At 64.5% G+C, this 115,343-nt stretch carries 98 protein-coding genes and 1 pseudogene (2 of these 99 cut by a window edge); 40 read left to right on the top strand and 59 right to left on the bottom strand.

Annotation, left to right across the window (positions count from 1 at the left end; translation table 11 throughout):
* Positions 1–755: the 3' portion of an FAD-binding oxidoreductase gene (locus tag CK220_RS15790; protein ID WP_095812410.1), read on the top strand. 520 nt of this gene lie to the left of the window's left edge; 755 of the gene's 1,275 nt are visible here — the last part of the coding sequence; the start codon falls outside the window, past its left edge; the stop codon is at positions 753–755.
* Between the two features lie 13 nt (positions 756–768).
* Here the strand turns inward: CK220_RS15790 and CK220_RS15785 are convergent, their stop codons facing one another.
* The 6 genes from CK220_RS15785 to argE all read right to left on the bottom strand — a co-directional run bounded on the left by CK220_RS15785 (position 769) and on the right by argE (position 7,354).
* Positions 769–2,226, bottom strand: a complete 1,458-nt coding sequence (locus CK220_RS15785; RefSeq protein WP_095812409.1) for an NAD-dependent succinate-semialdehyde dehydrogenase — start codon at positions 2,224–2,226, stop codon at positions 769–771.
* Between the two features lie 18 nt (positions 2,227–2,244).
* Positions 2,245–3,288 carry a tartrate dehydrogenase gene (locus CK220_RS15780; protein WP_095812452.1) on the bottom strand — a complete coding sequence of 348 codons (1,044 nt, stop codon included), beginning with the start codon at positions 3,286–3,288 and terminating at the stop codon, positions 2,245–2,247.
* 11 nt (positions 3,289–3,299) lie between these two features.
* Positions 3,300–4,763: an aldehyde dehydrogenase gene (locus tag CK220_RS15775; protein WP_095812408.1), complete on the bottom strand. Its 1,464-nt coding sequence runs from the start codon at positions 4,761–4,763 to the stop codon at positions 3,300–3,302.
* Positions 4,764–4,914: 151 nt separating this feature from the next.
* The gene (locus CK220_RS15770; protein ID WP_095812407.1) at positions 4,915–5,268 is read right to left on the bottom strand and encodes a cupin domain-containing protein; all 354 of its coding nucleotides are present in this window, start codon (positions 5,266–5,268) and stop codon (positions 4,915–4,917) included.
* A 24-nt stretch (positions 5,269–5,292) separates the two neighbouring features.
* Entirely contained in the window at positions 5,293–6,216 is a 924-nt protein-coding gene (locus tag CK220_RS15765) for a glyoxylate/hydroxypyruvate reductase A (RefSeq protein WP_095812406.1), read from the bottom strand.
* Between the two features lie 13 nt (positions 6,217–6,229).
* Positions 6,230–7,354, bottom strand: coding sequence for an acetylornithine deacetylase (gene argE / locus CK220_RS15760; RefSeq protein ID WP_095812405.1), 1,125 nt, complete (start codon positions 7,352–7,354; stop codon positions 6,230–6,232).
* Positions 7,355–7,588: 234 nt separating this feature from the next.
* Here argE and CK220_RS15755 point away from each other — a divergent pair, with 234 nt between their 5' ends.
* Positions 7,589–8,491 (top strand): GNAT family N-acetyltransferase, encoded by a 903-nt coding sequence (locus tag CK220_RS15755; RefSeq protein ID WP_095812404.1) that lies wholly within the window; start codon positions 7,589–7,591, stop codon positions 8,489–8,491.
* A 137-nt stretch (positions 8,492–8,628) separates the two neighbouring features.
* Here the strand turns inward: CK220_RS15755 and CK220_RS15750 are convergent, their stop codons facing one another.
* A complete protein-coding gene (locus CK220_RS15750) occupies positions 8,629–9,522 on the bottom strand; it encodes a LysR substrate-binding domain-containing protein (RefSeq protein WP_095812403.1) in 894 nt (297 codons plus the stop codon).
* A gap of 167 nt (positions 9,523–9,689) precedes the next feature.
* Between CK220_RS15750 and CK220_RS15745 the strand changes: the two genes are divergently transcribed.
* From CK220_RS15745 to CK220_RS15705, 9 genes are read left to right on the top strand one after another with little or no spacing between them, the layout of a single operon-like run.
* Positions 9,690–11,090, top strand: a complete 1,401-nt coding sequence (locus tag CK220_RS15745; protein ID WP_095812402.1) for an MmgE/PrpD family protein — start codon at positions 9,690–9,692, stop codon at positions 11,088–11,090.
* Positions 11,080–12,321 carry an FAD-dependent oxidoreductase gene (locus CK220_RS15740; RefSeq protein WP_095812401.1) on the top strand — a complete coding sequence of 414 codons (1,242 nt, stop codon included), beginning with the start codon at positions 11,080–11,082 and terminating at the stop codon, positions 12,319–12,321. Before CK220_RS15745 ends, CK220_RS15740 begins: the two co-directional genes overlap by 11 nt.
* 2 nt (positions 12,322–12,323) lie before the next feature.
* Positions 12,324–12,581, top strand: coding sequence for a sarcosine oxidase subunit delta (locus CK220_RS15735; RefSeq protein ID WP_095812400.1), 258 nt, complete (start codon positions 12,324–12,326; stop codon positions 12,579–12,581).
* Positions 12,578–15,427 carry a 2Fe-2S iron-sulfur cluster-binding protein gene (locus tag CK220_RS15730; protein WP_095812399.1) on the top strand — a complete coding sequence of 950 codons (2,850 nt, stop codon included), beginning with the start codon at positions 12,578–12,580 and terminating at the stop codon, positions 15,425–15,427. Before CK220_RS15735 ends, CK220_RS15730 begins: the two co-directional genes overlap by 4 nt.
* 2 nt (positions 15,428–15,429) lie before the next feature.
* Positions 15,430–16,026, top strand: coding sequence for a hypothetical protein (locus CK220_RS15725; RefSeq protein ID WP_095812398.1), 597 nt, complete (start codon positions 15,430–15,432; stop codon positions 16,024–16,026).
* Positions 16,023–16,940 carry a dihydrodipicolinate synthase family protein gene (locus CK220_RS15720; protein ID WP_095812397.1) on the top strand — a complete coding sequence of 306 codons (918 nt, stop codon included), beginning with the start codon at positions 16,023–16,025 and terminating at the stop codon, positions 16,938–16,940. Before CK220_RS15725 ends, CK220_RS15720 begins: the two co-directional genes overlap by 4 nt.
* Position 16,941: 1 nt before the next feature.
* Positions 16,942–17,910 carry a D-2-hydroxyacid dehydrogenase gene (locus tag CK220_RS15715; RefSeq protein ID WP_095812396.1) on the top strand — a complete coding sequence of 323 codons (969 nt, stop codon included), beginning with the start codon at positions 16,942–16,944 and terminating at the stop codon, positions 17,908–17,910.
* A gap of 13 nt (positions 17,911–17,923) precedes the next feature.
* Positions 17,924–19,468, top strand: coding sequence for a trimethylamine methyltransferase family protein (locus CK220_RS15710; RefSeq protein ID WP_095812451.1), 1,545 nt, complete (start codon positions 17,924–17,926; stop codon positions 19,466–19,468).
* 34 nt (positions 19,469–19,502) lie between these two features.
* Positions 19,503–20,405: an SMP-30/gluconolactonase/LRE family protein gene (locus tag CK220_RS15705; RefSeq protein ID WP_176479102.1), complete on the top strand. Its 903-nt coding sequence runs from the start codon at positions 19,503–19,505 to the stop codon at positions 20,403–20,405.
* Between the two features lie 78 nt (positions 20,406–20,483).
* Here CK220_RS15705 and CK220_RS15700 read toward each other — a convergent pair whose 3' ends face one another.
* From CK220_RS15700 to CK220_RS15655, 10 genes are all read right to left on the bottom strand, one after another.
* The gene (locus CK220_RS15700) at positions 20,484–21,257 is read right to left on the bottom strand and encodes a glucose 1-dehydrogenase (protein WP_095812394.1); all 774 of its coding nucleotides are present in this window, start codon (positions 21,255–21,257) and stop codon (positions 20,484–20,486) included.
* A 10-nt stretch (positions 21,258–21,267) separates the two neighbouring features.
* Positions 21,268–22,602, bottom strand: a complete 1,335-nt coding sequence (locus tag CK220_RS15695) for a dihydroorotase family protein (protein WP_095812393.1) — start codon at positions 22,600–22,602, stop codon at positions 21,268–21,270.
* An 8-nt stretch (positions 22,603–22,610) separates the two neighbouring features.
* Complete coding sequence (locus tag CK220_RS15690; protein ID WP_095812392.1) at positions 22,611–23,549, bottom strand: polysaccharide deacetylase family protein; 939 nt, start codon at positions 23,547–23,549, stop codon at positions 22,611–22,613.
* 11 nt (positions 23,550–23,560) lie between these two features.
* A complete protein-coding gene (locus CK220_RS15685; protein WP_095812391.1) occupies positions 23,561–24,586 on the bottom strand; it encodes an NAD(P)-dependent oxidoreductase in 1,026 nt (341 codons plus the stop codon).
* 30 nt (positions 24,587–24,616) lie between these two features.
* Entirely contained in the window at positions 24,617–25,381 is a 765-nt protein-coding gene (locus tag CK220_RS15680) for an SDR family oxidoreductase (RefSeq protein WP_095812390.1), read from the bottom strand.
* Positions 25,378–26,628: an MFS transporter gene (locus CK220_RS15675; RefSeq protein WP_095812389.1), complete on the bottom strand. Its 1,251-nt coding sequence runs from the start codon at positions 26,626–26,628 to the stop codon at positions 25,378–25,380. Before CK220_RS15675 ends, CK220_RS15680 begins: the two co-directional genes overlap by 4 nt.
* The gene (locus tag CK220_RS15670; protein ID WP_095812388.1) at positions 26,625–28,703 is read right to left on the bottom strand and encodes an ABC transporter ATP-binding protein; all 2,079 of its coding nucleotides are present in this window, start codon (positions 28,701–28,703) and stop codon (positions 26,625–26,627) included. Before CK220_RS15670 ends, CK220_RS15675 begins: the two co-directional genes overlap by 4 nt.
* Entirely contained in the window at positions 28,700–29,581 is an 882-nt protein-coding gene (locus tag CK220_RS15665) for an ABC transporter permease (protein WP_245429227.1), read from the bottom strand. Before CK220_RS15665 ends, CK220_RS15670 begins: the two co-directional genes overlap by 4 nt.
* Positions 29,578–30,591 (bottom strand): ABC transporter permease, encoded by a 1,014-nt coding sequence (locus CK220_RS15660; protein ID WP_095812387.1) that lies wholly within the window; start codon positions 30,589–30,591, stop codon positions 29,578–29,580. Before CK220_RS15660 ends, CK220_RS15665 begins: the two co-directional genes overlap by 4 nt.
* 77 nt (positions 30,592–30,668) lie before the next feature.
* Positions 30,669–32,342: an ABC transporter substrate-binding protein gene (locus CK220_RS15655; protein ID WP_095812449.1), complete on the bottom strand. Its 1,674-nt coding sequence runs from the start codon at positions 32,340–32,342 to the stop codon at positions 30,669–30,671.
* Positions 32,343–32,842: 500 nt separating this feature from the next.
* Between CK220_RS15655 and CK220_RS15650 the strand changes: the two genes are divergently transcribed.
* Together CK220_RS15650 and hydA are read left to right on the top strand one after the other, a co-directional pair.
* A complete protein-coding gene (locus CK220_RS15650) occupies positions 32,843–35,263 on the top strand; it encodes an FAD-dependent oxidoreductase (RefSeq protein ID WP_095812386.1) in 2,421 nt (806 codons plus the stop codon).
* 65 nt (positions 35,264–35,328) lie between these two features.
* Positions 35,329–36,771 carry a dihydropyrimidinase gene (gene hydA / locus CK220_RS15645; protein ID WP_245429226.1) on the top strand — a complete coding sequence of 481 codons (1,443 nt, stop codon included), beginning with the start codon at positions 35,329–35,331 and terminating at the stop codon, positions 36,769–36,771.
* A gap of 209 nt (positions 36,772–36,980) precedes the next feature.
* On the opposite strand, the gene CK220_RS15640 is transcribed toward hydA, so the two are convergent.
* Positions 36,981–37,586 carry an alpha-ketoglutarate-dependent dioxygenase AlkB gene (locus tag CK220_RS15640; protein ID WP_095812385.1) on the bottom strand — a complete coding sequence of 202 codons (606 nt, stop codon included), beginning with the start codon at positions 37,584–37,586 and terminating at the stop codon, positions 36,981–36,983.
* Between the two features lie 115 nt (positions 37,587–37,701).
* Here CK220_RS15640 and CK220_RS15635 point away from each other — a divergent pair, with 115 nt between their 5' ends.
* From CK220_RS15635 to CK220_RS15620, 4 genes are all read left to right on the top strand, one after another.
* On the top strand, positions 37,702–37,917 hold the full coding sequence (locus CK220_RS15635) for a KTSC domain-containing protein (protein WP_095812447.1): 216 nt from the start codon (positions 37,702–37,704) through the stop codon (positions 37,915–37,917).
* A 474-nt stretch (positions 37,918–38,391) separates the two neighbouring features.
* Entirely contained in the window at positions 38,392–39,225 is an 834-nt protein-coding gene (gene fghA / locus CK220_RS15630; protein WP_095812384.1) for an S-formylglutathione hydrolase, read from the top strand.
* Between the two features lie 251 nt (positions 39,226–39,476).
* Positions 39,477–42,026 (top strand): caspase family protein, encoded by a 2,550-nt coding sequence (locus CK220_RS15625; RefSeq protein WP_095812383.1) that lies wholly within the window; start codon positions 39,477–39,479, stop codon positions 42,024–42,026.
* Positions 42,027–42,121: 95 nt separating this feature from the next.
* Positions 42,122–42,328: a hypothetical protein gene (locus CK220_RS15620; protein ID WP_245429225.1), complete on the top strand. Its 207-nt coding sequence runs from the start codon at positions 42,122–42,124 to the stop codon at positions 42,326–42,328.
* 54 nt (positions 42,329–42,382) lie between these two features.
* Here the strand turns inward: CK220_RS15620 and CK220_RS15615 are convergent.
* Positions 42,383–43,151, bottom strand: a protein-coding gene (locus tag CK220_RS15615) for an IS5 family transposase (protein ID WP_095812381.1) whose coding sequence is annotated in 2 segments (ribosomal slippage) — positions 42,383–42,940 and positions 42,942–43,151 — 768 coding nt in all. Because the reading frame shifts where the segments join, the coding sequence is not laid out codon by codon here.
* A gap of 356 nt (positions 43,152–43,507) precedes the next feature.
* Between CK220_RS15615 and CK220_RS15610 the strand changes: the two genes are divergently transcribed.
* Positions 43,508–44,149, top strand: a complete 642-nt coding sequence (locus tag CK220_RS15610; protein ID WP_095812380.1) for a peroxiredoxin-like family protein — start codon at positions 43,508–43,510, stop codon at positions 44,147–44,149.
* A gap of 276 nt (positions 44,150–44,425) precedes the next feature.
* Here CK220_RS15610 and CK220_RS15605 read toward each other — a convergent pair whose 3' ends face one another.
* Complete coding sequence (locus CK220_RS15605; RefSeq protein WP_245429223.1) at positions 44,426–44,923, bottom strand: hypothetical protein; 498 nt, start codon at positions 44,921–44,923, stop codon at positions 44,426–44,428.
* A gap of 242 nt (positions 44,924–45,165) precedes the next feature.
* Here CK220_RS15605 and CK220_RS15600 point away from each other — a divergent pair, with 242 nt between their 5' ends.
* On the top strand, positions 45,166–45,699 hold the full coding sequence (locus tag CK220_RS15600) for an OmpA family protein (protein ID WP_176479106.1): 534 nt from the start codon (positions 45,166–45,168) through the stop codon (positions 45,697–45,699).
* Between the two features lie 92 nt (positions 45,700–45,791).
* Here the strand turns inward: CK220_RS15600 and CK220_RS15595 are convergent, their stop codons facing one another.
* The 8 genes from CK220_RS15595 to tagH (CK220_RS15560) form a co-directional block, all read right to left on the bottom strand.
* The gene (locus CK220_RS15595) at positions 45,792–47,390 is read right to left on the bottom strand and encodes a caspase family protein (protein ID WP_095812378.1); all 1,599 of its coding nucleotides are present in this window, start codon (positions 47,388–47,390) and stop codon (positions 45,792–45,794) included.
* Between the two features lie 229 nt (positions 47,391–47,619).
* Positions 47,620–50,049, bottom strand: a complete 2,430-nt coding sequence (locus CK220_RS15590; RefSeq protein ID WP_095812377.1) for a M23 family metallopeptidase — start codon at positions 50,047–50,049, stop codon at positions 47,620–47,622.
* Positions 50,046–50,456, bottom strand: coding sequence for a DUF1036 domain-containing protein (locus tag CK220_RS15585; protein ID WP_095812445.1), 411 nt, complete (start codon positions 50,454–50,456; stop codon positions 50,046–50,048). Before CK220_RS15585 ends, CK220_RS15590 begins: the two co-directional genes overlap by 4 nt.
* Before the next feature lie 101 nt (positions 50,457–50,557).
* A complete protein-coding gene (locus CK220_RS15580; protein ID WP_095812376.1) occupies positions 50,558–53,107 on the bottom strand; it encodes a serine/threonine-protein kinase in 2,550 nt (849 codons plus the stop codon).
* 5 nt (positions 53,108–53,112) lie between these two features.
* The gene (locus tag CK220_RS15575; RefSeq protein WP_095812375.1) at positions 53,113–53,877 is read right to left on the bottom strand and encodes a protein phosphatase 2C domain-containing protein; all 765 of its coding nucleotides are present in this window, start codon (positions 53,875–53,877) and stop codon (positions 53,113–53,115) included.
* A gap of 153 nt (positions 53,878–54,030) precedes the next feature.
* Positions 54,031–57,561: a type VI secretion system membrane subunit TssM gene (gene tssM / locus CK220_RS15570; RefSeq protein WP_176479100.1), complete on the bottom strand. Its 3,531-nt coding sequence runs from the start codon at positions 57,559–57,561 to the stop codon at positions 54,031–54,033.
* Between the two features lie 25 nt (positions 57,562–57,586).
* Positions 57,587–58,867 (bottom strand): type VI secretion system protein TssL, long form, encoded by a 1,281-nt coding sequence (tssL, locus tag CK220_RS15565; RefSeq protein ID WP_348629661.1) that lies wholly within the window; start codon positions 58,865–58,867, stop codon positions 57,587–57,589.
* A 529-nt stretch (positions 58,868–59,396) separates the two neighbouring features.
* Complete coding sequence (tagH, locus tag CK220_RS15560) at positions 59,397–60,479, bottom strand: type VI secretion system-associated FHA domain protein TagH (RefSeq protein ID WP_095812372.1); 1,083 nt, start codon at positions 60,477–60,479, stop codon at positions 59,397–59,399.
* Between the two features lie 307 nt (positions 60,480–60,786).
* Between tagH (CK220_RS15560) and tssI the strand changes: the two genes are divergently transcribed.
* From tssI to CK220_RS15530, 6 genes are read left to right on the top strand one after another with little or no spacing between them, the layout of a single operon-like run.
* Positions 60,787–63,114: a type VI secretion system tip protein TssI/VgrG gene (gene tssI, locus CK220_RS15555; protein ID WP_095812371.1), complete on the top strand. Its 2,328-nt coding sequence runs from the start codon at positions 60,787–60,789 to the stop codon at positions 63,112–63,114.
* Positions 63,115–63,123: 9 nt separating this feature from the next.
* Positions 63,124–63,552, top strand: a complete 429-nt coding sequence (locus CK220_RS15550) for a DUF6484 domain-containing protein (RefSeq protein ID WP_095812370.1) — start codon at positions 63,124–63,126, stop codon at positions 63,550–63,552.
* Positions 63,553–63,554: 2 nt separating this feature from the next.
* The gene (locus tag CK220_RS15545) at positions 63,555–64,625 is read left to right on the top strand and encodes a HEAT repeat domain-containing protein (RefSeq protein WP_095812369.1); all 1,071 of its coding nucleotides are present in this window, start codon (positions 63,555–63,557) and stop codon (positions 64,623–64,625) included.
* A 4-nt stretch (positions 64,626–64,629) separates the two neighbouring features.
* Positions 64,630–65,589 (top strand): DUF4150 domain-containing protein, encoded by a 960-nt coding sequence (locus CK220_RS15540; RefSeq protein WP_095812368.1) that lies wholly within the window; start codon positions 64,630–64,632, stop codon positions 65,587–65,589.
* Positions 65,590–65,599: 10 nt separating this feature from the next.
* Positions 65,600–66,148, top strand: coding sequence for an SMI1/KNR4 family protein (locus CK220_RS15535; RefSeq protein ID WP_095812367.1), 549 nt, complete (start codon positions 65,600–65,602; stop codon positions 66,146–66,148).
* Entirely contained in the window at positions 66,132–67,130 is a 999-nt protein-coding gene (locus CK220_RS15530) for a type VI immunity family protein (protein ID WP_176479099.1), read from the top strand. The genes CK220_RS15535 and CK220_RS15530 overlap by 17 nt, the downstream gene beginning before the upstream one ends.
* Positions 67,131–67,146: 16 nt before the next feature.
* On the opposite strand, the gene CK220_RS15525 is transcribed toward CK220_RS15530, so the two are convergent.
* Genes CK220_RS15525 through tssA form a run of 15 tightly spaced genes read right to left on the bottom strand, consistent with a single transcriptional unit; the run spans position 67,147 to position 85,397 of the window.
* The gene (locus CK220_RS15525) at positions 67,147–68,202 is read right to left on the bottom strand and encodes a beta-ketoacyl synthase N-terminal-like domain-containing protein (RefSeq protein WP_095812365.1); all 1,056 of its coding nucleotides are present in this window, start codon (positions 68,200–68,202) and stop codon (positions 67,147–67,149) included.
* Positions 68,202–69,257: a DUF2169 domain-containing protein gene (locus tag CK220_RS15520; protein WP_095812364.1), complete on the bottom strand. Its 1,056-nt coding sequence runs from the start codon at positions 69,255–69,257 to the stop codon at positions 68,202–68,204. Before CK220_RS15520 ends, CK220_RS15525 begins: the two co-directional genes overlap by 1 nt.
* Positions 69,258–69,269: 12 nt before the next feature.
* Positions 69,270–69,839 (bottom strand): type VI secretion system-associated protein TagF, encoded by a 570-nt coding sequence (tagF, locus tag CK220_RS15515; RefSeq protein WP_095812363.1) that lies wholly within the window; start codon positions 69,837–69,839, stop codon positions 69,270–69,272.
* Positions 69,821–73,363, bottom strand: coding sequence for a type VI secretion system membrane subunit TssM (gene tssM, locus CK220_RS15510; RefSeq protein ID WP_095812362.1), 3,543 nt, complete (start codon positions 73,361–73,363; stop codon positions 69,821–69,823). The genes tagF and tssM (CK220_RS15510) overlap by 19 nt, the downstream gene beginning before the upstream one ends.
* Complete coding sequence (gene tssL, locus CK220_RS15505) at positions 73,363–74,697, bottom strand: type VI secretion system protein TssL, long form (protein WP_095812361.1); 1,335 nt, start codon at positions 74,695–74,697, stop codon at positions 73,363–73,365. The genes tssM (CK220_RS15510) and tssL (CK220_RS15505) overlap by 1 nt, the downstream gene beginning before the upstream one ends.
* A gap of 4 nt (positions 74,698–74,701) precedes the next feature.
* Entirely contained in the window at positions 74,702–76,036 is a 1,335-nt protein-coding gene (gene tssK, locus CK220_RS15500) for a type VI secretion system baseplate subunit TssK (RefSeq protein ID WP_067327608.1), read from the bottom strand.
* 37 nt (positions 76,037–76,073) lie between these two features.
* Positions 76,074–76,526, bottom strand: coding sequence for a type VI secretion system lipoprotein TssJ (gene tssJ, locus CK220_RS15495; protein WP_066989071.1), 453 nt, complete (start codon positions 76,524–76,526; stop codon positions 76,074–76,076).
* 3 nt (positions 76,527–76,529) lie between these two features.
* On the bottom strand, positions 76,530–77,978 hold the full coding sequence (tagH, locus tag CK220_RS15490) for a type VI secretion system-associated FHA domain protein TagH (RefSeq protein WP_095812360.1): 1,449 nt from the start codon (positions 77,976–77,978) through the stop codon (positions 76,530–76,532).
* Positions 77,975–79,057: a type VI secretion system baseplate subunit TssG gene (gene tssG, locus CK220_RS15485; RefSeq protein ID WP_095812359.1), complete on the bottom strand. Its 1,083-nt coding sequence runs from the start codon at positions 79,055–79,057 to the stop codon at positions 77,975–77,977. Before tssG ends, tagH (CK220_RS15490) begins: the two co-directional genes overlap by 4 nt.
* Positions 79,021–80,895, bottom strand: coding sequence for a type VI secretion system baseplate subunit TssF (gene tssF / locus CK220_RS15480; RefSeq protein WP_095812358.1), 1,875 nt, complete (start codon positions 80,893–80,895; stop codon positions 79,021–79,023). Before tssF ends, tssG begins: the two co-directional genes overlap by 37 nt.
* Position 80,896: 1 nt before the next feature.
* Positions 80,897–81,649, bottom strand: coding sequence for a type VI secretion system baseplate subunit TssE (gene tssE / locus CK220_RS15475; protein ID WP_095812357.1), 753 nt, complete (start codon positions 81,647–81,649; stop codon positions 80,897–80,899).
* The gene (locus tag CK220_RS15470) at positions 81,636–82,085 is read right to left on the bottom strand and encodes an Hcp family type VI secretion system effector (protein ID WP_176479105.1); all 450 of its coding nucleotides are present in this window, start codon (positions 82,083–82,085) and stop codon (positions 81,636–81,638) included. The genes tssE and CK220_RS15470 overlap by 14 nt, the downstream gene beginning before the upstream one ends.
* 58 nt (positions 82,086–82,143) lie before the next feature.
* Positions 82,144–83,649, bottom strand: a complete 1,506-nt coding sequence (gene tssC, locus CK220_RS15465; RefSeq protein ID WP_095812355.1) for a type VI secretion system contractile sheath large subunit — start codon at positions 83,647–83,649, stop codon at positions 82,144–82,146.
* A gap of 3 nt (positions 83,650–83,652) precedes the next feature.
* Positions 83,653–84,189 (bottom strand): type VI secretion system contractile sheath small subunit, encoded by a 537-nt coding sequence (gene tssB / locus CK220_RS15460; protein WP_095812354.1) that lies wholly within the window; start codon positions 84,187–84,189, stop codon positions 83,653–83,655.
* Positions 84,190–84,194: 5 nt separating this feature from the next.
* Entirely contained in the window at positions 84,195–85,397 is a 1,203-nt protein-coding gene (tssA, locus tag CK220_RS15455) for a type VI secretion system protein TssA (RefSeq protein ID WP_095812353.1), read from the bottom strand.
* Positions 85,398–85,731: 334 nt separating this feature from the next.
* On the opposite strand from tssA, the gene tssH reads away from it, so the two are divergent.
* The 10 genes from tssH (at position 85,732) to CK220_RS15405 (ending at position 95,655) form a co-directional block, all read left to right on the top strand.
* A complete protein-coding gene (tssH, locus tag CK220_RS15450; protein ID WP_095812352.1) occupies positions 85,732–88,569 on the top strand; it encodes a type VI secretion system ATPase TssH in 2,838 nt (945 codons plus the stop codon).
* A gap of 33 nt (positions 88,570–88,602) precedes the next feature.
* Positions 88,603–88,983 carry a hypothetical protein gene (locus CK220_RS15445; protein ID WP_348629660.1) on the top strand — a complete coding sequence of 127 codons (381 nt, stop codon included), beginning with the start codon at positions 88,603–88,605 and terminating at the stop codon, positions 88,981–88,983.
* Between the two features lie 279 nt (positions 88,984–89,262).
* Entirely contained in the window at positions 89,263–90,465 is a 1,203-nt protein-coding gene (locus tag CK220_RS15440; protein ID WP_095812351.1) for an ABC transporter substrate-binding protein, read from the top strand.
* 81 nt (positions 90,466–90,546) lie between these two features.
* Positions 90,547–91,413: a branched-chain amino acid ABC transporter permease gene (locus CK220_RS15435; protein WP_095812350.1), complete on the top strand. Its 867-nt coding sequence runs from the start codon at positions 90,547–90,549 to the stop codon at positions 91,411–91,413.
* A gap of 7 nt (positions 91,414–91,420) precedes the next feature.
* Positions 91,421–92,401, top strand: coding sequence for a branched-chain amino acid ABC transporter permease (locus CK220_RS15430; protein WP_095812349.1), 981 nt, complete (start codon positions 91,421–91,423; stop codon positions 92,399–92,401).
* Positions 92,402–92,404: 3 nt separating this feature from the next.
* Positions 92,405–93,184, top strand: coding sequence for an ABC transporter ATP-binding protein (locus CK220_RS15425; RefSeq protein WP_095812348.1), 780 nt, complete (start codon positions 92,405–92,407; stop codon positions 93,182–93,184).
* On the top strand, positions 93,181–93,903 hold the full coding sequence (locus CK220_RS15420) for an ABC transporter ATP-binding protein (protein WP_095812347.1): 723 nt from the start codon (positions 93,181–93,183) through the stop codon (positions 93,901–93,903). Before CK220_RS15425 ends, CK220_RS15420 begins: the two co-directional genes overlap by 4 nt.
* A gap of 11 nt (positions 93,904–93,914) precedes the next feature.
* The gene (locus tag CK220_RS15415; protein WP_095812346.1) at positions 93,915–94,661 is read left to right on the top strand and encodes an aspartate/glutamate racemase family protein; all 747 of its coding nucleotides are present in this window, start codon (positions 93,915–93,917) and stop codon (positions 94,659–94,661) included.
* Positions 94,662–94,778: 117 nt separating this feature from the next.
* Positions 94,779–95,486: a GntR family transcriptional regulator gene (locus tag CK220_RS15410; RefSeq protein WP_095812345.1), complete on the top strand. Its 708-nt coding sequence runs from the start codon at positions 94,779–94,781 to the stop codon at positions 95,484–95,486.
* Between the two features lie 7 nt (positions 95,487–95,493).
* Positions 95,494–95,655, top strand: a complete 162-nt coding sequence (locus tag CK220_RS15405) for a hypothetical protein (RefSeq protein WP_210201430.1) — start codon at positions 95,494–95,496, stop codon at positions 95,653–95,655.
* Positions 95,656–95,711: 56 nt separating this feature from the next.
* Here the strand turns inward: CK220_RS15405 and CK220_RS15400 are convergent, their stop codons facing one another.
* Positions 95,712–96,668: a LysR family transcriptional regulator gene (locus tag CK220_RS15400; protein WP_095812344.1), complete on the bottom strand. Its 957-nt coding sequence runs from the start codon at positions 96,666–96,668 to the stop codon at positions 95,712–95,714.
* A gap of 295 nt (positions 96,669–96,963) precedes the next feature.
* Here CK220_RS15400 and CK220_RS15390 point away from each other — a divergent pair, with 295 nt between their 5' ends.
* A complete protein-coding gene (locus tag CK220_RS15390; protein WP_245429221.1) occupies positions 96,964–97,521 on the top strand; it encodes a hypothetical protein in 558 nt (185 codons plus the stop codon).
* On the opposite strand, the gene CK220_RS15385 is transcribed toward CK220_RS15390, so the two are convergent.
* From CK220_RS15385 to CK220_RS15330, 12 genes are all read right to left on the bottom strand, one after another.
* On the bottom strand, positions 97,487–98,545 hold the full coding sequence (locus CK220_RS15385; protein WP_245429220.1) for an ROK family protein: 1,059 nt from the start codon (positions 98,543–98,545) through the stop codon (positions 97,487–97,489). The genes CK220_RS15390 and CK220_RS15385 overlap by 35 nt on opposite strands.
* The gene (locus CK220_RS15380; RefSeq protein WP_095812343.1) at positions 98,545–99,267 is read right to left on the bottom strand and encodes a ribulose-phosphate 3-epimerase; all 723 of its coding nucleotides are present in this window, start codon (positions 99,265–99,267) and stop codon (positions 98,545–98,547) included. Before CK220_RS15380 ends, CK220_RS15385 begins: the two co-directional genes overlap by 1 nt.
* Positions 99,264–100,091 carry an alpha/beta hydrolase gene (locus CK220_RS15375; RefSeq protein ID WP_095812342.1) on the bottom strand — a complete coding sequence of 276 codons (828 nt, stop codon included), beginning with the start codon at positions 100,089–100,091 and terminating at the stop codon, positions 99,264–99,266. Before CK220_RS15375 ends, CK220_RS15380 begins: the two co-directional genes overlap by 4 nt.
* Complete coding sequence (locus CK220_RS15370; protein WP_095812341.1) at positions 100,091–100,909, bottom strand: sugar phosphate isomerase/epimerase family protein; 819 nt, start codon at positions 100,907–100,909, stop codon at positions 100,091–100,093. Before CK220_RS15370 ends, CK220_RS15375 begins: the two co-directional genes overlap by 1 nt.
* The gene (locus tag CK220_RS15365) at positions 100,909–101,985 is read right to left on the bottom strand and encodes a Gfo/Idh/MocA family oxidoreductase (protein ID WP_095812340.1); all 1,077 of its coding nucleotides are present in this window, start codon (positions 101,983–101,985) and stop codon (positions 100,909–100,911) included. The genes CK220_RS15370 and CK220_RS15365 overlap by 1 nt, the downstream gene beginning before the upstream one ends.
* A 4-nt stretch (positions 101,986–101,989) precedes the next feature.
* A complete protein-coding gene (locus CK220_RS15360) occupies positions 101,990–102,811 on the bottom strand; it encodes a sugar phosphate isomerase/epimerase (RefSeq protein WP_095812443.1) in 822 nt (273 codons plus the stop codon).
* A gap of 59 nt (positions 102,812–102,870) precedes the next feature.
* Entirely contained in the window at positions 102,871–103,713 is an 843-nt protein-coding gene (locus CK220_RS15355) for a carbohydrate ABC transporter permease (RefSeq protein WP_095812339.1), read from the bottom strand.
* Positions 103,714–103,718: 5 nt separating this feature from the next.
* On the bottom strand, positions 103,719–104,615 hold the full coding sequence (locus tag CK220_RS15350) for a sugar ABC transporter permease (RefSeq protein WP_095812338.1): 897 nt from the start codon (positions 104,613–104,615) through the stop codon (positions 103,719–103,721).
* A 132-nt stretch (positions 104,616–104,747) separates the two neighbouring features.
* Positions 104,748–105,995 carry a sugar ABC transporter substrate-binding protein gene (locus CK220_RS15345; RefSeq protein ID WP_095812337.1) on the bottom strand — a complete coding sequence of 416 codons (1,248 nt, stop codon included), beginning with the start codon at positions 105,993–105,995 and terminating at the stop codon, positions 104,748–104,750.
* 119 nt (positions 105,996–106,114) lie between these two features.
* On the bottom strand, positions 106,115–107,260 hold the full coding sequence (locus CK220_RS15340) for an ABC transporter ATP-binding protein (RefSeq protein WP_095812336.1): 1,146 nt from the start codon (positions 107,258–107,260) through the stop codon (positions 106,115–106,117).
* Between the two features lie 84 nt (positions 107,261–107,344).
* On the bottom strand, positions 107,345–108,295 hold the full coding sequence (locus tag CK220_RS15335) for a PfkB family carbohydrate kinase (protein ID WP_095812335.1): 951 nt from the start codon (positions 108,293–108,295) through the stop codon (positions 107,345–107,347).
* Between the two features lie 3 nt (positions 108,296–108,298).
* A complete protein-coding gene (locus CK220_RS15330) occupies positions 108,299–109,099 on the bottom strand; it encodes a class I fructose-bisphosphate aldolase (protein WP_095812334.1) in 801 nt (266 codons plus the stop codon).
* A 204-nt stretch (positions 109,100–109,303) separates the two neighbouring features.
* Between CK220_RS15330 and CK220_RS15325 the strand changes: the two genes are divergently transcribed.
* Positions 109,304–110,452, top strand: coding sequence for a Gfo/Idh/MocA family oxidoreductase (locus CK220_RS15325; RefSeq protein WP_095812333.1), 1,149 nt, complete (start codon positions 109,304–109,306; stop codon positions 110,450–110,452).
* A 35-nt stretch (positions 110,453–110,487) separates the two neighbouring features.
* Here CK220_RS15325 and CK220_RS15320 read toward each other — a convergent pair whose 3' ends face one another.
* Complete coding sequence (locus CK220_RS15320) at positions 110,488–111,510, bottom strand: LacI family DNA-binding transcriptional regulator (protein ID WP_095812332.1); 1,023 nt, start codon at positions 111,508–111,510, stop codon at positions 110,488–110,490.
* A 225-nt stretch (positions 111,511–111,735) separates the two neighbouring features.
* Here CK220_RS15320 and CK220_RS15315 point away from each other — a divergent pair, with 225 nt between their 5' ends.
* The 3 genes from CK220_RS15315 to CK220_RS15305 all read left to right on the top strand — a co-directional run bounded on the left by CK220_RS15315 (position 111,736) and on the right by CK220_RS15305 (position 114,419).
* Positions 111,736–112,683, top strand: coding sequence for a sugar kinase (locus CK220_RS15315; protein ID WP_095812442.1), 948 nt, complete (start codon positions 111,736–111,738; stop codon positions 112,681–112,683).
* Positions 112,680–113,966, top strand: coding sequence for a D-tagatose-bisphosphate aldolase, class II, non-catalytic subunit (locus tag CK220_RS15310; RefSeq protein ID WP_095812331.1), 1,287 nt, complete (start codon positions 112,680–112,682; stop codon positions 113,964–113,966). The genes CK220_RS15315 and CK220_RS15310 overlap by 4 nt, the downstream gene beginning before the upstream one ends.
* A 138-nt stretch (positions 113,967–114,104) precedes the next feature.
* On the top strand, positions 114,105–114,419 hold the full coding sequence (locus CK220_RS15305; protein ID WP_095812330.1) for an EthD family reductase: 315 nt from the start codon (positions 114,105–114,107) through the stop codon (positions 114,417–114,419).
* A 51-nt stretch (positions 114,420–114,470) separates the two neighbouring features.
* On the opposite strand, the pseudogene CK220_RS15300 reads toward CK220_RS15305, so the two are convergent.
* Positions 114,471–114,700: pseudogene (locus tag CK220_RS15300) on the bottom strand (CocE/NonD family hydrolase); the annotation flags it as partial.
* A gap of 105 nt (positions 114,701–114,805) precedes the next feature.
* On the bottom strand, positions 114,806–115,343 hold the end of the coding sequence (locus CK220_RS15295; protein WP_095812329.1) for an ABC transporter substrate-binding protein. It continues 1,025 nt past the right edge of the window; 538 of the gene's 1,563 nt are visible here — the last part of the coding sequence; its start codon lies beyond the right edge, outside the window — the gene reads right to left on this strand; the stop codon is at positions 114,806–114,808.

Genomic DNA, 115,343 nt, shown 5'->3' with positions numbered 1-115,343 from the left:
AGAAGAGTGCCATGATGCATATGGGCCGCTATGTGGCTGGACTGGCGACAGCCGCGGTTCGCCATGGCGCCGTCATCCAGGAGAATGCGGCGGTGACGGATCACAGGCAGTCCGGCACGAGGCATGAGTTGACCACCTCTCGCGGCCGGATCAGCGCCAACAATGTGCTGGTGGCGACCGGCGCCTACACGACGCCGAATTTCGGCTATTTCCGCCGCAGGATCATTTCCGTCGGCAGCTTCATCATCGCCACGCGGCCGCTGAGCGATGCGGAGATCGCCGCGACCATGCCCGGCAATCGGACATGCGTGACTTCGATGAACATCGGCAACTACTTCCGGCTTTCGCCGGACAAGCGCCTGATCTTCGGCGGCCGCGCACGCTTCTCGGCGACATCGGACCAGCGCTCCGATGCCAAGAGCGGACAGATATTGCGGGCAAGCCTCGCGGCGATTTTCCCGCAGCTCGCCAAGGTCGAGATCGATTATTGCTGGGGCGGGCTGGTCGACATGACCAAGGACCGCTTCCCGCGGGCCGGCTACCATGACGGGGTCTGGTACGCGATGGGCTATTCCGGCCACGGCGCGCAGCTTTCCACCCATCTCGGCATGATCATGGCCGATGCCATGCTTGGTCGCGCGGACCGCAATCCGTTGAAGGGGCTCGAGTGGCCTGCCATTCCCGGCTATTCCGGCAAGCCCTGGTTCCTGCCGGTGGTCGGTCTCTACTACAAGGCGCTCGACCGGATCCAGTGATCGGGGCTGGGGTTTAGCCCAGCCCGCCCATGTGGAAGCTCTTCATTTCCAGATATTCCTCGATGCCGGCCTGCGCGCCCTCGCGCCCGAGGCCGGACTGCTTGACGCCGCCGAAGGGGGCTATCTCCATCGAAACCGAGCCGGTGTTGAGCCCCACCATGCCGAACTCCAGCGCCTCGCCGACGCGCCAGGCGCGCTTCAGGTTCTCGGTGTAGAAGTAGGAGGCAAGCCCGTAAGGCGTGCCGTTGGCCAGCGCGACCGCTTCCTCTTCCGTCTCGAAACGGAAAAGCGGTGCGACCGGACCGAAAGTTTCCTCGCCGGCGAGTTCCATTTCATTTGTCGCACCGGCCAGCACCAGCGGCGCGACATATTGAGGACCCTCCGGCAGCACCGGCGTCTCGGTGACGATCGTCGCGCCTTTGGCAAGCGCGTCCTCAACGTGCCGATTGATTTTCTCGACCGCCGCCATGTTGATCATCGGCCCGATGGCGACGCCGGCCTGCGTGCCCGGTCCCACCGTCAACGCATTGACGCGGGCGCTGAGCTTGGCGGCGAAGGCGCCATAGACTGCGGCCTGAACGAGGATGCGGTTGGCGCACACACAGGTCTGGCCGCCATTGCGGAACTTCGACGCGAGCGCGCCTTCGACGGCGAGGTCGAGATCGGCGTCCTCGAAGACGATGAAGGGCGCGTTGCCTCCGAGTTCGAGGCTGAGCCTTTTCACGCTGTCGGCCGCTCCGCGCATCAGCAGCGAGCCGACCCTGGTCGAACCGGTGAAGGAGATCTTGCGCACGGTCTCGTTCGCCATGATCTCGTTGCCGATCTCGGCCGGCATGCCGGTGACAATGTTGATGACGCCGGCCGGAATACCCGCCCGTTCGGCGAGCGCGCCGAGCGCCAACGCCGAATAGGGCGTGAACTCGGACGGCTTGATGACCACGGTGCAGCCGGCGGCCAGCGCCGGCGCGACCTTGCGGGTGATCATCGCATTGGGAAAGTTCCACGGCGTGATGATGCCGCACACGCCGACGGGTTCCTTCAGGACGATGATGCGGCGGTCTGATGTAGGCGAGGGAATGGTGTGGCCGTTGATCCGGCGCGCCTCCTCGGCGAACCATTTGACGAACGACGCGCCGTAGCGGATCTCGCCTTTGGCCTCGTCCAGCGGCTTGCCCTGTTCCGTGGTCAGGATCAGCGCGAGATCGTCCAGATGCTTAAGCATCAGACCATGCCAGGCCTCCAGCAAGGCGGCGCGTTCGGCATGGGTCTTCTTTTTCCAATCCCGATAGGCGGAAGCCGCGGCCTCGATGGCCGCGCGGGCCTCCGGACCAGCCATGTCGGGCACTGTGCCGATCGATGTCTGTGTTGCCGGATCGATCACATCGACCGTTCTGCCGGAACCTGCCGCGACCCATTTGCCGCCGATCAGGCCGGCCTCGCGGAAGAGACTTTTGTCTTTCAGGCTTTTCATCGAAAACGACCTCGCAAATCAGGTGAGCGCCGCGACAACGGCTGATGTGATGGCGTCCGTACGATCATTGCCGGCCGTGGTTCCCACCCCTCGTGCCGTTGTCGCTTCGATCGCGTTCATGACGCGGCCGGCTGCGTCCTTTTCGCCCAGATGATCGAGCATCATTGCGCCGGACCATATGGCGGCGATCGGGTTGGCGATGCCGAGGTGGGCGATGTCGGGCGCGGAGCCGTGCACCGGCTCGAACATCGACGGCGCCGAGCGGTCGGGGTTGATGTTGGCGGAAGCTGCGTAGCCGAGCCCGCCCTGGATCGCGGCGCCGATATCCGTCAGTATGTCGCCGAAGAGATTGGAAGCGACGACCACGTCGAGGCTCTGCGGATCCATGATCATCCGCGCGGCGAGCGCATCGACGTGATAGCTGGTTACGTCGACGTCCGGATAGTCGGCGGCCAGCTTGCGCGTGATCTCGTCCCAGAACACCATCGAGTATTTCTGCGCGTTGGACTTGGTGACGGAAGCCAGCTTGCCGCGCCGCGCCCGTGCCTGCTCGAAGCCGAAGCGCAGGATGCGCTCGACCCCGGCCCGGGTGAAGATCGAGGTTTCCACCGCGACCTCGTCCAGAGTGCCTTGATGCACGCGGCCCCCGGCGCCCGAATATTCGCCTTCGGTGTTTTCGCGGATGCACAATATGTCGAAGCTCTCGGCTCGCAGCGGGCCCGTGACGCCCGGCAGCAGGCGGTGCGGCCGGATGTTGGCGTATTGCACAAATGCCTTGCGGATCGGCAGCAGCAGCCCGTGAAGCGAGACGGAGTCCGGCACCTCCGTCGGCCAGCCGACCGCCCCGAGCAGGATGGCGTCGAAGCGGCGCAAGGTCTCTATGCCGTCCTCCGGCATCATGCGGCCGGTTTCCTTGAAGAATCGGCAGGACCATGGAAACTCGGTTCCGGTCAGGGCAAAGCCGGAGTGCTTGGCCACCGCTTCCAGCACCGTCCAGGCGGCGGCGGTCACATCGCGGCCGATGCCGTCACCGGGGATCAGGGCGATCGAGTAGGTCTTCATCGGCATTCTCTTCACAGGCTGATCAGGACGCTTTTGGTCCTGCGGTTGGCGAGATAGGCCTCGCGGCCAAGGTCCTTGCCGATGCCGGAGCGCTTGTAGCCGCCGGTCGGCAGGATGTGGTCGCGCGAGCGGCTGTAGCGGTTGACCCACACGGTGCCCGCTTCGAGCTTGCGCGCGACACGGATCGTGCGAGACAGATCGGCGGTGAACAGGCCGGAAGCCAGTCCGTAGGTCGGATGGCTGGACAGCGCCAGCGCCTCTTCCTCGGTCTCGAAGGTCTGAACCGTCAGGACCGGGCCGAAGATTTCCTCGACGATCGCAGGATTGGCCTGGCCGACATTGGCGATCAGCGTCGGTTCGTAGAAATAACCGGGGCTGTCCATGGAGGTGCCGCCGGTCAGGCATTCGCCGCCGGCCTCGACCGCGGCCCGGACGATGCCGTCGGCGCGCGCACGCTGCCGTTCCGAGATGATCGGCGAATACTGCGTCGTCTCGTCCCAGGTCGGGCCGGGCCGGGCCGCCTTCATCTTCTCTATGATCGCAGTCGTCAGCCTGTCGGCCACGCTCTTCTCGACAATCAGGCGCGTGCCGGCCACACAGGCCTGGCCGGCATTGAAGGTGACGCTGCCGGCGATTGCTGCTGCCGCCTTGTCGAGATCGGCGTCGGCAAAGACGAGCTGCGGGCTCTTGCCGCCGAGCTCCAGCGTCATCGGCTTAACGCCGGTGCGGGCGACGTTCTCCATGATCGCCGAGCCGGCGCGGGTCGAACCGGTGAAGCTGACCTTGGCGATCTCCGCGTGGCCGGTCAGCGCTGTTCCGGTTGTCGGCCCGTCGCCGAGCACCACGTTGATAAGTCCTGCCGGGAGACCGGCTCTGACGGCGAGCTGCGCCATATAGAGGGTCGAGAAAGGCGTCATTTCCGACGGCTTCAGCACGACTGCATTGCCCGCGGCCAACGCCGGGCCGAGTTTCCAGCCGGCCATCGAGATCGGAAAATTCCAGGGTGTGATCGCGGCGACCACGCCATAGGGTTCGCTCATGATCATGCCGAGACTGGCGTCGTCGGTCGGCGCGAGTTCGCTGCCTTCCTTATCGGCGAACTCGGCGAAGAAGCGGATCTGTTCGGCGGTCACGGCGATGTCGCCGGGGACGAGCTGGCCAACCGGCCGCGTAGAGCACAGCGCCTCGATCCTGGCGAGCGTTTCGGCCTCCGCTTCCATCAGATCGGCCCAGGCGTGGAGCGCCCTGGTGCGCTCGCGCGGCCGGACGCCGCCCCAGTTGCTCGCTTTCAGCGCCGCCTTGGCGCTTTCCACCGCCCGGTCCACCAAGTCCGCACCGGCCACGGGACAAGCGACATAGGATTTGCCATCGGACGGACGGCGCATCTCGACCGCACCCTCGGCCGAAATCAGCTCCCCATCGATGAAGTGGCCGACGGGAAGGGAGACTGTATCGGGATCGAAGCTCAGGCTCATGGGCAAACCACTCGGCAGCATCGGCCTGAGCCTAGCCCGTGCCGACACGCAGCATGCGCTGTTCGGTGATCCGCTGCCGACGAATGTTGCGTGCTTGGGACAAGAGACGGCAAAATCTTCGGCGGAGGTCATGGCCTGCGCAGACGGGTCGCTAGCCCACCGTGACGTAGATTTTGCGCACGGTCTCGATGGTCCTCCAAACACCCGTGAAGCCCGGCTTCATGACGAAGCTGTCGCCGGCCCGGTAGGTCACCGTTTCGCCGGCGTCGGGCGTGATTTCGACCACGCCGGCGAGGATATGGCAGAACTCGAAGGTCTCCCCCTTGATGGAGCGCGTTTCGCCGGGCGTGGCCTCCCAGACGCCGGTATGGACAAGGTCGTCCTTGGCGACGTCCTGCGCCCAGGTCTTGAAGGCGGGATTGCCGGCAATCAGCCGCTCTGGCAACGCGTTCGATTCGCGGGGCGAAAAGCTTGGGTTGATATCGATGGACTTGAGCAGGGACAAAGGATGGGCCTTTCCAGTTGAGTTTCAATAACCGCGCGACCGGTCGACGAGCCCGATGGGATCGAGCCCGGCGCGGTGACGCTTTATGTTGACGATGACGGCCTGCGCAGCGGTCGCGGGTTGGGTGACGCTGGCTATGTGCGGAGTCAGGATGATCTTCGGATGCGACCAGAACGGATGTCCCGCGGGCAGCGGTTCGGGATCGGTCACGTCGATCATCGCCGACGACAGATGGCCGCTATCGAGCGCGGCGACAAGCGCGTCGTGGTCGAGCTGCGGGCCTCGACCCGTATGAACGAGCGCCGACCCGTCAGGCAGTTTAGCGAACAGGCCGGCGTTCAGAAATCCGCGCGTATCCTCGGTTAGCGGCAGCAGGCAGATCAGTATGTCACTGGCCGCCAGCATCTGCTCCAGCCCAAGCTCGCCATGATGACAGGTCACGCCCTCGAGCCGCCGCGGGGAGCGGCTCCATCCGGAAAGCTGGAAGCCGAAGGGTTTCAGCCGATCGAGGACCGCTTGGCCGAGCTGTCCGAGGCCGAGAACGCCGATCCGGCGCGACGCAGCCTGAGGCTGGGGGATGTCGCGCCATTCTCCGGCGCGCTGCTGCGCCAGATAGGCCGGCAGGTTGCGGTGAAGCGCAAGCACGGCGAGCGACACATACTCCTGCATCATGCGCACGATGCCTTCCTCGATCATGCGCACGATCTTCACCTGCGCGGGCACCGCATCGATGCGGAATTGATCGACGCCGGCACCGATGGAGAACAGGATTTCCAGGTTCCTGTAACGGGCCAGGTTCTCCGGCACCGTCCAGGTGATCAGATAGCGCACCGAGTCGGGATCGACCGTCGCGGCATCGATCGCGAAGGGGAGGTCCGGCAACTCCTTCGCGAAGGCCTCGGCGAAGATCGCGCCACGCCGTGCGTCGGAATTGAACAGGAATGTCATTCCGGCTGCTCCTTCAGGCCGCGCATCGCGCGCCCAGCGCCTCGATCATCTGCTGGCAGGCGGCGAGCTCCCGGGCGAGAACATATTCGTCCGGCTTGTGAGCGCGACCGATATCGCCGGGGCCGCAGATGATCGCATCGAGCCCGGAGCCTTGGTAAAGTCCGGCCTCCGTCCCGTAGCTGACGGCGGCTAAGGGCGCTCCGCCGGTCAGCTCCCCCAGCAGCGCCGCCAGAGCCGAGTCTTGCGGCAGCGACAGCGCCGGATAGGCGCTGACCAGCTTCCATTCAACAACATAGCCTTGCTCGGCAAGGGCTTCAGCCCGCGCCTTGACCGGGGTGAGCAAGCCAGCCGGGTCGATGCCCGGTATTGCGCGCGCCTCAAGGTCGAGCGTGCAGCTGTCGGGGATGATGTTGACCGATTGGCCGCCTGCGATCACACCGGCCTGCAGCGAGCAATAGGCCGGCTCGAAGGTTGGGTCGGACGGGCCGTGCGTGAGCCGCTCCGCTTCACTCACCGCGGCGCTCAGCACATCGGACATCGCATGGATGGCGTTAAGCCCAAGATCCGGCCGCGAGGAATGCCCGGAGCGGCCGTTGATGACTACGCGGGCGGCCGCCTTGCCTTTGTGGCCGCGCACGGCGCGCATGCCGCTCGGCTCGCCGACGATGACGCCGAGCGGCTTGGCGCAAAGCTCGGGCAGGCGGGCGATCAAGTGGGGCACGCCCCGGCACCCGATCTCCTCATCGTAGGAGAAGGCCAGGTGGATCGGTCTGGCGAGGCGCAGCCGCACAAGCGCAGGCACAGCGGCGAGCGCGGCGGCAAGAAACCCCTTCATGTCGGTGGTGCCGCGTCCGTAAAGCCGTTCGCCGTCCCGGCGCAGCGCGAAGGGGGCCGAACTCCATTGCGGCTCGCTGGCGGGGACGACGTCCATATGGCCGGATAGGATGTAGCCCGGGACATCGGCGGGCCCGATGGTGGCGAAAAGATTGCAACGGTCGCCCTCCGGTCCTGGCAGGAGGGTGACCTTCGCTCCTTGTTCGGCGAGATGAGCCTCGATCCAGCCGGCAATGTCGCCGTTCGGCTTGCCGGCGACCGACGGAAAGGCGACGAGACGGTCGAGGATGTCGAAGACGTCCATTCCAGCCCTCAAGGCATTTAGGTTCGCTGGCATCGATGCCGCATGCTGGTGAATTTCCGGAGAGGATGTGTGCGTTCCGACGCGATTGCATGCCGAAAGCGGAAGTGTTTCAGTTGAATCTTGCGTTGGTGCACGGCTTTCGAGCAAATCCTGTGGGGTTTGCTTGTCTAGCGTTGGCGGGCAAGGGGGCAGCGGTCTGCTCGCCCGTTGATTTTTGAGGGTTCTTTCAGGGCCATGGAAGTGAAGCCGTCCGAAAGCTTGAAAATCGATGCCTTCTCGATGCGTATCGGCGATGTCCAAGATGTCGACTTGGAGAGGTTGCACGCGCTCTCGCTGTCGGTTGGCTGGCCGCATCGCGCCGAGGACTGGCAATTCCTGCGTGAATCGGGACAAGGCTTCGTGGCGCTCGATGAGATCGGCCGGGCTCTCGGTTCGGCCATGTGGTTCCCGCATGGCGCCAATTTCGCCACGGTGGGGATGGTCATCACCTCGCCGCGGCTTCAGACGCAGGGGGCGGCGCAATGGCTAATGAAAAGGATCCTCGACAAGATCCCCGGGCGCGATCTGCGCCTCAATGCAACCCGTGCTGCGCGGCGGCTTTATCTCTCTCTCGACTTCCAGCCGGAGAAGACCGTCTATCAATGCCAGGGCATCGCCCGCGTGCCGACAGCGGCCAGCCCGGCGGAGGCGCGCGGTAACGTCCGGACCTTGGACGCAGGCGATATTCCGGCGGCGATCGCGCTGGACGCGGCGGGATTTGGCGTGAGGCGGACAACGCTCATTGAAAAGCTTTTCGAGCATTCGGCTGGCTATGGGCTTTTCGACGGGAACAAGCTGACCGCTTTTGCGCTCTGCCGACCGTTCGGGCGGGGCCATGTCATAGGGCCGGTCGTGGCGGGAAGCGACGCCGACGCCCTAGCGGTCGTCCGGCCGCACGTGGCCGACCATTCGGGATATTTCCTCAGGATCGACACGCACATGGACAATGGTGAGTTCGCCGCCTTCCTGTCGCACAGCGGAATGCCGGTCTTCGACACGGTGCTGACCATGTCGAAGGGCAAATGCCTGGCCGATTTTTCCGACGGCGGCCCGGCTGCGCCGAAGACCTACGCCTTAGCAAGTCAAACGCTTGGTTAGTTGTCTTCGGATTGCTTGCCTCCCCCGAAATGGAGCGGGAGTAGGGAAACGGCGGCATGGCTGAGACGGCATGATGAAGGCAACGATAATGGCGGCTGGGGCGAGTCGGTCATCATCATGGCTGCCGAGCCATCAGCCTAAACGGTTTCCACGTGGGCGTTGGCTCGGTCCATGATCCAGCCCCTGACGGTCCTCACCACGCTGCCTTTCGAAAGCTGGCTCTCCGAAAGATAGTAGGTCCATGGACTGGCGGCACGTACGGGGAAAGGCTCCACCAGAAGCCCGCGGCTGATGTAGGTTCTGGCCAGCGAATATTGCGTGGCGACGCAGCCCGCGCCCATCGCCGCCAGTTCCAGCGCGATGTTCGATGCGTTCGTGGTGATGCCTTTCTCATAATCCGAAATGTCGATCTGCAGCGCGTCACCCATGCACTGCCAATATTCTTGGCGGCCATGGACGAAGATCCAGTCGACGTTGAGGATATCGCGCGGCGAGCGCAGCCCTTTCGGGCCGGACAGCAGGCCGGGTGCGCAGAGGATGGCGAGCTGATCGTTCCACAACGGAACGCCACTCGGCGGGCGGTCGTCGAAGCGGCGGGTCGAGATGGTGATGTCGGCGATCTGCTCGCTGAGGTCTTCCCAGATCGTGCCGTGCAGAACGACCTCGATCTCCGGATGGATTTGCCGGAACGCAGCCATGCAGCCGGCCAGCCAGTTTTCGGCCAGGCTCATCGGGCAGGAGATGACGACCGTCCTGTTGCGCGAGGAGGCGACGATCGCCTCCGTGGCGTGATCGATCTGGTCGAGCGCCTGCCGCAGCGTAGGCAGGAAAGCCTCGCCCATTTCGGTCAGCTTCAGGCTGCGCGGATAACGCACGAAAAGCTGGCGGCCAAGATAGTGCTCCAGCGCCCGCACGTGATTGCTGACGGCCGCCTGGGTGTAGCCGAGCTCGCTCGCAGCGAGGGTGAAGCTGAGATGTCGTGCCGAACACTCGAACGAGCGGATATAGTTCAGCGGGGGTGGCGGCTTCATGCGATCCCTCCTTGGCAGAGCGAAAACTAGACCGGCTTCGTCGCCCTCCGCAATCGCCTTGACCCCGATTTTTTTGTGCGATGGCGCCAAACTAATTACGTGCCTGGCCCATGAGACCAAATTATTCGTAGGTATCTTGGAGCGATCGGGACGCGAAAGGTGGCGCCATGGACCAGCGGACGGCGGAAGGTGAGTCTGCTTCCACCGTATTTGCCCATGTCGCCGACTTCGTGCTGGGCAAATCGGCCAGCGCGTTCCCGCGCGACGTTCTGAAATCGGCGGCGCTGCAGTTCCTCGACACGATGGGCATTGCCATCGCCGCTGGCCCAATGCAGGCGGGACAAATTGCGCGCGATGCCGCGGTTATGCTCTACGGTTCCGGCGCGGACCGGCACGCGGCGAGGATGATCTTCGACGGCAGGCGCGCCAGCATGGCCGGCGCGGCCTTCGCGGCGGCGACCCAGACCGACAATCTCGACGGTCATGACGGTTACCCGCCGACCAAGGGGCACATCGGCGTGGCGGTTATCCCGGCGCTGCTTGCGCTCGCAGAGGAAAAGCCCGAGTTGACCGGCCCTGAGGCGCTGGCCGCGATCGTCGTCGGCTATGAGATCGCAGGCCGGGCCGGCATTGCGCTGCACGCAACCGTCTCCGATTATCACACCTCCGGAGCGTGGAATTCTCTTGGCGTGGCGGCGGTTGCTGCCCGCCTGCTTTCGCTTGACGACGATCAACTGCGCCACGCTTTCGGCATCGCCGAATATCACGGACCGCGCAGCCAGATGATGCGCGAGATCGCAACACCGACCATGCTTCATGACGGCTCAGGCATGGGAGCGCTGGTCGGGCTGTCGGCCGCCGTGCTTGCCGAAGCGGGTTTCGCCGGCGCGCCGGCGGTCACGGTCGAGGCGCCGGAGGTGGCTCGTCACTGGGACGATCTCGGCCGGTTTTGGCAGATGACCCGGCAATACATAAAACCCTATCCGGTCTGCCGCTGGGCCCATGCGGCGATCGATGCGACGCGCGCCCTTTGCCTGCAGCATGGGCTTCGGCCGGACGACATAAGCAGAGTCCACGTCAACAGCTTCCACTATGCGGCGACGCTGTTTGCCGGCATGCCGGACACGACATCAAAGGCGCAGTACAGCCTGCCCTTCGCCGTGGCCACGATGATCCTCTATGGCCGGATCGGCGTGGAGCACATTTCGGGCTCGGGTCTGGGCGATGCCGCCGTCGCGGACATGTTGAAGCGTGTCGAGGTGAGCGAGGCGGCGAAGCACAGCGACCGTTTCCCCGCCGGGCGCTGGGCCGACGTGCAGATCGAGACGGTTGACGGACGGCTGCTGGACTCCGGTGATGTCCATGCACGCGGCGGCCCCGAAGCTCCTTTCAGCGAAGCCGATATCGTCGCCAAGTACATGGAGTTTGCGTCGCCCGTTCTCGGCTCGACCAGGGCCGCCGCGATCCGGGACGGGATTCTCGGCCTGACCGACGCCGACAGCCGGTTTTCCGAGCTGACCGCTCTCGTCTACGATCCTCCCGGCGGCCAGGGCAGCCATGCCGCTTAGGCTTCTCAAATACGGGCTTAGCCGCGACTATCCGGTGACGGGCGACATTCCTGCGACGCCTGAGCTGAAGCCGTCCTATGACGTGGTGATCGTCGGTGGCGGCGGGCATGGTTTGGCCTGCGCGCATTATCTGTCGAAATACCATGGCATCGCCAGCATCGCGGTGCTCGAAAAAGGCTATCTGGCCGGCGGCAATACGGCGCGCAACACCACGACGATCCGCTCCAATTACATCACCCAGGAAGGCGTCGCGTTCTACAAGGAAGGCGTTTCGCTTTTCGAGACGCTGTCGCAGGAACTCGACTTCAACGTCATGTTCTCGCAGCGCGGCCAGCTGACGCTCGCCCACACGGAAGCGACGCTGCGGGCCTTCCATCTGCGCGCCGAGATGGGCAAGCATATGGGCACGCGAACCGAGGTGATCGACGCAAAAGAGGTCGAGAAGCTTGTGCCCGAACTCAACATGGATCGCGGGGGCGCGCTCGAGATCCTCGGCGGCCTGTGGCATGCCGATGGCGGCACGGCCCGCCACGATGCGGTTGCCTGGGGCTTCGCGGCGCAGGCCTCGCGCCGCGGCGCCGAAATCCACCAGCGCACTGAAGTTCAAGGTTTTGAGGTCGGGAACGGTCAGGTGCGCGCTGTGGTGACGAACCGCGGACGGGTCGCCTGCGGCTCCGTGCTCATCGCCGCCGGCGGCATGAACTACGATGTCGCAATGATGGCCGGCGTGGAACTGCCGATCCGCTGCTATCCCCTGCAGGCAATGGTGACGCAGCCGCTGAAGCCCTGGCTGCACACGCTGGTCTCGTCCGTGTCGCTGCACACCTATCTGGTGCAGTCCTCGCGCGGCGAGATCGTCATCGGCGGCGGCTCGGATCCGTACCAGCTCTATTCGACCCGCTCGACGCTGGACATGAAGGAGCATCTGGCGGAAGGCGCCGTGCATCTCTTTCCCTTCCTGCAAGGGGTGCGGCTGCTGCGGCAATGGGCCGGCATCACCGACATGACGCCGGACTACAGCCCGATCATGGGCGCCAGCCCGCTCGCCAATCTGTGGCTCGATTGCGGCTGGGGCACCTGGGGCTTCAAGGCGACTGCGGTCGCCGGCAAGCGCCTGGCGGAAACCATCGCCAAGGGCCGGGTTCCCGACCTGCTGAAGCCGTTTGCGCTGGAGCGCTTCGAGAAGTTCCGGCTGCTCAACGAAATGGGCGCCACGGCGGCGAGCCACTGACCATGAAGCTGCTTGACTGTCCCATGAACGGCCCACGCAACATCGACGAATTCCAGTCCTTCGGCCCGCTGCGGCAGGCGCCCGATGCCGACGCCGCTGCCGACGCTGAATGGGCAAGGCATCTCTTCCGCGCGGACAACCGCAAGGGCGTCGTGGTCGAGTGGTGGCGGCACGTGCCGAGCAACTTCTTCTTCCTCGCCCAGCGCGACGTCGTCACCAACGAGATCATCCGCACCTACGCCCCTGGGAGCCGGCCATGACGCGGCTTGGCACGCCATACGGCTCGCGCCTCGACCGGACGCGGCCTGTCCGCTTCACCTTCGAAGGCAAGGCTTATCATGGCTTTGCCGGCGACTGCATCGCCAGCGCGCTGGCGGCCTCGGACCAGTGGATCCTGTCGCGCTCGTTCAAATACCACCGGCCGCGTGGCATCATGACCATGGCCGGCTCGGAAGCGAACACGCTGGTGCAATTGCCGTCGGAGCCGAATGTTCCCGCCGACCTGACGCCGCTCCAGGACGGCATGATGGTGACGGCGCAGAACGTCAACGGCTCCCTGGAAAACGACCGCGATGCGGTGATCGACCGCTTTGGACGTTTCCTGCCAGTCGGCTTCTACTACCGCACTTTCATGGGTCCGAGACAGGACAGCTGGCTCCGCTTCTGGGAGCCGATGATCCGTCGCAAGGCGGGCCTCGGCATCGTCGACGTCAAGGCGCAGCATTTGAGTTTCGACAAGGCCCATCTTCACTGCGACCTGCTGGTCGTCGGGGCGGGGCCGGCGGGTTTGTCAGCCGCGATCTCGGCAGCACAAGCCGGCGCCGGTGTGCTGTTGTGCGACGACAATCCCGAAATTGGCGGTTCGCTGACCTATCGCCGCTGCGATCCGGGCATATTGTTGAGTCTGGCTGCTGAAGCGGCCAAGCTCCCCAATCTGCGCATCATGACCGGCACCGTCTGCAACGGCTGGTATGAGGACAATTGGCTGCCGTTGATCCGCGGCAACCAACTCTATCGAACCCGCGCCCGCGAGGTTATCCTGGCGACAGGCGCCATCGAGCAGCCGGCGGTGTTCCGCAACAACGATCTGCCTGGCATCATGACCGGCGGCGCCGTGCAACGACTGATCCGCCATTACGCCGTGCAGCCTGGCCGGCGCGCTGTCGTGCTGGCCGCCAATGACGATGGCTATGACGCCGTGCTCGACCTGGTCGAGGCCGGTGTCGAACTCGCAGCGATCGTCGATCCGCGGCCCAATGCCAGCGCCCGCGGCGGAGAGTTTCGGGCCAGGGGGATAGAGGTCCTCGCAGGCGCCCGGATCGAGGAAGCTTCCGGGACGCGCGCTAACAAACATGTCGCGCGTGTCCGCGCTGGCAGCCGCTGGATCGACTGCGATCTCGTGGTGGCCTCCGTCGGCTCGGTGCCTGCGTGGCAGTTGTCCTGCCACGCGGGAGCCAAGGTCGGCTATGACGAGGCAAGGGCGCGGATGACGCTCGGCATGCCGGAGGGCGCGGCCGTTCGGCTGGCCGGCGTCGTTGCCGGCAAATCGCCGTTGCAGTCTGCGATGGCCGATGGCCGGCGCGCCGCGCGCGAGGCACTGGAGCGGCTCGGCCACGGCGATCTACCTGACGTGCCGAACGAATGCAAGCCCGAACCCGCTGCCTGGGAACAACCGCTGGTCGGCGACGCCAAGGGTCGCGACTTCGTCGATTTCGATGAGGATCTGCAGGTCAAGGACCTGCGCAATGCTGTCAAGGAAGGCTATCGCGAACTCGAACTGGTGAAGCGCTTTTCCACCGTCGGCATGGGGCCGAGCCAGGGCCGCCACTCGGCACTCGCTACGGCGCGGATCGTCGCCGAGGCGACAGGCCGCGGGGTTGGCGAGGTGGGCGTCACCACGGCGCGGCCGCCGGCCGGACCGGAGAAGCTCGGCGTGCTGGCCGGCCATCACGAGCCGTTGGAGCGGCGCACCGGGCTGCATGCGCGCCATCTCGCACTCGGCGCTCGCATGAAGCCGATCGGTGCTTGGTGGCGGCCGTATTTCTACGGGCCGGAAGACCGGAGCGACCGCCTCGTCCGGGAAGAGATCGCCGCGGTCCGCAACGGCGTCGGCATGCTCGACGTGTCGACTTTGGGCAAGCTGGAGATCCGCGGCCCGGATGCCGGCTCCTTCCTCGATCGCATGTACACGATGGCGCATGCCAACCAGCCGGTCGGCCGCGTCCGCTACTGCCTGATGCTCAACGAGATGGGCACGGTGATCGATGACGGCGTGGCCTACCGTCTCGCCGATGACCTGTTCTACGTGACCGCGACGACCGGCGCCGTCGCCCGCGTGCAGGCCGACATGCTGTTCTGGAATGCGCAGTGGCGGCTGAAGGTGGACGTGCTCAACGTCACAGCGGCATTTTCCGGCATCAACGTCACCGGCCCCAAGGCGCGTGAGGTCTTGCAGGCGCTCGATTGCGACATCGATTTCTCGCGCGATGCCTTCCCCTATCTCCACGGGCGCGAAGGCATGCTGGCCGGCGTGCCGGTGCGTGTGATGCGGATCGGCTTCACGGGGGAGGTGAGCTACGAGCTGCACTGTCCTTCGAGCTACGCGCTCGCGCTGTGGGACGCTTTGTTTAAGGCCGGCAAGCCGCATGGCTTGCGCCCCTATGGACTCGAGGCCTCGCGCATGCTGCGGCTTGAAAAGGGGCATATCCTGATCGGCCAGGATACCGATGCGCTGACCACGCCCGATGAGCTCGGTTTCGGCTGGGCGGTTTCGAAGAGGAAGCCCTTCTTCGTCGGCAAGCGGTCGATCGAGATGCGGACGAGGCTTGGCGAAACGCGGCGGCTCGTCGGCCTCTCCTTCGAGGGTGCAAACAATATTCCCGGCGAGTCCTGCCTGGTGCTGCGCGGCGGCAACCCGGTGGGACAGATCACTTCGATTGGCTTCTCGCCAACGCTTGGCCACCCAATCGCGCTGGCCTACGTCCATATCGACGACGCCGCTCCCGGCAGCAAGGTCACGGTGAAGTGCCGCAGCGGCGAATTGGTGCAGGCGCCGGTGGTCGGTCACGCCTTCTTCGATCCGCAGAACGTCCGGCAGGAGATGTAACGATGGCCGGTCTTGTCATGCGGACATTTCCCCTGTCGCCGAACGGCTCGGCCGCCGGATCCGTTCTGCCAAAGGGGCAACTGATAGTGACCGATCTGACGGCCCGGCCGCGCTTTGGCATCAAGGGCCCCGGCAGTTCAGCCTGGCTGGAAGCGCAACGCCTCTCCTTGCCGCCCGTCAATCGGATCGCCATGCAGGTCGGCGTCAGGCTGCTGCGACTTGGCAGCGACGATTTCCTGGCCGTCGACGAGGCCTCCGGCGAGGCGGTCGCAAACCTTGTCGCAGCCTGGCAGGCCGAGAAGGGCCGGCGCGGCTACTGGTCGTGGCGCGAGGAAGGCTGGAGCTGGATGCGGCTTTCCGGTCCGCTGGTCGAAGCGTCAATGTCGAGGCTTTGCGCACTGGACCTCAGGCCCGGCCGCTTTGCCGAGGACGCGGTTGCGCAGACGCGCGTCGCCCATCTCGAAGCCGTGCTGGTGCGCAGCGAGGAAGGTTTCGACGTCTTTTTCGACATCGCGTCGACAGCATTCTTCATCAGAACAGTCACCGCGGCAGCGAAGCTCGCTGACGGCGACACGACGACCCGGGAGAACCATCGATGAACAGCGTGCAAGGCGTCATAGCGCCCATCCTGACGCCCTTCGACAAGGACGGCAGCGTCGCCCGCGATCTGTGGGTCAACCATGCGAAATGGGTGCTTGCCCAGGGCGCGCATTACCTTTCGCCGTTCGGGACGACCGGCGAGGCGCTGTCGCTGTCGCCGCGCGAACGCATGCAAGCCCTGGAGTGGCTGGCCGAGGCCGGCATCCCGGCCGACAAGATGATGCCGGGCACAGGCGTTACCGCACTGCCCGAGACGCTCGAACTCAGCCGGCATGCCTTGGAACTCGGCTGCGCCGGCGTCATGGTGCTGCCCTCGTTCTTCTACACCGCGGCGGGCGATAACGGGCAGGCGCGCTATTATTCGGAACTGGTCGAGAAAGTCGCCAGCCCGAAGCTCAAGCTGATCCTCTATCACATCCCGCAGAATTCCGGCGTGCCGGTGTCGCCGGCGCTGACGGCGCGGCTCAACGCGGCATTTCCCGAGACCGTTGTCGCCTACAAGGACAGCGCCGGAAGCTGGGACAACACCGCAGCCGTGATCGCGGCGGCGCCCAACGTCTCGGTTTTTCCGAGTTCCGAAGGCCAACTCACCCAGGGGCTGGCCGCCGGCGCGGCGGGCTGCATTTCCGCTTCCGTCAACCTCAACGCCAAGGCGATCCGCGCCGTGTATGACGGCGCGCGCGCTGGCCGCGACGTCTCGGCCGCCGATGCCGCCATCAAGACGTTTCGCAAGGCGGTGCAGGATGCCGGGCTGATCGGCGGCATGAAGGCGGCACTTGCCGTGCGCTCCGGCGACCAGCGCTGGCTCAATCTGCGCGCGCCGCATGAGAACACCACCACACAGGCGGGCAAGGCTTTGCTCGAGGCGCTGGGTGCTCTTGCCGATCACATTCCCGGTCCGAGACGGGGCTGAAATGTCGGCGCGGCCAACAATCATCGTCAGCAGCGACGCGCCGGACGGGCCGATGGCGGTGCTGGCGGAAACCCATCCCGATCTCAGGGTGCTCGGCTGCGACATCTACGAGGCGCTTCCCGATCTGATTGCGGACACCGGCGCCGAGGTGGTGTTCACCATCAAGTTCGACCGGGGATCGCGCTATCCGCGCGGGGCGCTGGTCGAGAGTCCGACCGTGCGCTGGGTTTCGGTCGGCGGTTCCGGCACGGATCACCTGCGCCCATGGGATCCGACAAAGGTGACGATAACCAATTCGGCCGGCGTCGCCGCCGACATGATGGCCGAATATGTCTTCGGCGCGATGCTTTCCTTCTCGCTCGGCCTGCGCGGCTTTGCACGCGAGCAGGCGGCCAGGAACTGGACGGCCGGCAAGGTCGAGCCGATCCAGGGCAAGACGCTGCTGGTCCTTGGGCTCGGCAAGACGGGGCAGGCGGTCGCCGCCCGGGCCAAGGCCTTCGGCATGAGGACGCTGGGCGTGCGCGCGAGCCCGAAACCGACCGACGACATCGATGAGGTCCACGGCATGGCCGACCTGCCCAGGCTGTGGGGCCGTGCCGATTTCATCTTGTGCGCCGTGCCGCTGCTCGAAAGCACCCGTGGCATTGTGGGCAGCGAGGCCTTCGCGGCGATGAAGCCCTCGGCGGTGCTGATCGACGTGTCCCGCGGCGGCGTCGTCGACGAGGCGTCGCTCCTTGCGGCGCTGGATGGCGGCCGGATCAAGGGCGCTGCGCTCGATGTCTTCGCCACCGAGCCGCTGCCACCGGCGCATCCGCTGTGGGGCTACGAGAACGTGATCGTCACGCCGCATTGCTCCTCAGTCTACGACGGCTGGGACGTGAAGTCGGCACGCATGTTTGCCGAGAATCTCACCCGCTACCGGCGCGGCGAGCCTTTGGCAAATGTCGTCGATCCGGGACGCGGCTATTAAGGAGGACAGGCCGATGACAGCGCATGACAGGCGAAGCGGCGGACGGCGCACCAGAGCGGCCGGGCGCAGTGGCGGCGGCATTGCGCAACTGCCCTGGCAGCGCGTGACAAACCCCTACGCGCCGATGCAGATCCTCGACGAGGAGCAGATGGACAAGCTCCACAGCACCTCGATGCGCATCCTGTCCGAACTCGGCATCCGCGTCATGGGCGAGAAGGTGATGGGCATCTTCGAGGCCGCGGGCGCCATCGTTGATCGGGCCGAGAAAACGGTGCGGATCGACGAGAGCATCGTCAGGGAAGCGCTAAGGAACGCGCCATCGTCCTTCTCGATAACCTCGCGCAATCCGGACAAGCAGATCCGCATCGGCGGCAATTCGCTGGTGTTCGGGCTGGTGGCCGGGCCGCCCAATGTGCATGACCGCATCAACGGCCGCCGGCAAGGCAATCTGGCCGACTATGAGAACTTCATCCGCCTCGCGCATCATTTCAACGCCATCCATATCATCGGCAACCAGGTGGTGGCGCCTATGGAGCTGCCGGCGAATTCGCGCCATCTCGACACCTATCGCGCCAATCTGACGCTGTCGGATCTGAGCTTCCATTGCTCGGCAATCGGCCGCGGCCGCGCCATGGACAGCATCGCCATGACGGCGATCGCGCGCGGAACGAGCGTGGAGGCACTGCGCGAATCGCCGGGGGTGACGACGATCATTTCCGTCAACTCGCCGCGCCTGTTCGACGAGGCGATGGCCGAAGGCCTGATCGCAATGGCCGAGCACGGCCAGCCGGTGACGATCACGCCTTTTACCCTCATGGGCGCGATGACCCCCGTGACGCTGGCCGCGGCACTTGCGCAGCAGAATGCCGAAGCCCTGTTCGGCGTGACGCTGACGCAGCTGGTCAATCCCGGCACGCCGGTGATGTATGGCGCCTTCACGTCCAATGTCGACATGCGTTCCGGCGCGCCTGCCTTCGGCACGCCGGAGAACGCCAAGGCCAACATCGTCGCCGGACAGCTGGCGCGGCGCTACAACCTTCCCTACCGCACCTCCAACGCCAATGCCTCCAATGTGGTCGACCTGCAGGCGGCCTACGAGACCGAGATGGCGACCTGGGGCGCGGTGCTCGGCGGCGCGAACCTGATCTATCACGCCGCCGGCTGGCTGGAGGGCGGGCTCACCGCCTCCTACGAGAAGCTCGTCCTCGACGTCGAGATCCTGCAGAACATGATGGAGTTCCTGCGGCCGATGCCGTTCGAGGAGGACGATCTCGGCTTCGAGGCGATCAAGGCGGTGCCGACCGGCGGACACTTCTTCGGCTCCGAACACACCATGGCGCGCTACGAAACCGCCTTTTACCGGCCGATGCTGTCCAATTGGCAGAATTACGGCAGCTGGCAGGAAGCGGGCGGCCATGATGCGCTGGAGCGGGCGACGCAGCTCTGGCAGCAGGCGCTCAGCGACTACGCGGAACCGGTTATGGATCCAGCCATCCGCGAGGAGCTGGACGCCTATGTCGCGCGCCGCAAGGAGGAGATCGGCGCCGGCGAGCCGTAAGCGCCTGGAGTTCAACGAAAGACAGGGGAAGCGCATGACAAGACAGCATTTGCTGGGCACAGTGTTAGCCCTCGCTATGACCGCATCGGCACACGCCGCGAACGTCAAGGTGATCAATGACGACGCCTGGTTCGCCGAGGGCCCGATCTGGTATCAGGACAAGCTCTTCTACGTCGAATACGGCCGCGGCACTGTGGACGTCTGGGACGGCAAGAAGAACGCGATCTTCTGGAAGATGGATGGCTGCGGCCCGTCGGCCGTGCTGCCGACCGCGACGGGCGAATTCGTCGTCACCTGCTATGACAACAACACGATCGGCCGTATCTCGGCCGACGGCAAGACACTGCCGGCCTACGACAAGGACACGGACGGCAAGCCGTTCAGCGGCCCCAACGATTTCGCGCCGGACAAGGATGGCGGCATCTACTTCACCGGCTCCGGCAAGGGCGGTGCGCTGATCGACGCGTCGGCCTACTACATCGGCAAGGACGGCAGTGTGAGGAAGGTGGCTGGCGACCTGCACAATGCCAATGGCCTAGTCATGTCGAACGACGGCAAGATCCTCTACCTGGTCGAAACCGAGGACAACCGCATCGTCGAGTTCGATGTCGGGGCCGACCACACCTTGAGCAACCGTCGCGTCTTCCTTCGGCTCGACGATCTGTTCCCGAACCAGCCGCATATCTGGCCGGACGGCATCAAGATGGACAAGGCCGGCGAGATGTATATCGGCCAGAGCCCGCGCTCGCTCGACGCGCCGGGCAAGATCATAGTGGTGGACAAGGACGCCAAGCTCTTGCGCACGCTTTCGTTGCCGTCGCCGTCCATGCCGAACTTCGCCTTCGGGCCCGATGAAAAGGAGCTTTACGTGATGGCGCTCGACCAGATCGATGCAGCACCTTGGCACGGCAAGGTCTACGAAGTGCCGAATAAGTAGCTGCGATCGTCGTGATCGTCGGATAGGAAAGGAGGCCGGCCGCTTTGCAGCCGGCCTTTGCATTCGCGGGATGACCGCTCAGCCGGCCATCCAGCCGCCGTCCACCATCAGGTTGATCCCGGTGACGTATGTCGCAAGGTCGCTGGCCAGGAAAAGCGCCGCGCCGGCGACGTCGTTCGGCTCGCCGAGCCGCGGCCATGGCGTGCGGCGGCGCGAATAGTCGAGCGCATCAGGGTCGTTGGCGATGCCCGGCTTGCCCGTGATGATCTTGCCCGGCGCTATCGCATTGCAGACGATCAGGTCGTCGGCGTGATCGATCGCGATCTGGCGCGTCATCTGCACGATCGCGCCCTTGCTGACCGAATAGGGGAAATCGCCCGGGCAGGCGACCATACCGTGCTGCGAGGCGATATTGATGATGCGCCCGCGTACGCCGTTGACCGGCTCCTGCTTGAGCATCTGCAGCGCCGCCTGTTGCGAGCAGTAGAAGAAGCCGGTGACGTTGACGCCGATCACCTTCGCCCATTGCTCCGGCGTGGTCTCGAGCAGATTGGTCGAGGTGTAGGTCGCGGCGTTGTTGACCATGATATCGAGCCGCCCGAACTGGTCCACCGCCTGCCGCATCATGGTTATGACGGCCTGCTGATCGGCGATGTCCGTGGAGATGAAGATTGCCTGACCGCCGGCCACTTCGATCAGCCGGATCGTTGTCTCGCCGCCTTCGATCGGCTCCTCGCGCGTGTCGGCGACCACGACCTTCGCGCCGTCTTGCGCGTAGCGTTGCGCGATGGCGCGACCGATGCCGGAGCTCGCGCCGGTGACGATGGCAACCTTGCCCTCCAGAAGACCCATCTTGCCTGCCTCAGCTTTCCCGCCGCACCACTTGGCCTTGTCCCGTGTTCACCAGCACGCCGTCACGCGTGATTTCCTCGCCGCGCAGGAACACCTGGCGCAAGGTGGCTGAAATGCTCCAGCCGTCGAAAGGCGTGTAGCCGGCCTTGGATTTCTGGTCGGCATCGCGGATGGCAAAGGTTTGCGTCGGGTCGATGACGAGGATGTCGGCATCGTGGCCGACGGCCAGCCTGCCCTTGCGCCGGTCAAGCCCGAACCGATCGGCCGGATTGGCCGCGCACATGCGCGCGATGTCGCGCAGCCCGATCAGGCCTTCGTCGACAAGCTTGAGCATGACGGACAGCAGGGTCTGCAGTCCGGGCATGCCGCCCGGGATGTCCGCGAAAGCCGGATAGTTGGCGGCCTTCTCGGCAGGGCTGTGTGGCGCATGATCGGTGGCGATGATGTCGATCAGCCCGGCTGCTACAGCCTCGCGCAGGTGCTGCACATCTTGCCTCGTCCGGAACGGCGGTGATCCCTTCAGCCGCGCGCCTTGCCTTTCGTAATCGTCGGCATAGAAGAACAGGTTCTGGGGTGTCGTCTCAACGCTGGCGTCGGCAAGGTCGCGCACACGGCGCCAGGTCTCGACGCCGAGCGCCGAGTTGATCTGGCGGACATGAACGCGCGCGCCGGTCTCGGCCGCCGCCAGCAGCGCCCGCGCGATGCCATTGGCCTCGGCCAGTGGTGGCCGGCTTTCGCGGAACGCTGCAATGTCGCCGGCATGAACGCGCGCGGCGCTGCCCACGAGCAGCGATTGATCGCCGGGCGAGATGCCGACGATCGTCTTGAGCGGGCTCATCCGCTTCAACGCGTGAAGAACGGTGTCCACCGTCGGAAAAAGAAACTGCTGTGGGACATCCGCCGTGAAAAGCTCGAACGATACCGGGGCAAGCGCCGAGAGCCCTTCGAGACTGTCCAGCGTCTCGCTGACAACAACCTGAAAGCCGACATCGACGTTAAGCCGGCCTGCCGCCATCGACATCTTCTCGGTGAGCTGGTCTGCCGTCGCCGTCCAGGGCTCGTCGGTCGGCATGTCGAGCACCGTCGTCACGCCGCCGAGCGCAGCCGCATGCGTGCCGGACGAGAAGTCTTCCTTGTGGATCAGTCCCGGTTCGCGCAGATGCGCGTGCGCATCGACGAGACCGGGCAGCAGCATACAGCCGCTTGCGTCGATCACCTTCCGCGCTTCGGCCGGGTCTCCTGGCTGGATCAGGGCCGCGATCCTGCCGGCGTTGATGGCAATGTCGCGGCGGGCTTCGCCATCTGCGTTGACGATCGTCGCGCCGGTGATGAGGGCTTCGAACATCCCGCTGTTCAATCGGCACGCTTGCTGGCAAACGTCCGGTCATTGTCGAGCCAGTACCGCGCGATGTCGTCGCGGCGCATGAAGATCGCGCCCGGCGTCTTTTGCACGTGTTCGATCACCTCGCGCAGGCCGGACGCCCGGTTCGGCTGGCCCATCCAGCGCGCGTGCACGCAGATGTTGAGCATGCGTCCGCCGGTCTCTTCCGCCTCCCATAGCATGTAATCGATGGCCGAGCGGCAATCCTCGGCGAAGTCGCGCGGATTGCTGTAGCCCGGCGCGATGAGGAAGCGGCTGTCGTTGAGCGTCTTTGAATAAGGCACGACCAGAATTCTCTCCCCACCATGCTCGACGAAATAGGGCAGCTCGTCGTTGCAGGGATCTGAGTGGTAGAGAAAGCCGCCCTCGCGCACGAGCAGATCGCGCGTGTTGACGCTTGGAAACGAGCGGCAATTCCAGCCGAGCGGTCGCCGACCAAGCACCTTCTCGTAAAGCGCGATCGCTTCGTGCAACTGCCGCTCCTCTTCCTCGCGCGGCATGCCGGGATAATCGGTCCAGCGCAGCCCATGTCCGAGCAGGTCGTGTCCGCGCGCATTCATCCACTCGGCGACGGCGGGATTCTTCTCCAGCGCCACCGCGCAGGCCGACACCGTGATCGGCACATCGTAGCGGTCGAACAGCCGGGCCAACCGCCAGACGCCGGCCCGGCTGCCATATTCGAAATGCGTTTCGGTGCCGAGGTCGCGATGCGGTGAAAGGCCGGGGTTGTTGTATTCGCCCCAATTGTCGTTGCGGCCGTCATCCAGCCAGTTGTACTCCGACCCTTCCTCGTAATTCAGCACGAGATTGATCGCGACTTTCGCGCCGCCCGGCCAGGTGACATAGGGCGGGGTCGGTCCATAGCCGACGAAGTCGCGCAGCTGGGCCGGTTGTGAGGCAGCGCTTGTCATGGCAATCCCTCTCACTTCGTCTCGTTGGCCGAAATCCAGTCCATATAGGCGTGGAACGCCTCCTTGCCCGGGCGCGGCCGCCATGCCGTATCACGCATGATCCGCGCGATGTCGTAGGCGCCCCACATGCCGCCTTTCAGCGACACGTCCTGTACGATATTGGCGTCTTCTTCGGGCGTCACCTCAACCTTGAGCGCCGGAGCGCGCTCCTTTGCCCAGGCGATGATCTCGCCGATGGTCTGGCTGGAGCCGGAGCCGATATTGTAGTGGCGATAATGAAGGCGCGGCGCATCGAGCAGCGCGAGGATCGCGGCAGCGACGTCGGTCGAGGCAAGATAGTCGCCCACCGGCTCCAGACTGTTCGGCCGGATCGTTTCGCCGGCCAGGGCCATGTGCGCGACACGGTTGGGGACATGGCGGAAGTTCCGGCTCTCGGTCGCGCGATCCATCGGGCCGTAGACGGAAGCAAGCCGCACCGAAACCGCCGACAGGCCGAACAGGTCGGCATAGCGGTTGGTCACCATCTCGGAGGCGAATTTGGAGATGCCGTAGAGTGTTAGCGGCGCGACGTAGCCGTCCTCCGGCAGCGGCTCGCCGCTCCAGTCGGGGCCATTGTGCCGATAGATGGCTCCCGAGCTGACATAGACGAAGCGCTTCACGCTCGCCCGCTCGCGTGCCCATTCGAGCATGCGCACGGTGCCCATGAGATTGACGTCGACGATGCGGGCCGGGTCCTCGGCCTCCGGCAGGCGCTTCGCCTCCGCGGCGCTGCCGCGCGAAATCGGCGTGATGGTCGCGCCATGCACGATCGCGGTGATGTGCTCGTTGTCGAGCGCGGCGGACCACCCCGTCGGGTCGAGGATATCCGCGCTGATCACCGTGAGCCGGTCGCGCACCGGAGCGAAATGCCTTTCGGCCGCGGCGTCGAGGCCGGCGCGATCCAGGATGACGGCGCGCGCGGCCGGGTCGCGGTCGAGCCAGGCACGCGCCACCACGCTCATGACGAAGCCAGTGCCGCCTGTGACGAGAAGGGTCATGTCTTGGAGCCTCCTATGCTGGAAATTGGTTCAACGCACCGCATAGCCGCCATCCACCAGGAGGTCCGTGCCGGTGACGAACGAAGCGTCGGACGAAAGCAGAAAGGCGCAGGCGGCCGCGATCTCTTCGGGCTCGGCAATTCGTCCGAGCAGATGCGCAGGCCCTAGACCCTTGTCGGCCGCCTCCAGACTGGGCCAGCGCTGCAGCAGGCGCGCGGTCGCGACCGCTCCCGGCGACAGGCTGTTCACCCGGATGTTCTGAGCCGCATGGTCAATCGCCATCGCCTTTGCCAAATGCACAAGCCCCGCCTTCGCCGCACAATAGGCCACCGCCTTGCCGACGGCGACGCGCGCGAATTGCGAGCCGATGAAGACGATCGACCCGCCGCCGCTCGATGCCATCAGCGGCACGGCGCATTTGGAGATCAGGAAGGCGCCGGTCAGGCTCACGTCGACTTCCAGCCGCCACTTGTCGACTGCAAGGTCGGCGACGGTGCCGTCGGTCGAGGGAGCCGCGGCGTTGTGGACCAGACCGTCCAGCCGGCCGAATGCCTGAGCAGTCGCGTGGACAGCATCTTGGACCGAGTCCGGATCGGTGACGTCACAGTCGACAGCCAGAGCACTCGGCCCAAGGCTGGCGGCAAGCGCCTTCGTCGCTGCGGCGTCCCGATCCGCGCAGGCGATACAGGCTCCCTCCTCGGCGCAGCGGCGCGCGATGGCGCCGCCGATGCCGCTCGCGGCGCCCGTGATCAGAACGAACTTGCCATCCAAACGGTGGGCAAGGGCGCTGTTCACGGCTCGCCTCCGCACGGCTGCGCAACCGCGACACCGACCGGCCGCCGGCGCAGATTGATGCAAGCCGCAAGCGCCACCAGAATGCCGCCGGTGCCGAGCACGAACAGCATGGCCTGCGGCGCGGTACGCTCCATCAGCCCCGCCGCCAGACCCGGCGTCAGGATGTTGCCGATCGAATAGAGCAGAAGCAGCGTGCCCGAAGCCGCCACCATGTGCCGGCTGTGCATTCGCGAATTGGCGAAGGCGATGGCCACAGGATAGACCGTGAGCGCGGTTGCTCCATAGAGGAAGAACAGCAGGAACAGCAGCGGCAGCGGTCCGCTGCCCAGCCAGGCGATCGACGCGCATAGCGACACGGAAAGCAGGCCCTGGACAAGCAGCATGATGCGCCTGTCGAACCGGTCGGATAGCCATCCGATAGGCGTCTGCGCCAGCATGCCGGCAACGCTGACGGTCGTCACCAGGCCGACAGTGGCGGTGGCGGACAGTCCGATCTTGGCGCCGTAGATCGGCGTCAGCACGAAGATGTTCATGTTGGTGATGCCGGCCTGGAAGATGCTGACCACCGTTACCGGAGCGAGACGCAGCAACTGGACGACGCCATAGCGTTCGTCCTTCGCCGGGATATCGGCCAGGGACGGCTCGGTTTGCTCGGCGGGCAGGGCAGGCCAAGGTCTGGAGACAAACCGTGCAAGCGCCGACAAGAGCACGGTCGCCGCGCTGACGCCGAACAGATGCGGCGAATGCGCGCCGACGGTCTCCAGCAGCAGCTGTCCGAACAGCACGGCGACCGCGGTCGTCAGCATGTAGATGGAGAACAGCCTGCCGCGATTGTGTTGGTCTGCATAAAGGTTGATCCAGCTTTCGCAGACAACGAACATCGCCGCCATGGCAAGCCCGCCGAGCAGCCGGAAGCAAAGCCATGCCGGCATGAAATCGGTGAGCGCGAACCCCGAGGCGGCGAGGCTTGCAAGCACGGTTATGGCGAAGAAGGCGCGCTCATGGCCGACGCGCGACACCAGCGGACGCGCAACGAGGCAGCCGATGAGAAATCCGACCGGATAGGCGGTCAGCACCAATTGCACTTCGGAAGGGTCGATGCCCGGCGCGCTCAATGCCAGCGAGACGGCCGTCGTCAGCATCGCGCTGCCCGTGCCGGCCAGGCAGATGCGCGCCATGATCGGCAGGATGGCGCGCGACCGTTCGGCTTGTCGCCAGAGGCGGCCCAGTGAAGCTGGCGTCGTCATGAACGGTCGCGCGCCTCGTCCTGATGCCTGGGAGTCTCCAGCGCTTCCACCGGGATGTGGCAGGCGATCTCGTGCGTGGCGGACATCCTGCGGATCGGTGGCGGCTCTCTGTCGCAGATCGAACCCAGCTTGCGATGGCAGCGGCTGGCAAAGCGGCAGCCGCGCGGGACATCGACGGGGCTCGGCGTGTCGCCGGTCAGCGTGACGCGCTTGCGCTCTGCCCCTTCCGGTTTCGTGCTGCGGATCGCCGAGATCAGCGCCTCGGTGTAGGGATGGGTCGCGCCGCCGAAGATCTCCTCGACCGTGCCTTTTTCCATCACTTTGCCGAGATACATCACCACGACCTTGTCGGCGACGTGGCGCACAAGCGCCAGGTCATGGCTGATGAACAGCATCGTCGCATGCCGGGTCTTCTGGATGTCGAGCAGCAGCGTCACCACGGCCGCCTGCACGGAGACATCCAGCGCCGACACAGGCTCGTCGGCGACGATCAGCGACGGGTCGGAGGCGAAGGCGCGGGCAATGGCGATGCGCTGCTTCTGTCCGCCGGACAATTGGCTCGGCCGGCGGGCGGCGAAGTCCGGCGAAAGCCGGACCATCTCCAGCAGCTCGCGCATGCGCTGGTCAATGGCCGCCTTGCCCTTGCGGATGCCGAATTTCTTCAGCGAGCGGCGGATCGAGAAGCCGGCGCTGTGCGACGGGTTGAGCGTCGAATCCGGATTTTGGAACACCATCTGGATCGATTGCAGCAGGGGCTTCGGCCGCGCGCTCGCCTCGATCGCGGCGATGTTTTCGCCAGCCATGCGGATTTCGCCCGAAGTGGCGCGGTCGAGGCCGGTGACGATACGCGCCAGGGTCGACTTGCCGCAGCCGGATTCGCCGACCAGCGCGACGATCTCGGCCTTGCCGGCCTCGAAGGATACGGCCTCATTGGCCTTCAGCGTCTTCTGGTAACCGAGGTGATAGAACTTGGTGATGTCGGAAACAGTGATCGCGGCTGCCGGTGCCGCGCTCTCGCCGGATAGCGGCGGCAGCTCCCGACGAGCCACCTCGAGTTCGGGCCAGCGCACGCAGCGCACAACATGCCGTTCGCCGACCGGTTCCAGCGACATGCCGGGCCGGTCGCACAGGCCGGCGCGGAAACCGGCGCAGCGCGGACCAAAAAGGCAGCCGCGCGGCCGCTCCGACGGCAGCGGGATATGGCCCGGAATGGCGGCAAGCGTGCGGCTGTGCTTGCCCTGCCCGATATCGGGAATGCAGTCGATCAGCCCTTGCGTGTAGGGATGGCGTGGCCGGCCGAAGAGCTCGCGCGTCGGCGCCTCCTCGACCAACTCGCCGGAATACATGATGCCGACCCGGTCGCAGCTTTCGGCGATCAGGCCGAGATTGTGCGAGATGAACAGCAGGCTGGTTCCATAGCGACGGCGCAGTTCGCCGATCAGATCGATCACCGCCGACTCCACCGTCACGTCGAGGCCGGTGGTCGGCTCGTCGAGCAAGAGCAGCGACGGCCGTCCGAGCAGCGCCATAGCGATGACGACGCGCTGCTGCTGGCCGCCTGAAAGCTGGTGCGGATAGCGCTTCAGCATGTCGCCGGCGTCGGGCAGGCGCACGTCCTTCAGCATGGCGGCCGCCCTGTCGAGCGCCTCGACGCGACTTGCGCCGAGATGGAGCATCGGCACCTCGGCAAGCTGCGCGCCGATCGTCTTGACCGGATTGAGCGCGCTCATCGGGTCCTGGTAGACCATGGCGATGCGCCGCCCGCGAATGGCGCGCAACTTATGCGCCGGTGCGTTGACCAGTTCCTCGCCTTCGAAGCGGATGCTGCCGCCGGCGACGACGCCTGTCGCACCGAGATAGCCCATGATCGCCATCGCCGTGGTGCTCTTGCCGCAGCCGGATTCGCCGACCAGCCCGAAGCTTTCGCCGGGCTTCACCTCGAAAGACAGCTTCGGCACCGCAACGATCGTCTCGGCCTTCCCGCGAAACTCGATGCGCAGGTCTTGGACAGCGAGGAGCGGCGTCTCGGACGCGCGTTCGCCATTCGTCGAAATTGTCTCGGCGACCATCGTCATGGCTTCCAGGCCTCCCGCAGGCCGTCGGCCAAGAGGTTGAAACCAAGAACCAGGCTGACGATGGCGATTGAGGGCAGCACCGACATCAACGGCCAAACGTTGAGCACCGTCGTGCTTTCCTTGACCATGCCGCCCCAGTCCGGATTGGGCGGCGGCAGGCCAAGGCCAAGGAAGCCGAGAATGCCGATGGTGATGATGGTGTAGCCGATGCGCAGGCAGGCATCGACGATCAGCATGCCGCGGCAGTTGGGCAACAGCTCGACCAGCATGATGTATAAAGTACTTTCGGCGCGCAGCCTGGCGGCGGCGATGTATTCCTGCTCCTTCAGGCCGAGCACCAGCCCGCGCGTTATTCGCCCGATTCCTGGCGCCGAGGCGATCGTCGTGGCGATGACGATGTTGATTATCGATGGCCCGATATTGGCGATCAGGATGACGTAGAGGACCAGCACCGGGAAGGCGAGGATGATGTCGGACAGGCGGCTGATCACGGCATCGATCCAGCCGCCGTAACAGCCGGCGATCATGCCGAGCGTGATGCCGACGATCATGGCGACCGCGACCGAAAGCGGCGCGACGACCAGCACGGTGCGGGCGCCGAAGATCAGGCGCGACAGCTCATCGCGGCCGAGAATGTCGACGCCAAGCCAATGCGCCGCCGACGGTGTCGGATCGGCCAGCGCCATGACATCCTGCTCGGTCGGTGAATAGAGCGGCAGCACCGGCGCGAGGATCGCCGCAACCACCCAGAAGCCGACCAGGAACAGCCCGACCATGGCTGTGGGCGAACGCAGGATGCGCGCCCATTTCAGGCGTGCCCTGCCCGTTGCCTTGACGGCTGTCGCCTCCATCGCTCTCTGCTCGACCAGTGCGCTCATCGCAATCTTATGCGTGGATCGAGCAGCATGTAACCGAGATCGCCGACGAATTGCGTCGTGACCGCGATGGCGACGGTGATCAGCGTGGCCGCCTCGATGGTCGCGATGTCGCCGAACAGGCTGGCATCGAGCAGCAGCCGACCGAAGCCCGGATAGGCGAAGACGAGTTCGGTCACCACCACGCCGCTGATCAGGAAATTGATCTGCAGGAGCAGCACCGTGAACGGGGCGATCATGGCGTTGCGCAGGGCATGGCCGATGACGACCTGGCGCGTGCTCATTCCCTTCAGCACCGCGGTGCGGATATAGGGCTTTTCCATCACCCCGATCATCGACACGCGGATCATGCGCGCGACATAGCCGAAATCATAGATGACGAGCACCGCGACCGGCAGCACGAGCTGTGACGGAACCGACCATCCGCCTTCCGAGTCGAGCGGGCTGGTGCCCGGCAGCACCGGCCACAGAATGACGAACAGCGTAACCAGGAAAACCCCCGACGCGAATTCCGGGATCGAGGTGAAGGTGATGCAGATCACCGACAAGAGCCGGTCGAGCACGCCGCCTTCCTTCAGGCCGGACAGGATGCCGAAGACGATCGACAGCGGCACGATCAGCAGAAAGGCCAGCCCAGCCAGGATCGCCGTATTGCCGAGCCGGCTCCAGATCACGTCGTTGACGGGCAGCTTGTTCAGCGTCGAATAGCCGAAATTGCCGAAATACTGCGCGCCGCGCGGATCCTTGAAATTGAGCCCGGTGCTCGGGTCCTGGAGCGGGTCCGGAATGATGCCGAGCAGCACGCCCGCCCAGCGCCCGTAACGCACCAGCAGCGGATCGTCGGCCTTCAGCTTCTTGGTCAGGAAGTCGACCTGCTCTTGCGTCGCGAACGGCCCGAGCGATTTGCGCGCGACGCTGCCCGGGGTGAACTCACAGACGGCGAACACCAGAAACGACGCTGCGACCATGGTGAGCATCATCATCGCCAGCCGTTTCGCCACGAATATTGCCATCAGCCGGACGTTTCCGTTCTGGGTGCGAGTGGAAAGGAACGCCCGGCCGTCTGGTCGCCGACAGGGCGCAACGTGGTCTAGGCGGAGGCGACCGCATAATCCTTGGCGAAGATGTACTGCGATGGATGCAGTTCGAAGCCCTGCACCTTCTTGTCCATGACGGTCGAGAAGATCCGCCAGAACGGCTGCACGATCGGGCCCTCGTCCTGCATGATCAGCTCGATCTTCTCCATCACCTTGCTGCGCTCCTTCGGGTCGAGAATGCCCTCGGCCTGGGTGAGCAGCTTGTCGAATTCGGCATTCGAGAAATGCGACTCGTTCCAGGCGGCATTGGAGCGGTAGGCGAGGCCGAGCGTCATGATGGCGAGCGGGCGGTGGCCCCAGGCGGTGAGGCTGAAGGGCGCGCTGGTCCACACTTCCCAGTATTGCGCGCTCGGCAGCGACTTGATGTTGGCCTTGATGCCGATGTCCTTCAGCTGTTCGGCCATCGCCTGTGTCGTGTTGAGCTCCCAGATCGGGTCCGGTCGTGTCACCAAATCCAACTCGAAGCCGTCGGCATGGCCGGCGTCGGCCATCAGCTTCTTCGCCTTCTCGACGTCGCGCGGCCATTTGGGCAGTGCGGCATATTCGGGGTGCGACGGCGCCACATGATGGTCCTCGGCCGGCGTGCCGGCGCCGAGCAGGACGGTCTGGATGATCTTGTCGCGGTCGAGCGCATGGCGCATGGCCTGGCGCACGCGCTTGTCCTTGAACTGCTCGACGTCGGGATGCATGCGCATGACGATGGTCTGCGTCGTTTCGACCTTGTGGACCGCGACATGCGGGAAGGCCTTCATTGAATTGATCTGCACGGCGTCGGCTTCCGACAGGCCGTCGACCTGCTTGGACGCCATCGCCGCGATGCCGGCGCCCGGATTGTCGCCGAGGTCGACGAATTCGAAGGTGTCGAGATGCGCAGCACCGCCCCAGTAATCAGTCCGCGCCTTGTACTTCGCGCCCTTGCCGACGGTGTATTCGACCATCTCGAACGGACCGGTGCCGTTGGCGCTCGGGCCGAAGGCGCCGTTGTCCTTCGGATCGAGGATGAACATCGGATAGTGGAAGAGATGTTCGGCGACCGCGATTTGCGGCGAGAAGAGGTTCAGCCGCACCGTGCTGTCGTCAACCTTCTCGATCGCCTTGTCGGACCACAGCCGGCTCGACTTCTTCGGATTGCCCTTATCGTCCTTCTCGCCGGTATCGTACTCCTCGACCAGATAGCCGGTGAACAGGCCGAACACCGAGGAACCGACTTTGGGATCGCTGACACGCTTCAGGTTCCAGATCACGTCGTCGGCGTTGAGCGCCCGCCCGTCACGCCATTTCACATCCTTGCGGATGTGCAGCGTCCAGGTCTTCAGGTCGTCGCTGACGTCCCACTTCTCCAAGAGATAGGGGTGAGTGATGTTGTTGCGGTCGGTAAAGGTCAAATATTCGCAGACTTGGCGGATGACGTTGGATTTTTCGGCAAAGTCGGCCAGATGCGGATCCTTGATCTCCATGCAGCGCATGCCGATGCGCAAATTGCCGCCTTTCGGCAGGTCGCCGGCACGCGCTTGCGTCGCCGGGTCGATGATGCCGGCCATGGCATAGGCCGCGCCGGCCGAAAGCCCGAGCAGCGTCGACTTGCGCAGGAAGTCCCTGCGGCTGATCTCGCCCTCGTTAAGTTGATCGAGCAGTGTCGGAATATAGGGATGCGATGTCTTGTCCAAGGTCTTAACCTCCGAGTTGTCGCGATGCGCGTGCCGGACAGGGCGCTTCGGCGCTGTCTTTTCGACTGGTGCGGAACCGGTTTTGAAGGCCGCAGCGCGACCGCGCCGCCGGACCGTCAAGACGCATGGACGGCGGGAGGCATGCCGGTTTGGCCGGTCTATCTCCGCGCTCGGAATGCAAGTCCATGGCGGGTGGCTCCCATTGGTGGCGCCGCTGGTCGCGGCTGCTCAATTCCCCGCCAAAAGCTACACCCGGCCTCTATGCCTACAAACGAAGATTGATGTGGCTATGACCTCGTTTTTTTTGCTCTTAACTGCCTCGAAAACCAGCAGCCAGCCCCAATAGCAGGCTTTACAGTCGTTTCCCGAGCTTTCTACATTGCCGGCGTTCGAAAAAGTGGGGTCATTTTGTCGGCACAAGAGCCAGCACAAACCCCTGTTGTTATCCGGCCCGTCGCCCGGCCGTCCGGCTCCGGCACACAGCCACAAGGAACACGTAAATGCGGACCCATGCCCAGGCTGTTGTGATCGGCGGCGGCTTGATCGGGTGCTCGATCCTCTACCACCTGACCAAGCACGGCTGGAGCGACGTCGTGCTTTTCGAGCGCGACGAGCTGACGTCCGGCTCGACTTGGCATGCCGCGGCCAACATCCACGGCCTGCACGACTCGACCAACATCAGCCGCCTGCAACACTACACGATGGCGCTCTACAAGGAGCTCGAGAAGGAGACGGGCCAGGGCTGCGGCATCTTCCAGCCGGGATCGCTCTATCTCGCCCAGACCGAGGCGCGCGAACACCAGCTTCGGCTGCAGGAGGCCAAGGCGCGCCGCTACAAGATGAACTTCTACGAGGTCGACCGGGCCGAGGCCGAGCGATTGCACCCGCTCGTCGACTTCGACGGCATACGCTGCATCATGTATGAACCTGAAGGCGGCAATGTCGATCCCTCGGGCGTGACGGCCGCCTACGCGGCCGGCGCGCGTCAGCGCGGCGCCGAGATCCATCGGTTCACGGCGGTGACCGGAACCGAGCAGCAGCCGGACGGAAGCTGGATCGTGCGCACCACCAAGGGCGACGTCCATGCGCAATGGGTGGTGAACGCCGCCGGCCTGTGGGCGCGTGAGGTCGGCGCTCTCGCCGGGCTGTCGCTGCCGCTCATTCCGACCGAGCACCAATATTTCGTCACCGAGACGATCCCCGAGATCGCCTCGATGGGCCGGCGCCTGCCTTCGGTCGCCGACCGCGACGGCGAATATTATCTGCGCCAGGAAGGCCTCGGCCTGCTGATCGGCGCCTATGAGCGGGCAATGAAATTCTGGGCCGAGGACGGCACGCCCCAGGATTTCGGCCACGAGCTGTTCCCGGACGATCTGGAACGCATCGAGGAGAACATGATGCGCGCCATCGCCCGCGTGCCTGCGGTCGGCACGGCCGGCGTCAGGCGGGTGATCAACGGCCCGATGATCTGGTCGCCGGACAGCGCCGCGCTGTTCGGCCCCGTTCCGGAACTCCGCAACTACTTCTGCTGTGCCGGCATCATCCCGGGCTTCTCGCAGTCCGGCGGTCTCGGGCGCCTGGCGGCGGAGTGGATGATCGAGGGCGAGCCGACGCTCGACATGTTCGGCTGGGATCTCGCCCGCTTCGGCCAGTGGGCAGGCAAGGACTTCGTCAAGGCGCGCGTGCAGGACCAGTACAGCCATCGCTTCAAGATCCATTTCCCGAACGAGGAGCGCGCGGCGGGCCGGCCGGTGCGCACACGGCCGGCCTATTCCATGCAGAAGGAAAACGGCGCGGTGTTCGGCTTGAACTTCGGCTGGGAGCATCCGCTGTGGTTTTCCATCGACGGCGAGCAGCGCGAGGAGACGATCGGCTTCACCAGGCAGAACTGGTGGCATCCGGTCGGCCGCGAGGCGCGCATGCTGCGCGACCATGTCGGCATCATCGACATCTCCAACTTCGCCAAATACGAGGTGAAGGGGCCGGGCGCCGAGGCCTGGCTGAACGCGCTCTTCGCCAACAAGATCCCCTCGCAGGCCGGACGATCTTGTCTGACGCCGCTGATCGGCAAGCGCGGCGGCATCGCCGGCGACTTCACCGTCACCAAGCTGGCGGAGGACGAGTATCGCGTCTTCGGCTCCGGCATGGCCGAGCGCTATCACCAGCGTTTCTTCCAGATGGTGCCGTTGCCTGAGGGCACGACGTTCCGCTCCCGCACCGAGGATATGTGCGGCTTCAACGTCGCCGGGCCGAAATCGCGCGCGGTTCTGCAGCGCCTGACCAATGACGACCTGACGACGACGTCGTTTCCTTTCATGGCGTCGCGCCGCATCGCCGTTGCCGGCCTCGATGTCATTGCGCTGCGTGTCTCTTTCACCGGGGACCTCGGCTGGGAGCTCTATTGCGAGGAGAAGGACCAGACCGCGCTCTACAACGCACTGCTCGACGCCGCTCGGCAGGAAGGCGGCGGCCCGGTCGGCTCGCGCGCGCTGATGTCGCTCAGGGTGGAGAAAGGCTATGGCAGCTGGGGCCGCGAATACTCGCCCGAATACTGGCCGCAGGAGGTCAAGTTCGACCGCCTGATCAAGATGGACAAGGGCGACTTCCTCAACCGCGACGCCTATGCCGCGCTGGCGTCGAAGCCGGCCCGCGACGAGCTGATCATGATCTCGATCGAGGCGAAGGACGCCGACGCCACCGGCGGCGAGCCGATTTTCCTCCCCGATGGCACGCCGGTCGGCCAGGTCACGTCCGGCGCCTATGGCTACCATGTCGGCATGTCGCTCGCGCTCGGCTATGTGAAGGCCGGGTCGGTGAAATCGGGAGACGCGGTGACGGTTGCGATCCTCGGCCAGCCGCACAAGGCTGTGTTGCTTGAGCGGCCGCCTTTCGACCCCGATGGCAAACGGCTGAGGGCCTGAGCGTGCCGCGCCAAAGCCCTGGTGTGGATATCGCCGTAGCCTCAATGGCGATGTGGTGAGCATCCATGGCGTCGCCTTTGCATGAATTGGTGATCAGGGGCGGACACGTCGCCCTCGATGACGGTTGGCGAGATTGCGACATCGGCATCGATGACGGCCGCATCGCCGCGATAGATAGAGGCCTGCGAGGCGCGCAAACCATCGACGCCGCGGGGCTGTGGGTGATGCCGGGCGGCATCGATGCCCACTGCCACCTCGATCAGCCGGTCTGGGGCGCCGCCGGCAACGCGGACGACTTCGAATCGGGCTCCATATCCGCCGCGTTCGGCGGCACGACCTGCATCGTGCCCTTCGGCATGCCCGGCCCGGACATGACGACCGTGGGCGCGCTCGAGCGGGCGATGGGCTGCGCGGCGGGGCGTTCCATCATCGACTACGGCCTCCATGCGGTGGTGACGACGGCAACCGGTGAGAACGTCGAGGCACAGCTCAGCCAACTGGCCGGGCAAGGCATCGCTTCGGTCAAGCTTTTCATGACCTACCAGGGCTTCGCGGTCGACGACGACCTGTTCTTGACCGTGCTCGATACGGCGAGGACGCTCGGCTGGATCGTCATGGTTCATGCCGAGAATGATGCCGCCATTCGGCGCACGCGGCAGCGGCTGATGGAGCTTGGCCGCACCGAGATGCGCTACCACGCCGTGGCGCACAGCGAGATCATGGAGCGCGAGGCCACCCATCGGGCTCTGGCGCTGGCGGAGATGACCGGCGCCCGCATAACTATCGTCCACGTGTCGTCGCAGCAGTCCGCCGAGGAGGTCGCGCGGGCACGTCATCGCGGCGTCGACGTCGCGGCCGAAACCTGCCCGCAATACATCTTCCTCGGCGCTGCAGACCTCGACCGCCCAGGCAGGGACGCCGCCCGCTTCGTCTTTTCGCCGCCGCCGCGTACGCCGCATAGCCGCGAGCTTCTCTGGCGGTTGCTGGCGGACGGCGGCATCGACCTCTGGTCGTCCGATCATTCACCCTATTATTTCGCCGACAAGATCGGCAAGGCGGCGGAGCCAGGTTTCACCACGACATTGAGCGGTATTCCCGGCCTGGAAACCAGGCTGCCGCTGCTGTTTTCCGAAGGGCTGCTGACCGGTCGGCTGACGCTGCAGCGATATCTCGATCTGACCTCGCGCAATGCCGCCGCGATCTACGGTCTCGAACACTGCAAGGGTCGCATCGCCGTTGGCCTGGACGCGGATCTCGCGCTCTGGGACCCTGCACACAAGTGGACCATCAGCCACGAAATGCTGCATTCGCGCGTCGACTTTTCGCCTTACGAAGGCAAGGTGGTGACGGGCAAGCCGGTCACCGTGCTGCTGCGCGGTGAGCCGCTGATCGCGGGCGGAAAGCTGCAGGCGCAAGCTGGTTTCGGCCGCTTCGTTGCGCGCCGTCCGTCCGATCCGGCAAATGCCGGCACGGCTGTAGAGGACACCACGCCATGGCTCGACCCGTGATGAAGGCGGCTTGGCAATATCGGGCTCTGGCATAACGCCGGCCGAGCAGAAACTGTCGGCTGGCTGCTGATTTGCGAAGAGGCCACTCAATACCGTGCTTTATGAGCGACGGTCCTGAAAAACGGTTCCAGGCATGCATGCGATCGGCGACCTGCCCCGCGACCGCAGGCGTATCGGAAATCGGCTCCGGGCTCGCAGAGGCGCGCCACTTACAGCTTGGGCCGCAACGTCCGAAATGTGACGGAGTAGCGGTGCTCCGCGAGTGGCGGAATGCTGTGCTCCCATTCGTTGCGCGCCGGACCGGCCATGAGATAGGCGGATCTCGGCTCGACCTCGATCGTCTGCCGGTCCCATGTCGCACCGTTCCTGCGGCGCAGCCGAAAACTGCAGGATGCCAGCAGGGAGACGCCTGCGACGAGGTCGAAATGGGGCTTGTCGCGATGCCAGCCGATGCCGGCGCCACGCCGGTACTCGTTGATCAGCACTTGCGAGAACTCCGATGCGGGCCGACCGGCGAAGTCGGCGACCTTGTCGCGAAGCGGCAGCAGGAAGTCGGGTATGGCCGGTGCTTCCACGACCTCGCGGCGATCGTAGTCGTAACGCAGCCCGAAGCCGACAACCTGCCTGTTGGCAAGATGGCCGTGAAAGTCGAAGGGCTTGAACGGCAGACCTTCGATGTGGCGGACCAACTCTCTTTCTTCGGCGCGCGTGATCAGCTCCGGCCGGTAGCGGAATCCTGCCGGCAGGCTGTTTGGGACACCGAAAAGATCCACTTGGCGGACTTGCGCCGCGGCCCTCGATTTCGTTGACGGCATGAACCCTCAGATAGGCAATTCGGCGGGTCTCGCAAGGCCCTGGTCCGTCGGCACCCGGTGCGACGGAACCCATGACAGCTCCAGGAATTACGCGTTGGCCAACAGGGCGTTCGTCATGCCTTTCACTGCCATCCGGAACACCTATTACGACCCGGCGCCGAAGATCCTTTCGGTATGGTTCGTCCCGAGCGGCGACCGCTATGACTATCAGCAGGTTGAGCCCGAGACCTACGCGGCATTCAAGGCTGCTCGGTCCAAGGGCCGGTTCTTCAACGAGTTCGTGCGCGACCGATACAGCTTCCATCTGGTGGAGCACGGACCGCGGCATTGAACCAAAGCCCCCACCCCCATGCCCTGCTCGAAACCTCCCCTCCTGTCGTTGGGCAGGGCCTGGTAGCCTTGGTTGCAAACTCGCAATCAGCTACGGTTCGGCAACTGGAGCACCGGTGTGACTTCGATCGGTTGGTGGGAGCTTGCGCCGCGCCGCTGCGCACCGCCAGGTTGAAGTCAACCTCGCTGACGCGAAACGTTCCTCTGCTGTCCCGGCGTGCTCTGCCGCCAGCTTCCATCGGCGCCGTCACAGTCTCGTGAGATCGCCTCGGAACGTCTTGGCATTCCGATCGACAAGGTGACTGTCGACATGGGCGACAGCAGCCTGGCGGTTGACTAGCCATTGGAGAAGAAAATGTCCCTCGTTCCGTGGCTCGATCGCGCGTCTGCGTCGCTTTGACAAGGCGCTAAGGTTGCGAGCGCGCGGTCCGGCAGGTATGTCGGACCGGACATCCCCGGCGAGAAGGCAGAACCGATGAACGTCCTTTCCACGTCCAAGTCGCATGGCGGCATCCAAGGCGTCTATTCGCACGCGTCGGAAGTCTGCGCTTGCGACATGACCTTTGCCGTCTTCGTGCCGCCCAAGGCCAAGGACGGGCCGTTGCCGGTTCTGTGGTATCTGTCGGGGCTCACCTGCACCCATGCCAATGTCATGGATAAGGGCGAATACCGCCGCCTGGCGGCCGAGCTTGGGCTCGTCCTCGTCTGCCCAGACACGAGCCCGCGCGGCCCGGATGTTCCCGATGAGAAAGACAATTGGCAGTTCGGCTGCGGCGCCGGCTTCTACGTCGACGCGACGCAAGCGCCCTATGCAAAAAACTATCGCATGTACTCCTACGTCACCGAGGAATTGCCGGCGCTTATTGCCGCGAATTTCTCGGTCGACATGTCGCGCCAGTCGATCTTCGGCCATTCGATGGGCGGGCACGGGGCGCTGATCATCGCACTGAAGAACCCGGAGCGCTTCCGCAGCTGCTCGGCTTTCGCGCCGATCGTGCAGCCGACGACGGCGGGCTGGTCGCGGCCGGCGCTCGAGAAATATCTCGGGCCGGACGAGAAGAGCTGGCGCGCCTATGACGCCACGCTGCTGATCGAGGACGGCCATCGTTACGGCGAACTGCTCGTCGACCAGGGCAGCGCCGACGGCTTCCTCCATGATGGCCTGCGCCCGTGGCTGCTCGAAGAAGCGTGCAAAAAGGCCGGCATCGCGCTGACGCTGCGCATGCAGGAAGGCTACGATCACTCCTACAATTTCATCTCGACCTTCATGGACGACCATTTGAAGTGGCATGCGGCGCGGCTGGCATAAGCAGCGCAAACGCCGGCAGCCCTTAAGCTGAAGTTGGATGGCCGCGACGCAATCCGGCGATCCAGCGCGTCTTCTCATTGCGGTGTATATGTGTCTGGGGTATTTTAGCACCTGATTGGATGAGACGCATGCCCGCTGTCGTTATGCATGCGGTCTGCTCTGGTCCCGGCAGATTGTGAACTCTTTAACAGACCTCGGCGCCGCAAGCTGCGTTCCTGTGGCCGACAGGTCATAGCAGTTAAGGATTTGCCATGCTGCGATGCTGCGCGTTCCTTGCAGCCCTGGTTCTCGTGAGCTTCACGGCGTTCGAAGCTCATGCGGAGCGCCGGGTTGCCTTTGTCATCGGCAATTCCGAATACCGCGACATCCCGGCACTTAAGAATCCGGACAAGGATGCCGAGGATGTGTCGAGCACATTCCGACTGGCCGGCTTCGACGTGTTCGTCGCCAAGGATCTCACCAAGCTTCAGTTCGAGGAGCAGTTCCGCAACTATCTCGCCGCGGCGGACGGTGCGGATCTCGCCGTCGTATATTATTCCGGCCATGGCTTTCAGATCGGCGGCGAGAATTTCCTCATCCCGGTGGATGCGTCGCTGAAAGGTGCGGCCGACATCGAGGTCCAGGCGATCAAGCTCGACGACGTGCTGGAGCAGCTGCGGGCGAAATCGAAGATCCAGGTGATCATTCTCGATGCCTGCCGCAACAATCCATTCCCGCGCAAGGATTACTGGTTGCGAGACCAGCTGATTGCCGCGGGCGGCACTGGGCTTGCGCAGGTGAAGAGCTCGCTGAACACGCTGATTGCCTTCGCCACCGAGCCCGGAGCCGTCGCCTATGACGGCAGCGGTGCCCTCAGCCCGTTCTCGTCCGCCTTTTCCCGCCGCGCGCTGGCGCCCAACCAGGAGATCCGCACGGTGATGGCGGCCGTTCGCCGCGACGTAGTCAAAGCCACCGACGGCAAGCAGGTCCCTTGGGAGAATTCCTCGCTGATTGACGAGGTGGTGCTGATGCGCCGCGCCAGTCGACCGGCGTTGCCGCCGGTGCTGGAAAAGGTCGTGCCGTCGGGCGTCGGACCGGTGGCGCTGGACCTGCCGGAGCCGGTCGATGTCGATGGCGGCGCTGTCACCGTCAGCATCGAAAGGCCGCCGGCGCTTGGACGCCTGACGCTGGACGGCAAGCCTGTGGCAATTGGCCAGCCGATAGCGGGCAAGGATCTGCCGCGCCTTAAGATGGACGTGCCGAAAGGATCCGGCGCGCAGGAAGAGGTCGACATGCTGGCCTATGCCGCGCATGACAATTGGGGCGGTCAATCCCAGGGTATCCTGGTGTTTCGGGTCAAGAATGGGAACGCCGCCGAAGGGCAGCAGCTGATGGCTTCGCTCGAGGCCGAGCAGAAGCAGCAGGTGCTGGAGCGCGGCATTCACATCACCGGCGCCGCCGAGGCGATCGAGAACCGCGACATAAACGTCCCGGTCGGTGTCGGCCCGGTGCCGCTGAAGCTCGAGTTCCCGACCAATGATCCCGCCGTCAGCCTGAAGCTCGCGAGCTATCCGGCAACGGGAACGCTGTCGCTGCCGGACCGCACCTTGTCTCCCGATTCAAGTCTGATGGCCGATGAGGTCGACCATTTGCGCTACGAACCCCAGATCGGCGCCGTCAAGCCGCTGAGCGTCGGCTTCGAAATCAGGGCCGACAATGCGTCGTCAAAGCCGGCGACGATGAAGCTGTCGCCAAGCGTCGACCCCTGCGACAGGGAGGCCGGCGAGCCTCTCGACCTGCAGGGCGTTGTCCCGGGCCTGCTGCCGAACGAAATCAGCAGCAACGCCGTGGATGTCTGCCGGGCAGCGGTGAAAGCCTATCCCGACGTCGCCCGCTTCCGCTACCAGCTCGGGCGTGCGCTGCTTGTTGTCGGCAAGGTCGAGGAGGCCAAGAAGGCGATCCAGGAAGCTGCCGACAGGGGGCATGTCCGGGCGGTGTTCGAGCTTGGCTATCTGAATGCAACGGGAACGGGGATGCCCACCAACCGCAAGCAGGCCAACGCCTTCTATGCAGCGGCATCCGACAAGGGCGACCCCTACGGGATGACGTCATGGGGCCGCGCCCTGTTCAATGGCTATGGTGTCGAGCGTGACACCGGCAAAGGGCTCGACCTCCTGCTCAAGGCGGCGGCAATGGGCCATACCTACGCGATGAACGACCTCGCCGCGATTTTTACGGAAGGTCGTAACGGCGTGCCTGCCGATCCGGCTCGCGCCGTGGCCTTCCTGAAAGCGGGCGTCGAACGGCAGGACATGTATTCGATGAACCTGCTCGGCCGAAACTATCTCGCCGGCACTGGGGTTGAGAAGGATCCCAAGAGCGCGCTCGAACTCTTCCAGAAATCCATGGATCTCGGCCAACCCTTCGCTCCGGGCAGCTTGGCGCGCATGTACAGGGACGGTGTCGGTGTGCAGCAGGACCTTGCTGAGGCGCAACGCCTGTTCGAGCTGGCGACCGACCGCGGTGATCAGTCGGCCGCATATGATCGCGCGGCTCTGGAACTGCAGCGGGGCGAGAAGGCGGACCAGTCTCTCGCCGTACGTTACCTTGCTTTCGCGGCCGCGCTCGATGTTCGCAACGAAATTCCAGATGCCAAGGCCACGCTGGCGAAGTTCGGAGCCAAAGCGAAAACGGCGGCCCTGAAACAGTTGCGTGGGGAACTCAAGTCAAAGATTTCGGCGGACGGCTCGTTGGACGTTCAACTGGTCAAGACGGCCAGGGCGGTCTGGGAACAAGCCAATCCGCGTCGGGACTTGTTCTGATCAACAAGGAGGCAATGGTGGGCAGGGCATCGAAACTGGCAATTATCGCAACATTCCTAACCGGAGTTCTGGCTGTCGCGGGGTGCACCGCCGTGATGCCCAAGGTCGAACCGGAGCCGACGACGAAGCAAAAAGTCGTTCGCACAACGACCACGCCAAAGGTGATCAAGCAGAAGAAGGTCACCGCGAAGACACCGATCGAACCGGCGGAGGTAACAACTGAAGCTCCGCCTCCTGTCATTCCAGCGATGGGCGGAGGCAGTGGCGGCAACAGTGGTGGTGGCGGCGGCTGGGGAGGTTGACCCAAAGAGGCGCAAGGCGGCTGCAAGTGATCGCCGACATTTGAGCAGGCTTGGCTAGGTCGTAGACTCATAAGCGCGTAGCCATAGCCGCACTGAGGCGAGTTGGACCATCGCGAGGAAGTTGGCCGCGAGCTTATCGTAGCGGGTGGCGACGCGGCGGAAGTGCTTCAGCTTGGAGAAGAAGCGTTCAATCAGGTTGCGCTCACGGTAGAGCCGCTTGCTGAAGCAGGGTTTCCATCGCCGGTTGCTCTTGGGTGAAATGTTTGGTGTTGCGCCCTGATCCTCAATAAGCTCCCGGATGCGGTCGGCGTCGTATGCCTTGTCTGCCAGCACTATGGTGCGCGAGCCAAGATGGTCGAGGAGAAAGTCGGCGATCTTCCCATCGTGCGCTTGGCCTGCCGTCAGCCCAAGCCGGATCGGGAGTCCTCGCGCGTCGACGACGACATGGATCTTGGTCGTGAGCCCGCCGCGCGATCGACCCAGACAATGATCTCGATCCCCGGTTTTCGCGGTTGCGGCTTGTTGGTGGGCGCGAACGGAAGTGCTGTCGATCATCTGGATATTGCCATCGTACGAGCTTTTGATGGCGTCTATCAGCCGCTCCCACACCGCCTGCCCTTCGCCATCGCGTAAAGCGATTGTAGCAGGTGGTGCCTGGGCCATAGCGCTCGGGCAGGTCACACCAAGGCGCGCCGGATCGCAACACCCAGAAAATGCCATTCAGCACGCGACGATCATCCACACGAGGCACGCCCCTAGGCTTGTTCGGGAGGAGCGGCTCGATGATGCGCCATTCGAATTCAGTCAGGTCATACCGGCTCATGCCAAAATCATGAATCAGGGCGTGGGCGAATGTGGAAGCCTTAGGTCGGTTCTCGACCCGTTGACGACCTTGGGCGTTGCAGACTTGAACCTCCAAATCGAGGTCGGGAACCTGACCTTCAGCGCAAGAGCGTTCGGGAGTGCGCTCGCGTGAGGTCATTCACCACATTTGGCGGCGACCGCAGATGCTTTTTCGTGTTATGATGGGCTTGCAACGCGCGTAATCTCGACCTCGCAATATGGCAGAGGTCGAAAGCTATTGCCTTGGCACAGGAAGCTTTCGCCCCAGCACTTGATCGCCTCCGAAACGCTGGGTGTGCTGCTTTCCCTGACTCACCCGGGGCGAGGAGGTCGTCCATGTCCACGAGTAGTGTTGACCGCCCGCTGCAGCCGGGCGACCGGGCACCGAATGTTGTGCTCAATGCGATCTCACGCGAAGGCAAGATCGCGCTCGATGATTTTCAAGGCCGTAGCCCGTTGTTGATCGGTTTGTTCCGAGGCCTGCACTGTCCGTTCTGCCGGCGCCATGTCGCGGCGATGGCGCAACTCAAGCCGGCCCTGCGTGAGAAAGGCGTCGAATGCCTGGCGGTGGTCAATACGCCGGTCGAGCGGGCGCGGCTCTATTTCCGTTACCACCCGGCACCCGATCTTCTCGCCGCATCCGACCCGGAGCGGGCCTCGCACCGTGCTTTCGGCTTGCGCGAGGTCGGGATGGATACGGTCATGGCGATACGGATCCATCTCCCGGGCGAGTTGCCCAAGCCTATGGACGTCATGGCAATGGACGAGTTTCTTAATAAGAAGGAAGGATATGAGATGACGGAAGCCGATCAGCAGGCGATGGCTTCCGGCTCGGGGCAGCTTGTCGGTCAGTTCCTAATCGACCGGGCGGGCATCGTACGCTGGAACTTCACTGAAGTTCTGGAGGATGGCCTCAACACCTTCAGAGCGCCGAATCCCGAAGAATTGATGTCGGCAGCTTCCCAAGTTGCACATTAATAGGCTGCGGAAATGGGCTGCTGAAAACTCGCTCGACGGCCACCGTCTTTGGATTTAACAATCATCGAAATGCTCAGCGCGGGAGGCTAAGAGTCTGCCCGTGGGCTTCGTAGCGATTTCGATTCAACGGTCTGCGGACCGCCCCGATGCTAGAGTGAGCAAGCCGCATAGGCGGCGCGACGTCCGCTCCTTCCCGCAATCACGTCGTTCCGACAGGGGCGCGCGTACGGCAAGTTTCCACCCATTCGAGACGTTGTCCGTTTACGGGTTCACGACCTAGTAAGCGTCGGCCGAGTGCTGCTGCGTCTCCATTTCCGCCATCTCGATGCCCATTTCGACGAAGGCTGAAAGCACGGCAAACCGGTCCGCCAGCGACACCCGGGCAAGGCCTGCCAGAATGCCCGCGCTGACGGCATGGGCCGTCGGAAACCCGGCTGTCGCCTGGTCGATGGCCGAGCCGCCGTCGCGCCAGCCTGCTGCCAAAGCGATCCAGGAGACAGGCGTCGCGGGCGGCACCTCCACGGCCTGGGCAACCGCCTCGCGATGGTCGGGATTGCCGGGTTCGCCGACCCAGTCGCCGACGAGCGCCAGCAATTCGAGGTCCCGGTCGCCGAGGAGTTCGGCAAGGTTGCTCAGGCACTCATGCGCCCACCAGATCGCGGCCCGCTCGGGCAGCAGATAGGCGCAGAAGGTGAGTGCCTCCTCCGGGACACGCCCGGCGAGCAGCGCGCGGCAAAACTCGATCGACGGCTGGTCGGTCGGGACCGCTTTCATATCCCGGGCGATGGCGGGACAAGCGCTGAAGAGATCCCGCGCCGTCCTGAACCGGAGCCCGTTGGCCATGGCTGCCACGCCCTTACTTGGAATAGAGATACTGAAGCCCCCGCGGAGGCGCTGGTCAAGCGTTAGCGTAGCAAATGGCAGCGGCTTCCAGCGTGTGTTTGTTCACAGACAATCGGCGCGAGATTTGCTATTGTCGGCCGCAGCGAGATCCGCTCAAACAGGGAGTAATGGTCATGCGGTGGGCCAGTTCAGCCTTTGCATTGGCGGCCGTGCTTTTTTCGACGCACGTTTCCGCTGATCCGCTTCAGAAATCCGAAGACATCGTGAAGTTCTTCACCGGCGCGGGCAATCTCGGGGCGACGCGCGGCATCTGCGTCGGCACCGAAGAAGAGTGCAAGAGCAAGAACGACAAGAACGCGGCCCCCACAAAAACCGGCCTCGATATGATGATCAATTTTGCGCTGGATTCCGCCCAGCTCGACCAGACCGCGCGCACCGAGCTCGACGAGTTCGCCAAGGCACTGAAAGACAACCGGCTGAGTTCGTTCAGCTTCGTTGTCGAAGGCCACACCGATGCTTCGGGTTCGGATCGCTACAACCAGGACCTGTCGCAGCGCAGGGCGAAATCGGTTGCCGCATTCCTGACCGCGAACGGCGTACAGTCCACCCGGCTCGAAGCGATTGGTCTGGGCAAGTCGCACCCGCGCGTCGCCAATCCCTACGATCCGGTCAACCGCCGGGTCGAGATGCGGATCAGGACGGAATAGAGGCGCCGGGCGGCGTCGGTCGCCCACCGTACACGGCAAACAACGGGAGACCGGTCCCAATGGGACAGGTCTCCCGTTTTTGCGTGAAACGGCTAATTTTTGTGAAGCGCACCGCCCACCGCGATGCCGGTGCCGAAGATCAGCGCCTTGGTCAGGAAGTCGTTGTCGTCGTTCGGCGGCGGGGCATCGTCGCGAACCACGGTCTCGCTCTCGCGCCGCCTCTGGACGACCTGCTGCTTCTTGCGCGGCTTTTGCGCTACCGGCTTCAACGTGCGGGTCTGCTGCACCGCCTGCTTCTTGGGCTGCCCGGCGCGGGCCTGGTCGGCGGCATGCTTGGCGCGGACCGCATCCATCATCGGGTCGGTCTGGATCAGCAGGAACGCCAACTGCTCGCGTGTCAGATAGGTGGTCTGCGGCAGGCCGTTCTTGCCCTGCCAGACGCTGATCGCTTGGCGCGTCTTCGGGCCGATGTTGCCGTCGACCTGGCCAAGCTCGTTGCCCAGCGCCTCGATGCGCAGCTGCAGGTCGATGCGGCCGTCATGATCGAGCCCGATCGCGCCTTCCGTCAGCTCCGTGCCTGGCGTCTGCTTCATCTCGTCGGTGATGCCGACCGAGGTGCGCACGGCCGAGCCGGGATTGGCGTTCGCCGCGTTCGTATCGAGGGCCGCGACCTGCTTGCTGGCATTCGGATCCTTCAGCTGATCGATGTTGAGCTTGGCCACCGTCGCGAAGCGGCCATTCGGGAACTGATCGAGATAGGCCTCGTAGAACGGAATGGCGTTCTTTTTCGAGGCCTCGTCCCACAGGCGCTGCTCGACTTCCCAGGCAGGCGGTTCGCTGGCCACCAGAGCAGGCGCCGCCGTCGTCTTGGCTGCAGGCGCGGCTGGTTGCGCCGCGGGCTTACCGAGGAAGACCTCGCGTCCCAGCGATGCATTGTGCCAGGGACGCTGACGGCCTTGCGTGGCCTCAGTCACCTCGCCGCGCACACGCGTCAGCGCGCTCTGGATCTCGACGCCGGGCTCGGTCAGGTGCTTGGCCAAAGCCAGCGAGTAGGGGCTGTCGAAGCCGTTGCCGTCGAAGGCGATGGCGCCGGGGTCTGTCGCATAGGCGATGAGCACGCCGCCGGTGCCTACGCCGTCCGCTTTCGCTTCGACTGGCGCAAGGCCGGCGCCGAGCGAGCGGCTCTTGGGCAGCGAAGCGGCTAGCGTCCTTGCCAGCGGATTGTCGCGGCAGGCATCTAGGATGATGACGCCGACGGCGGGATCGGGCGGCAGCGCCGCCATGAATTCGTCGATCTGCACGGTGCGGGTCTTGAGATAGGCCGGCGACGTCAGCTCGGCGTCGACGGGGATGAGGTAGTTCTTGCCGTCGACCTGCATGCCGTGGCCGGCATAGAAGATCACGGCGAGCTCGGCATTGTAGGATTCCTCTGTGAAGCGGCTGATCAGGCTGTGCATGCCTTGATTGTCCTGGTCGACGCCTTCGATTACGTCGAAGCCGGCATTGCGCAGCGTCGATGCGATGAGCTGCGCGTCGTTGGCTGGATTGGGCAAAGGCACGGCGTTGACATATTTGCTGTTGCCGATGACCAGCGCGACGCGCTTGGCGGCGTCTGGCGGGGCAGCCTGCGCGCTGAACGCGGCAAGGACAAACAGGATAAATCCACTCACAAGGACGGCGAACGCTTTCATGGATCAGCCCTCCGCCCCATCGGGGCGCGTTATCGGTGTCTGCGCATGCTAAATTCCGCTCGCGACAAAGTCGCTTCTGCCAAAAATGGCTTCTGGACGTATGTGATCCCGGCCACAGTTTTGGTTCACAAAAAACTTTGCAACCACGCGCTAATATACCATTCACAGGTAGGGAAACCAAACAGCTTGGCCCGTCGAGCGCGATATGTGGTGGGGTTGAAACCGGGGGTTAACCAGGCCCGAGCGTAGTTTGAATCGAATTGACCAGAGCCGTTATCGCCTGCTTGTATTTCTCGAACTCCGGCGATGTCTGCCGGACCTGGGTCGTGGTCGTCTGCTGGTTCTGATCGGACGCCAAGCGGGTCACCTTCTGACCCATTTTCCGTTCCGCCCAGTCGATGACGTAGCTGGTGGTCTTGCCGGTAAGGAAAGGGTTCGCCTGGATCACGGCGGACCCGAGCACTGCGCTCAATTGCGCCGAGCCGGGCGCCGCCAGCACCTGGGCGGCGCCTTCCATGCCCAGGAAATGGCAGAGATAGAGCCGTCCGGCGGTAATCTGATGGCCGCGTGCGCGAAGATAGGCTTCGCCCTCACGCGCCAGGTTGCGCACCATCTCGCGCGACAGCGTCGCGTCGTAACGGAGTGCGAGCAGGTCGGCGGTCGATAGCGACCGGGCGAGATCCGGCCGGTAGGTGTTCATCATCCGGATCCAGGTCTTGGTGATGAACTGGCCGGCGCCGGTCGCCGAGGAAAGCGGATTCTTGGCTCGCGCGCTGCCGCCGCTTTCGACATGGACGATGCGGTCGGTTAGCGTCTCGACGGCAGGATCGCCCGAGCCGCCGCCGGAGCCACCGGAAGCATAGGTGGCGACTGTGGTGACCGTACCCAGCGGATCGATCGCCTGGCCGCTCTGGTAGAGCTCGAAATGCAGATGCGGGCCGGTCGAAAGTCCGGTGGTGCCGATATAGCCGATGACGTCGCCGGCGTTCACCTTGGTGCCGACGCCGATTGCGATGGCGAATTTCTGCATATGCGCGTAGCGCGTCTCGCGCCCGTTGGCATGCGTAATCTTCACCAGATTGCCGTAGCTGCCGCCATCGCCCTGGAAAGTGATTTCGCCGTCGAAGGCGGCCATGATCGGCGTGCCGACCGGAGCGGCCCAGTCGACGCCCTTATGGATGCGAACGGTGCCCAGGATCGGGTGCTTGCGCGGGCCGAAGGTCGAGGTCATCACCCCGCTCACCGGCGTGACCATGCCGTTGGTGACGTTGAGAGAACGAACCTCGTCATTGCCCGTCACGCACGCATACTGGCCGTCGCTCTGCTGGAAGACGAAACAGTCGAGTGTCTTCTCCGTGCCCTGAACGCCGACATAGAGGACCCGTCCGGAGATCTCGCCCTGGCCGCGCGGCGTCTGCGAGTAGATCAGCACCAGCCGCTGGTCCTCGCTGGCGAAGGCGTCGAGATCCTGCCCCCGCGACAGATACATGATCGCCTCCCCGATCACGCTGGTCGGAACTTTGTTGCGCGCGGCCGTTGAATAGATCGCATCGAGCAGGCGATATTGGCGCTTGGGGCCGCCTTCGTCGGATGCGCCTGAATAGTTGAACAGGTCCTCCCGCACCCACGGATCGACACCCGACACGAACGCGCCCGCAGCATTGCGCGTCAGCGTGCCGACATAGACGTTCCTGGCGTAGATCGAGACCTGCATGAGCGACATGGTGGTGGTCTCGCGGTTCGGCCTGAACCCGCGCATGGCCACGACAAAGCCCGCCCCCAGCCCATCGCGGTTGAACAGCGTCTTCAGCGCTTCGCCCGCCAGCTTCGCGTCATCGGCAGAGAAATGCGCATCGGCGACGACGCTGTCCAGGCTGCGGTCGTTGAGGATTTTTACGAAGGTGTCCTCGGTCGCGTCGAAGCGCTGGTATTCGCTGGTGACGGTCGCAACGGTCGTGTTGTTCTCGATTTGGGTCTTCTTGAAAGCGGGAAGGGCGGCCTCGCCCTGGTCGACGGTCTCGCCCCAGCCCGCCTCTGGATCATCGGCGTCCGCCTTGGGCGCTGAACTGGCAGGGGCTTCGCTTTCGTCGGGTGCCGCCTGAAGGTCGTTCTCAAGATCGCCTTGCTGGTCGTCGGCTGCAACCGGTGCGGGCGGGGCAGCTTGCTGATCGGTTCCCCTCGCTGGAGGTTTGGTCACGGTCTGCCGCTGCGCCTGGAAGAAGGCGAAATCCTCTTGCGTCGAGGGGATCGTCGTCATGAATTTTTCGCTGGCGCTCAGCATCACGTCGGACAGGATTTCGATCTGCGGCGAGGCGCCGGAACTGTCGAGCTCGGCCGGGCGCGCGACAGTCTTGCCCTTCGTTGCCGTGTCGGCGTCGGGCGCCAGCGTGATCCACATCGGATCTCCGGCGAGGTCGATGATCGCCGGCACATAGACCGAAGCATCGGGCGGCACGTCTTCCATTCCCTCGACCGGATGCAGTTCCTCGTCCTCGTCGCCGAAGGACCAGTAATCGCGTGTGAGGTAGAAACCCGTGGCTGCCGAGACGAAGACGAGTGCCGCGACGCCGGAAAAAACCCAGCGCAAGAGCTGGCGTCGCCGCTCGGCCAGGCGCGCCTCCTTTTTCAACTTGAAGCTCGTGTCGATGCTGTGCGTCACGGGCTGTTCCCGGTCAGGAAATAGGTCCAGCGCACCTGCTCCTGCGTGTCGACCTCGACGAAGCGCGCGGCGATATGGCCGCGCTGCCAGCATTCGTCGATGCCGCGGATCGAGAAGCGGCGCCGGTCGATGCACATATCGATCGATCCGGTGAGGATCGCATGGCCGAAGACGTCCGTGGCGTAGATGTAGATGTAGCGGTTGGTCAGCTCCTCGCGGATGACGTTGACGCATTGGTTGGCGCCGATCGTCCACCAACCGTCGGTCTGGTCGGCATCGTCGACCTTCTGTCCGACGGCGAGATTGATGACGTCGAGCGTCTGGTTGCAGACGGTGAATTCGGCGTGTGCCTTGTTGACGGACAGGACGGAGAGCAACGCGGTGCCGGCAAGCGCAGCAAGCTTCATGCGGCCCATGCGATCGGCAACAGACCGGATCGGTCCGCGCTCCTTGCGTGACTGGGACAGGGTGGAAGAGAGCAGGCGGCAGAGAACCATCGGCGTCCGCGCTATCCGCCAAGCCGGAAATACTTGGCGGTGGCCGAAAATCCGGAATCGTCCGCCTGGATCTCCTTAAGGATCTTGGGCAGCACTTCCGAGGCGGGCGTCGGGCCGGCGAACATCGCGGCCTGGACGTCCCGTGGCCCGGTGATCACCAGGATGACCTGCGGCAAAGCCTTGCCGGTCGCCTTGTCGTCAGCGGCGAGATCGATGGCGATTTTGAAGGTCGCCCTGTCCGGCTGCGCGACCATGCGGCTGTCGAGGTTGAAGGCGGTGCCATTGTGGTTGACCAGCAACACGCTAGAGATGAGCCCCCCGCGCGTCACTAGGGTGCCGCTGATTGGTGATCCGTCGGGCACCGATGTCCGGTCGAGCACGAGCTGCGGTCGTTCAGCCTCGCTACCGTCGAGAATGTGCAGGAAGGTGGGTACGCCGCATTGTGATGGGGTAATCAGGCGCACGCTGATGTCCGGCTCGACGTTGAACCTGGACTGGAACGCACCGAGCAGTTGCTCGAAAGGCTGCACGGCCGTTCCGAATCCCTCGATCGCTGCGGATGTGCCCGTTGCCGATGTCAGGGTCGCGTAGAAGCAATTGCCGCCGCTGAAGTCGCGCACCCAGGAGGCGCGCTGAGCCAACTCGTCGGTTTTGTTTGCCGGCGGCGGAACCTGGGGCTTTGGCAGATTGATTGCGACGTCGGTATTTTGAGATGGCTTGTTGGCCAGCGGTGGCTGCGGCAGTGGTGCCGGTTGTGTGGTCGAGACTTTCGGCCTTGCCGGCTGAGCGGCCGCGTCGGGCGCTGTCGGCTGGCGCGGAGTCGAAGCCGGTGCCTGGTTTTGGTTTTGCGTAACCTGGGGCGCCGGCGTCTTCGACTTCGACAACTTGGACAGAGCGTCGACGAGGTCGGATGCGCTGGGTTTCGTCGCAGGCGGCTTTGCTTCCGGCGCAGGAGTGGCTTCCGCTGTCGGGCTCGACGGCGTTTGGTTTTCCGCTGCCTTCGGCAGGGGTGCCGGCGATTTCTCGACCGACGACTGGGCCGGTTCGGCCTCCGCTGGCTGCGAGGCTTGCGCCTGGTTGTTTTTGGCCGGGCTCTCCGAAAGGGCAGGCGGTGTCGGCTGGGTTTCCTGCTCGGTCTCTACCTCCGCCTTTTTCTGGACGGTTTTGTCCTGCGATTGCGGCAGAGCCGGAGCGGCAGGCTTCGCCGGCTCCACGCTGGCAGAGTTGTCGGCCTTCGGTGCTTCCGGCTGCGGTTCGGCCGGCGCTTGCGGCCGAGGTTGCGGTGCCTCTGGCTGGGGCTTCGATGCCTCCGGTGCCGGCTTGGGCGTTTGCGCTACGGGTTTTGCCGCCGGCTTCGGCGTAAGAGGCTCAGGCTTTTCCACGGCGGGCGGAGGCGCCAACGCGCCGCCGAAATAGACGCCGGCCGCCGCCAGGATTGCCAGTACCGCGACGCCGCCTGCTAAGGCCGGAATCCGCGAAGGCTTTCGCTCGGCAGGTCGGTTTGACGCACTGGCCGGAGCGGCCGCCGGTGCAGGCCTCGGTTGCGACAGGTGCGCAGGCCGTACATGCGGAACGAAACGCGGTTCGTCGGGGACAGCAGAAGCCGGGGGACTGGTGTTTGGCAACGCCGTCCAGCCGGCGCGCGGCAAGCCCGATCTTTCGCGCGGAGCAAACGATCCGGGCGGCGGCAAGGTCGCGTCGAGATCGTCGTCGCGCGTTGCCCTGGCGATCTCGGCCATGCTGGCGGGCCGGTCTTGAGGATCCGGCTGCAACATCGCTTCAAGGAGGTCGCGGAAATCGGGATCGATGTCCGACAGGTCCGGCACCGTGCGGCGCTTCTCGACGACCTCATATTGCGAACCGCTCATGTCGAGCGGCTTTCCGCGCAGCGCGGCGGCCAGCACCAGTCCGAGGCTGTAGATATCGGATTGCTCGCTGACCTCGCCACCATAGAGGCCAAGCTGTTCGGGAGACACGTAATTGTATTTGCCGGCGAATTTTCCGCCGATCAGCGTCTCGCCGCCGACATTCGCCGAGCGCGCGATGCCGAAGTCGATGATCTTGGCGCGCTCGACCCGGCCGCCCGGCAGGATGATGTTGTCGGGCGAGAGGTCGCGGTGGACCGCGCCGGCCTGATGCACAGCGCTCAGGCCCGAGGCGAGGCGATGGCAAAGCCGGCGCACGTCCGGCGGCGCCATCGGGCCGCGCCGCATGACATCGAACAGCGACTGGCCGTCGACGAACTCCATCGCCAGGTAGGGGCGGCCGATGCCCGGATCGATGGTGAAGACGTGGTATCGCACCACCGCGTCATGCGACAAATGGTTGAGGATCGAGGCTTCCTTGCGGAACAGGGAGAGTATCGTCTGGTCGCGCGCGAACTCGGGCAGCACGATCTTGATCGCGACATGGTCGCCGGTCTGGATATTGTGGCCGCGATAGACCTCGCCCATGCCGCCGGACGCGATGCGCTCGTCGAGCTCGTAAATGCCGCTGAGCTGCGTCCCGACGCCGGTATATGCAAGGTTCGGCGAAATCCGGGTCCTGTCGTCGTCGCTCATCTGTCTCAGCCCCTGGACCGATCTGCATGGAGCGGTCCGTTGCCCCCGTCGCCGATCCTGACCAGCACGATGGTGACATTGTCCGTTCCGCCGCGCGCCAGCACCGTCTCCAGCAGCTTCTCGCACGCTGCTTGCGGCGCCACGGATTTGACCGCGGCTTCGATCTCCGCGTCGCTGACATGCGCGGTCAGCCCGTCGGTACTCAATACGAAGATATCCCCCGGCATCAGCTCGCCTTGCTGGAAATCGATCTCGAGCTCGTCGCTGACCCCAACGGCGTGGGTGATCACGTTGCGGCGCGGCCAGGTGAGCGCTTCCTCCGCGCTGATCATGCCGCGGTCTAGCAGCTCCTGGACTTCGGTATGATCCCTGGAAATCTGCGAGATCGTGCCGCCGCGCACCAGATAGATGCGGCTGTCGCCGGCCCACAGGCCCGCGAACCGTCCGTCCATGGCGAGCAAGGCGGCGAAGGTCGATCCGATGGTGATCCCGCGCGAACGCGATATGTTGCGGATCTCGGCATTGGCGCGGCTCAGCCTATCCTCGAAGCGCGCGCGCAGGTCCGGCGCCGAGCTGGCAATGCCGATCGTCGCCAGATGGTCGACGATGCTGGCGGAGGCGACTTCGCCGGCCTCATGACCGCCCATTCCGTCGGCCACCACCCAAAGGCCGGCTTGCTGCTCGACCAGATAGTTGTCCTCGTTGTGGTCGCGCACACAGCCTTTGTGGCTGACGCCGAAGCTCTCAATGGGAAGGGCGACAGTGCTCAATTTGCCACCAAGCGCTTCGCGAGCGTCCTCTGTGACGAACCATGGGCCGCGTGCCCAGGCCAGTTTGCCACAAGCGCATACATTAGAGTATCGAAATGAAGGCGAGAGACGGTGCTGCTCGGGAACGATCCGATCGACCATGACGGCGCCATCTCAAAACGCCTTCGGACAGTTGAACCCGGACAGTGCCGGCAGCAGCAAGGGATTGGCTCCAGAGCCGGTCTCCATCTTGTAAGCGACGTCGCGTCCGCCGATCACGAAGCGGGCTTCGGCGCCGCTGCCGTTGCTGGTGACGCTCGCCTTGTCCAGCAGGCGCTTCAGGGCCCATGACCCTTCGAATTCGAGGGCGGACACGCGGCCGGGCATTTCCGGCGCCAGGCTGAGGCTCGCGGATCCGGAAGCGCCGCCGCCCGGCCATGTCACCGTGCTCGGCGCATTGCCGGCCTGCGTGCTTTGCACCGTCTGCCCATCTATGTTGAGCACCGCGCTATCGACCTCGCTGTTCAGCGAGGAGGGCGTAAAGGTGATCGAGACCGACGGCGCCGAACCGCCGGAGGGGAAGAAGGCGCTGCGGATTTCCGCGGCCGACTGGAACGCCTTCAAGGTCGATTTGGCGAGGTCGCGGCCGGAGCGGGCTTCCTGCTTCCAGGTCCAGTCCTGGCCTGTCATGTCGATCAGAGGCGCCAGGTTCTGCGCAAAGAACCGGTCCATCAGGCCGCCCGGTGCGAACAGCTTGGCGAAATCGGCAAGAGAGATTTCCTCGCTGCCGTCGCCGGCAAAGGGATAACGGCCGTTGACGGCTTCCTCGCAGGGGCGCGTGACCGTCTCGTCGAGCATCTGGTTGAGGTTGGCTACGGAAGTCTCGGCGACATTACCCTCGAACTCGTCTGCCGCCGCGTCGACCATGCGCGCGAGCTGCTTGGGCAGGCGCGAGGCATTGGCGCGCATCGTCGAAATCTGCAGCTTCAGGTTCGCGTTGACGCGCTCCGTCTGCGCGGGGGCATCTGCTGCCAGCTTCACGCTCTGATAGATGTCGTGGAAGTTTTGCGTCAGCGCGTCGAGCGGGCGGCGACCGCTGGAGCCGCTCACCAGCGCTTGGAACGGCCTGAACTGCGCCTCCACGGTGGCGCCGGCATTCTGCGTGGCGGACGAGCTTGCCCCGGCGCGGCTCTGCGACTTACCGCCGGCGATCTGCAGACCGATGCGGGCGAGACCCTTGGCCATAACAGCCGGGTCCTGCTGCGCCGCTCCGGTGTCGCCTGCAGAGGCGGCGCTGTCTTTTGTCAGCGCGGTTTCCTCGGCGATCGCCGTGAATAGCCGGTCCAGCGGCGAGTCCGGCGAGGCGGCGGCGGAGAGCGCGATATATTGCGGCTTATCCTTCAGCATCGCCTTGAATTTCAGTTGGCCGAGCGCGCCGTTCCAGGCGGAAGCGAACTCCTTGCCGTAGCTGTCGATGAGCTCGGGGCCGAGCCTGGGCAGGTCCTGATCGATGCTGCCCTGCTCGCCGCCGCCGCCGAGAACCCATTGGTCATCGACCAGCATTTGCGCGATGCGCGAGAGCTGCGGCAGGTAAAAGCCGTTGAAACCCGCCTTGGTGTAGAGGCCGGGAACGCCAAGGTCGGCGAGCTCGCCGCCGTCCATGCGTTCGAACAGCAGCTGCGCTTCCGGACCGGCTTTGGCGGCAACGAAAAAGTCCTGGAGCCTTGCCGCGTATACCGCCGACCTGATCAGCGCCGACGCGCGATCGGCAAGGCTCATGCGTCCGAGCGAGCGTTGCGCTGCCTCGACCAGCGGCTGGTTCAGCTCGAAGACCGGGTCGTAGGCATCGTCGAGCGCCAGCATGGCGCGCAGATGCTTTTCGAGCTGCGCGCGGCCTTCGCGATTGTTCTCGCCGGGGTAGCGGTTTCCCTCCCAATCCTGCTTCATCCAGGAGACGATCAGCTCGTCGTCGACCTTGGGCGCCTTGCCGCCCAGCATCAGATAGATCTTCAATGGTTCGTAGAGCGCGATCGGGTCGGCCATCTTGGCCTGGATCGTGCGCTCCGCCTGAACCAGCAGACGGGAGCGGAAGCTTCGCTCGAGCGCCTGCCGATAGGCGGTTTTGGACGCCGACAGAAGTCTCTCCCGCTGGCTGAGCCCGAAACTCTCCTCGATCGGCTTGGTTTGGCCAGCGGTCTCATATCCCGCCGGCAGGTTGCGCAGTTGATCGAGCGGGCCGATGACGTTCTCGAGGTCGACATCGGTAACGGTCGTGCTCCTGAGCAGCGAATCCGCGCTGTCGCGATACTGCGCCATCGCCTGTCTCGTGGAGCCGATCAGCGACTTGTTGGCTAAGTAGCTGAGGCCCAGCACTCCGAGCGCTGCAAAAGCCGCCAATGCGATCGCGGCGAGGCTGCCAAATCTGGCGAGCCTGGCGCGCCGCTCCGCTGTCCTGTCGAACGAGACCCAGCCGGCTTCGGGGAAGATCACCTTCGCCAGAAGGTCGTGCAGAAAGAAGCTCTTGCCGGTGCCGGAAAGATGCGCCTGCGAAGCGCTGCCGAAATTGCGGCCGATCGCGCCCAGAACCTGATCGATCGGTGTTCCTTCCTGCGTGCCCGACGAGAAATAGAGGCCGCGCAGGCTGACATTCACCTGGACCCGCGAGGCATCGAACAGGCTGGTGACGAACCGCACGACGCGGGTTCGCAGCGCGGCGAACTGGGCCGGGAAGCCGAAGATCGCGATGCGCGCCACCGGATCGGCCTCGTCCTGCAGACGGTCGGCGATCTCGTCCGCCAGTTGCCTGGCCAGCGCGTCGAACTCGGCCTGGGTTTCACCGACCATGTTCCTGTTGCGGTCGGTGGTCTGGAACGTCGCGCCCCAGACCTTGCGCCGCCGGGCCTCGTCGAAATCGCCGAAATAGTCCATGAAGCCGGCAACGAGGTCCGCTTTGGTGAAGAGCAGGTAGACCGGGAACTGGATCTTCAGCGTCTCGTGCAGCTCCCGCAGCCGGCTTCTTATCTCGGTGACATGCGCATCGAGCTGCTGGTCGTCGAATCCGATCAGATCGGCGACGCTGATGGCGAGGATCACGCCGTTGATCGGCTGCCGCGGTCGGTACTTCTTGAGCAGTCCAAGGAAGGCGAGCCAGCTCGCCTTGTCGCGCTCGGCATCCGAATCCTGCGTCGTGTAGCGGCCGGCCGTATCGATCAGCACGGCATCCTCGGTGAACCACCAGTCACAGGACCGCGTGCCGCCGACCCCGGCCAGCGGCTGGGCATTGCCGGAGCCGGCAAGCGGAAATTTCAGCCCCGAATTGACCAACGCCGTCGTCTTGCCGGCGCCCGGCGGGCCGATGATGATGTACCAGGGGATCTCATAGAGGAAGTTGCGCCTGCCGCTCGACTGCTTGAGGGTCGCGATGGCTTCGCTCATGCGCGCTTCGAGCACTTGTGAATCGTCGTTGCGGTCGTCGCTGCGTACGATGCCCGTTTCAAGCGCCTTCTGCGCCTTGCGCGCTTGCCAGAAGCGGATGCCGTAGAAGAGCGCAAGCAGCGCGACGGCCACGCCGATGATGGTTGCCCGGAGCCAGACCGGTGCGAGCGGACGTGTATCGGCATACCGGATCAGCGGCCCGGCATACCAAATTGCCGCCGAGAAACCGGCAAGCGCGAGCAGGCTGAACAGCCGCAGCACCCAGCGCATCAGTGCCGCTCCCCGCCGCGCGCGCTCACAACGTCTCCTCCTTCGGGATCATCACGTCGACGCGGCGGTTCTTGGCGCGGCCGTCAGCTGTCGCATTGTCGGCGATCGGTTCGTCCTCGCCCTTGCCGTCGACCGCGACCCGCGACGGGTCCTTGAGCTCGTTCGCCACCATTGCCTGGACGGCTTTGGCGCGCGCTACGGAAAGATCGAAGTTCGATTTGAACTGGCTCGACTTCTTCGGCTTCACATTGTCGGTGTGACCGACGATCCAGATTGGTCCAGGCTCGGCATTGAGAGCCGTGGCGATGTCCGCCGCAATGGGCTGGAACTCCGGCTTCAACTCGGCTTGCCCGGGCGCGAACAAGACCTGGTTGCTGATTTCGACCACGACGAAGTTGCCCTTGGTGCCGACCGTCAGTCCGCCGCCGGCGATTTCGTTGGCGAGCGCGGCACGGATGCGGTCGATCTGCGTGATGGTGGGAACGGCAGGCGGCGGGCTGGCTTCCGGCGGGGTGGCTTCCGGCCGGGCGGCTTCCGCCGGCTCGGCAAGCGGGGCCACGCTCGCGCGATCGATGGTGACCGGCGACGAGGGATTGAGCGCCAGCAATTCGCCGGCTGTTGCGTCGCCCTCGTCGGTGATCAGGATCCGTAGCCCGAAGAAGGCCGCCGTCACCAGCGTCGCGGCGGCGGCCGCGACCGCCCATAGCGGCAATCGCGCGCGGGGCTTTGACAGCGCCGCCGCCATGCCTTGCCAATGGGGCGAGATGTCCCCGGCGCGTGGTTGAAAATAGCGGATCGTGTCGTAGACGTCGCGCCGGACGCGTTCGAGAGCGTCCCGTTCGCCCACCCTCCCACGATATTGGCCCTCGAACCCGAGCGACAGGCAGGCATGCAGCAGTTCGAGCAGGTCGTGATGACCCTCCGGCCGGCCCAGGATCTTGTTCAGCGCCTCGTAGAAACCGGCCCCGGTCGGCTTGGTGTGGAAGAACCGCTGCACCAGGCTGTGCGCGCTCCAGCCGTCGTCCTTCGGCCAGGGCAGGTTGCCGACCAGATCGTCGGCGGTCTCGCATAGGGCAAATTTAGCGAGCCGTGCGTCCTCCTCGGCGATGCCGGCCTTCGCCAGCTCACGCTCGAATGTCTCGATCGCTTCGGCGATGTGCTCCGCCAAAGGGGCCGCTTGCCGCTCGACCGGCATCAGCCGCAACTGGCCGAACAGCATCAGCAAAGGCGCCGCCGCAGCGAGAATCTGATTAGCTGCGGCGTATTTCACGCCATCCGCGGCGTTAAGCAGGATTTCCTGTTGCAACGCGGGCGCCGACGCCGCAGCGGCAGCCGCTGGAACCGCGTTTTGAACGACCACGGTTCCGGACGACCAGCCGGTCGGCATCCGCCGGCCGACGCCGGGGTCGAAAACCGTCGATTCCCTGGCGGGTGTCGCAGCGGGCTCAGCGCCAGCCGAAGAGGAACTCGCGGGAGCCGCGGGCGAGCGTTGTCTTGGCCGTGGCGCTCGGATGACGGTCTTGTCCGCCGGCCGGGATGGATCGTCCTTCGAACTCATCGGCGATCCACCGTCGCGGCGGGGCGAACATTTGTCTGACTTGAAATGAGGCCGGTTTCTGGCTTTTCATGCCGAGCTTTGGCGGCGGGCCGGATGGAAAGGCTCATCTCGCCGAAACATGACATTGCTGCACACGCCCCAAGCCACGCCGCTTTGCCCGCCAGGCAAGCTTCCGTACGTTATCCTAACCGTACAAGCAGCTGATTGAAATCGGAAAGCAGGATGCTCGAAGCAACGCTTTCTTCTGTGAGACCCGTCACATAGCCCGGGTCCCCACCTACTTCTGCTTGCTGGCCTTGGCATAGGCTTCGCTGAAATAGGCCAGGAAGACGTCGAGCATGCCGTTTTCATGCTTCTCCTCCATCGCCCGCCACGTGGCGACGAGGGCATCCCACGCCTGGCTCTTCTTGGATGAGAAGGAGGCCGGCGGCAGCTTCCTGGCGATGGCCTCCGGCGACAGGTCGTCGAGCAGCCTGGAAAGCGCGGCCTGCATGGCGGCGTAAGTGGCCAATTCGTGCGTCTTGAGGTCCCGGAAAGCGTCCTCGACGCTGTGCGCGGCGTCGAGATAGCCGGTCCGGCGTTTGGCGAACATGATCTCCAGTATGTCGTCGGTGCCGGGAACGAATTTCAGCGGGTTGTTGTTTTCGGCGCCGATCATCGTGCGGTTGGCGCTCTTGGCCAGCACCTTGGCCGCCGCGCGCGCCTTGAGCAGCAGCGACAACTGCTCGACCGTGGTCCTGAGCACGGTACCGATCTCGGCGGCCACCTCATGCAGATCGCGCGATTGAAGCAGGGCAGGCGAAATGCCGGCCGCCTTCGCGATATCCTGCAGCAGCGTATCGGTTCCCGCGGGCTGGCCACCCGGCTTTGCCGGGGTTGCGGGCGGCCCCAGCGCCGAAGAAGTCGATGCCGCTCCCTGCCCGGGCCGCTGTTCCGTCCGACTGAAGAACGGCTCTTTGCCGAGCTCCAGCTGTCTGCCCGTAGATGTCGGCAACTCGCGTTGCGTCGACCCGGGCCGGGTTCGCGGATGGCCGGCGGCGGCGCCTTCCTCGTCAATTGATACCGCAACGACATAGCGGCCGATCAGCATCCGGTCGCCATGCGACAGCCGGTGCGGACCGGCCATGCGTTGGCTGGAGCCGTTGACGAAGGTGCCGTTGCGCGAGATGTCGTAGAGCCAGAAGCCGCCCGCCTGGAAGCGGACTTCGCAATGCCGGCCCGAGATGATCTTATCCGGGTCGGAAAGCGTCCAGTCGCAATTCTCGCGCCCGATCTCGAAGCTGCGGTCGCGGGCGGCATAGCTCGCGGCGGCGCCGGACGGCAGCCTGTCGACATTGCTGATCTGGAGCGAGATGAACATCCGGAAGCGTCGCCGAACTTGGTCAACAAATGCTTATTTTCACGCAACTCCGAACGGAAAACCGCCATGCGCTGTTCCGGGAATTGCTCTGGCATTCTAGCAGCTTGCGCGCGCGGCGGGAGAGGAGCGTTTCACACCGGCGCCTGGCGCGGTTTAGCCGCAGCTTTTATTTGGCCGACACCAAACATGTGCTAGGCTGAAAACGGTCCGGTGCGGTGGGTGCGAAAAGTTCCCGAACGTGATGCGGTTAACATAGCGGGGGCTTCAATCCATCATACTGGCGGCCGCGTCCAGGAGGGGCACGACCATGCCGAACGAACGCGCCACGGTTGTGCAGACGCCGGCTGGCGGCGATGTGCTGACCTTCACCCATCTCGTCGGGCGCGACGAGATCAGCCGCTGTTTCGCCTATACGGTCGGCTTCGTCTCGAAGAGCCATGACGTCGATCCGCTGAAGATGCTGGGCGGCGTCGTTTCGGTCGAGGGCGAATCCGATCCGAAGCGCTGGTTCAGCGGCCTTGTGTCGGAATTCAAGCTCATCCGCATCGAGGACAGGCTGGCCTTTTATGAGGCGATGGTCAGGCCGTGGCTCTGGTTCCTCGGCAACACCACCGATTGCCGCATCTTTCAGAATATGACGGCGGTCGAGATCGTCGAGAAAATCTTCTCGAAATACGGCATCGCGAAATTCGAAAAGCGGCTGCAGGGGTCTTATCCGCAGCGCGAATATTGCGTCCAGTATGACGAGAGCGATCTCGATTTCGTGCAGCGGCTGCTCGAGCACGAAGGCATCTTCTATTTCTTCGAGCATGACGAGGGCAAGCATACGCTGGTGCTCTGCGACGCGATGAGCAAGCTGAAGGCAGCACCCGGCTATGAGAAAGTGCTTTATAATTTCGAGGGCCAGGGCTCGCGGCGCGACATCGAATACATCACCGAATGGATTCCGGGCAGCGCGGTGCGGCCGGGGGCCTATGCCCACACCGACTATGATTTCGAGAAACCGGGCGCCGACCTGATGGCGAAGTCCGCCCAGCCTTTCAGCCACAAGGAGGCCGCGGGCGAGAACTACCGCCAGCCCGGCGCGCATCTCGATGTCGGACGAGGCGACACGATTGCGGGAATTCGCCGCGAGGAACTTCAGGCGGTGCACCAGCGCAGCACGGCGGTGGGCACCGTGCGCGGCCTCTTTTCCGGTTGCAAGTTCAAGCTGGAAAGCTTTCCGCGCGACGACCAGAACCAGGACTATCTGGTGATCAGCGCCGAATACCGGCTGTTCGACCCGGGCTACCGGACGCAGAACGAGGCCCATAGCGAGAATTTCAAGGTGGTGCTCGGCGTGGCGCCCACCAAATTGCCCCACCGCCCGCCGCGCATCACCCCGCGGCCGATCATGCGCGGCCCACAGACGGCGACGGTGGTCGGCCCCTCCGGCGAGGAGATATTCACCGACAAATATGCGCGCGTGAAGGTGCAGTTCCACTGGGACCGCCTAGGCAAGAAGGACCAGAACTCTTCCTGCTTTGTGCGCGTGTCGCAGACCTGGGCCGGCAGCGGCTGGGGTTTTATCCAGATCCCGCGCATCGGCCAGGAGGTGATCGTCGACTTCATCGAAGGCGACCCGGACCTGCCGATCATCACCGGCCGGGTCTACAACGCCTCGCAGATGCCGCCCTACGGGCTGCCGGGCAATGCGACGCAATCGGGCTGGAAGTCCAATTCCTCAAAGGGCGGCGGCGGTTACAACGAGCTGATGTTCGAGGACAAGGCCGGCTCCGAGCTGGTCAATTTCCAGGCGCAGAAGGACCACCACCTGCTGATCAAGCACGATCGCAACAAGCTGGTCCAGCACGACCAGTCCGACCGCATCGACCACGACGCCAAGCACTCCGTCGGCCACAACCTCGACGAGGACGTCGGCAACAACAAGACGGTCAAGATCGGCGTCGACCAGACCACCAACATCGGCAGCAACGACACCGAAACGGTGGGCAAAGACCGGTCGCTGACGGTTATGGCCAACGAGACCATTCACGTCGTCGCCAATTCGACGGAAAACATCGACGCCAACCACTCGCAGACGGTTGGGTTGGTGCAGACGGTGACGGTCGGTGCCGCGCGTGTCGATACGGTGGGGGCCTCGGAGACGCGGACGGTGGGCGCGGCACAGATGAACACCATTGGCGCAACGCGGTCGGTCAGCGTAGGGATCAGCCAAAGTCACAGTATTGGCGCGGCAGACAGCTGGGACATCGGTGCCGGGCAGACCGTCAACGTCGGCGCGGATCAAAGCGTGACCATTGGAAGCGCTCAATCATTCAACGTCGGTGCGGCGCGCAGCGCCAGCGTTGGGGCCGATGATTCCACGACGGTCGGAGGGGCTCATTCGCTGGGAATCGCGAAGGGCAGTTCGATCAGCGTCGGCGAGGACAGTACAATTAAGGTCGGGAAGAAATTGGTAATCGATGCTGGAGACGAGATATTGATCCAGACCGGATCGGCCAAGATCATGATGAAGAAGGATGGTTCGATCGGAATTGAGGGCAAGGACATCTCGGTCAAGGGATCGGGCAAGATCACCATCAAGGCATCGAGCGACATAGTCATGAAGGGCTCGAAGATCAGCGAGAATTGAGGGGCGGCTATGAGCGACGTTCGCGAACGCATCGATGGTGTGGTGATCGGGATTTTCCTCGGCTTCGACGATGACGCTTCGCCGCTGGTGGTGTTTCCCGGCAACCCGGAGGAAGCCGCCTTGCCTGCGCGCAGCCTGACCGAACTGACTGCCGACATGATCGGCCAAGAGGTTGCCTTGCTGTTTCAGGAAGGCGACGCGATGAAGCCATTGATCGTCGGCCGCATCGTCGAGCCGGCGCGCAAGACCGCCGCGCCGCAAATCCTGCGTGACGGCGAGCGTGTTCGCATTGTCGGCGATGAGCGTATTGAGCTACGCTGCGGCAAGGCTGCGATCCTCATGGAAAAGGATGGCCGCATCACCATTCGCGGCACATACGTCACCAGCCATGCAAGTGCCGCCAACCGGATCCGTGGCGGCTCGATCGACCTCAATTGACGATGGCCGCAACTCGTAACCAGACTGCTAAAGGCGAGCCCAAACGGCCGATCGTTGGCGACGTCGTCAGGCAGCACGCCGAACAGGCCGCGTTCTTCTGGGCGCAGCGCGACACGTTGATGCTTGCCGATCCGCCGGATCTTGCCGTCGTCGCGGGCGTCGACAACCGTCTGGAAACCAACCTCGATGGTCTGCGCATCGCCGGTCCGGCTGCCTGGCCGCTGATCGTCGCCACCTATGAGGACTTCCCTGAAAAAGGCGAGCTGTTTCTCTACGCCTGGATGGCGATCGAGCAGAATGACAGTCGCCGCTTGGCCGAGACCCTCGAGCTCGGCCGTCAAAGCGAGGACAACGCATGCGGGCTTATCGGCGCGCTGGCCTGGCACAAACCGCAGACAATCGCCGCCGAGGTGCGCGACTGGATCGGCGCGCAGGACGCTTTCAAGCGCTTCCTCGGCGTGTCGGCCTGCCTCCGGCACGGCGTCGACCCCAGGCAGATGCTGTCACGGCTCGTGCGTGATCCCGATGCGCGCGTCCGCGCTGCCAGCCTGCGCCTTGCCGGCAAGCTGCGGCGAACGGACCTCGTCAATGAATTGCGAACTGCTTTGCAGGATCGCGAAGAGCTGCCCCGGTTCTGGGCCGCCTGGGGCTTGACGGAATTTGGTTCTGGCGACCTGGCCAGTCCCGAACTGCGGAAGGTGGCGGTTGGAGGCGGCCCTGACGCGATGACGGCGCTGCGCGCCGCGGTCAAGGCAGCGCCCGACAAGGATGTGCGGGCCTGGATGGGCGGGCTGCTCAAATCACCCGAGACGGCGCCCCTGGCGGTGCGTGGCGCCGGCATGCTGGGAGACCGCGCCTTGCTGCATTGGCTGATCCACCAGATGCGCGCGCCGGCTCTGGCCGTGTCGGCGGGGGCCGCATTTCTGGAACTGTTTCCGCAAGCGCGGTCTGAGGACAAGCTGTTCTCTCTCGAGCCGGAAGTGCTGGGCGAGGCATTTGCAACGCATTTCGACGACAGTCCGCCCTATCTGCCGGTGGCGGAGCGGGTGAAGGAATGGGCAAAGGGGTTGTAGCGCGATGCCGTCACACATCTCCGTCAACAATCTCGGCCTGACCTACAAGGGCACTGTTGGCCTGTCGATGGCGACGATCCCAGACGTCTGCAAGACGCCGAGCCCGGGCGGGCCGGTTCCGCTTCCTTACCCCAATATCGCCGAACAGTCGTCGCTCTCCGACGGCACGACGACGGTCTTTGCCAAGGGCAAGATGATTGCCATCAAGGGCTCCCACTACAGCCGCAGCAATGGCGACGAACCCGGCACCGTTGGCGGCGTGAAGTCCAACGTCAACATGAAGGCGACGGACTGGATCACCTATTCCTTCGATGTGAAGATGGACGGCCAGAATGCCTGCCGTCATACTGACAAGAAGTTCCACAACGACAAGAACACGGTCGATCTCGGCGGCAATGTCGATCCGCGCAGCAAGACCGAAGGCACGGTACTGGTCATCCTGTGCGATGGCGCGCCGAAAGGAAAAACGAAATCCGGACGGCCCCGCAAGGAATACGACAAGTGCGAGCTTGAAGAGATTTGCGCCAAGATCAAGTCATACAATGACGCGTTGAAAGGCAGAAAAAGTTCGGAGTTCACCGAGGTCAAGCAGGCCGGCAAGAGATATGGGCCCGATGGCGCCGGCACCAGAAACTCAGGCAACAACGTCTGCAAGTCGATCAAGCGCTACGCCAGGATGGGTAAGGGGCCGGGCGGCGAGGGCAAGCCTGAGGATATGGGATTCCACGACGTTTCGCCCGGCTGCAAGAAGAAGCTGAAGGAGAAGGCCGAAAGCACCCGGCCGAAATACAAGCTGTTCAGTCCGGACCACGTCCAGGAAATCCAGCACAACGGCCATCCGACCCGCGGTTCCAATCTGCGCTGGATGTCGCGCCGGCCGAACAAATGGATCGGCGGCGCGATGAGCGATTTGAAAACAAGCGGCCCCAACCAGCATACCGGAGTGCGAGGAGACTGCTGCTGATGGAGCCATCATGCTGAACGAGAAAAAGCGCTCGGAACTTGTGGCCGCGCTTCTGGAGGCCAAGCGCGAGCTCGACGGGCTGACGTTGGATGAGGACATGACCGATCCGCCGGCAAAGCCGGCGACGGAAAACGACTTAGCGCGCTTCGAGAAGAAGTGCGGTTTTCCCATCGAGCCCTCCTATCGCGCTTTCCTGTTGATGCACAACGGCTGGGCCGACTTCGACGGCGATGCCGCTATTTTGGGGACCAGGGGAAGCCGTGAGGAATGGTTCGAGGAAACGCTCGAAATGGTCTGGGAGGTCTTTGAGGACTTTGGCGACGAGAATCCGGCGGAAGACGCAGTCGCTGTCGTGCTGGGCGAGGACACCAACAACTATCTCTTCATGTGGCCGCCGGCACCAGGGGGGCAAGCGACGTTCAAGGAATATGAGGATGGCAAGTTGACGCGCGAATACCGCGATTTCGACGAATACCTCACTGAATTCCTGAAATCGCTGAGGCACTCCATCGATGTCGAGCGCGAAGGGGCGGATACCGGCGATGAAGACGGTCAGTGAACGTTCGCCGGGGTTCCCCGACGCGCTTCTGACATCGAGAATGGTCGACGATGCGCCGCTCAACAAGATCCTGCTTGAGGTGGTGGTCTATCCAAAACGACTGACAGTCGACGATTTCGACTGGATTCTCGATCTCTACGAGACCGTGTGTCCCAGGGACCGCTTCAAGCTGTTCAAGATCACTGAATTGCCGTTCTGGTCGCAGGTGGCGGATCCGGTCCTGACGCAATCGGCGCGCGCTGTCAGGCGCTCGCCCTACAGCTTCTTCGAAGCGGCGCGCAAGCGCATAAGCGAGGGCCGCGCCCTTGAGGCACAGCTCTGGGACGGTTGCGAGATTGACGATCCGCGCGGAACATTCAACCTGAATATCGAGGCGCTCAAGCGAAGGAAGCAGGGGCTGGCCTGGTACGTCCGCTTTCTCTTTCCCCTCGATTTCGCGACCGCGCAATTGTCCGGGCTTCTGCGGACACTGGTGGATCGGCTAGATGTCTTTTCCGGGCATGGCGGGCCGGTCTTCGCCTTCGCAAGAGACAAGAAGGACGAGGCTTTCACCGAAATCTATGCCAAGGCGCGGCGCTTCTGGGGCATCGATATCGACATGCTTGATCTGACGCCCTTCAGGATGCGAAGCGAGTTGAAATCGCCATGCTGGTTGAATGCGCTGGGCTCGCCCTTCAGGGACGATCCCGGTGTTGCAGCACGCACGGAAGACCTGCGCGCAGATCCCGATATAACAGTGTTCGACCAGCGGCACGCCACGGTATTCGTGCTTGGCGCTGAACCGGATGCGCTCGACCGCAACCGGCTCGTCAAAAAGGTGCTCGTCTATCAGCGTATGGCCGAGGTGATCGACGGATTCATTCTGGACGCTGTCGGTCCGCTGGCTGGCGACGGGTTCATATCCAATGCGGACGCCACTGATGCATGGCTTCACCGCTTTTCGCTGGGATCGAACTGGATGGCCGCACCTGACGTCCAGTAGGCGCCGCTGCCCATGGTCAGGGCGGACGCCGGGGCGAGCCGAGCAGGATCGCTGAACGGGCACCGTTTTCCGAACTTGCCCAGATCAGCGACAAAGGGCCCTTCTGATAGTTGCGAGCTTGCGCCTCGGTGACAAGGCTCACGAAGAGCGGCCCTGAGGCCGCGCCGACATCGCCCCAGCAGTCGGCCGGGGTTTCGAAATCGGCGGCGTTCCTGAAGCGGCCCGGATTTCGGATGACGGCAAAACCGTATTCGTTTCCGCGATAGCGCTCGCCGTTCATGTCGCAGATGATGCGGTCGACCGGGTCGGCCGGCGCATCCTCGAACAGAGTCTTGAACGCCGCACCCAGGCCTTCTCCAAGCACCACCGTTTCGGTCTTGATCCGGTTGCCTTCGCTGGCGGTCGATGTAGCGATGATCTCTAGCAGCGGCTGCAAACCAAGGGCGCGGGCTGTGGCCAATGTGGTCAACAGGCAGAAGCCCGCCGCCTCGCCGGGGCAGAAGCCATAGATATTGCCTTCGGAATGCAGCTGTTCGGTCTCATCCAGCCATTCGAGGGTCTCCGGTTCCAGATAGGTGTCGACCCCTCCTGCGAGACAAAACCTGGCCTTGCCGTCGCGCAGCAGCTTGCAGCCGTGATAGATCGCGAGCAGGCCGCCGGCATGTCCGCCCGCGGTCGAGCCGCCGCCCTCCAGGGTCACATGCTGCGAAAGCCGCGTGCGCAGCTTGGAATTGACCTGGACGGCGAAGCCTTCCGGTTGGCCGCGGCGCGATTCTCCGGTCGAGAGGATCAACGAGACTTCCGTCGACGACGCCATTGCCAGCAATGGGCGCAGCGCATCCATCGCCGGCGCGAGCGCGATTTCAACGGCGCGCTCCGGTCCGTTGAGCATTATGTCGATGCCCCTGTCTCTCGTCACCTTCATCAATTCGCCGAACCGGTCGACCATGTAGGGATGGTCCTGGATCGCCGAAAGGCCGGCCCGCACAGCCGCCGCGCTTGATGCCGCATCGAAGCCGAGCGGCGTGCGCGCGCCGACGCCCACCACCACGATGGTTTCCCCCTTCGCCATCAGAAATCGTCCACCAGCCACACACCGGTGGCGGCGACAGTCGGCGATACACCGCTCCGCCGCCTGATCCGCACCGTCGTGTTTTTCAAACGCTCTTCGTCAAAGGGAACGGGCAACGTCGACATCCAGGTGATCGAAAACTGCCTGAGATCGGGGTTGATGCGCAAAGTGTGGATCGCCACCTCGTCATGCCTTCGATCCGGCCGGCCGTAGAATTCGGTAGTGATGACGAAGGTTACGCGCGGCAGCAGGAACCGCCAGAAGCCGTCCTTCGTGAAGTTGCCGAGACGCACGTCTTCGTAACCGATGAGCGGCGCTTTCGTTTGCTGGTCTTCGGGCGCGCACTGGTAGTAGCGACGGTCGAAGTCGAGCGGCAAGAGCGGGTCTCTCGTCTTCGCCCACGCATCGCCATAGGTGCCCGCGTGTTTCGCCCGCGGCTGCCAGTGCCGTGCCACCGGGCCGAAGGCAGCCGGCTTGCCGCTGCGATGATCGCGATAGGGCGCATCCGGGTATTCGAAGTTCGGCGCTGTCTTGCCGACCAGCCTTTGCGGATTGACGCAAAAGCCGGTGCCGAGGGGATTGCGCTGATCCCAATCCGGCGTCGACTCCTCCATATCCGTGCCGCCATATGTCCGACGCCAACTGATCGGCATTTCGAAGAAGGGCTGCGGCCGGCTCATGCGAACCGAAACCGGACCAGGCAGAAAAACACGGTCACCGATGATCCTGACGGCCTTGTCGAGGTCGCCGATCTTGATACGCGCGATCGCTTCCAGGCTCGGCTGGCCGCCCGGCGTGCGAACATGCCCCTCGATGAGCACGTCGGTATGTTTCTTCTCAATGTTGAAATCGCTTTCGTCCAGCAACTCGTTGGCATCCGCGCCAAAGAGCGGAGCCTTGGTGACCGGCGTCTGGTCTTTCAGCAATGTCTGCTTGCCGTCCGGATCGATCTCGAACGAACCCTTGATCGCCACCAGCCACACCTCATGACCGTGTTCGTCGCGGGTCCAGTTGCGCTCTACGGCGAACGGCGTGTGGTTCGACAAAAGCCACATCGATTCCCCTCCTCATCCGAGAGGGGCTGAGGGCAGGATAGGCGTGGTCTCCCAACTCGCCGCGAAGATCTGCTCCACCGTCTTTTGCGGCGCCTGCGGGTCGACATCGAAAATGTCGGTGCGCGCGGTCCACATGACGAGGTCGTCGATGACATCGCCATGCTCATCGACTGCCGGGGCGGGGAGTGCGCCCAGCGCGGCATCCAGTTCGTCGGGCGTCAGCTCGCCCCGTTGCGCGGCGAAGGCCGCTTCCTCGATGCGGTCGAACCAGGCATCCGAATAGGCCAGCCGGAGAGGCGCCTCGGCAAGCTGTGCGACGACGCTGAGCGGGAACTGTCGGCCGACCTTGTCGGCGCTCTGCACGATGACGCCGGCCGAGGCGCCGAACGAGGCGGGGCCGGCGAGGAAGCGCAAGGCAGTGTCCGTCTGCCACGCATCGTGGCCAAACAGCGGGACGATCTGCTGCGCCAGCCAGCGGTCCCAGACTCGCACGAAATCTCCCGCCAGCCGCCGCGTCACGAAATCGCCGGTGGCGGGCATCTTGCCGTAGAAGCCGGGCACGTTCAGATCTGTGGCGGACATGTGAACTTCTTGAACATTTCGAGGGTGTAGGGGTTCTCGACGCTCGCCGCCTTGAGCTCGAAATCGGCATACATGCCTTTCGTGCCGAGCCGCAGGCTGTAGACATCGGAAAGCTTGGTTCCGGCGAACTTGCCGCCGCGCAGCATCCTCAGCCACGCCCAGCTGCCGGTCTCGTTGAGCATCACCTCGGGCGAGCCGTCGACCGGCTGGAAGGCGAGCGAGATCACGCCGGTGCCGTCCTTGCCGGGCCACGTCATCGGCTGCGGCCGGGTCGCGTTGTTGTAGTAGACGAGGTTCTGGCCATCGAGGTTGAGCGTCACGCGCGCCACGTTGGGCGACAGGTCCTTCGGCTCCAGCGTGAAGTTCATCACCGGGCCGGTGCCGCCGGGGAACAGGTCGTCGCGGATGTGCCGCGCCTGCTCGAACGCTGCCAGCGCCGAAGCGTCGAGGCCGAAATCGGCGCGCCACTTCCATGGCTGGCTGGCGGTGTCGACATAGTTAATCAGATGGTCGTTGATGAAGGCGTCGATCAGGCCCGCCGGGCCGAACAGGCGCTGGAAATCACGCACGTTGACGTCCACCGCGCTTTCCGGGCTGAACGGATAACGGTTGTTGAGCGCGGCCTGGCAGAAGGGCAGGATATCGGCGCGCCAGATGGCGTTGAGCTCGTTGGTGACCGCCTTCTGCGTCAGCCCGCTGGTGTCGCCGGCAATGCCGCCCAGCCAGTCGTCGATCGGGTCAGGCAGGATCTGCGCCTGCCTGGCGACCGCGCCGGTCAGCTCGGCGAGGCCGCCCTGCTTCTTGATGGCGTCCTGCGGGTCGGGATTAGCGGTCACCGTCTGCAGCACATTGGACAGCGCCGTCAGCGCCACCACGGCGGCATCGAGCGCCGGCGGCTGGCCGTCGACCTCGGCAATCGCGCCCTTCAGCCGCTTGAAATGTTCGGCCACCAGGCTGCCGGTCATATCGACCTGCTCGGCCGAGCCCGCGCGCGGCAGCAATTTCGCTCCCGTCTTCACCACCTTGCCGAGTTTGCCGAGCTTGGAGAGCAGCTTCGAGCCGCTCTTGGCGGCGCCGCCGTTCTTGTCATCAGCCGGCGCTTCGTCGGAACGGGTGAGATCGAGTTCCTGCACGACTGCGGTGAGCAGCCGTTTCAGCGCGGAATCGGCGCTCGAAAGGTCCTTGAGGTTTTCGCTGGCGACGTTGAGGTCTCTCAGCGGCGCCAGCCGCATGTCGCGCAGGAAGCTGTCCCACTGCGAAATGTAGTCGTCGTAGTAGAGCTTCAGAATGTCCTCGGACAGCGCCGACACCGAGGTCTCGGAATTCTCCGAGCAGCCGCCGGCAAACACCGCGCGATCGAGCGCTGCCTGCGCCGCCACATCCTCGACGCGATCGAGAACGGCGTCGTGGAAGCCGGCATAGGTGTAGGCGCCGGGAACGCCGACGCGCAGCGTCTTGTCGGAGCGGCGCGCGAACACTTTGGCGCCGTTCGGACCGGCGAAATTGGCGGGCACCCATTCCTTGACCGCGGCCACTTCCGGGTCGGCCAGAAGCTGTTTGTAGGCGCGCTCCGGCAGCGAGATCGTGCACACCGTCTTCAGCGCCTCGGCCACCAGCTCCTTGTCCGGGGCGATGTAGCTGTCGTCGACCGCCATGCGGCGGATCGCGGCAAGCTGATGCTCTTCGGCGTCGGCGGTCGGGAAGGGCGGGGCGGGCGCGAACTCCGGCAGGCTGTTCACCCACCAGTTCTGCACGAAGTCGGTGTCCATCTGCGACAGGCCAGTCATCATGCGATAGGTCTTCAGCGCGCCGAGCATGAAATCCGGATCGCGGATCTGCCGCCACATCGTGGCTTCGAGCAGCGCCACCATATGCGGCTCGAGCACGTTGCGCAGCGCGTGGTCGTAAGTGTCGGTCTGGGCGCGCACGAGCTCGGCCGAAGCGGTCGGGCCGAGCACATTGTGGACAGCGTCCGGCGGTGCGGTGCGCGCCGTCGCCACCGCATCCATCGCGGCCAGCACCCCGTCCATCGTCGGCTGCTCCACCGAAGCCGGCGTGGCGGAGACGTCGGTCAGCGGCGTCTGCAGCGCCTCGAACTGGCCGGCCTGCTCGGTGATCGCGTTGCGGTTGTCGAGATAGGACCAGGTGAACAGGCCGCCCGCCAGCAGGGCCGCAAGCGCGCAAGCCGCGGCCGCGCCGCGCCAGATCCAGGCGCGGCGGCGCTGCGCCAGCGGATCGAAGGTGCCGAGACCCGCTTCCTTGAAGATGACTTCGGTCAGGAGATTCCGCAGGAAGAAGCTGCGCTTCTCGACGCGCGGCGCCAGCATCGCGCGGCGCGGCGGCAGCCCGAAGGAGGAGGACAGCGCCGCCGTCAGCCGGTCGATCGGCGCGCCTTCCTGTGTCGCCGAGGTCAGATAGAGGCCGCGCAGCCAGGCGGCTTCCTCGTAGCGGCTTTCGCCGAACATCGCCTCGATCAGCACCTGGATCGGCTCGGAGAGGCTGGCGAGCTGGGCCGGGAAACGGAAGATTTCCGCGCGCGAGCCGAGCTTGTCCTCGTCTTCCAGGCGCGGCACCAGCCGCCGCTCCAGCTCCGTGGCAAGCACGGCGAGCTCTCTTTCGATAGTCTTGGCGTCGATGCGGGCGTCGAGCGGAAAGGTCGTTCCCCATACCTGCTCGCGGGCGGCGGTCGAGAGACCGCCGAAGAAGGCCTCGAACCCCTTGATCAGGTCGGCCTTGGTGAGCATCAGGTAGACGGGAAGGCGGATTTCGAGGCGGTCGTTCAGCTCCGCCAGCCGGCGGCGGATCTTGCGGCCATGCGCCTTGATGGCTTCGTCGCCTTCCGAAAGCACATCGATCGACAGCGCGACGATGACGCCGTTGAGCGCACGGCGGCCACGATGCTTCTTGAGAAGATCGAGGAAGCCCAGCCATTCCGTCGCGTCGACGTCGGGCTGGCTTTCCTGCTGGACGTAACGGCCGGCGGTATCGATCAGCACCGCGTTCTCCGAGAAGAACCAGTCGCAATTGCGCGTGCCGCCGACGCCCTGCAGGTCGTCGGTGAGATCGATCGGGAAGTTGAGGCCGGACTGTCGCAGCGCGGTGGTCTTGCCGGTGGCCGGCGGCCCGACAATGACATACCAAGGCATCTCGCGCAGGAATTTGCGGCCGCCGAGCTTGCGCCGCTTGAGCTCAGCCATCACCTCGCCGAACTTGGCGCCGACCGCGGCTACGCTCTCCTCGCCGGGAGTGAGCTGCTTTTCCGCCACGGGCGCGGCGATCTCGGCGACGAACATGCGGTTGGCGCGGATCGCGCGGCGCTGCGCGATGATCAGCCAGATCAGCCACAGGATGATCAGCCCGGCGATGATGGCAATGCGCACATTGTCGGAATCGAACGGCGCATACGGGCCGACTTGGACGATCGGGCCGAATACCCAGATCAGCAGCGAAAGCAGCGCAATGCCGATCAGCGTCCAAAGAAAGCGCGAGGTGAGAACCGCCCAGAGGAAGCGCAGGATGAACATCAGAGCCTCTTCTCGACCAGGACCTCGACACGGCGGTTGAGCGCGCGGCCCTCGCGCGTCGAGTTGTCGGCCACCGGGTCCGTCTCGGCGCGGCCTTCGGCATGGATGCGCTCCTGCGGCACGCCGGCCTGCACCAGAAGGTTGGCTATGGTCTCGGCGCGCGCCTCCGACAGCCGCTGGTTGGACGAAAGCGGGTTGGATTTCTGCAGGCGCACATTGTCGGTGTGGCCGACCACCGTGACGTTCCCGATCAGCTCCTGATTGGCGAGGATCACCTTGGCGATCGACTCCACCAGCGGCTCATAGCCCTGTGTAAGCGTCGGCCGCGACGACTGGAACAGCTCGGGGTTGGAAGACTGGATGACGAGCTTGGCCAGCGACACGCTCTCGGTGCCGCTCAGCGCCTCCTTGAGACCATCCGGCGCCTCGGCCTTGAATTCAGGCAGCAGCGCAAAATCGACCGGTTCCGGCTGCGGCGCCTCGGGTTCGGGCGCGTCGACCTTGGGCGCGGCGCGGGTGACGTCGCCCCGCGAGGGCGGCGGCAAAGCGCGGACCAGGGCGGAGAGCTCGACCGCCTGACTGCGCAGCCCCATCGAAAGGCCAACATAAGCGGCGGCGGCGATGACCACGGCCGCCAGCGCCATCACCCAGATCGGCACGATGAAGCGCTGCGGCTCGTCCGAGGCGATCACGCCCTTCCAGTTCGGCGACAGCGGCGCGTCTTCGGCGTCGGCATTGCGCAGGAAGCGCGCCGCCGCCACGCGAACGGCGTTGAGCGAGCGGTCGCCGGCGCGGCCAGGCACGCGATATTTGCCGCGGAAGCCGAGCGCCAGGCAATAATACTGCAGCTCCAGCATTTCGCGGTCGCGGTTCGGATGCCGCTCCAGTTCGTCGAGCCGCGAGAAAAACTGCGTGCCGGCATCGACGTCGCCGCGCAGCATCACCACCAGCGGCTGGCGCGGCCAGGCGCTGGCGCCGCCCCAGGGCGTGTTGAGCGCGAGGTCGTCGAGCAAGGCCGCCACCGCCCAGGCGGCCTGATCGGCCCGCTCCAGCGACGAGCCCGCGGCCATCGCGGCATCGCGTGCGCGCACGAGCTCGTCGAGCAGGCGCGTGCGCAGCACTTCCGGGTTCTCGGGCGCCAGCGCGCTTTCCAGCTCCGGCGCGAATTCGAGCAGCGGCGCGAAGGTATTGATCAGCACATTGGGATGGGCGCGCGCGCGCTTGACCGGCGCGCCCGGCGCCAGCGGCGCCATCGGCCGGGGCGAAGCGCCCGTCAGCCTGATGCGCGTGCGTTCGCGATCCTCCGACAGTCCGAAAGGATCATCCCGGCTCATGGCCTCACCTGTTCACCGAATAGCAGTCGACCTGCGGCTCGCTCGGCAGCACACCGGAAACGCCAATGACGAAACCGGGCGCGTCGAGCAGCGAAGCCCAATGCTCGCTCTTCTGGTCCAGTTCCAGGCACAGCCGGTCGCCGTCATAGGGGATTTCGCGCGGCTGCGAATGCAGCGGCTTCAGCGGAATGCCTGGCAGGCGCGACTTCCACAGCCCCTCGAACTGGTCCGCCGAGCCGACGGTCGCCTGGTTGACGAAGATCTTGCGTAGCGCGTCTTCCGACAGTTCGGAGCCGACGCGGATGACGATGCGGCTGGCCACCAAAAGCTTCGGATTGTCGATGCGCACCTTCCAGACGTTGGTCGCATGCCGCATGACCGGCAGCGCGCGCGATTTCGGCTCGATATAGCGCAGGCTGAGGATCAGCGACCGCAAGGCGTCCGCCAGCGCCATGTAGGCCGGGCCGGGCGCCATGTGGTCATAGGCCGGCAGCTCGCCGAGCCGGCGCGAGCTGGAGCCATAGGTCGCCATTTCGCCGGCGAGGCCGGCGAGCTCGAGGTAGAGCTCGGCCGGATGGAAGACATCCTGCGCCAGCATGTGGGCGAGCCGCGGCTTGGCCGCATTGGCAAGGTGGAGCATCAGCAGGTCCTCGACGCTGCGGCCGGGCCCGCCCATCACCATCTTGCCGTGCGCTTCGGCGATCTGGTCGAGACCGGTGACGACCTCCTGCAGCAATTGCCGATACCAGGCGACGGCGCCGGTGATCAGCGTCGGCGGCAGGAAGCTCTCGTCGAGCGAGACGCCACCGTCGGCCCGCACGCCCTTGATGTCGGCGACCGGCAGCGCGGTGTAGCCGCCGACCGATTTGCCCGGCGCAAGCAGCACCGCCTGCGGCCGGGCGATCTCGATTTCTTCCGGGTCGGCGCCGCCCTGCACCGAATCGCGCACCGACACGATCCTGCCGTGATAGCGCGCTCCGGTCGACGCGGCATGCGCCGGGTCGAAACCGACGCCGCCGGGCGGCTCGAGCGGCAGCGCGACCAGCACCGGCCCGGCGCCGGTGTCGGCCGTGACCGGCAGCGGTTTCGGCGCATCCATCATTTCCGGGATGGAGAAGGGCGTGCCGTCGGGGAAAATACCCCGGGCAGACACGATGGAAACCTGGCCTGCATCGAGCAGCGATTGATCGAGCGTCAGCTGCTGGAAGCCGAACGTATGGAGCTGGCCGGCCTGCAGCGCGCCGCGCACCATCGCCTCGAAGAACCGATCCTGCTGCTGGAAATGCTGGGTTCTCAGGAAGAGCCCCTCGGACCATAGCACCCTGTTTGCGTCGCTCATGCCGCTGCTCTCTGCACTGCCAACTGCTGCCTCGCCGTCAGGCGGAAATACCGCCGCCGCCTAGCGTGACGTTGATGGTGAATTTCGATCCCGCCGACACCGACTTGGTCGTGCGCCAGTTCCTGCCGCCGGGTTCGCGGATGAGCGCGACGAAGCCAAGCGCCGTCGCGTTCGGTTCGACCGTGATGGTCTTGGCCGCCGTCTTGCCCGGCGCGACCGAGATCGAGTCGGATCCGATGAGGTCGGCCCCAAGTGCGGACCCGGCATCGCCCTGCAGCGCGAAATAATCGGCCGAATTGAACTTGCCGGTGCTGGCAAGCCGCATCACCAGGACAGTCACCGGCCGATCGCCGCCGCCGGGTCCCGGATTCATGCCGGCGCCACCGGTCACGTTGACCGAGATAACCGATGGTTTCGGCGGGCCGCTCTGGCAAGCCGCAAGCAGCCCCGTCGCGCCGAGGGCAACGATGAATTCGCGTCGATCGATCATGTCCTACTCCTCTTCGTATGCATCCCTGAAGTCTGCCCCGATCTCGCCCAGGAAACTCGATTCCGCGCTTTGGGCGATGTCGCGATGGCGTTTCTGGTAAAGCTCCCACAGCTTGGCGTTGCGGCCGCCCGCAAGCAGGTTGCCGATCGCGGAATTGGATTTCAGCTCTTCCTCGATCGCCGCCGGATCGAACCGGTCGATCATGCGCCGCAGCGCTGCCTGAACGCCGCGCCAGGCGCGCACGTGGTGCTGCGCCAGATCCTTCACCGCATCGCCGATCGCCGCCTCGCCGGAGAGGAAGCCGGGGCTGCGTTCCGAGATTATGGTGACGATGACATCCTCGACCGTCGGCAGGAATTTGAGCGGGTTGACCTCGGAGGCGCCGACCACCGTCTGGGCAACGCGCGCGCTGCCCTTTTCCTCGGCGCGCTTGCGCAGAAGCTGCATCAGGCCGTCCAGCATCAGCCGGTACTCGCGCCCGAATTTCTCCATTTCGGCAATCGCGTCGCGCCCGAGAAAATCGGCCTCCTCGACCCCCATGCCGCGCAGGAAGGCGGCGCGCAGCGCCATATCGCCGGGCGCAGGCTGAGCTGCGCGGGACGGCCTGGGCGCGGGAACCGGCCGCGGCGGAGGCGGCGGCTCGGCCGTGCGCGCCGGCATGTCCCACGCAGGAGCGACCCGCGGCTTTTCGCCCGGCTGCTCGCCGCGACCGGCCGGATGGGCGCCGTTGGCGGAGGCCGGCGTCGCGGCTGGGCCGAAGCCGAAGTCGTCGAGGCCGGTCGGTTTCGGCGCCGGCTGCGCCGTATCGCTGCGCGACGGCATGTCGCCGAAGCCAAACGGATCGGACTGGCCAATTGCCGAGTCGTCATCCGAGGCCGGTGTCGCCACGGGGTCGAGGCTGAATGGGTCGTCGAAGGCGGGCGAACTGCGCTGGTTCGAGGCGCGGTCATACGCGCCGGGCACAGGCTGCTCGAACGGGTCCGGCAGATCGGCCGGCCGCGGCCGCCGCGGCTCCTCCTCGACCTTGGCCGAAAAGAAATCGTCGCCGCCGATGCTGGGCGAAGATCGCGGCTGAGGCGCCGACCAGGCGGCGGCAGAATGGTTGGCAACCTGACCGACCGATGTCTGGCTCGCGCTTGGCTGGACCTCGACATAGAGCACGTAGTCGCCAAGTCTCAAACGCATGCCGCTTTGCAGCCGTGCCGACCTGCCGGTGCCGAGCGGGCTGTCGGAATCGTCGATGAACAGCCCGCTGCTCGACGTGTCGGTGACGAAGTAGCCGTCGCGGCCGCCGCTGATCTTGCAATGGGCGCGCGACACGAACATGTCCGGATCCTCGATCTGCCAGCCGGCATCGGCGCTGCGCCCGATCACCAGCTCGCCTTCGTCCAGCCGGGTCTGCCTGACCACCTGGGAGCGCGGGCCTTGTTCCAGCGTCAGCAGCAGGCTCATGCAGCCGCCTCCGCCATTTCCGGCCGCCAGCCGACGATAGTGCGCAGCTTGAGATCGTCGGCGTCTCCCTTCTCGGCGAGGCGCGCAAGCCAGGAGGTTCGGCCGAGCTGGACGGTTCCGATACGGGGCGGCGGCACGGCGTCGCGCGCAAGCACGATGCGCAAATCGACATCCAGCGCTTCGCCGATCATATCGCGCACCGCTTTCTTGAAGAGGCTAAGGCGCCGCTCTCCGGGCAAGAACGACTTGAAGTCGTCGAGATCGAGCGGGCCGACGCGCAACTCGATCCGGCTCTGGCGGCTGAAGACGCGCGGACCGATCGTGGCCCCGCGCCCGAGCGCCGCATAGGCCTTGCCGACGCGGCTCTGCAGTGCCGCCGGTATGGTGATCCAGGAAGCGACGAATTCCTTGATCTCGACCGGCACCTTGAAGGCGGTGGCAAGAAACAAGGTCAGCCGTTCCGGACCGTCGACCTGGCTGGCCAGCGATCCGGCCTGGCGCAGCCGCACCGTGTCGAGTTCGGGATCCTGGGTGCCGGGAAGACCGATCCCGGACATTGCTTCCAGCATGGCGCGGACGCGTCCGCCGACCGAGCGCTCGACCTGCACCGCCGGATGTGCGTCGGCCCAGGCGCGGTAGTAAAGCGCGATCATCCGGTGCTGCAGGATGTTGACGAAGTCGACGAAGGTTGTGTCGCTGGTTTGCTCCGCTTGCGTGCCGGTGAACCAGCGCTGCGACAGCCGGTCAAGCACCCAGCGCGTCAGATGCAGCGGCATCGGCCCTTCGGGCCCGAGCAGTCCGAGATTGGCGACGGTCACCCGCGCCGGAGCCTTTTCGCCCGCCTCCTGGAATTTCATCACGTCCCTGGCCGAGAAGCTCAGGCGCACATGCTGGCCGAGCCGCGCCGGCTCGCGATTGGCCTGACCGGAATAGCCGAACAGCCCGCCCCGCTGCTCCAGCCGGCGCAGCAGCTCGAAGAAGTCGAAGCTTTCCGACAACGCCCCGATTCCGTCCGGGGCGGCTTCGCTCGGGGCGGGCCGCGCTAGATCAGGTAGCGATTGCCGGGCGTCATCGGCCATGGCACATCCTCCTGCTTCTGCAGCAGCCGCGTGCGTGTCCGCACGAAACCGTTTATCCCGGCATGGCGGGCAAACAGGCGCGCCAGCAGGGCCGAAAGCAAAAGCGTGCTTTGCCCCGCCAGCACCGACTGGTCGACATGCAGCGTCACTTCAGTGCCGCGCCCGAAGCACATCGGCCCGTCGATCTTGAGCCGCTCGATCACCGGGCGCGAGTCGATGCGGGTGATCGAATGCACGTTGCGGGCGAGGCTCGGGTCGCCGCGGTCGGCATAAAGATCGAGCAGCGCATGCAACGGATCGACGCCGCGGCCTTCCTTGGCGAGACTCAGGAAGTTGAGCGAAAGCTGCGCCACCAGCCGCCAAGCGAGATTGTCGGCGCGGGATTCGCCTTCGGCGCCCGCCGGCAGCGACGCCGGGATCGACGGCTGAGGCGGCCGCAACGCGCCGAGCAGCCTGACGGCCTCCACCGGGTCCGCCGTCTCCAGCGTCAGGGTCGGCGTGTCGTCGAGGATCGGCAGGTCGCGATTGGTGCAAAGCGCCATGATGTCGAGGCGCTTGAGCGGCCGGTTGGCCGGGTTGCCGGCCGGGCGCGACACCGAGAGGAAAACGTCGTCGCCCGTGTAGGAGGTGCGGGTCAGGCCGTCGCGCCGTTCATCTTCGGTGGCCCTGCGAGGGCGCCGCTCGGTCGAATAGACCCAGCCGCTGCCGCGGTTCTGCCCCAGGCTGAAAAGCTCGGGAATCTCGGCCTCGATGCCCTCCGCGTCGGCATCCTCCACTCGGGTGACGCGGAAGATCTCGAAGTCGCGCGCCCGGGTTCGGTCGGCATGCAGCACTTGCCGTGTCCTGCGCGGGTCGATCTCGATGACGTTGCATTCCCGTTCGAAGAGATTGATCAGCGGCGTCACGAAGAGCTCGAAATCGGCCGGCGTCACATCGGCGAGCTCGGGCACCGGGCGCCGGAACAGGAAGATGATCTCTATTCCCGCCTCGCTTTTGCGCACTACCGGCTGGAGGCCGGCGACCCGCACATAGTGGAAGCGTTCGGGGATCATGAAATACTCGCGCAGCAGCCGGTAGCCCTCGAAGGTCGGGCGGGTGCGCGGCATCAGCGCCTCGTCGTCGCGGATGCCGACCATTTCGGGCTCGGGCAGCGCCGATAGCAGATTGGTCTTTCCTTCCACCCGCGCGCCGACGGCCAAGCAGGCCCCGAAGATCGCGTCGAACAGGAGCGGCGCCTTGGCGCGCCCGGCGAAATAGAGATCGAGGCGGTCGAGCGACAGCTCGCTGAGCTTGCCCTTTCCGGTGCGCGCAAGCGCGACGCGCAGCGCTGCCTCGCCGCGCGCGCCGCCGACCGGGCCGATGCCGGCGGCAGCCAGCGCGCTGCGATCCTGGAAATAGCTGACAGAGGTGATCGCGATCGGCCACAGCGTGATCTCTTGCGCGGTGGTGAAGGTTGACCGCGTCGACAGCCCCGGATGCAGGCTGGAGACCAGTCGTGTGCCGCGCGCGACGGTATGGCCGGCGATCATCGACTGCACCTGCTGGCCGGGTTTCAGCACCGCCATCGCCGTTGCCGGCGCCGGGGTGACAAGGTCCGGATAAAGCACATCGAGCACGGCGCGCGAGAAGCGCGAGCGCTCGGCGTCGACCTTCAGCCGCGTGCGCGCGGCAAGGAAGGCCACGCCGTCGAGCAGCCGTTCGACATAGGGGTCCGGACAGGGGACGGTGTCGAGGGAAAGGTTGCGGGCGACCGCCGGATGCATGTCGGCGAATTCCGCGGCAAGCGCCCGGATATGGGTCAGTTCTTCTTCGTAATATTCGACGAAGACCCGATCCATCTCAGGTCTCCCGGAATTCGGTTCGCGCCAAGCCGTTGTCGAGATTGATCGTGGTGCGCAGCCGCATGCGTTCCGGCGTCGGCGTCATGATCAGCACGGCGTCGATCTCGATCTTCAGGCCGACGCTTTTGTCGCCGAGGGTGACATTGACCGTCGTGGCGCTTTCCTTGAGCCGCGGCTCGAAGGTGGCGAGCACCGCGCGGATCTCGCGCGCCAGGGTATCGCGGTCGAAGTCCCGCGACGAGCGGCCGGAGAAGGACGGCACGCCGTAGTTCACGACGCTGCGGCGCACCTCCGGAAAGTCTGCGAGCGACGGCAGCTCGTCCAGGGGCTGTTCGTGCTCGGCATCGGAAAGCATCGGAACGGACTCGAAGCGCTCGGTGTTGAACAAGGCTTCGATGTCGCGCCGGACGGCTTCCCTGAGCACCCGCGCCGACACCACCACGCCGCGGCTTTCGATCTCGGCGCGATGTTCGGCTTGGAACACCAGACGGTGCAGGCGCCGCTTCTGGTCGGGGGTGAGTTCCGCATCGGCATCGATGGCGCGTGCGCTGCCGGCAAGAAGAGCCTCGACGCGCTCGGCGCCGAGTTCTTCTTCCAGCAGGCGACGCAGCCCTTCGATCTCCGACGTCAGCCCGGGCAGGTCGTTGATGAGGCGGTCCCAGAGGGAGGGCTGGACCGCCTCGCGCTTTGCTCGCGAACTGCCGGCGAGCTGCGCCCTTGCGCCGGGCCGTTTGGCCTCACTTGCCGACATAGACATCCATTTCGATCTCGTCGTCCTTGTCGTAGACGAATTTGATCTTCTTGTAGGCGAAGCTCACTTCTTCCTGGATCAGGTCGGCCTCGTCATCGGCCTGCTTCATGTCGTATTCCATGATCGAGGCGTCGCTGAGCGTCACCACCAGATAATCGCTGGTCTCGCCATCGATGGTGCGGCGCGCCGAAAACACCACCTCGTCGAGCGCCTTGTTGTCGAACAGCGCCTTCTTCAGGTAAGGCGACGACTTGTCGTAATGCTTGGTGAACTTGATCATCCCCAAGGATACGCGCCCGCGGCGCGAGAGCGAATTGGGATCGTAGGGCGCGATCATCTTGTAGTCGACGCCATGGACTTCGATCTCGTCTTCGTGGCCATCGCGCACGCTGGGACCCTTGATGTCCGGAACTTTCAGAAAACCATCGATCTTCATTGAAGGCATTGTCTTTCTCCACCGCTCTCAACCAAACAAGATGACTATGCTTGCGATTTCACCCCTTCACTGACGGCAGTTCGGACACCAGCCGGAGCGAGGCATTGATGCCTTCCAGCTGGTAGTGCGGACGCAGATAGAAACGGGCATTGTAGTAACCGGGCCGGCCTTCGACGCTGTCGACCTGGACCTCGGCCGCGGCGAGCGGGCGCTTGGCGCGCGCCTTGTCGTCGGCAAAGGCTGGATTGGCCAGCACGTACCGGTTGATCCATTCGGTCAACCAGATCTGCATGTCGGTGCGTTCCTTGAACGAGCCGATCTTGTCGCGCGCGATCGCCTTGAGGTAGTGGGCGAAGCGCGAGACCGGGAATAGGTAGGGCAGGTTGGCGCTGAGCCGCTCGTTGGCCTGCGCGTCGGGATCGACCAGACGCCCGGCTCGCGTCTCGTCATCCTGCAGCGAATGGGCGCCGATGAAGGCCGCAAGGTCGGTGTTCTTCCGGTGCAGGATCGGCATCAGGCCGAGCTTGGCAAGCTCCGCTTCGCGCCGGTCGTCGATGGCGACCTCCGTCGGGCATTTCATCGCGATCGAGCCGTCGTCGGTCGGAAAAGCGTGCACCGGCAGGTTGAGCACCGTGCCGCCGTTTTCGACGCCGCGGATCTGCGTGCCCCAGCCATAAAGCTTGTGGCTGCGGTTGATGTTGACGCCCATCGGGAAGGCGGCGTTCATCCAGACATATTTGTTGTGGTCGCCTCCCACCTCTTCCTCGAAGGTGAAACCCTTCACCGGAACGGTCTCCGAGCCGTAGGGCAGCCGCGCCAGCACCCGCGGCATGGTGAGGCCGATATAGCGGGCGTCCTCGCTCTCGCGCAGCGATTGCCACGAGGCATAGGCCGGGTTGTTCACGATCATCTGCAGGTCCTGCGGGTTCGGCAGTTCCTGCCAGCTGTCCATGCGGAACAGGCGCGGCGAGGCGGCGGCGATGAAGGGCGTGTGCGCCGAGGCGCAGACGCCGGAGATGTTGCGCAGCAGGCCGACGTCGCGCGGATGGTTCGAAAATTCGTAGGCGCCGATGATGCAGCCGATCGGCTCGCCGCCCAGCATCGAATACTCGTCCGTATAGACCTTCTTGAAGACCGGGCTCTGGTCCCACATCTGGCCTTCATAGTCTTCCAGCGTGTCGGCCAGCTGTTCCTTGGAGATGTTCATCACCCGGATCTTGAGCTTCGTATCCGTCTCGGTGTTGTTGACGAGATACCAGAGGCCGCGCCAGGTGCCTTCCATCTCACGCACTTCCGGCGCGTGCAGGATCTCGTTGACCTGCGTCGTCAGCATCTTGTCGATGCCGGCAATCAGCGACTTGATCGACTTGATCGCATTGGACGAGATCGTGGTGGTTTCGGAGCGCGACTGCGCCGCCAGCGCCAGGTTGCGCACCAGCTGCTGCAGCTTCTCGCTGTCGTCCTTCTTGACCTTGAAATCCTTTTCCAGGAGACCGCTGAATTCGCCGAGGTCAATCGCTTCCGCCTCGGCGGTGGCGGCTGCGGTTTTTTGCTGTTCAGCCATGACTTACTCCTCGCCCTTGCCCTCAGACATCGCCTGGTCGGCGATCTTGCTCAGCAGCGGTTCGTTGTTCAGAAGCTGCGCGATGCGCTTTTCGGCGTCGACGCGGCCATCCATGAAGCCGAGCAGCTCTTCGAGCTGCCGGCGCATCTTGAGGATCTCGGCCAGCTGCGGCACCTGCTCGGCGATCTTGTCCGGCGCGAAATCGCCCATCTTGGAGAAGGTGAGATCGATCGCGAGCTCTTCGTCCCGCTCCGCGCCTTCGGCTTGCGGGAGCGTGTTCTTCACCCGCGCCTTCACCCGCGGCCCCATGGCCTCCATGAACTTCGGGAAGCGGTTGGCGTCGGTTTCGACGAAGTTGCGGTCGAGCACCGACTTCACCGCTTCCTTGGTCTGTGAAGCGCCGGAAAGATCGGCCATCACGGCCATGACGAACGGCAATTCGATCGTCGTCGGGCTGCCATAGGTCTCGACGTCGTAGGCGATCTGAACGCGCGGGGCGCGGTTTCTTTCGATGACCTTCGCTTTGCTCTCTGCTGGCATGCTTGTTACCTTTCATCCTTCTGGGCCGGCTTCTTCGGATCGGGGACACCGGCAAGCAGCCGGAATTCCTTCAGCCCCGACGGGGCGAGATCTTCCATCAGTTCCACGAAATCCATGTGCACCATGCGGCGCACGCGGCGGGCGAGATGCGGGATCGGGCTCGACGGCTCGGTGCGGTCATAAAAGGCGACGACGAGGTCGAGGCATTTGACGACGTCGTCGCGCGAGGTGATCCGGTCGGGCAGCCCGGCGCCCGGTTCCGCAAAGCTTACGACACTTGCCATCGTTTCGGCTCCCCTCGCTTCGGCGCCCATCCTTTCGGCACCATGGCCGTTTGGGCCGGGCGCTGCCGGTTCCGCCGGCTGCGGGATTGGCTTTGCGGCCCCGTTCGCCCCGGCACCGGCGGCGGAATTCCGCTCCAGCGTCGTCAGCAAACGCTGCAGGAAGCGTCTCAATTCCGGAATGGCGGGGCCGTTGCCGTCGATGCGCCTGTTTAGGGCGGCGTCGACCTCGTCGAGAGCGGCGATCACCGCGCGGGCATCGGCGAGCAGCGCGGTCATCGCCTCGCCGGCCTGGTCGAGCTGCGCCACGCAGCCGCTGCGCACCCGGTTCAGGAGCTGGCTGTGGGCGCTCGCCAGCGCGGCTTTTTCGGAAACGCCCAGCCCCGAAGCCGCTTCCTGCAGCATGACACGTTCGTCGAGGGCGCCCCGTTCCAGGTCGCGTCCGCTGATCGGCCCAACCTGGCGCGGTGAAAAGAAGATCATCTCGCGCAGGTCCGCCAACAGGCCTTCCTGACCGTTCTGGAGATCGAGGAGCGCATTGATCCGGCGCAAGGCGGCGTCCCGCGGCGGCGCGTTGGCCCGCAATGCCGGATGCATAGTGTCCCAGTACTGGTCGAACGTCCTGGCGATCAGCGTCAGGCCTTGCGCAAGGCCGGCCAGCCTTTCCTCGTTGGCTAAAGCGCGCGCGACGACGACCAGCAGGCGCACATCGCGGCCACGGGAGCGAAGTTCTTCCGCCTTGTCGAGCACGGCGGCCCAGTCGACGGGGGAGGATTGCGTGACAGCCTTGTTGTTGCCGTCGTGAACGACCTTGATCTGGGGCTCGGTCAGGCGCTCCAGCTCGTGAAAGGCCGGGTCGTTACGCAAGTCCTCTCCCGACGGATTTTCACCGTTCAGAGGATTCAGCCAGAGTGCGAGATCTATCACACCTAACCCCCAGCCAGCGGCCCTGAGACCCTATGTGACGCAACGTTACCACTGGCCTCGCGTCACGACAATTGAGCAGCTGCTCAAAAACTAACGGAAGCTAAACGCGACCGTTCTCTTTCGGCAAAACCCATTGCGCGATTGCCGGGCCGGGTATGTGAAATGGCTCGCATAGCCCGGACCGCAATCCGGTGTTTCTTGCACGACATTGCAGAGCTTGTGTAACCGGGCAGTGCCGCCCGGATGGATCCAAAACGCCTTATCCGTCACACGGCTTTGTCAAGCCGCCGCTTATATGGCAGGGTACGGGCGGCAGATTGCGGGAGCAGGTTCGATGGAACAGCGCCGGTCATCGCAGAGCTTCAAGCGTAAGGAACTTGTCGCCAAGCTCAACGCCACGGGGGTGCGCGCCTTCAAGGCCGCGGCCGACACGGCCAAGCTGCGCGGCAACCCTTATGTCGAGCTCGTCCACTTCATCCAGCAACTGGTGCTGTCCGAGCGCTCGGACGTGCAGATGATCATTGCCGATGCCGGGCTGGACGTCAGCCGGCTGACAGCTGACATGACCCGGGCCATCGACAAGCTGCCTTACGGCGCGACCTCGGTCGAGGAGTTCTCCGATCACATCTTCCACGCCATCCAGGAAGGCTGGAACCTGGCGACGCTGGAGTTCGGCGTGGAGGAGGTGCGCAGCGCCCACATCCTGCTGGCCTGTCTGAAGACGCCGGTGCTCGAGGGCCTGGTGTCGAAAATCAGCGCCGAATTCGACAAGATCGATGCCGACGGCGTCATTTCCCGTTTCGCCGATGTCACCGAAGGCTCGCTCGAAGCCGGCTCACCTCCCGCCGCTCAGGCCGACGAACAGCCGATGAAGCGCGGTCCGGGTGGAGATTCGGCGCTGGCGAAATACGCGACCGACCTCACCCAGCGCGCCCGCGACGGCAAGATCGATCCGGTCGTCGGCCGCGATCCGGAAATCCGGCAGATCGTCGACATCCTGATGCGACGCCGGCAAAACAACCCGATCCTGACCGGCGAGGCCGGCGTCGGCAAGACGGCGGTGGTCGAAGGATTTGCGCTCCGCATCGCCCAGGGCGACGTGCCGCCGACGCTTGAGAATGTCAGCGTGCGCATGCTCGATGTCGGGCTGATGCAGGCGGGCGCCAGCGTCAAGGGCGAGTTCGAGAAGCGGCTGAAGGCGGTCATCGACGAGGTTCAGGCCTCCGAGGTGCCGGTCATCCTGTTCATCGACGAAGCGCATACGCTGATCGGCGCCGGCGGTGCCGCGGGAACCGGCGATGCTGCCAATCTTCTGAAGCCGGCGCTGGCGCGTGGCGAGTTGCGCACCGTAGCCGCCACGACCTGGGCCGAATACAAGCAGCATATCGAGAAGGACCCGGCGCTGACGCGCCGTTTCCAGGTGGTCAAGATCGAGGAGCCGTCGGAAGCGGTGGCGGTGCTGATGCTGCGCGGCGTCGCCGGCGTCCTGGAGCAGCACCACAAGGTGCAGATCCTGGACGAGGCGATCGAGGCGGCGGTCGCGCTCTCGCACCGCTACATTCCGGCCAGGCAACTGCCGGACAAGGCCGTCAGCCTGCTCGACACGGCCTGCGCCCGCGTCGCGATCTCGCAGCATGCGACGCCGGCCGAGGTGGAGGACATTCTGCGCCGCCGCCAGGCGCTGGAAGTCGAGGGCGGCATCATCGGCCGCGAGGCGGCGATCGGCATCGAGGTCGCCGACCGGCAGGCTCGCGTCGACGCCGGGCTGGCGGAAACCGAGACCACCTTAGCCGCCGCCCAGGCGCGCTGGGATCGCGAGAAAGCACTGGTCGCCGAGATACTTGACCTGCGCGCCAAACTGCGCGGTGAAGGCGTGCCGCTCGATGCGGCCGGGGAGGCCGGTGAGGATACCGTAGCGGCTGAGCCGGCTGCGTCCGAAACTCCCGAAGCAAAGGCGACTGAGAGCAAGGCGGCTGAAACCAAGCCCGCGAAATCCAAGGGCTCGAAAGCCAAGGCGGCGAACGGCGGGGCGGTCGAACCCGAGGCGGCCGTTGCAGAGACGATCGCCGAGGGATCGGCCGGTTCGTCTGCCGATCTCGCGCGGCTGCGCGAGCTGATGGCGGAGCTTGCCGCGGCGCAGGGCGAGACGCCGCTGATCCTGCCTTCGGTCGATCGCAATGCGGTCGCCGCCGTGGTGCAGGACTGGACCGGCATCCCGACCGGACGGATGCTGTCCAGCCAGACCGAAAAGGCGCTCAGGCTCGCCGCGACCCTGTCCGAGCGCGTGGTCGGCCAGGATCATGCGATGGAGATGGTCGCCAAACGCGTGCAGACCAGCCGCGCCGGCCTTGGCGCGCCGGAAAAGCCGGTCGGCGTGTTTCTGCTCTGCGGCCCGTCCGGCGTCGGCAAGACCGAGACCGCTTTGGCGCTTGCCGAGACGCTCTATGGCGGCGAGCAGAACCTGATCTCGATCAATATGTCCGAGTTCCAGGAAGCGCATACCGTCTCGACGCTGAAGGGCGCGCCGCCCGGCTATGTCGGCTACGGCAAGGGCGGCATCCTGACCGAGGCGGTGCGCAGAAAACCCTATTCGGTGATCCTGCTCGACGAGGTCGAGAAGGCGCACCCCGACGTTCACGAGATCTTCTTCCAGGTCTTCGACAAGGGCATGATGGACGACAGCGAGGGCCGGCGCATCGATTTCAAGAACACGCTGATCCTGCTCACCTCGAATGTCGGCTCCGACGTCATCATGGACCGCACCAAGAACGGCACCGTGCGGACCGGCATCGACGACCTGGACGCGGCCCTGCGCGCGCCGCTGCTGAAGGTTTTCCCGGCCGCCTTCCTCGGCCGGGTCGTCACCATCCCCTATTATCCGCTGTCGGATGCGATGATCGAGGCGATCGCCCGCCATCAGTTCGGCAAGATCGCGCGGCGGCTTAAAGCGACCAACGATGCCGAACTGGTCATCGGCGACGGCGTCATGGACCTGGTCAAGGCGCGCTGCACCGAGATCGAGTCCGGCGGCCGCATGATCGACGCCATCCTCACCAATACGCTGCTGCCGGAGCTCAGCCGCGGCGTGCTCAACCGCTCGCTCGAGGGCGCAAAGCTGACGAAGGTCACCGTCGGCGCGTCCAAGGAAGGCTTTACCTACTCCTTCGAGTAACCGCAGCAAAGGGAAGCAGCAAAGGGAACGTGTGTGGCGTCCAACCAGGCCGAGCTATTTTGCAGACAGATTCCGGGAACTTTTGTTCCCTTGGCGATTTTGGATATGCTGGTGATCCGAATGGCCGGAAGGGTTCCGCCGATGACGAAAAACCTTGCGATCTCCGTTCTCGTTCTGGCCACGGCCATTGGCGGGTCCGGCGCGGCATACGCCGGCGATCGGCACCTCAAGCACCCCATCGAGCAGGAGCGCTACGTTCCGGCCGAAGGCGACCTCATCGACATCCTGTTCGGCGGGCCGCGCTACTATGACGCCATGCTGGTCACCACGGCGGCGGGCGCGTGTTCGTACCACCGGACGGGGCCGGACGCGAACGCGCTGAACAAGATCAACGACCATCACTGCGGAAAATAGGGTCTGCCCCGCGGCATTCGTACGGGCCAGCCGCCGGTAAGCCGCGAGAGCCTCTGGTCATCATGCCGCAGACTGATCGATTCGCCGTTGCCATTCAGGCGGCCGGCCTCCCTCGGGGTCCGCCCAACGTTAGCGCATCAGCCGTCGCACACATTCAGCCCAAAGATTGTATACAATACTAAAGAAATGTGTTGACAATCAGTCGCAGGCGGCTTCCCATAGGCTATCCGCGCAGCCCATGAGCAAAAACAAAAGCGCGATAACCAGAAGGGAACCGATATGATCGACCGACGCTCGACTTTGAAATCGATGGTGCTTGGCGCCGTTTCGACCCTGGCCATTGCCGCCATTGCCATCCCGTCCGCGCAGGCTGAAAACAAGGAACTGAAGATCGGCTTCGTTGGTGTCACCAGCGGTCCCGCCGCCGCCTGGGGCACGTCCAATGTGCGCTCGATGCAAACGCGCGCCGCATGGCTCAACGAAAAAGGCGGCGTCAAGATCGGCGACGACACCTACAACATCAAAATCGTTACCTTCGACGACCAGAAGGATCCCAAGCGCGCCATCGCCGGCATGGAGAAGATGGCGCAGGAGGGCATCCACTATGTCGTCGGACCCAATGTCGATGACGGCGCTGCCGCGGTGCGGCCTGTCGCTGAGGCCAACGGCATCATCTATTTCCCCTACGCCTTCCCGAAGGCGCTCTACCAGAAGCCGGCCTCGAACGCCGTGCTCGGCATGATCGCCAATTATCAGTCGGGCCCGGCGATCTATAAATACCTTAAGGAAAACAAGGGCGTGAAGACGATCGCCTTTGTCGCCGCGAACGAATCTGACCCGCTCAGCCAGCGTGACAGCGGCGTCGAGGCGGCCAAGGCGCTCGGGCTCGACGTCGTCGCGCAGAACGACACCTACCAGAACGACACCCGCGACTTCACGCCGGTGCTGACCCCGATCGTCGCGCTGAAGCCCGATCTGCTGGTGCTGTCCGGCGTGGCGCCGGCCAACGCGCCGCTGCTCATCCGCGCCGCCCGCGAACTCGGCTTCGAGGGCTTGATCTCGACCGAGACGGCGCAGGACGCCAAGGTTCTGGAGGAGGGCGCCGGCGAATACGCCAACGGCTTCATCTCCGTCGGCGGTGCCTCGACGCCGGAGATCGCTTCGGATGAGATGAAGGAGTTCGTCGCCCGCTACACCAAGATGTTCGGCGAGTATAACGACGAGTCCAACACCAAGGTCTACGCGTTGGAGTACATTATCGACACGCTGAAGGCCAATCCCGCCGCCATCAACAATGTCGACGAATTCAAGAAGACCATGGACACCTTCTCGGCGCCCAATCCCTTCCTGAAGGGCGACGCCAAGCTGAGCTATGTCGGCGCCACCTCCTTCGGCCAGAAGCGCCAGCTCGCCGTGCCGATGGTGGTCAACGAATACAAGGACGGCGCTTTCCAGACCCTGTTCGTCGGCTCCGTCGACTAGGTTTGGGTTCCTAAGGTTACTTCCTCCCGAATGCCGGGGGTCCGAGCGATGCTCGGACCCCGCGGAAGATCGAAGGGATCCATGGAACAGGTCATTGCCAACGGACTATATCTCGGCGCTCAGTACGCGCTGATCGCGCTCGGGCTAACCCTGATCTTCGCCCTGATGAACGTGCTGAATTTCGCCCACGGGCAGATGTACGTTCTGGGCGGGTTCATCACCTACACCGTCTACGGCCAGCTGGGCCTGCCCTTCGTGGTGGCCCTGCTGGCCTCCGGTGTGACGCTCGCCGTCATCGGCGCGCTGATGGAGAAATTTCTCTTTCGAACCGTCATCCGGCGCAGCCACCGCGAGGAGAGCACCATGCTGCTCGCCGCCGCGACGGCCTTCTTCTTCGACGCCGTCATCCTGCTCATGTTCGGTGAGAAGCAGCGCGGCGTTCCCAAGATCGTCAAAGGCGTCTTCAACGAGGCCGGCATCATCATGCCTTATGACCGCCTGGTTGTCGGCGCTCTGGCCATCGTCTTCATCGCCGCCTTTGTCCTTTATATGCAATACAGCCGGGTCGGCCGCGCCATGCGCGCGCTCGCCCAGGACCGTGTCGCGGCCCAGCTGATGGGTGTCAGGGTCGACCGCTATTCGATGATCGGTTTTGCCATGGGGGCGATGCTCGCCGGCATTGTCGGCAGCCTGCTGGTCACCATTACCGGCGTCAATTCCGGTATTGGCGGCCCGATCTCGATCAAGGCCTTCCTGATGGTGATGATCGGCGGCGCCGGCGTCGTCGGCGGGGCGATCGCCGGCGGCTTCATTCTCGGCATGATGGAATCGGTCGGCCTCACCGCGCTGCGCGAATATGGCGACGTCACCTACCTCGCCATCTTCGCCGCCCTGATGGTGTTTCTGTCGATCCGCCCCAACGGGCTGATGGGCAAGCCGTGGGGTTGATCGCGCCATGACTCAAAATCGCAACATGAAGATCGCTTCGGTCGCAGCCTTCCTGGCGATCGTCTTCATCGCCGTGCCGGCCGCGATCTCGGCAAGCGGCCGCATCGACCTTTACTACACGCTGACCTCGGTGGCGCTGCTCAGCATCGCCAGCGCCGGCGTCTGGCTCACCTTCTACATCGGCCGCATCAATATCGGCCAGGGCGCCTACGCGCTGATGGGCGGCTATGTCTCGGCCATACTGGTGATGAACCACGGCTGGTCGTTCTGGCTGACGCTGCCTGTCGCCGGTCTCTTCTGCGCCGCCGCGAGCGTGCTGATCGGTCTGCCGATCCTGCGGCTGCGCGGCGTCTATTTCGCCATGGTGACGCTGGTTCTGACCGAGGTCGTGCGGCTCTTGGCGCTGGCGCTGCCGATCACCAACGGCGCCAAGGGCATCGTCAGCATCCCACTGCCCGGCGCGCTCTCGGTCTTCGGGCTGACCATCATTCCGGACTTCGCCACGCTGCAGAATTCGCGGCTCGCTTTCTACCTGCTGGCAGTCACGCTGATGGTGGTCTGCTTCGCGGTGATGTATCGGCTGGTCAACTCGCGCATCGGCAAGCTCTGCCAGTCGCTGCAGCAGAACGAGGAACTCGCCTCCTCGATCGGTGTCAACATCGCCTATCTGCGCGTCATCGCCTATGCGGTGTCATCCTTCTTCGGCGGTCTCGCCGGCGCCATCTTCGCCGCCATCTCGCAGTCGATCTACCCCTCGAGCTTCACGGTCACCGATTCCGTCAACTTCATGCTGAACTGCTTCCTCGGCGGCCTCGGCTACGTGTTCGGGCCGATGCTCGGCACGCTGGTGCTCTATTTCGGCTGGGACCTCTTGTTCCAGACCGGTCAGTTCCAGCTCCTGATCTATTCCGGCCTGATGATCGTTTTGATGCTGGTGCTGCCCAACGGCCTGCTCAGCCTCACGGTTCCGACCCGGAAGAAGGCTTGAGCCATGGCCGAAATGCTCGAAGTTTCCGGCATCACCAAGCGCTTCGGCGGTCTCGTCGCGGTCAACAACGTCTCCTTCTCGGTGCGCGAGAAGGAGATTCTCTCGGTTATCGGTCCGAACGGCGCCGGCAAGTCGACGCTGTTCAAGCTGATCTCGTCGTTCCTGCGGCCAACGTCCGGCGAGGTCCGCCTGAAGGGCGAGCGCATCTCCGGCATGGCGCCGCATATCGCCGCCCGCAAGGGCGTGGTGCGTACTTTCCAGGAAACGACGATCTTCAAGAACATGAGCGTGCGCGACAACGTCATCATCGCGCATCATCTGCGCTCCAAGGCGAGCCTCGTCGGCTTCTTCCTCGGCACCGGCACGGCCAAGGCCGACGAAGCGGCTTTCGGCCAGTCCGCCGACGAGATCCTGGCGCTGCTCGGCCTGGCTTCGCTTGCCGGTGAGATCGCCCGCAATCTGCCACATGGCCATTTGCGCGCGCTGGGCATCGCCATCGGCCTTGCTACGGATCCCTCCATCCTGTTGCTCGACGAGCCCTTCGCCGGCATGAATCACGAGGAGACGATGCGCATGGTGGCGATGGTGCGGCGCCTGCGCGATCTCGGCCTCACCATCCTGCTCGTCGAGCACGACATGCCGGCCGTGATGAAGATTTCGGACCGCATCGTAGTGCTCAATTTCGGGCAGAAGATCGCCGAGGGAACGCCGTCGGAAATCCAGGCCAATGATAAGGTCATCGAAGCCTATCTCGGCAGCGAAGACGAGGCGATCGGGCTATGAACCAGATCCTGAACTTCGCGAAGGTCGAACTCTATTACGATCACGTGTATGCGCTGAAGGGCGTCTCGCTCGAGGTCAATGAGGGCGAGACCGTCGCGCTGATCGGTGCCAACGGCGCCGGCAAGTCGTCGATCCTGCGCGCCATCACCGGGCTCAACCGGATCAGGTCCGGCGAGATCCACTATGACGGCAAGCGCATCGACGGCTCCGCCCCAGACGAGATCGTCAAGATGGGGATCGCCATGGTGCCGGAAGGGCGCCGCGTCTTTCCTTACATGACGGTCAGGGACAACCTTTTGATGGGCGCCTTCACGCGCTCCAGCAAGGCCGAGATCGCGGCGACGTTGGAGATGGTGCTGGGGCGCTTTCCGCGGCTGAAGGAGCGTTTCTCGCAAGCCGCCGGCACGATGAGCGGCGGCGAACAGCAGATGCTGGTCATCGGTCGCGCGCTGATGGCCAAGCCGAGGCTTTTGCTGCTCGACGAGCCGTCGCTCGGAGTCGCGCCGAAACTTGTCCAGGACATCGCGCGCTCGATTGTCGCCATCAATCGCGACGAGCAGGTCAGTGTTCTTTTGGTCGAGCAGAATTCCCGCATGGCGCTTCGCATTTCGCAGCGCGCCTATGCGCTGACCACCGGCAGCGTCGCCCTGAGCGGCAACTCCGCCGAATTGCTGAGCGACGACCGGGTCAAGCGTCTTTATCTCGGCGGCGAGATCTGAGGCTGATTTTAATGCGCATACTCGTCATCAACCCTAACACGACCGCGTCGATGACCGGCAAGATCGGCAAGGCGGCGACAAGCGTCGCGTCCTCAGGAACCGAAATCATCGCTGTCAATCCGGCCGATGGCCCGCCGAGCATCGAGGGTTATTTCGACGAGGTGTTCGCGATTCCGGGCATCATCGCCGAGATGAGCAAGGCGCCGGCGGCGGATGCCTATGTCATCGCCTGCTTCGACGATACCGGGCTCGACGCCGCTCGCTGCGCGACCGAAGCGCCGGTCATCGGCATCGGCGAGGCGGCCTTTCATCTCGCCAGCCTGGTCGCCGGCAAGTTCAGCGTGGTCACCACGCTTGCCCGCTCAGTCCCCGCCATCGAGCACAACCTTGCGAAATACGGTCTTGCCTCGCGCTGCGCCAAAGTGCGCTCGTCCGAGGTCGCCGTGCTGGAGCTCGAACGACCGGGCTCGAATGCAAGACACCGGATATCGGAGGAGATCGCGCGCGCCATCCGCGAGGATCACGCCGAGGCGATCGTGCTGGGCTGCGCCGGCATGGCCGACCTTGCGCACAGCCTGTCGGAGGAGCATGGCGTTCCGGTGCTTGATGGCGTCGTCTGCGCCGTCACCCTGGCCGAGAGCCTGTTCAAGGTCGGCTTGAAGACATCGAAGATCGGCGGCTATGCCGCCCCGCGCGGGAAGCGTTTCGCCGGTATCTTTGCTTCGGCGTCGCCCCGGGGCGCCGGTTCGCCCGGCTAGCGTGGCCCCGGGAGATCGGTCCCGCGGGATTGACCGGGGCGCGAGCGTCACTAGATTGGACCGGCCGCTGGGGATTTGGGGACAGAGCGGGCCGCGTCGGGCCTGCGCATTGAAAGCATGTTGACGGTACTCAGAGAAGACGATCGCGACGACAAGCCGGCAGCGCGCTGGTCGCCGATCTACTATGGGCTGAGAGACGCCATCGTCAGCCATCGTCTCGCCCCGGGCACCAAGCTGCCGGAGGACGAGCTGGCGTCGATCTATTCGGTGAGCCGCACCGTCGTCCGCGCCGCCCTGCAGGCCCTTGCGCATGACCGGCTGGCGCGGCTGGAGCCCAATCGCGGCGCCTTCGTCGCGCAGCCCTCGAAGATCGAGGCGCGCGAAGTGTTCGAGGCGAGGGCGCTGATCGAGCCCAAGGTGGCGGCGCTCGCCGCCAAGGCGGCGGTACCCGCCGACATCGCGCAATTGCGAATGCACCTGGAGAAGGAGCATGAGGCGCTGCATGCCGGTCGCGACAGCGACGCAATCATGCTGTCGGCGCGCTTCCATGTCGGCATCGCCGAGATCGCGGCGCATTCGGTCTTCACCAACTTCGTGCGTGACCTCGTCTCGCATTCCTCGCTGATCATCGCGCTCTATTGGAAGCGCCGCGACGCGACCTGCGAGAAACATGCCCATCACGCGCTGGTCGACGCCATTGAAGCCGGCGACAGCGCCGACGCCGCGGCGCTGATGAACAGCCATCTGGTCGATCTGCTCTCGGGGCTCGATCTTACCGACAAGGTCGAGAAGTCCGACAGCCTCGCTGATCTGCTCCGCGCCTGAAGGAAGCGTGTGCCCCGAGGCGCTGTGGCGGGACAACGACCTTGTCGCCGCTCATAGCGAAGGCGTGAAGCGCCTGAGGCATCCCGAGATCGGGCTGATCGAGCCGGAATTCTCGGTTTTCGCGGTCGACGGCCGTCCGGAGTTGGGACGGTTGTCTATAATCCCGTGAACGGTTCGATGCCAAACGCATCCAGTCGCTGATCGCTGCCCGATCCGCCTGATGCGTTAGGCCTGCGCCTGCCGTTCCCTCGGCCGTTTTCGGGAAGTCTCGGCGCCGCCTCGAAGCCTGATGTGATCGATGAATGCGCGCAGTTTGGGCAGGACCTGATGCTGTTCCGGGTAGTAGAGAAAGACGCCCGGCGATGTGGCGGCGAAGGCCGAAAGCAGCGTCTCGAGGCGCCCGTCCGCGAGCGCCGCGGCGGCAATCGGGCTTGGTACCTGGGCAAGCCCGGCGCCCCGGATCGCGGCGCCAAGAAGCGTGGGATAGTCGTGGGCGATGAACGGCCCGGAAACGATTGCCTCGACCGCCTTGTTGCCTTTGGCGAAGCGCCACGGCGCGACCGAACCGTTCGATCGGCGCAGGCGCAGGCAGGCATGGTGGCGCAGATCCTCGATGCGCTCCGGCGTTGTTCGCTGGCGTAGATAGTCGGGACTGCCGACGACCACCATCGGGAAAGGCGGCGTCAGTCGAACCGCAACCATGTCGGCCGCGATGAGGTCGCCGAGCCGGATGCCGGCGTCGAATCCCTCGGCTGCGAGGTCGGCCAGCTCGCCGCTAGCGACGATCTCCAGCTCGATCGCGGGATAGGTCTGGCAGAAGGACGCGACCATCGGCTCCAGTAGCGTCGGCACGACCGCGGGCGGCACGGAGAGACGCAGGAGTCCGGCCGGCCGCTGGCCGATTTCGCGCGCGACCTCGCTTGCTGCAATCAATTCCTCGAAGGCCGGCCGGGCGCGCGCGAAAAAACGCTCGCCGGCTTCGGTCAGGCCGACGCTGCGTGTCGTGCGCGTGAAGAGCGCGGCGCCAATGCGCGCCTCCAGTGTCCGCACCGCCTGGCTGATCGCCGACGGCGTGACGCCGAGCTCCGCCGCCGCCTTGCGGAAATTGCGATGCCTGGCGACGCTCAGGAACGCCTCGACGCCGTCGAGCGCGCCATGCCGGACTGTGAAGTTCTGCTTCATGACTCATGGAGATTATCGCGGATAGTTCCCGGCAGAAAGCGGTCGTATCTCTGCTCTGGATTGGAAACTCGAAGGGGAGTGGCAATGACGGACGATTTGGATCGCGTGCCGCGAAACCTGGTTCGCGGCGTTGCGGGCGTCCGGACCGCCGCCTTCGCTGAATCTCGGCGTCGTGATGGGGCCGGGTTTCGCGGATTATGCCGCCAATCTTGGACGCAATCTGATGGAAGGCCGGGTGGGTATCCTGAGGGCGATATTCGAAGCCGTTCCAGCCAATCTCTGACGGGAGACAAAAATGTCGCCGGCGACGATCTTCAACATTCATCTCGTCTTGGGCTACGTCCCGTGGCTGCTTTGCTTCGGCGCCTATATCTGGCCGAGGCTCAAGCTCATGGACCGCGTCGAGGCGCAGCGCGCCATCGCGACGCTGCATAGCTTCCGCTTCTTCGGGCTGGTCTTCTTGGTTCCGGGCGTGGTTGGCCCGAACCTCCCGGCGGGCTTCGCGGTCTTTGCCGCCTATGGCGATTTCGCGACCGGGCTGCTGGCCATGCTGGCGCTGCTTGGCGTGAGGCGGCCTTCGATCTTCTGGCCGTCCGTCGCAGCCTTCAATGTGGTGGGAATAGTCGACCTCGTCGGCGACTACTATCACGGCACCGTTCTTCATCTGCCCGAGCAGGCCGGGCAGCTGGGCGCCGCTTACGCGATCCCGATCATCTATGTGCCCCTGCTGATGATTACGCACGTCGCCGCCCTTTATCTTCTGGCGCGTCCTCAGCCCAAGGCCGAGCGGGGCGCAGACAATAAGAAGGCAGGCGGTCTCAGTTCCCTTCGCTCTCCTTCATCCGTTCGATGATCGATCGGGCCGAAGCGCCGGTCTTTTCGCCGAGCTTCGTCTCCTCATTCTGCACCATCGCCAGCGCCGTGCCCGGCTCGCCTTCCCACAGGATAAGGCTTGCCGCGCCGACCAGCCCGGCGCGGTCGCCGAGTTCGGCCGGCACGATCGGCACGTCGCGATAGGCTTGCATGGCGCGCTCCTCCACGGTCGCCCTGATGCCTGGTGCCAGGAGGTCGAACCCGTTGGCGAGGCCGCCCCCCATGACGATCAAATCCGGCGAATAGAGATGCAGGAGATTGGTGAAGCCGATACCGAGCCATTTCGCCTCGGCCGCGACCAGTTCGCGGGCGGTCGCGTCGCCGGCGCGCGCGGCAGCCACGACATGCCGGGCCGAGACGTCACCGTCGTTGGAAAGGTGTCTGAGCACCGAGCCGTCGCCGGGCTTGGTGCGCCGCGTCGCCCGGCGCCCGACCGCGGTGCCGGAAGCAACGGCCTCGAAGCAGCCGACGTTGCCGCAGAAACAGCGGTCGCCTTCGCCGGTGATCGTCATGTGGCCGATCTCGGCCGCGAGCCCGCGCCTTCCATGATAGATATGGCCATCGGCGACCACGCCGCCGCCGATGCCGGTCGAGACGGTGACGAAGACCAGCGAGCCCGCGCCGCGGCCGGCGCCGAAACGCCATTCGCCGAGCGCCGCGGCGTTGGCGTCGTTCTCCAGCCGCACCGGCAGGCCGAACTGGCGGCTGAGGATGTCGATGAGCGGCACGTTGTGCCAGCCGGCAAGCGTCGGCGGCCCGATGACGATGCCTGCCTTGGGGTCGAGCGGCCCCGGCGCGCACATGCCGATGCCGCTGACCTTTGCCTGCGGGTGTTCTTTAAGCAGCCTGCCCGCCAGCGCGATGATCTGGCCGATCACCGCTTCCGATCCGGCGCCGGCAAGCGTCGGCGCCGAGACGCGCTTGACGACCTCGCCGCTGCGCTCGACCAGCGCGCCGCGCAGTTCCGTGCCGCCGAGATCGAAGGCAAGGGCGATCGTGCTCATCAGGCGGCGGCCTTCAGTCCATGCAGCCAGGCCATGCGCTGGGCGAGATCGGGATCGCCGAAAGCGAGCGAGCCCAGCACCACCGTGTCGGCGCCGGCGGCGCGCAGCAGCGGCACCGTCTCATGGCGGATGCCGCCATCGGCGGCGAGCCGGATGTCGGCCTCGCGGCCGGCCTTCCTCATCAGCGCGCGCGCCTCGATCAGCCTTGGGCAGGCCTCGTCGGACAGGCTCTGTCCCTTGACGCCGATCGAGGTGCCGAGCAGCGTCACGAAGGCCACGCGCGGCAGGAACGGCGCGATCGCTTCAACCGCCGTCTCCAGCCGCAGCACCACGCCGGCCTCTGCGCCGAGCTCACGCGCCAGCTTCACGGCGCGCAAGCCTGCCTCGCCGTTCTCGGCATGGACGGTGACGAGGTCGGCGCCGGCCTCGATGAACTGGCGCGTCTGCGCTTCGACGATTTCGGCCTCGACCATCAGATGCACGTGGATCGGCTTCGCCGTCAGCCTGGCGATGCGCGCCACCATGTCGGGGAAGAACAGGAAGCTGGGCGTGAAGCGGGCGTCCGCCACGTCAATATGGTGCAGATCGACATGGGCTTCGATGCGCTTCAGGTCGCGCTCCATATTGGCGAGATCCGCCGACCACAGCGAGAATTCGCCGAGAAGCCGGTTGCGCGGCAGTGCGGCTATTGCCGCGGGTCCGGAGACGGGCTTGGCGGTCATGACGGAATGAGGCTCCGGGCATTCGAGTTGGACTGGAGGAAGGAACTGATCTGCTCGTGCAATTCGCCGAAATGTCTGGCGCTGTTGCGCGCCTTCGGCGTGATCTCGGCGAAAACCGCGCGGGGCATCGCGGCGGCAAGCATGTAGGCGCTCGACAGCGGATGCACCGCGTCCATCGCGTTGCCGACGACCAGCGCAGGAATGTCGAGCGCCGCGACGTCGCGGTCGGAAACGCCTGGACCATCGCTGGCGATGTCGGCGAGCACTTGCGCGAACCCCTTGGCGTTGGGCCGGTCGAAATAGCCGAGCAGTGAGGACAGATTGTCGGGCGCCTCGCGGTAGAGCCGCGTGGCCGTGTCTGATCGTGCAAAGATCGTCCGCCCCTTGTCGGCTCCGTGTTCGAGGATGAGCTCGGCAGCCTCGGTGATCGGCTGCATGTTCGGCGGCGCCGGCGAAAACGTCCATGCCGGCCGCACCAGGACCAGGGCGGCGACGCGCCGCGGATGACGGCAGGCGAGGCGAAGCGCGATCACAGCGCCCATCGAGACGCCGCCGGCAACGAAGCGGTCGAGGCCGGCACGATCGGCGGCGGCAAGCACGTCATCGGTGAACATTTCGAACGAGAACGGCTGCCGCTCGCCAAGCCCTGAGCCGCCATGCCCGCGGCATTCCAGCGTGACGCGCCGGAAGCCTGGGGGGAAAGTCTGCGCGACCTGCGCCTCGCTGCCGCCGAGCCCATGCTGAAAGACGACCGCCAGGCCTTCGCCCGTATCGGTGCCCAGCAGCGTCGCGCCGTCGCGAAGAAGCGCCATCTGGCCCACCATCAGACCAACTCCTTGAGGAAGCGGGCGACACCCGGCGCTTCCTCGGCCGAAAGCCCGTGCGTCACCAACGGCCCGTCGAAGCCTGTGGCCTTCAGGCGAGCGACGAACTCGGCGAAGTCGACAACGCCTTGCCCGGCCGCGGCGAAGCGCCCGTCGGCAAAACGGTCCTTGGCGTGCGCCAGCGTCACATGACCCGCCGTGCGCTCGACCGCCTCGGTGACGATAGCGCGCGCTTCATCGGCATTCGCCCGCTCGAACAGATTGGCGGGATCGAGCACGACCCGCAGCCGGTTCGAGCCCATCTCGGAAATCAGCCGCAGAGCGTCATCGGCGGATGTGACGATGTTGGCCTGCTCCGGCTCGATGCCGAGATCGACGCTGTGGCGCTCGGCGAGCTGAAGCGCCTTCTCCATCTCCCGCGCCATGTCGCCCCAAGCCGAGGGATCGGCATTGTCGGGGTGGTGCGCCCATTGGTCCTCGGCGTTGCGCGTTCCGGTGCACAGCGTCACGAGCGGGATCGAAAGCCCGGCCGCGGTCTCGATGACCACCCCGAGCCGGCGCAGCCCGTCATCGCGCACCCGGCTGTCCGGATGTGCCATGTTGTAGGTGCCCGACAGCGCGACGAGGCCGACGCCGGTAGCCTTGGCGGCGGCATCGATGGCGCGGATCGCCGCGTCTGGAACGTCGTCCGGCATCGACGGCAGGCCGGCGCAGGCAAGGTTGAACTGGGCGACCGCGAAGCCCGCGCCGCGGACGCCGGCGAGCACGCCGGCGGGCTCGCTGCCCGGAAAAGTCCTGGCGAACACCCCGACCTGCATCAGACCGCTCCCGTCACGCCGGCGAGCTCGATGCGCTGGCCGCTTTCGACCGAGCGGGCGATCGCCACCATGGCGCGGATCGAAGCGAGCCCGTCCTCGATAGTGGCGCCGCGCTGCGGCGCGCCATTGAGCACCGTGTCGGCGAGGCCTTCCAATTGGCGGCGGAAGAAGTGGCCGTCGGCGCCGAGCGGCTTGCGCGAGGTCGCGTCCTTCTCGTGGAAGATGTCGACCTCGCTCGCGCGGAAATACCAGGGATTGAAGGTCTTCGCGATCACCGAGCCGTTCTCGCCATAGAGCTGGAAGCCCTCGTGCCAGTCCATGCGGACAGCAACGGTGAGATCGAGATGGCCGAGCGCGCCATTGGCGAACTCCGTCTCGACGAACCAGCAATAGGCGCCGAAGCGCTCGTTGAGGCGCGCACGCACGGCGGTGATGTCGCCGCAGAGGAAACGCGCCGTGTCGACCAGATGCGATCCATGCGCCAGCATGAAATATTGTCTCAGGTCCGCCTTCGGATTGCCGGCCGGCTTTCGCGCCAGCTTGCTGGTGATGGACAACGGCTGCACAGCGTCGGTATTGGTGTATCGATGGGTGGAATCGCAATACCAGGCCTTCAGCGCCAGGATCTCGCCCATCTCGTCGCGCACGAAATCGCGCGCCGCCTCCAGCGCCGGGTCGAAGCGCTTCATATGCCCGACCTGAAGCACCTTGCCGGAGCGCTTGACCGCTTCCGCCAGCCTCTCGCCTTCTTCGACGGAAATGCCGATCGGCTTTTCGCAGAGCACGTGCTTGCCTGCTTCGAGCGCCCTGATCGACATCGGCACGTGGTAGGTGTCGGACGTCGCGACGATCACCGCTTCGAGCTCCGGATCGGCAAGCATCTCGTCATAGTCGCCATACATTTTTTGCGGCTCGTAGGTGGCGCCCATGCGCGCGAGCAGGTCGGGCGCCGCGTCGCAGATGGCGTAGAGGTCGGCGTTGGCTGCCTTCACGCAGGATTCCAGATGCGCGAACTGGGCGATCGGCCCGCAGCCGAGCACACCGACACGAAGACGACGGTCTTGTTTGCGGATCATCGCCTCAGGCCCCGTAGCCGTGCATGGTCTGGCGGTTTGTCTTCACCGCGCCAGCCGGATCGGCGGCAGCGATAGAGGACTCCTCCTCGAGCACCAGCCAGCCGTTGAAGTTGGGTGCGGCGCTCGCGATCTCGATCACCTTAGCCGTGTCGCAGACGCCCTGGCCGAGCATCGCCCAGGTGCCGCTGGCATCGACGTCCTTCAGATGCACATAGCGGATGCGGTCGCGATAGGTGGTGAGCGTATCGGCCATGTCTTGGCGGCCGCGCAGGATGTGGCCGGTGTCCGGCACCCAGCCGATCAGCGATGGGTCGATCAGCGAGAAGATGCGGTCACAATCGGCGCGGTCGAAGAGCAGCGTGTTGTGATGCGAGCTCGGATGAACCGCCACCTGCACGCCGGCCTTGCGACCAATCTCTCCGGCCTTGTTGTAGACCTCGGCGGCAATGGCGAACTTGTCGCCGCGCGGACCATGGGAGACGACGGTTGCCGAGCCCATCGATACCAGCGCGCCGGGGAAGGCGGCCGCGAAGTCGACCCAGCGCCTGGCGGTTTCGAGATCGGCGCCGATCTCATCCTTTTGCGTGAAGCCGCTCTTCGACCCGAAGGCGAAGGAGACCAGCGTCAGGCCGGAAGCCTTCAAAGCGGTCGCGAACTCTGCCGGTCTGCCGGCATAGCGGCCGATCATCGTGTCGGTGATCTCGATGCCGGCGTAGCCGCCATCGGAAATCGCCTTCAACAGATCGTCCGGGCCGCCGGCAAAACGCTCTCCCAGCATTTCCCAGGTGAAAGTCTGGCAGCCGACTTTGAGGTCTTTCACGTTCATCCTTCCAATCCTTGATACCGCCCATTCCTTGATGTCGCCCTGCGTCTTCATGGACATCTCTACTTGACCGAGCCCGCGGTCATGCCGGCAAGGAAGAACCTCTGGGCAAGGAGGTAGATGAGCAGGAGCGGTAGCGAGCCGAGCACGCTCATCGCCATCATCTGGTTCCATTCGAAAGCGTGCTGCCCCATCAACAATTGGATGCCGATCGGGACGGTGCGCATGGACGTTGACTTCGTCAGCGTCAGGGCAAAGAGAAATTCGTTCCAGCATAGCAGGAAGGTGTAGACCGACGTCGCCACGATACCAGGCAGCGAGATCGGGACGATCACCCGCCAAAGCGCTGTCCAACTGGTGCCGCCGTCGACGGCGACAGCTTCGTCGAGATCGCGGGGCAGGGTGTTCAGATATCCCGTCATCAGCAGGATCGCGTAGGGCAGCGTAAACACCAGGTAGGTCAGGATCAGCGCGACGTAGGTGTCGAAGATACGATACGAGACGACAAGCCCGAAGAAGGGGATCAGAAGCGTGATCGGCGGGATCGTCTGCGTGCTGATGATGAGCGTGTTGAGGCTGCCCTTGCCGCGGAAATTGAAGCGGCTGAACCCATAGGCCGCCAGCAAGGCGATCAGCACCGTCAGCACTGTCACCGCTCCCGCCACGAAGTAGCTGTTGAAGAAGAAGCGCAGCTTCACCGGGTCGCCAACGATGGCTGCATACGCTTCAAGCGTGAAGGCCTTCGGCAGGATGGTTGGTGGCAGGGCGAAGATTTCGGTGTTCGATTTGAACGAGCTGCTCAGCATCCAGTAGATCGGGAAGGCCGCGAAAAACAGCCCCGCAAGAAGTGCTACATGGAGCGCGACGGTGATCAGCCTGTCTTTCGGCGTGTGCCTTTTCCTCATGGTGGCTACCGAGCCTTTTGATAACGGATGTAGAACAGCGTAAGGCCGAGAGAGATCAGCAGGATGACCACAGCGCTCGCCGACGCCTGAGAGAGGTTGTAGCTCGAAAACGCCAGCTTGTAGGTGTAGGTGCTCAGCACCTCGGTCGAGTAGATCGGACCGCCGCCCGTTGTTATCCAGATCAACGGGAAGACCTGCATGGTCCAAATGAAGTCGAGCAGCGAGATGCTGATGATGATAGGCATCAGCTGCGGGATGGTGATGAAGATCAGCTTCTGGTAGGCCTTCGCCCCGTCGATATCGGCCGCCTCGTAGAAATCCTTGGGAATGCCCTGCAGGCCTGCGAGCAGGCTGACCATGAAAAGCGGGTACCCCGCCCAGATATTGGCGAAGGTGACGGCGTGCAGCGCGGTCTCGGGCGATGAAAACCACTCCACCTTGGAACCGATGATGCCCATCTGCATGAGAACGCTGTTCACGACCCCGTTCGGCTCGAGCAGGAGGCGCCAGATCACGGCGATAATCACCGCGGTAAACAGCCAGGGCAGTATGTAGAGCACGCGCAGGATATTGCGCAGCGTCGGATTGATGCGGTCGCTGTTCAGCATGAGCGCGAAGACCATGCCGATGGTCATGTGGAAAACGACACTCATGCATGTGAAGTAGAGGGTATGCCACAGCGAAGCCCAGAACACGGGATCGTTGAAGATCGCCTGGTAGTGTTTCAGTCCGGCAAAGGACGGGTCGCGGCGCAGCACCGCGCTGTTCTGGAACGAATAGCCAATCACCGTCACCATGGGCAGCAGCATCAGAAGGCCGATGATGAGCAGCGAGGGCGACAGGTAGAGATAGGGTGCGACCGCTCGTTTCAGCCTATGGTGGGAGCGCTTCTGTCGGATCATGTGCCAACCTTGGATACGCCTTCAGGAGAAGGTAAGCTTCGCAAAACAGCCCGTCTCAAAATGCCGTTCCGTCGTTGATGGGTGGCCTGCCCGAAGTCAGGCCACCCATCAAAGATACATGGGACAGGCCGATCAGAATTTCGCCATCCAGCCCTTTTGGGCGTTGGCTGCGGCCTGTTCCGGAGACTGCTCGCCGGCGAGCATCTTCTGGGCTTGCACGTCGAACTGGGTCATCAGGTCTTCCGCCACCGGCAGACCCGTGAACTCGTTGGCGAGATAACCGGTCTTGAAGATTTCGAAAGCCTTGCCGAAAGCCTTGTCCGAGGTCACGAAATCGGGCTTGGCGTTGACGTTGCCCGGGAAGGCGTTTGCAAGAGACACCAGCTTGGCGTTCACCTTTTCACTCATCAGATATTGGACGAGCTTCCAGGCCTCCTCCTGATGTTTCGAAGCCGCGGAGATGCCGATGCCCCAGGAGGCATAGGGAAGGCCACGCTTGCCGTTGTAGTTCTCCACGACCGGGACCGGGATGAGGTCGAAGTTCAGCTTGGGATTGCGCTTGCGAATGAGGTTCACATGCGCGAGCGAGTCGATCATCATCCCGACGCGGTCGTTGACGAATTCCTCGACCTTTTCCTGTTCGGTCTTGGTGGCGATGCCGGGCGAGATGGTGCCGGCGTCGTTGAGTGATTTGACGAAGCTGAGCATATCCACCACCGGTTTGCCCTCGAGGTCGGGCTTGCCGTTCGCCATCATCGACTGACCCGATGCCCAAACCCACGACATCATGTCGTTCTGGACGCCGGACGGTGTTTGCAGCGACAGGGGCAGCACCCAGCCATACTGGTTCTTGTCGGCCTGGGTCATCTTCTTGGCAGCGTCGAGAAACTCCGTGCGGGTCGACGGCAGCTTGGTCACGCCCGCCTTGGCGGCGAGGTCCATATTCACGAACACCGGATAGACGAACGAAGCCACGGGAAACATCACCGCCTTGCCGTCCACCTTGATGATATCCGCCACCTGGCTTTTGTCGAACTTGCTCGCATCCATCATCGGGTTCATGTCGGCGAGCGCATTCTGCGCATTCAGATTGTTCACCCAGGCGCCGTCGAGACCGACGACGTCGCTAAGGGTTCCGGTTGCAGCGCCAACCGAGATCTGGTCTCGCGTGGTCGCATAGGGGCCGCTGACCAGCGTCACCTTGATCCCGGGATTCGCGGCCTCGAATTCGTCCATGATTTTCCGCAAGGAGCCTGCGGGCAGCTCTGGCTCCCACCACTGGGTGAATTCCAGCGTCGTGTCCGCCATGGCGCCGGTTGCGCCAAGCAACCATGCGGCCGCTGCCATTTTCAGCATCGCGGGTCTTATCCGAAACGTCATTTTCTCCTCCTTCTTAAGATCGACCGCACAATGCGGACGATCGTCTGCTTCATTCAGAAGTCTTCTTACGAATACTTTCGCAGGCGCCTCGCTCTCGCCTGCGGGCGCCGCCGCAAATCTCAGATCGCCAGATGCGTCTCGGGATCGAAGAAATGAAGCTTGGTATCATCCAGGGCCAACCGGATTTCCGAACCGGAGCGGACTGCGCTGTCCGGTTCGAATTTCGCCACTGCATTCGACGCTAGGCCGAAATCCTCCACCGCGTCGGGGTCGCCGGAGTCGACCCGGACCGCGTCGATGTTGAGGTGGACGATATGTTCCGACCCGAGTTCCTCGATCGAGGTCACCTTTGCCGGTATCGTCTGATACTTGCGGCCGGATTCGAGACTGCTGTCATAGAGATGCTCCGGCCGGATCCCGAACACGACCTTGCGCCCCGCATACGATTTCAAACCCGGCCTGCGCACGAAGGCTGCATCCTGCAGCCGGATGGCGAAGGTGCCGGACATGAGTTCGTCGCCCGTCAGCGTCGCCTCGAAAAGGTTCATCGAAGGAGAACCGATGAAGCCGGCAACGAAGGCGTTCACCGGCGCTTCATAGAGCCTCTTGGGTGTGTCGACTTGCTGCAGCACGCCGCCTTTCAACACCGCGACCCTGTCCCCCATCGTCATCGCTTCGGTTTGGTCGTGGGTCACGTATATGGTCGTGACGCCGAGCTGCTTTTGCAGGCTGGTGATTTCGGCGCGCATTTGAACACGCAGTTTCGCGTCCAGATTGGAAAGGGGTTCGTCCATGAGAAAGGCAGCGGGCTCGCGCACCATGGCGCGGCCCATGGCAACCCGTTGACGCTGTCCGCCTGAGAGGTTCGCGGGTTTGCTGTCCAGCAGTGACGTCAGCTGGAGGGTTTTGGCGATCTCATCCACCCGCTTCTTGCGCTCGGCCTTCGGCTTGCCTGCCAGCCGCATCGAAAAAGCGATGTTCTCGAACACCGTCATATGCGGGTAGAGCGCGTAGCTCTGGAAGACCATCGCGATGTCGCGGTCCTTTGGCGGCATGTCGACGACGTCGACGCCGCCGATCCGAAGGCTGCCGCTAGTGACGTCCTCCAAGCCGGCGATCATCCGCAACGCGGTGGATTTGCCGCAGCCGGACGGCCCGACGAGAATCAAGAACTCGCCATCCTCGACCGACAGGTTCAATTGGTCGATTGCGTGAAAGTTGTTCCCGTAGGTCTTGCAGATATTCTCAAGAATGACTTCTGCCATCTTCCTCCCTCCACAAGTCCAAGCCGTTCAATTTATGATTATTCTCGGCCTATGTTCGCCTGCGAAATCTTCCTTAGTTTCAGGCTATGTTCCCGTATCGAGCTGCGCATATTCCAGTTCGACTGCCGACGGGGCGTTCGTCGATGCCAGGAGTTCCGTGACCTGGCCCTCGGTCGGCAGCGCCTCGCGCCCGCCACGCCCCGTTATCGACAGGGCCGCGGCCGCGGCTGCGAATGCGACCCGGCCTGCGGTGTCGGCTCCGCGCGTCAATGCATGGGCATAGGCACCGTGAAAGCAGTCACCGGCGCCGGTCGAGTCGACGATGGCAACCCGGTGCGGAGGCAGGTGCCAGAGCCCTGCCTCGTCGCGTCCGCGATAATAGACGCCCCTGCCGCCATCGGTCAGAACCACGGTGGACCGCGACGGCAACCACAATGCGTCGAGCATCTCGGCGGGCGATCGGCCGCCCGTGGCAGCCCGCGCGAAGCCGAGGGGAAGAATGAGATGGTCGCAGAGCCCGATCAGCCTCTCGGTGGCTGGGCCGCGGCTCCATTCGATATCGCCGAGGATCGCAAGGCCGAGATCGCGAGCCCGAGCCACGACATCCATCGACCGGATCGCGTAACTATCGACGATCAGGACGGTCGCGCGGCTGAGGACCTCGTCCGGAAAGTCTGGCGCGGTGCCCAGCATCGCGTCGTCGTCATACGCGATGAACCGCTCCCCATCCGAGCCGACGGTGATCCGCGAGCGCACCGGGCGTGCGTGCGGGTGGCGCGGCGCGAATGCGGTTTCAACGCCGCTCGCAACGAGATCGCACAGCACGGCGTCGTCCGCGGCACTGCCCAGCCATCCGACGAACCCGGCGGTTCCGCCGAGCCGCGCGACGGCGGCAAGGGCCGTCGCGACATTTCCCCCGAAAGCTCGGGTGCTTTGCAGAACCTTCCCCTTGCCCGCCGACAACGGCTGATCGACATAGACGATGTCGTCGATCGCAATGGCGCCGAAGCCGAGGATTGAAGGGACGGTGGGCATCGTTCAGGCACCCGCCTTCGCCAGCGCGTCCTGCGCCGAAAGGCCCTCATGGATGACGCCCCGAAAGGCAAGCGCTGCCTTCTCAGGATCGCCATGGCCCCAGAGGTTGCGGCCCACCACGGCGCCGCGCGCGCCGGCACGGATGGCGTCCGCCGTCTGCTGAAGGGCGCCGAGCAGCGTATCGGTCTTCGGACCACCCGCGATCACAACCGGCACCGGGCAGGTCCGGACGGTCTCTCGGAACGACTCGAAATCGCCCGTGTAGCCGATCTTGATCACGTCGACGCCGGACTCGTAGCCGATGCGCGCCGCATAGGCGATCTCGTCGGGGGTGAAGACGATTTTTGCGCCGTCGGTGAAATCGCGAGGGTAGATATGCGCCACGACCGGCATGCCGTAGCGAGCCGCCGCATTCACCGAATCGGTCAGCCAGCGTATGTATTTGCCCTCGGTTGCCCCGCGCACCGGAATGGCCACGGCCAACGCGTCGGCGCCCGCGCGCACCGCATCCTCGGGCGTTGCAATCAGCTCACTGATGCGATCGTCCGGGGTGAAGCAGCCCGCCTGGATCACCAGCGAAGCCTTGCCCGCGTATTGCGGCCACAGATGGCGCGCGGTGCCAGGCTGGATGCTAACATAGTCGGGTTTGCCCGCCATGACCCGCGCGAGCGCGCCCGGCAGGTCGGCAAGGCCGCCTTTGCGGACGTCGCCATAGCCGACGAAATGGTCGACCGCGCCGCCAAAAAGGTTCCCAGACGGATGCGAGAAGAGGCGCGCAAGCCGCACCTTGGTTCCTAGGCTCATGAGTGCAAAATTCCCTGATCGTTTGATTCAAAATCCCGGACCCGGTGCTGGCGGCCTCTAATGTCGCGCCGGCATTTTCACATGCTCTATAAAAATTTTACGCGCGTCAAGAATTAAAATGCTGTATAGCGAAGCCGGAAATTCGGCTGCTTGTCGATACAAGGGTACGGCCGCGATGCGGCGGCGCTGGGAGGAAATTCGAAAATGCACGGGAAATCAAAGGCAAAGCTCGGTATCGGCGTCATCGGATGCGGCAATATCTCGATGACCTATCTGCGCAACGCGGCCCTTTTCACGGGCGTGGAATTGCGCGCCTGCGCCGACCTTTCCGCCGAGATGGCGGCCTTGCGCGCCGGGGAATACGGCCTGCGCGCGCTCAGTGTCGACGCGCTGCTGGCCGATCCGGAAATCGACCTCGTCCTCAACCTCACCGTTCCTTCGGCGCATTTCGACATCTCGTTTTCGGCGCTTTCCGCGGGCAAGCACGTCTTCACGGAAAAGCCTCTCGCGACCTCGGCCAGCGACGGCCGCCGGTTGGTCGCCGAGGCGAAGGTGCGCGGCGTTCTGCTCGGCTCGGCCCCCGACACGTTCCTCGGCGCCGCCGGACGCCGCGCGCGTCGCCTGATGGACGAGGGCGCCATCGGCCGTGCCGTGACCGGCACCGCCTTCATGATGGGCCGCGGCATGGAGCACTGGCACCCCAACCCGCAGTTCTACTACCAGCCGGGCGGCGGTCCGGTCTTCGACATGGGTCCCTACTACGTGACGATGCTGGTCAACCTGCTCGGCCCGGTCGTCCGCGTCATGGCGATGGCGACGCGCGGCCAGGACGAGCGCCTGGTCACCGCCGAGGGCCCTTACAAGAACACCAGCTTCAGGGTCGGCACGCCGACCAACATCCTGTCGCTGCTCGAATTCCGCTCCGGCGCCACCGTCACCTTCGGCGCGTCCTGGGACGTCTTCAAGCATTCCAATCATCCGATCGAGCTGCATGGCACGGAGGGCTCGCTCAGGCTGCCCGATCCCGACACCTTTGGCGGCACGGTTTCATTGTCGGCGCACGGCGACGACTGGAAGCATTTCGAAAGCGAAGGCGAGTTCTACGGCGCGCGCAACTGGCCCTATACCGCGCCGGACCGCGCCAACTATCGCATGCTCGGTGTCGCCGACCTGGCGCGGGCGCTGTCGGAGGGGCGGAGACCCCGAGCGTCCGGCGAACTGGCGCTGCATGTGCTCGAGATCATGGAAGCGATCCTCGCCTCCGGCGAGAGCCGGAACTCCGTCGCCGTCGCCGGCTCGGTCGACCAGCCGCCGCTGCTCGGGGAAGACGAGGCGGCGAGCCTGCTTGGCTAAGGCGCCGTGATCGCCGAACGGGAGTCAGGTACTCCTTAGGCCGATTGGCGCATCACCAGCGTCGCGTCCAGATTGACCTTCGGCGCGACGGCCGTGCCGTCCTCGTCGAGCAGGGTGAGCAGCGTCTCGACGCTGCGTCCGGCCATCGCCGCGAAATCCTGCGCCATGGTGGTGAGCGCCGGGCAGGTGTAGCGGCTGAGCGGATGGTCGTCATGGGCGGCCACCCGCAGGTCGCAATCTGCCTTGCGGCCCACCTTCAGCCCTTTCGAGAAGGCGGCCGCCATCACGCCGAAGGCGAGACGGTCGTTAGCGCACAATATGGTCTTGCCCGGCAGGCCGCTTTTGCCGAGCAGCTTTTCCGTCTGCTCGTAGCCGATCCGTTCGAACTCCCACGTGTAGTCGTCGGTATTGCCGAAGACGAGCGGCTCCTGTCCGAGCCGCTTCATGGCATCGACATAACTGTCCACCCGCTCGCGCGAATTGTGGTTGACGTGCGGAATGTCGAAATAGACCGGGGCGTCGCCAGAGCGGCAGAGATAGTCGACGATGGTCGACATGCTCTGCACATTGTTGTTGCCGACGAAAGGCGTGCTGCCTTCGAGATAGGTGTCGAAATAGACAATCGGGATCGCCTGCGTCAGCTTCTCGATCGCCCGCTGGTCCGAGCGCCGGCCGAGCGGTGCTATCAGCGCGCCGGAGACCTTCAGCGAAAGGATCGTCCGCGTCGCCTCGGCTTCCAGTCCGCTCGATCCATGCGAGGAAATGACGATCGGCCAATAGCCTTCGTCGCGGAGCCTGAGTTCGATGCGGCTGACCATCTCGGAATAGAACGGGTCGGTCACCGTCGGCACGACGATGCCGATGCTGCGGGTGCGCTTGCGGTTGAGGTTTCGCGCGAACAGGTTGGGCTGATAGTCAGACGAGCGCAGCGCATCCTCGATGCGCTTTCGCGTCGCCGGTTTGACGTTGGTCGGATCGTCGAAAAACTTCGACAAAGTCGGCCTGGAGACGCCGCAGGATCGGGCGAACTCCTCCATCGTCTTGTGAGTCATCGGCATCCAAACCCTCGCGGCATGGAACCTCGCTCCCTTTGCGCTGCTCCGGGGCTCCATACGGCGCATCGGCGCGCGCCTGCAAGTTGAAATTTTACAGGAAGCTCCGCAAGTTTCAACGCGTCCGATGAAATTATTCCATGCGTAAATTTATTAATTGACGTGAAAAAGAGCGGGCCGTATTCAATTTTCAAGCCCTACGCCATGCATGGCGAACGCCGGGAGGACGTGATGAAGAAGCTGGTCTCAGCCGGCGAGATCCTCGTCGAGGTCATGGCGGAACGCATCGGCCAGAGCTTTCTCGAGCCCGGCCCGCTGGTCGGCCCCTTTCCGTCCGGCGCCCCGGCGATCTTCATCGGCCAGGCGGCGGCGCTCGGCCAGCCTGCGGGTCTTATCGGCGCTGTCGGTAAGGACGATTTCGGCCAGTTGAACATCGACCGGCTTAGCGCGCTCGGCGCCGACGTTTCGGCAATCGCCGTCCATGAAGGCCATGCCACCGGCACCGCCTTCGTCACCTATCGGGCCGATGGATCCAGGCATTTCGTCTTCAACATCCGCAACAGTGCCGCCGGCCTTTTGGAAATGGACGATGCGGCGAGGCGGCTCTTGGCCGGAGCCGACCACGTCCATGTCATGGGCTCTTCGCTGTTTTCCGATCGCGCCATCGAAGTCGCACTCGCCGCGATCGCGGCCGTGAAGGCCAAGGGCGGCACCGTGTCCTTCGATCCGAATATCCGTCGCGAGATCATGCAGGCTTCCGGCATGCGTCAGGCGCTCGATCATGTGCTCGCGCAGACAGATGTCTTCCTGCCGAGCGGCAACGAGCTGTTCCTTCTCTCGTCCGCTAGCGACGAACGGGAGGCGGTCGGCGAATTGCTGGGGCGAGGCATCTCTTGCATCGTGCTGAAGAAGGGCGCTGAAGGCGCCGCCTATCACGGCCGCGAGGGCACGTTCGCCATGCCCGGCTTTGCCGTCGAGGAGATCGATCCGACCGGCGCGGGCGATTGCTTCGGCGCCGCCTTCGTTTCCTTCTGGCTGCGCGGTGCCGCGCCCGCCGATGCACTGCGCATCGCCAATGCCTGCGGCGCGCTTGCGGTCACCCGCAAGGGACCGATGGAAGGCATTCACCGGCTCGCCGACGTCGAGGCCTTCATCGCCAAAGCGACGGCACGCACATGACCGGCGCCACGACAAGATTTGCTGGCATCGCCACGCGACGCACGGCAGCCGCGAAGGGCGGTATCGCCTCGATCTGTTCGGCGCACCCGCTGGTGATCGAAGCGACGCTCCGCCACGGCGCGAGGAATGGCGCCGATGTGCTGATCGAGGCGACCTGCAATCAGGTCAATCACGAGGGTGGCTATACCGGCATGATCCCAGCCGCTTTTCGTGCCTTCGTCGAGACGCATGCAGGCAGGACTGGCTTCCCGCTCGACCGGCTGATGCTTGGCGGCGATCATCTCGGCCCGAATCCGTGGAAGCATCTGCCCGCGGCGGAAGCGATGAACAAGGCGGCGGCGATGATCGACGCCTATGCCTCCGCCGGCTTCACCAAGCTGCATCTCGACACCAGCATGGCCTGCGCCGACGATTCCGCGGCACTCGCCGACGAGACGATCGCCGCGCGCGCGGCCGAGCTTGCGGCGGTTGCCGAGGCGGCAGTCGCCCGCTCGGGCGGTGAAAAACCCGTCTACATCATCGGCACCGAAGTGCCGGTTCCGGGCGGTGCGCTGGAAGCGCTCGATCATATGCGTGTGACGGAGCCGGCCGATGCGCTCCGCACGGTCGAGCTCCATCGCCAGGCCTTCTCCCGTCTTGGCCTCGATGCCGCTTTTGCGCGTGCCGTTGGTGTCGTCGTTCAGCCCGGCGTCGAATTCGGCAATGCCGACATCATCGCCTATGCGCCTTGGAAGGCGACGAAGCTGGTCGCGGCTCTGGAAAGCATGCCGCAATTCGTCTTCGAGGCGCATTCGACCGACTATCAGCCGGCGGAAGCTTTGGCCGCGCTGGTACGCGACGGTTTCGCCATCCTCAAGGTCGGCCCGTGGCTCACTTTCGCGCTGCGCGAGGCGCTCTATGGCCTCAGCCACATTGCCGACGAACTCGCGCCCGATCCCTCGCGCGAAGGCCTGCCGGCCGCGATGGAGCGCGCCATGCTGGCCTCGCCCGGCAATTGGCAGAAATATTATCCGGGAACGCCTGGCGAGCAGCGCCTGCAGCGGCATTTCTCCCTCAGCGACCGTATCCGCTACTACTGGCCATCGCCCGACGCGCAGCATGCGACCGAAACGCTGCTGGCGGCGCTCGGCGATCGCGAAATTCCACGCCCCCTGATCAGCCAGTATCTCGGCCATCTCGATGCCGAGGTCGGCGCCGGCCGGATCGAGCCGACCGCGCATGAGCTTCTGATTGCCAGCGTCACGCGCATCCTCGATATCTATCGCAGCGCCACCAACCCGTAAGACGGGTCGATCGGACTGGCTGCCTTGCTCGCTGCAGCGCTCGGTAAGCACACGCCTTCAAGAAAAATCTTTTACGCCGCGTTCCGTTTCCATCCTTCGAGTCGTCTTTGGTGTGTCCGAAACAGAAGGAGCACCACAATGGCCCGGATGGTCGTTATCTACCCGACACCGAAGGACGCCGAGGCATTTGACCGACACTACTTCGAAATCCATGTGCCTCTCTCCAAGAAGATTCCCGGTCTCAGGAAATATGAGGTCAGCGACGGCCCCATCGCAACGCCTGTAGGAACTTCCAATATCCATCGGATCGGAACGCTATATTTCGACGACCTCGCGGCGATCGAAAAGGCGTTTGCAAGCCCTGAAGGAAAAGCGGCTGGCGCGGATCGCCGAATTTACGCGCCTGATGACTCGGGCGTTCAAATGTTCCTTTTCGACAACAGGGAAGTTTGAACCCACCCTGTCGATCTCGGCGGGGCGCGGATGGGCGCGCTTACGCTGCTCAGTCGTCTTCGGCGACGCGATCATCGTCGCCGCCCATGACAATTGTGCCGGCAGCTGCGCACTATTCTTGTAGTGGATGTCGCCATCGTAGCGGTCGACGGTGGGCGATTGGGAAATCACAGTCTTGAGCGCTCGTGGTTTGAGAGCCGGATCTGAAGCGCGTTGAACCCGCCCCAGGAGCCCGTCATGGCGACATTACCGTTCGACCAGCCTTGGGCAGCGATCCGTTCGTTTTCAACGACACGGAAATTCTTCCCATGCGATCAATTACAAAAGCTCCACCCGGTGGCAAGCACACCATCCCGCCGCCCGACAGGTCCGATCATTTTCCCGGTTCAAGCCTCCAGCCAGACCCGGCTGGCGATGCGGCCATTGGAAAAGTCATTGCCAATATCCGGAACAAAACCCTTAAGATGGCTCGTACAAGCGTTGATGTAGTCGTTGAATACCGGCAGTATCAGGCCACCCTCATCTCGCACCATTAGCGCCAGGTCACGGTAAAGTACGCGCCGCTTGGTCTCATCCAGTTCACCGCGCGCCTGTGCCACCATCTTGTCGAAGTCGGGCCGCTTGAAGCGGGTGTCGTTCCACTCCGCGTTGGAAACGTAGGAAGTGGAATAGCGCGCGTCCTGCGTCGGACGCCCGCCCCAAAAGGAGGTGCAGAACGGCTTGACGTTCCAGACTTCCGACCAGTAGCCGTCACTCGGCTCGCGCTGCACATTGATCTTGATGCCGGCCTTTTCCGCGCTCAGTTGGAAAAGCTGAGCCGCATCGACCGCGCCGGGGAACGCCGCCTCTGAGGTGCGCAGCAGGATCGGGTCCTGATGGCCCGACTTCTTGAAATGGAACGCAGCCTTCTCGGGATCGTATTTG

The sequence above is a fragment of the Mesorhizobium sp. WSM3860 genome, assembly GCF_002294995.1.
In the GTDB taxonomy this organism is placed as follows: Bacteria; Pseudomonadota; Alphaproteobacteria; order Rhizobiales; family Rhizobiaceae; genus Mesorhizobium.
Note: the sequence above shows the minus strand (reverse complement) of the source record. Positions and strands in the feature narration are given on the sequence as shown.

Excerpts from the sequence above, each read along its gene's own strand:
- CK220_RS15430 (WP_095812349.1), top strand. The coding sequence starts at position 91,421 with ATGACTCAAAATCGCAACATGAAGATCGCTTCGGTCGCAGCCTTCCTG.
- CK220_RS15700 (WP_095812394.1), bottom strand. The coding sequence starts at position 21,257 with ATGGGTCTTCTGGAGGGCAAGGTTGCCATCGTCACCGGCGCGAGCTCC.
- CK220_RS15675 (WP_095812389.1), bottom strand. The coding sequence starts at position 26,628 with ATGACGACGCCAGCTTCACTGGGCCGCCTCTGGCGACAAGCCGAACGG.
- CK220_RS15640 (WP_095812385.1), bottom strand. The coding sequence starts at position 37,586 with ATGCCGTCAACGAAATCGAGGGCCGCGGCGCAAGTCCGCCAAGTGGAT.
- CK220_RS15520 (WP_095812364.1), bottom strand. The coding sequence starts at position 69,257 with ATGTGGCTTTTGTCGAACCACACGCCGTTCGCCGTAGAGCGCAACTGG.
- CK220_RS15535 (WP_095812367.1), top strand. The coding sequence starts at position 65,600 with ATGCTGAACGAGAAAAAGCGCTCGGAACTTGTGGCCGCGCTTCTGGAG.
- CK220_RS15525 (WP_095812365.1), bottom strand. The coding sequence starts at position 68,202 with ATGGCGAAGGGGGAAACCATCGTGGTGGTGGGCGTCGGCGCGCGCACG.
- CK220_RS15325 (WP_095812333.1), top strand. The coding sequence starts at position 109,304 with ATGCACGGGAAATCAAAGGCAAAGCTCGGTATCGGCGTCATCGGATGC.
- CK220_RS15685 (WP_095812391.1), bottom strand. The coding sequence starts at position 24,586 with ATGACCCTTCTCGTCACAGGCGGCACTGGCTTCGTCATGAGCGTGGTG.
- CK220_RS15650 (WP_095812386.1), top strand. The coding sequence starts at position 32,843 with ATGCGGACCCATGCCCAGGCTGTTGTGATCGGCGGCGGCTTGATCGGG.
- CK220_RS15585 (WP_095812445.1), bottom strand. The coding sequence starts at position 50,456 with ATGAAGCTTGCTGCGCTTGCCGGCACCGCGTTGCTCTCCGTCCTGTCC.
- CK220_RS15670 (WP_095812388.1), bottom strand. The coding sequence starts at position 28,703 with ATGACGATGGTCGCCGAGACAATTTCGACGAATGGCGAACGCGCGTCC.
- CK220_RS15540 (WP_095812368.1), top strand. The coding sequence starts at position 64,630 with ATGCCGTCACACATCTCCGTCAACAATCTCGGCCTGACCTACAAGGGC.
- CK220_RS15330 (WP_095812334.1), bottom strand. The coding sequence starts at position 109,099 with ATGAGCCTAGGAACCAAGGTGCGGCTTGCGCGCCTCTTCTCGCATCCG.
- CK220_RS15355 (WP_095812339.1), bottom strand. The coding sequence starts at position 103,713 with ATGAGGAAAAGGCACACGCCGAAAGACAGGCTGATCACCGTCGCGCTC.
- tssI (WP_095812371.1), top strand. The coding sequence starts at position 60,787 with ATGCCGAACGAACGCGCCACGGTTGTGCAGACGCCGGCTGGCGGCGAT.
- CK220_RS15415 (WP_095812346.1), top strand. The coding sequence starts at position 93,915 with ATGCGCATACTCGTCATCAACCCTAACACGACCGCGTCGATGACCGGC.
- tssB (WP_095812354.1), bottom strand. The coding sequence starts at position 84,189 with ATGCCAGCAGAGAGCAAAGCGAAGGTCATCGAAAGAAACCGCGCCCCG.
- CK220_RS15785 (WP_095812409.1), bottom strand. The coding sequence starts at position 2,226 with ATGAAAAGCCTGAAAGACAAAAGTCTCTTCCGCGAGGCCGGCCTGATC.
- CK220_RS15780 (WP_095812452.1), bottom strand. The coding sequence starts at position 3,288 with ATGAAGACCTACTCGATCGCCCTGATCCCCGGTGACGGCATCGGCCGC.
- CK220_RS15660 (WP_095812387.1), bottom strand. The coding sequence starts at position 30,591 with ATGGCAATATTCGTGGCGAAACGGCTGGCGATGATGATGCTCACCATG.
- tssJ (WP_066989071.1), bottom strand. The coding sequence starts at position 76,526 with ATGATCGATCGACGCGAATTCATCGTTGCCCTCGGCGCGACGGGGCTG.
- CK220_RS15600 (WP_176479106.1), top strand. The coding sequence starts at position 45,166 with ATGCGGTGGGCCAGTTCAGCCTTTGCATTGGCGGCCGTGCTTTTTTCG.
- CK220_RS15610 (WP_095812380.1), top strand. The coding sequence starts at position 43,508 with ATGTCCACGAGTAGTGTTGACCGCCCGCTGCAGCCGGGCGACCGGGCA.
- CK220_RS15715 (WP_095812396.1), top strand. The coding sequence starts at position 16,942 with ATGTCGGCGCGGCCAACAATCATCGTCAGCAGCGACGCGCCGGACGGG.
- CK220_RS15335 (WP_095812335.1), bottom strand. The coding sequence starts at position 108,295 with ATGCCCACCGTCCCTTCAATCCTCGGCTTCGGCGCCATTGCGATCGAC.
- CK220_RS15400 (WP_095812344.1), bottom strand. The coding sequence starts at position 96,668 with ATGAAGCAGAACTTCACAGTCCGGCATGGCGCGCTCGACGGCGTCGAG.
- fghA (WP_095812384.1), top strand. The coding sequence starts at position 38,392 with ATGAACGTCCTTTCCACGTCCAAGTCGCATGGCGGCATCCAAGGCGTC.
- CK220_RS15385 (WP_245429220.1), bottom strand. The coding sequence starts at position 98,545 with ATGAGCACGATCGCCCTTGCCTTCGATCTCGGCGGCACGGAACTGCGC.
- CK220_RS15425 (WP_095812348.1), top strand. The coding sequence starts at position 92,405 with ATGGCCGAAATGCTCGAAGTTTCCGGCATCACCAAGCGCTTCGGCGGT.
- tssH (WP_095812352.1), top strand. The coding sequence starts at position 85,732 with ATGGAACAGCGCCGGTCATCGCAGAGCTTCAAGCGTAAGGAACTTGTC.
- CK220_RS15625 (WP_095812383.1), top strand. The coding sequence starts at position 39,477 with ATGCTGCGATGCTGCGCGTTCCTTGCAGCCCTGGTTCTCGTGAGCTTC.
- CK220_RS15310 (WP_095812331.1), top strand. The coding sequence starts at position 112,680 with ATGACCGGCGCCACGACAAGATTTGCTGGCATCGCCACGCGACGCACG.
- CK220_RS15665 (WP_245429227.1), bottom strand. The coding sequence starts at position 29,581 with ATGAGCGCACTGGTCGAGCAGAGAGCGATGGAGGCGACAGCCGTCAAG.
- tssK (WP_067327608.1), bottom strand. The coding sequence starts at position 76,036 with ATGAGCGACGCAAACAGGGTGCTATGGTCCGAGGGGCTCTTCCTGAGA.
- tagH (WP_095812372.1), bottom strand. The coding sequence starts at position 60,479 with ATGTTCATCTCGCTCCAGATCAGCAATGTCGACAGGCTGCCGTCCGGC.
- CK220_RS15720 (WP_095812397.1), top strand. The coding sequence starts at position 16,023 with ATGAACAGCGTGCAAGGCGTCATAGCGCCCATCCTGACGCCCTTCGAC.
- CK220_RS15595 (WP_095812378.1), bottom strand. The coding sequence starts at position 47,390 with ATGAAAGCGTTCGCCGTCCTTGTGAGTGGATTTATCCTGTTTGTCCTT.
- CK220_RS15545 (WP_095812369.1), top strand. The coding sequence starts at position 63,555 with ATGGCCGCAACTCGTAACCAGACTGCTAAAGGCGAGCCCAAACGGCCG.
- CK220_RS15690 (WP_095812392.1), bottom strand. The coding sequence starts at position 23,549 with ATGACAAGCGCTGCCTCACAACCGGCCCAGCTGCGCGACTTCGTCGGC.
- tssL (WP_095812361.1), bottom strand. The coding sequence starts at position 74,697 with ATGAGCCGGGATGATCCTTTCGGACTGTCGGAGGATCGCGAACGCACG.
- tssE (WP_095812357.1), bottom strand. The coding sequence starts at position 81,649 with ATGTCGGCAAGTGAGGCCAAACGGCCCGGCGCAAGGGCGCAGCTCGCC.
- CK220_RS15745 (WP_095812402.1), top strand. The coding sequence starts at position 9,690 with ATGGACCAGCGGACGGCGGAAGGTGAGTCTGCTTCCACCGTATTTGCC.
- tssG (WP_095812359.1), bottom strand. The coding sequence starts at position 79,057 with ATGGCCGATGACGCCCGGCAATCGCTACCTGATCTAGCGCGGCCCGCC.
- CK220_RS15755 (WP_095812404.1), top strand. The coding sequence starts at position 7,589 with ATGGAAGTGAAGCCGTCCGAAAGCTTGAAAATCGATGCCTTCTCGATG.
- tssF (WP_095812358.1), bottom strand. The coding sequence starts at position 80,895 with ATGGATCGGGTCTTCGTCGAATATTACGAAGAAGAACTGACCCATATC.
- CK220_RS15620 (WP_245429225.1), top strand. The coding sequence starts at position 42,122 with ATGCCCAAGGTCGAACCGGAGCCGACGACGAAGCAAAAAGTCGTTCGC.
- CK220_RS15345 (WP_095812337.1), bottom strand. The coding sequence starts at position 105,995 with ATGACGTTTCGGATAAGACCCGCGATGCTGAAAATGGCAGCGGCCGCA.
- tssM (WP_095812362.1), bottom strand. The coding sequence starts at position 73,363 with ATGTTCATCCTGCGCTTCCTCTGGGCGGTTCTCACCTCGCGCTTTCTT.
- CK220_RS15605 (WP_245429223.1), bottom strand. The coding sequence starts at position 44,923 with ATGAAAGCGGTCCCGACCGACCAGCCGTCGATCGAGTTTTGCCGCGCG.
- tagF (WP_095812363.1), bottom strand. The coding sequence starts at position 69,839 with ATGTCCGCCACAGATCTGAACGTGCCCGGCTTCTACGGCAAGATGCCC.
- tagH (WP_095812360.1), bottom strand. The coding sequence starts at position 77,978 with ATGAGCCTGCTGCTGACGCTGGAACAAGGCCCGCGCTCCCAGGTGGTC.
- CK220_RS15375 (WP_095812342.1), bottom strand. The coding sequence starts at position 100,091 with ATGGTGGGCCAGATGGCGCTTCTTCGCGACGGCGCGACGCTGCTGGGC.
- CK220_RS15750 (WP_095812403.1), bottom strand. The coding sequence starts at position 9,522 with ATGAAGCCGCCACCCCCGCTGAACTATATCCGCTCGTTCGAGTGTTCG.
- CK220_RS15440 (WP_095812351.1), top strand. The coding sequence starts at position 89,263 with ATGATCGACCGACGCTCGACTTTGAAATCGATGGTGCTTGGCGCCGTT.
- CK220_RS15435 (WP_095812350.1), top strand. The coding sequence starts at position 90,547 with ATGGAACAGGTCATTGCCAACGGACTATATCTCGGCGCTCAGTACGCG.
- CK220_RS15765 (WP_095812406.1), bottom strand. The coding sequence starts at position 6,216 with ATGACATTCCTGTTCAATTCCGACGCACGGCGTGGCGCGATCTTCGCC.
- CK220_RS15390 (WP_245429221.1), top strand. The coding sequence starts at position 96,964 with ATGTCGCCGGCGACGATCTTCAACATTCATCTCGTCTTGGGCTACGTC.
- CK220_RS15370 (WP_095812341.1), bottom strand. The coding sequence starts at position 100,909 with ATGCAGGTCGGGGTGTTCGCCAGGACTTTTCCGGGCAGCGAGCCCGCC.
- CK220_RS15340 (WP_095812336.1), bottom strand. The coding sequence starts at position 107,260 with ATGGCAGAAGTCATTCTTGAGAATATCTGCAAGACCTACGGGAACAAC.
- CK220_RS15470 (WP_176479105.1), bottom strand. The coding sequence starts at position 82,085 with ATGAAGATCGATGGTTTTCTGAAAGTTCCGGACATCAAGGGTCCCAGC.
- CK220_RS15725 (WP_095812398.1), top strand. The coding sequence starts at position 15,430 with ATGGCCGGTCTTGTCATGCGGACATTTCCCCTGTCGCCGAACGGCTCG.
- argE (WP_095812405.1), bottom strand. The coding sequence starts at position 7,354 with ATGGACGTCTTCGACATCCTCGACCGTCTCGTCGCCTTTCCGTCGGTC.
- CK220_RS15365 (WP_095812340.1), bottom strand. The coding sequence starts at position 101,985 with ATGATCCGCAAACAAGACCGTCGTCTTCGTGTCGGTGTGCTCGGCTGC.
- CK220_RS15695 (WP_095812393.1), bottom strand. The coding sequence starts at position 22,602 with ATGTTCGAAGCCCTCATCACCGGCGCGACGATCGTCAACGCAGATGGC.
- CK220_RS15380 (WP_095812343.1), bottom strand. The coding sequence starts at position 99,267 with ATGACCGCCAAGCCCGTCTCCGGACCCGCGGCAATAGCCGCACTGCCG.
- CK220_RS15580 (WP_095812376.1), bottom strand. The coding sequence starts at position 53,107 with ATGAGCGACGACGACAGGACCCGGATTTCGCCGAACCTTGCATATACC.
- CK220_RS15315 (WP_095812442.1), top strand. The coding sequence starts at position 111,736 with ATGAAGAAGCTGGTCTCAGCCGGCGAGATCCTCGTCGAGGTCATGGCG.
- CK220_RS15730 (WP_095812399.1), top strand. The coding sequence starts at position 12,578 with ATGACGCGGCTTGGCACGCCATACGGCTCGCGCCTCGACCGGACGCGG.
- tssC (WP_095812355.1), bottom strand. The coding sequence starts at position 83,649 with ATGGCTGAACAGCAAAAAACCGCAGCCGCCACCGCCGAGGCGGAAGCG.
- CK220_RS15705 (WP_176479102.1), top strand. The coding sequence starts at position 19,503 with ATGACAAGACAGCATTTGCTGGGCACAGTGTTAGCCCTCGCTATGACC.
- CK220_RS15530 (WP_176479099.1), top strand. The coding sequence starts at position 66,132 with ATGAAGACGGTCAGTGAACGTTCGCCGGGGTTCCCCGACGCGCTTCTG.
- CK220_RS15410 (WP_095812345.1), top strand. The coding sequence starts at position 94,779 with ATGTTGACGGTACTCAGAGAAGACGATCGCGACGACAAGCCGGCAGCG.
- CK220_RS15550 (WP_095812370.1), top strand. The coding sequence starts at position 63,124 with ATGAGCGACGTTCGCGAACGCATCGATGGTGTGGTGATCGGGATTTTC.
- CK220_RS15320 (WP_095812332.1), bottom strand. The coding sequence starts at position 111,510 with ATGCCGATGACTCACAAGACGATGGAGGAGTTCGCCCGATCCTGCGGC.
- CK220_RS15740 (WP_095812401.1), top strand. The coding sequence starts at position 11,080 with ATGCCGCTTAGGCTTCTCAAATACGGGCTTAGCCGCGACTATCCGGTG.
- CK220_RS15360 (WP_095812443.1), bottom strand. The coding sequence starts at position 102,811 with ATGAACGTGAAAGACCTCAAAGTCGGCTGCCAGACTTTCACCTGGGAA.
- hydA (WP_245429226.1), top strand. The coding sequence starts at position 35,329 with ATGGCGTCGCCTTTGCATGAATTGGTGATCAGGGGCGGACACGTCGCC.
- tssM (WP_176479100.1), bottom strand. The coding sequence starts at position 57,561 with ATGCGCTGGGTGCTGCGGCTGTTCAGCCTGCTCGCGCTTGCCGGTTTC.
- CK220_RS15735 (WP_095812400.1), top strand. The coding sequence starts at position 12,324 with ATGAAGCTGCTTGACTGTCCCATGAACGGCCCACGCAACATCGACGAA.
- CK220_RS15350 (WP_095812338.1), bottom strand. The coding sequence starts at position 104,615 with ATGATCCGACAGAAGCGCTCCCACCATAGGCTGAAACGAGCGGTCGCA.
- CK220_RS15305 (WP_095812330.1), top strand. The coding sequence starts at position 114,105 with ATGGCCCGGATGGTCGTTATCTACCCGACACCGAAGGACGCCGAGGCA.
- CK220_RS15710 (WP_095812451.1), top strand. The coding sequence starts at position 17,924 with ATGACAGCGCATGACAGGCGAAGCGGCGGACGGCGCACCAGAGCGGCC.
- CK220_RS15635 (WP_095812447.1), top strand. The coding sequence starts at position 37,702 with ATGCCTTTCACTGCCATCCGGAACACCTATTACGACCCGGCGCCGAAG.
- CK220_RS15775 (WP_095812408.1), bottom strand. The coding sequence starts at position 4,763 with ATGAGCCTGAGCTTCGATCCCGATACAGTCTCCCTTCCCGTCGGCCAC.
- CK220_RS15420 (WP_095812347.1), top strand. The coding sequence starts at position 93,181 with ATGAACCAGATCCTGAACTTCGCGAAGGTCGAACTCTATTACGATCAC.